At 67.0% G+C, this 111,315-nt stretch carries 103 protein-coding genes and 3 pseudogenes (1 of these 106 only partly in view); 55 read left to right on the top strand and 51 right to left on the bottom strand.

Annotated features, from left to right (window positions below; all coding sequences use genetic code 11):
- The 3 genes in view from peaD to qhpF are tightly spaced (at most 1 nt apart) and all read left to right on the top strand, a layout consistent with a single transcriptional unit that may run on beyond the window.
- Window positions 1–1,058 carry the 3' portion of a quinohemoprotein amine dehydrogenase subunit beta gene (peaD, locus tag ESD82_RS08390; RefSeq protein ID WP_123130390.1) on the top strand. Its footprint begins 19 nt before the window's first position, so the window shows 1,058 of its 1,077 coding nt (coding positions 20–1,077); its start codon lies beyond the left edge, outside the window; it ends in the stop codon at window positions 1,056–1,058.
- A 1-nt stretch (window position 1,059) separates the two neighbouring features.
- Window positions 1,060–1,728 (top strand): subtilisin-like serine protease QhpE, encoded by a 669-nt coding sequence (gene qhpE, locus ESD82_RS08385; protein WP_123130391.1) that lies wholly within the window; start codon window positions 1,060–1,062, stop codon window positions 1,726–1,728.
- On the top strand, window positions 1,721–3,442 hold the full coding sequence (gene qhpF / locus ESD82_RS08380) for an ABC transporter ATP-binding protein QhpF (RefSeq protein ID WP_147429357.1): 1,722 nt from the start codon (window positions 1,721–1,723) through the stop codon (window positions 3,440–3,442). The genes qhpE and qhpF overlap by 8 nt, the downstream gene beginning before the upstream one ends.
- Here qhpF and qhpR read toward each other — a convergent pair.
- Window positions 3,346–4,335: an AraC-like transcriptional regulator QhpR gene (qhpR, locus tag ESD82_RS08375; RefSeq protein ID WP_147429358.1), complete on the bottom strand. Its 990-nt coding sequence runs from the start codon at window positions 4,333–4,335 to the stop codon at window positions 3,346–3,348. The genes qhpF and qhpR overlap by 97 nt on opposite strands.
- Before the next feature lie 320 nt (window positions 4,336–4,655).
- Here qhpR and ESD82_RS08370 point away from each other — a divergent pair, with 320 nt between their 5' ends.
- Window positions 4,656–6,059 (top strand): aldehyde dehydrogenase family protein, encoded by a 1,404-nt coding sequence (locus ESD82_RS08370; protein WP_123130394.1) that lies wholly within the window; start codon window positions 4,656–4,658, stop codon window positions 6,057–6,059.
- Window positions 6,060–6,096: 37 nt separating this feature from the next.
- Here ESD82_RS08370 and ESD82_RS08365 read toward each other — a convergent pair.
- A pseudogene (locus tag ESD82_RS08365) lies at window positions 6,097–6,986 on the bottom strand (HAD-IC family P-type ATPase); the annotation flags it as partial.
- Window position 6,987: 1 nt separating this feature from the next.
- Window positions 6,988–7,308, bottom strand: a pseudogene (locus ESD82_RS08360) (IS3 family transposase); the annotation flags it as partial.
- Between the two features lie 17 nt (window positions 7,309–7,325).
- Here ESD82_RS08360 and ESD82_RS08355 point away from each other — a divergent pair.
- Window positions 7,326–7,730 carry a cytochrome b gene (locus ESD82_RS08355; protein ID WP_276330395.1) on the top strand — a complete coding sequence of 135 codons (405 nt, stop codon included), beginning with the start codon at window positions 7,326–7,328 and terminating at the stop codon, window positions 7,728–7,730.
- Window positions 7,731–7,733: 3 nt separating this feature from the next.
- A complete protein-coding gene (locus ESD82_RS08350; protein ID WP_211331230.1) occupies window positions 7,734–8,603 on the top strand; it encodes a dioxygenase family protein in 870 nt (289 codons plus the stop codon).
- A gap of 230 nt (window positions 8,604–8,833) precedes the next feature.
- Here ESD82_RS08350 and ESD82_RS08345 read toward each other — a convergent pair whose 3' ends face one another.
- Window positions 8,834–9,130, bottom strand: a complete 297-nt coding sequence (locus tag ESD82_RS08345) for an I78 family peptidase inhibitor (RefSeq protein ID WP_208852058.1) — start codon at window positions 9,128–9,130, stop codon at window positions 8,834–8,836.
- Between the two features lie 203 nt (window positions 9,131–9,333).
- Here ESD82_RS08345 and ESD82_RS08340 point away from each other — a divergent pair, with 203 nt between their 5' ends.
- A complete protein-coding gene (locus ESD82_RS08340; RefSeq protein WP_147429360.1) occupies window positions 9,334–9,606 on the top strand; it encodes a hypothetical protein in 273 nt (90 codons plus the stop codon).
- A gap of 176 nt (window positions 9,607–9,782) precedes the next feature.
- A pseudogene (locus ESD82_RS22140) lies at window positions 9,783–9,995 on the top strand (heme-binding protein); the annotation flags it as partial.
- A 169-nt stretch (window positions 9,996–10,164) separates the two neighbouring features.
- Here ESD82_RS22140 and ESD82_RS08325 read toward each other — a convergent pair.
- The 4 genes from ESD82_RS08325 to ESD82_RS08305 form a co-directional block, all read right to left on the bottom strand.
- Window positions 10,165–11,214 (bottom strand): class I SAM-dependent methyltransferase, encoded by a 1,050-nt coding sequence (locus ESD82_RS08325; RefSeq protein WP_147429361.1) that lies wholly within the window; start codon window positions 11,212–11,214, stop codon window positions 10,165–10,167.
- 152 nt (window positions 11,215–11,366) lie between these two features.
- On the bottom strand, window positions 11,367–12,437 hold the full coding sequence (locus ESD82_RS08320) for an alpha/beta fold hydrolase (protein WP_123130399.1): 1,071 nt from the start codon (window positions 12,435–12,437) through the stop codon (window positions 11,367–11,369).
- 515 nt (window positions 12,438–12,952) lie between these two features.
- A complete protein-coding gene (locus ESD82_RS08310) occupies window positions 12,953–13,747 on the bottom strand; it encodes a DUF72 domain-containing protein (protein WP_123130401.1) in 795 nt (264 codons plus the stop codon).
- Window positions 13,748–13,845: 98 nt separating this feature from the next.
- The gene (locus ESD82_RS08305; RefSeq protein ID WP_244314523.1) at window positions 13,846–15,309 is read right to left on the bottom strand and encodes an aminotransferase-like domain-containing protein; all 1,464 of its coding nucleotides are present in this window, start codon (window positions 15,307–15,309) and stop codon (window positions 13,846–13,848) included.
- Between the two features lie 157 nt (window positions 15,310–15,466).
- On the opposite strand from ESD82_RS08305, the gene ESD82_RS08300 reads away from it, so the two are divergent.
- Window positions 15,467–16,327 carry a DMT family transporter gene (locus tag ESD82_RS08300; RefSeq protein WP_147429363.1) on the top strand — a complete coding sequence of 287 codons (861 nt, stop codon included), beginning with the start codon at window positions 15,467–15,469 and terminating at the stop codon, window positions 16,325–16,327.
- A gap of 70 nt (window positions 16,328–16,397) precedes the next feature.
- Here the strand turns inward: ESD82_RS08300 and ESD82_RS08295 are convergent, their stop codons facing one another.
- From ESD82_RS08295 to ESD82_RS08265, 7 genes are all read right to left on the bottom strand, one after another.
- Window positions 16,398–17,012, bottom strand: coding sequence for an RES family NAD+ phosphorylase (locus ESD82_RS08295; RefSeq protein WP_211331232.1), 615 nt, complete (start codon window positions 17,010–17,012; stop codon window positions 16,398–16,400).
- A gap of 59 nt (window positions 17,013–17,071) precedes the next feature.
- The gene (locus ESD82_RS08290; RefSeq protein ID WP_147429365.1) at window positions 17,072–17,851 is read right to left on the bottom strand and encodes a hypothetical protein; all 780 of its coding nucleotides are present in this window, start codon (window positions 17,849–17,851) and stop codon (window positions 17,072–17,074) included.
- 111 nt (window positions 17,852–17,962) lie between these two features.
- Complete coding sequence (locus tag ESD82_RS08285) at window positions 17,963–18,463, bottom strand: DNA-methyltransferase (RefSeq protein ID WP_167521738.1); 501 nt, start codon at window positions 18,461–18,463, stop codon at window positions 17,963–17,965.
- Between the two features lie 317 nt (window positions 18,464–18,780).
- The gene (locus ESD82_RS08275) at window positions 18,781–19,236 is read right to left on the bottom strand and encodes a TonB-dependent receptor plug domain-containing protein (protein WP_244314515.1); all 456 of its coding nucleotides are present in this window, start codon (window positions 19,234–19,236) and stop codon (window positions 18,781–18,783) included.
- A 268-nt stretch (window positions 19,237–19,504) separates the two neighbouring features.
- Window positions 19,505–19,918 carry a helix-turn-helix transcriptional regulator gene (locus ESD82_RS22135; protein ID WP_231493219.1) on the bottom strand — a complete coding sequence of 138 codons (414 nt, stop codon included), beginning with the start codon at window positions 19,916–19,918 and terminating at the stop codon, window positions 19,505–19,507.
- Window positions 19,912–20,358, bottom strand: a complete 447-nt coding sequence (locus ESD82_RS22130; protein WP_231486930.1) for a hypothetical protein — start codon at window positions 20,356–20,358, stop codon at window positions 19,912–19,914. The genes ESD82_RS22135 and ESD82_RS22130 overlap by 7 nt, the downstream gene beginning before the upstream one ends.
- Before the next feature lie 243 nt (window positions 20,359–20,601).
- On the bottom strand, window positions 20,602–21,738 hold the full coding sequence (locus ESD82_RS08265; protein WP_123130407.1) for an RNA polymerase factor sigma-54: 1,137 nt from the start codon (window positions 21,736–21,738) through the stop codon (window positions 20,602–20,604).
- Between the two features lie 133 nt (window positions 21,739–21,871).
- Between ESD82_RS08265 and ESD82_RS08260 the strand changes: the two genes are divergently transcribed.
- From ESD82_RS08260 to ESD82_RS08225, 8 genes are all read left to right on the top strand, one after another.
- Window positions 21,872–22,888: an ATP-NAD kinase family protein gene (locus ESD82_RS08260; RefSeq protein WP_123130408.1), complete on the top strand. Its 1,017-nt coding sequence runs from the start codon at window positions 21,872–21,874 to the stop codon at window positions 22,886–22,888.
- A gap of 20 nt (window positions 22,889–22,908) precedes the next feature.
- Window positions 22,909–23,889 carry a thiamine pyrophosphate-dependent dehydrogenase E1 component subunit alpha gene (locus ESD82_RS08255; protein ID WP_028710366.1) on the top strand — a complete coding sequence of 327 codons (981 nt, stop codon included), beginning with the start codon at window positions 22,909–22,911 and terminating at the stop codon, window positions 23,887–23,889.
- Window positions 23,890–23,902: 13 nt separating this feature from the next.
- Window positions 23,903–24,910: an alpha-ketoacid dehydrogenase subunit beta gene (locus tag ESD82_RS08250; RefSeq protein ID WP_024845818.1), complete on the top strand. Its 1,008-nt coding sequence runs from the start codon at window positions 23,903–23,905 to the stop codon at window positions 24,908–24,910.
- Window position 24,911: 1 nt separating this feature from the next.
- Window positions 24,912–26,015, top strand: a complete 1,104-nt coding sequence (locus ESD82_RS08245; protein ID WP_147429366.1) for an acetoin dehydrogenase dihydrolipoyllysine-residue acetyltransferase subunit — start codon at window positions 24,912–24,914, stop codon at window positions 26,013–26,015.
- A gap of 49 nt (window positions 26,016–26,064) precedes the next feature.
- A complete protein-coding gene (locus ESD82_RS08240; RefSeq protein WP_028710368.1) occupies window positions 26,065–26,853 on the top strand; it encodes an SDR family NAD(P)-dependent oxidoreductase in 789 nt (262 codons plus the stop codon).
- Window positions 26,850–27,179, top strand: a complete 330-nt coding sequence (locus ESD82_RS08235) for a carboxymuconolactone decarboxylase family protein (protein WP_028710369.1) — start codon at window positions 26,850–26,852, stop codon at window positions 27,177–27,179. The genes ESD82_RS08240 and ESD82_RS08235 overlap by 4 nt, the downstream gene beginning before the upstream one ends.
- 9 nt (window positions 27,180–27,188) lie before the next feature.
- A complete protein-coding gene (locus tag ESD82_RS08230) occupies window positions 27,189–28,262 on the top strand; it encodes a 2,3-butanediol dehydrogenase (protein WP_114669436.1) in 1,074 nt (357 codons plus the stop codon).
- A gap of 88 nt (window positions 28,263–28,350) precedes the next feature.
- Window positions 28,351–30,195 (top strand): sigma-54-dependent Fis family transcriptional regulator, encoded by a 1,845-nt coding sequence (locus ESD82_RS08225; RefSeq protein WP_167521737.1) that lies wholly within the window; start codon window positions 28,351–28,353, stop codon window positions 30,193–30,195.
- A 38-nt stretch (window positions 30,196–30,233) separates the two neighbouring features.
- Here ESD82_RS08225 and ESD82_RS08220 read toward each other — a convergent pair whose 3' ends face one another.
- Window positions 30,234–30,680, bottom strand: coding sequence for an SRPBCC family protein (locus ESD82_RS08220; RefSeq protein ID WP_114669500.1), 447 nt, complete (start codon window positions 30,678–30,680; stop codon window positions 30,234–30,236).
- Window positions 30,681–30,743: 63 nt separating this feature from the next.
- Here ESD82_RS08220 and ESD82_RS08215 point away from each other — a divergent pair, with 63 nt between their 5' ends.
- Window positions 30,744–31,103: an ArsR/SmtB family transcription factor gene (locus tag ESD82_RS08215; RefSeq protein ID WP_147429367.1), complete on the top strand. Its 360-nt coding sequence runs from the start codon at window positions 30,744–30,746 to the stop codon at window positions 31,101–31,103.
- A gap of 9 nt (window positions 31,104–31,112) precedes the next feature.
- Here ESD82_RS08215 and ESD82_RS08210 read toward each other — a convergent pair whose 3' ends face one another.
- Entirely contained in the window at window positions 31,113–32,297 is a 1,185-nt protein-coding gene (locus tag ESD82_RS08210) for a replication initiation protein (RefSeq protein WP_147429368.1), read from the bottom strand.
- 516 nt (window positions 32,298–32,813) lie between these two features.
- Between ESD82_RS08210 and ESD82_RS08205 the strand changes: the two genes are divergently transcribed.
- Window positions 32,814–34,223 (top strand): AAA family ATPase, encoded by a 1,410-nt coding sequence (locus tag ESD82_RS08205; protein ID WP_024845809.1) that lies wholly within the window; start codon window positions 32,814–32,816, stop codon window positions 34,221–34,223.
- On the top strand, window positions 34,216–35,328 hold the full coding sequence (locus ESD82_RS08200; protein ID WP_028710375.1) for a ParB/RepB/Spo0J family partition protein: 1,113 nt from the start codon (window positions 34,216–34,218) through the stop codon (window positions 35,326–35,328). The genes ESD82_RS08205 and ESD82_RS08200 overlap by 8 nt, the downstream gene beginning before the upstream one ends.
- 862 nt (window positions 35,329–36,190) lie before the next feature.
- Here the strand turns inward: ESD82_RS08200 and ESD82_RS08195 are convergent.
- Both ESD82_RS08195 and soxC read right to left on the bottom strand, forming a co-directional pair.
- A complete protein-coding gene (locus ESD82_RS08195; RefSeq protein ID WP_147429369.1) occupies window positions 36,191–36,859 on the bottom strand; it encodes a c-type cytochrome in 669 nt (222 codons plus the stop codon).
- Window positions 36,852–38,102, bottom strand: coding sequence for a sulfite dehydrogenase (soxC, locus tag ESD82_RS08190; RefSeq protein ID WP_147429438.1), 1,251 nt, complete (start codon window positions 38,100–38,102; stop codon window positions 36,852–36,854). Before soxC ends, ESD82_RS08195 begins: the two co-directional genes overlap by 8 nt.
- A gap of 467 nt (window positions 38,103–38,569) precedes the next feature.
- On the opposite strand from soxC, the gene ESD82_RS08185 reads away from it, so the two are divergent.
- The 4 genes from ESD82_RS08185 to ESD82_RS21765 all read left to right on the top strand — a co-directional run bounded on the left by ESD82_RS08185 (window position 38,570) and on the right by ESD82_RS21765 (window position 42,299).
- A complete protein-coding gene (locus tag ESD82_RS08185) occupies window positions 38,570–39,586 on the top strand; it encodes a hypothetical protein (protein ID WP_147429370.1) in 1,017 nt (338 codons plus the stop codon).
- Window positions 39,587–39,616: 30 nt separating this feature from the next.
- The gene (locus ESD82_RS08180) at window positions 39,617–41,602 is read left to right on the top strand and encodes an MAC/perforin domain-containing protein (RefSeq protein ID WP_147429371.1); all 1,986 of its coding nucleotides are present in this window, start codon (window positions 39,617–39,619) and stop codon (window positions 41,600–41,602) included.
- A 57-nt stretch (window positions 41,603–41,659) separates the two neighbouring features.
- Complete coding sequence (locus ESD82_RS08175; RefSeq protein WP_028710177.1) at window positions 41,660–41,983, top strand: hypothetical protein; 324 nt, start codon at window positions 41,660–41,662, stop codon at window positions 41,981–41,983.
- A 139-nt stretch (window positions 41,984–42,122) separates the two neighbouring features.
- Window positions 42,123–42,299 (top strand): hypothetical protein, encoded by a 177-nt coding sequence (locus tag ESD82_RS21765; RefSeq protein WP_155984397.1) that lies wholly within the window; start codon window positions 42,123–42,125, stop codon window positions 42,297–42,299.
- A 204-nt stretch (window positions 42,300–42,503) separates the two neighbouring features.
- On the opposite strand, the gene ESD82_RS08170 is transcribed toward ESD82_RS21765, so the two are convergent.
- The 5 genes from ESD82_RS08170 to ESD82_RS08150 form a co-directional block, all read right to left on the bottom strand.
- Window positions 42,504–43,229 carry a gamma-glutamylcyclotransferase gene (locus ESD82_RS08170; RefSeq protein WP_147429372.1) on the bottom strand — a complete coding sequence of 242 codons (726 nt, stop codon included), beginning with the start codon at window positions 43,227–43,229 and terminating at the stop codon, window positions 42,504–42,506.
- Window positions 43,230–43,388: 159 nt separating this feature from the next.
- A complete protein-coding gene (locus ESD82_RS08165) occupies window positions 43,389–44,036 on the bottom strand; it encodes a biotin transporter BioY (RefSeq protein ID WP_407672809.1) in 648 nt (215 codons plus the stop codon).
- The gene (locus ESD82_RS08160) at window positions 43,969–44,586 is read right to left on the bottom strand and encodes an energy-coupling factor transporter transmembrane component T family protein (protein WP_028710178.1); all 618 of its coding nucleotides are present in this window, start codon (window positions 44,584–44,586) and stop codon (window positions 43,969–43,971) included. Before ESD82_RS08160 ends, ESD82_RS08165 begins: the two co-directional genes overlap by 68 nt.
- Window positions 44,561–45,301: an energy-coupling factor ABC transporter ATP-binding protein gene (locus tag ESD82_RS08155; protein ID WP_147429374.1), complete on the bottom strand. Its 741-nt coding sequence runs from the start codon at window positions 45,299–45,301 to the stop codon at window positions 44,561–44,563. The genes ESD82_RS08160 and ESD82_RS08155 overlap by 26 nt, the downstream gene beginning before the upstream one ends.
- 197 nt (window positions 45,302–45,498) lie before the next feature.
- A complete protein-coding gene (locus tag ESD82_RS08150) occupies window positions 45,499–47,178 on the bottom strand; it encodes an FAD-dependent oxidoreductase (RefSeq protein ID WP_211331234.1) in 1,680 nt (559 codons plus the stop codon).
- 118 nt (window positions 47,179–47,296) lie between these two features.
- On the opposite strand from ESD82_RS08150, the gene ESD82_RS08145 reads away from it, so the two are divergent.
- The gene (locus tag ESD82_RS08145; protein WP_024846042.1) at window positions 47,297–48,427 is read left to right on the top strand and encodes an ABC transporter substrate-binding protein; all 1,131 of its coding nucleotides are present in this window, start codon (window positions 47,297–47,299) and stop codon (window positions 48,425–48,427) included.
- A 232-nt stretch (window positions 48,428–48,659) separates the two neighbouring features.
- Here ESD82_RS08145 and ESD82_RS08140 read toward each other — a convergent pair whose 3' ends face one another.
- Genes ESD82_RS08140 through ESD82_RS08130 form a run of 3 tightly spaced genes read right to left on the bottom strand, consistent with a single transcriptional unit; the run spans window position 48,660 to window position 53,574 of the window.
- On the bottom strand, window positions 48,660–49,772 hold the full coding sequence (locus ESD82_RS08140) for an ABC transporter permease (protein WP_028710181.1): 1,113 nt from the start codon (window positions 49,770–49,772) through the stop codon (window positions 48,660–48,662).
- A complete protein-coding gene (gene rbbA / locus ESD82_RS08135) occupies window positions 49,769–52,507 on the bottom strand; it encodes a ribosome-associated ATPase/putative transporter RbbA (RefSeq protein ID WP_123130413.1) in 2,739 nt (912 codons plus the stop codon). Before rbbA ends, ESD82_RS08140 begins: the two co-directional genes overlap by 4 nt.
- Window positions 52,504–53,574 (bottom strand): HlyD family secretion protein, encoded by a 1,071-nt coding sequence (locus tag ESD82_RS08130; protein ID WP_028710183.1) that lies wholly within the window; start codon window positions 53,572–53,574, stop codon window positions 52,504–52,506. The genes rbbA and ESD82_RS08130 overlap by 4 nt, the downstream gene beginning before the upstream one ends.
- Window positions 53,575–53,862: 288 nt before the next feature.
- On the opposite strand from ESD82_RS08130, the gene ESD82_RS08125 reads away from it, so the two are divergent.
- From ESD82_RS08125 to ESD82_RS08115, 3 genes are read left to right on the top strand one after another with little or no spacing between them, the layout of a single operon-like run.
- Window positions 53,863–55,482 (top strand): glycosyltransferase, encoded by a 1,620-nt coding sequence (locus ESD82_RS08125; RefSeq protein ID WP_024845863.1) that lies wholly within the window; start codon window positions 53,863–53,865, stop codon window positions 55,480–55,482.
- A 9-nt stretch (window positions 55,483–55,491) separates the two neighbouring features.
- Window positions 55,492–56,391, top strand: a complete 900-nt coding sequence (locus tag ESD82_RS08120) for a glycosyltransferase family 2 protein (RefSeq protein WP_147429377.1) — start codon at window positions 55,492–55,494, stop codon at window positions 56,389–56,391.
- A gap of 51 nt (window positions 56,392–56,442) precedes the next feature.
- Entirely contained in the window at window positions 56,443–57,426 is a 984-nt protein-coding gene (locus ESD82_RS08115) for a hypothetical protein (protein ID WP_147429378.1), read from the top strand.
- 99 nt (window positions 57,427–57,525) lie between these two features.
- On the opposite strand, the gene ESD82_RS08110 is transcribed toward ESD82_RS08115, so the two are convergent.
- Complete coding sequence (locus tag ESD82_RS08110) at window positions 57,526–58,671, bottom strand: UDP-galactopyranose/dTDP-fucopyranose mutase family protein (RefSeq protein ID WP_147429379.1); 1,146 nt, start codon at window positions 58,669–58,671, stop codon at window positions 57,526–57,528.
- A gap of 470 nt (window positions 58,672–59,141) precedes the next feature.
- Here ESD82_RS08110 and ESD82_RS08105 point away from each other — a divergent pair, with 470 nt between their 5' ends.
- The 6 genes from ESD82_RS08105 to ESD82_RS08080 all read left to right on the top strand — a co-directional run bounded on the left by ESD82_RS08105 (window position 59,142) and on the right by ESD82_RS08080 (window position 67,005).
- Window positions 59,142–60,557 (top strand): DUF6212 domain-containing protein, encoded by a 1,416-nt coding sequence (locus ESD82_RS08105; protein WP_147429380.1) that lies wholly within the window; start codon window positions 59,142–59,144, stop codon window positions 60,555–60,557.
- 11 nt (window positions 60,558–60,568) lie between these two features.
- Window positions 60,569–63,250, top strand: coding sequence for a glycosyltransferase (locus tag ESD82_RS08100; protein WP_147429381.1), 2,682 nt, complete (start codon window positions 60,569–60,571; stop codon window positions 63,248–63,250).
- Window positions 63,228–63,974, top strand: a complete 747-nt coding sequence (locus ESD82_RS08095) for a sulfotransferase (RefSeq protein WP_147429382.1) — start codon at window positions 63,228–63,230, stop codon at window positions 63,972–63,974. Before ESD82_RS08100 ends, ESD82_RS08095 begins: the two co-directional genes overlap by 23 nt.
- A gap of 174 nt (window positions 63,975–64,148) precedes the next feature.
- Complete coding sequence (locus ESD82_RS08090) at window positions 64,149–65,141, top strand: polysaccharide biosynthesis protein (protein ID WP_147429383.1); 993 nt, start codon at window positions 64,149–64,151, stop codon at window positions 65,139–65,141.
- Window positions 65,142–65,188: 47 nt separating this feature from the next.
- Complete coding sequence (locus tag ESD82_RS08085) at window positions 65,189–66,364, top strand: polysaccharide pyruvyl transferase family protein (protein WP_147429384.1); 1,176 nt, start codon at window positions 65,189–65,191, stop codon at window positions 66,362–66,364.
- A 41-nt stretch (window positions 66,365–66,405) separates the two neighbouring features.
- A complete protein-coding gene (locus tag ESD82_RS08080; RefSeq protein WP_028710188.1) occupies window positions 66,406–67,005 on the top strand; it encodes a sulfotransferase family 2 domain-containing protein in 600 nt (199 codons plus the stop codon).
- A 33-nt stretch (window positions 67,006–67,038) separates the two neighbouring features.
- Here ESD82_RS08080 and ESD82_RS08075 read toward each other — a convergent pair whose 3' ends face one another.
- Together ESD82_RS08075 and ESD82_RS08070 are read right to left on the bottom strand one after the other, a co-directional pair.
- Window positions 67,039–69,006, bottom strand: coding sequence for an oxidoreductase (locus ESD82_RS08075; protein WP_147429385.1), 1,968 nt, complete (start codon window positions 69,004–69,006; stop codon window positions 67,039–67,041).
- A 53-nt stretch (window positions 69,007–69,059) separates the two neighbouring features.
- A complete protein-coding gene (locus ESD82_RS08070) occupies window positions 69,060–70,184 on the bottom strand; it encodes an ABC transporter substrate-binding protein (protein WP_147429386.1) in 1,125 nt (374 codons plus the stop codon).
- Window positions 70,185–70,474: 290 nt separating this feature from the next.
- Here ESD82_RS08070 and ESD82_RS08065 point away from each other — a divergent pair, with 290 nt between their 5' ends.
- Window positions 70,475–71,659, top strand: coding sequence for an NAD(P)/FAD-dependent oxidoreductase (locus tag ESD82_RS08065; protein WP_147429387.1), 1,185 nt, complete (start codon window positions 70,475–70,477; stop codon window positions 71,657–71,659).
- 22 nt (window positions 71,660–71,681) lie between these two features.
- On the opposite strand, the gene ESD82_RS08060 is transcribed toward ESD82_RS08065, so the two are convergent.
- The 4 genes from ESD82_RS08060 to ESD82_RS08045 are packed head-to-tail and all read right to left on the bottom strand — an operon-like array spanning window position 71,682 to window position 74,921.
- Window positions 71,682–72,392, bottom strand: a complete 711-nt coding sequence (locus ESD82_RS08060; protein WP_028710191.1) for an ABC transporter ATP-binding protein — start codon at window positions 72,390–72,392, stop codon at window positions 71,682–71,684.
- A gap of 2 nt (window positions 72,393–72,394) precedes the next feature.
- Entirely contained in the window at window positions 72,395–73,153 is a 759-nt protein-coding gene (locus ESD82_RS08055; RefSeq protein ID WP_028710192.1) for an ABC transporter ATP-binding protein, read from the bottom strand.
- A complete protein-coding gene (locus ESD82_RS08050; protein ID WP_147429388.1) occupies window positions 73,150–74,031 on the bottom strand; it encodes a branched-chain amino acid ABC transporter permease in 882 nt (293 codons plus the stop codon). The genes ESD82_RS08055 and ESD82_RS08050 overlap by 4 nt, the downstream gene beginning before the upstream one ends.
- Window positions 74,031–74,921, bottom strand: a complete 891-nt coding sequence (locus ESD82_RS08045; protein WP_024844810.1) for a branched-chain amino acid ABC transporter permease — start codon at window positions 74,919–74,921, stop codon at window positions 74,031–74,033. The genes ESD82_RS08050 and ESD82_RS08045 overlap by 1 nt, the downstream gene beginning before the upstream one ends.
- Window positions 74,922–75,136: 215 nt before the next feature.
- Between ESD82_RS08045 and ESD82_RS08040 the strand changes: the two genes are divergently transcribed.
- The 7 genes from ESD82_RS08040 to ESD82_RS08010 are packed head-to-tail and all read left to right on the top strand — an operon-like array spanning window position 75,137 to window position 82,111.
- Window positions 75,137–76,267, top strand: coding sequence for an ABC transporter substrate-binding protein (locus tag ESD82_RS08040; protein ID WP_081750494.1), 1,131 nt, complete (start codon window positions 75,137–75,139; stop codon window positions 76,265–76,267).
- Window positions 76,268–76,322: 55 nt separating this feature from the next.
- Entirely contained in the window at window positions 76,323–77,966 is a 1,644-nt protein-coding gene (locus ESD82_RS08035; protein ID WP_147429389.1) for a GMC family oxidoreductase, read from the top strand.
- Window positions 77,966–79,333, top strand: a complete 1,368-nt coding sequence (locus ESD82_RS08030; protein ID WP_167521736.1) for an FAD-dependent oxidoreductase — start codon at window positions 77,966–77,968, stop codon at window positions 79,331–79,333. The genes ESD82_RS08035 and ESD82_RS08030 overlap by 1 nt, the downstream gene beginning before the upstream one ends.
- Window positions 79,330–79,812, top strand: coding sequence for a VOC family protein (locus tag ESD82_RS08025; protein ID WP_024844814.1), 483 nt, complete (start codon window positions 79,330–79,332; stop codon window positions 79,810–79,812). The genes ESD82_RS08030 and ESD82_RS08025 overlap by 4 nt, the downstream gene beginning before the upstream one ends.
- 51 nt (window positions 79,813–79,863) lie before the next feature.
- Window positions 79,864–80,391, top strand: coding sequence for a VOC family protein (locus ESD82_RS08020; protein WP_147429392.1), 528 nt, complete (start codon window positions 79,864–79,866; stop codon window positions 80,389–80,391).
- A gap of 12 nt (window positions 80,392–80,403) precedes the next feature.
- Entirely contained in the window at window positions 80,404–81,336 is a 933-nt protein-coding gene (locus tag ESD82_RS08015) for an aldo/keto reductase (protein WP_147429393.1), read from the top strand.
- Between the two features lie 4 nt (window positions 81,337–81,340).
- Window positions 81,341–82,111: an SDR family NAD(P)-dependent oxidoreductase gene (locus ESD82_RS08010; RefSeq protein WP_167521735.1), complete on the top strand. Its 771-nt coding sequence runs from the start codon at window positions 81,341–81,343 to the stop codon at window positions 82,109–82,111.
- 19 nt (window positions 82,112–82,130) lie between these two features.
- On the opposite strand, the gene ESD82_RS08005 is transcribed toward ESD82_RS08010, so the two are convergent.
- From ESD82_RS08005 to ESD82_RS07990, 4 genes are read right to left on the bottom strand one after another with little or no spacing between them, the layout of a single operon-like run.
- Window positions 82,131–83,630, bottom strand: a complete 1,500-nt coding sequence (locus ESD82_RS08005) for a class I adenylate-forming enzyme family protein (RefSeq protein ID WP_147429394.1) — start codon at window positions 83,628–83,630, stop codon at window positions 82,131–82,133.
- Window positions 83,630–84,001 (bottom strand): hotdog family protein, encoded by a 372-nt coding sequence (locus tag ESD82_RS08000; RefSeq protein ID WP_147429395.1) that lies wholly within the window; start codon window positions 83,999–84,001, stop codon window positions 83,630–83,632. Before ESD82_RS08000 ends, ESD82_RS08005 begins: the two co-directional genes overlap by 1 nt.
- Window positions 83,991–84,407 carry a hypothetical protein gene (locus ESD82_RS07995; RefSeq protein ID WP_147429396.1) on the bottom strand — a complete coding sequence of 139 codons (417 nt, stop codon included), beginning with the start codon at window positions 84,405–84,407 and terminating at the stop codon, window positions 83,991–83,993. Before ESD82_RS07995 ends, ESD82_RS08000 begins: the two co-directional genes overlap by 11 nt.
- On the bottom strand, window positions 84,407–84,934 hold the full coding sequence (locus tag ESD82_RS07990; RefSeq protein ID WP_147429397.1) for a PaaI family thioesterase: 528 nt from the start codon (window positions 84,932–84,934) through the stop codon (window positions 84,407–84,409). The genes ESD82_RS07995 and ESD82_RS07990 overlap by 1 nt, the downstream gene beginning before the upstream one ends.
- Before the next feature lie 114 nt (window positions 84,935–85,048).
- On the opposite strand from ESD82_RS07990, the gene ESD82_RS07985 reads away from it, so the two are divergent.
- Together ESD82_RS07985 and ESD82_RS07980 are read left to right on the top strand one after the other, a co-directional pair.
- On the top strand, window positions 85,049–85,615 hold the full coding sequence (locus ESD82_RS07985) for a nuclear transport factor 2 family protein (protein ID WP_147429398.1): 567 nt from the start codon (window positions 85,049–85,051) through the stop codon (window positions 85,613–85,615).
- On the top strand, window positions 85,612–86,085 hold the full coding sequence (locus ESD82_RS07980; protein ID WP_024844823.1) for a VOC family protein: 474 nt from the start codon (window positions 85,612–85,614) through the stop codon (window positions 86,083–86,085). The genes ESD82_RS07985 and ESD82_RS07980 overlap by 4 nt, the downstream gene beginning before the upstream one ends.
- A gap of 46 nt (window positions 86,086–86,131) precedes the next feature.
- Here ESD82_RS07980 and ESD82_RS07975 read toward each other — a convergent pair whose 3' ends face one another.
- From ESD82_RS07975 to ESD82_RS07965, 3 genes are read right to left on the bottom strand one after another with little or no spacing between them, the layout of a single operon-like run.
- The gene (locus ESD82_RS07975) at window positions 86,132–87,550 is read right to left on the bottom strand and encodes a 2-oxo acid dehydrogenase subunit E2 (RefSeq protein ID WP_028710200.1); all 1,419 of its coding nucleotides are present in this window, start codon (window positions 87,548–87,550) and stop codon (window positions 86,132–86,134) included.
- A 2-nt stretch (window positions 87,551–87,552) separates the two neighbouring features.
- Window positions 87,553–88,566 carry an alpha-ketoacid dehydrogenase subunit beta gene (locus tag ESD82_RS07970; RefSeq protein ID WP_024844825.1) on the bottom strand — a complete coding sequence of 338 codons (1,014 nt, stop codon included), beginning with the start codon at window positions 88,564–88,566 and terminating at the stop codon, window positions 87,553–87,555.
- Window positions 88,567–88,575: 9 nt separating this feature from the next.
- On the bottom strand, window positions 88,576–89,541 hold the full coding sequence (locus ESD82_RS07965) for a thiamine pyrophosphate-dependent dehydrogenase E1 component subunit alpha (protein WP_147429399.1): 966 nt from the start codon (window positions 89,539–89,541) through the stop codon (window positions 88,576–88,578).
- A 126-nt stretch (window positions 89,542–89,667) separates the two neighbouring features.
- Here ESD82_RS07965 and ESD82_RS07960 point away from each other — a divergent pair, with 126 nt between their 5' ends.
- Together ESD82_RS07960 and ESD82_RS07955 are read left to right on the top strand one after the other, a co-directional pair.
- On the top strand, window positions 89,668–90,831 hold the full coding sequence (locus ESD82_RS07960; RefSeq protein WP_147429400.1) for an acyl-CoA dehydrogenase family protein: 1,164 nt from the start codon (window positions 89,668–89,670) through the stop codon (window positions 90,829–90,831).
- A gap of 73 nt (window positions 90,832–90,904) precedes the next feature.
- Window positions 90,905–91,240 (top strand): Rieske (2Fe-2S) protein, encoded by a 336-nt coding sequence (locus ESD82_RS07955; protein WP_147429401.1) that lies wholly within the window; start codon window positions 90,905–90,907, stop codon window positions 91,238–91,240.
- Window positions 91,241–91,252: 12 nt separating this feature from the next.
- On the opposite strand, the gene ESD82_RS07950 is transcribed toward ESD82_RS07955, so the two are convergent.
- The 9 genes from ESD82_RS07950 to ESD82_RS07910 form a co-directional block, all read right to left on the bottom strand.
- Window positions 91,253–92,050, bottom strand: coding sequence for a sugar phosphate isomerase/epimerase family protein (locus ESD82_RS07950; RefSeq protein WP_024844829.1), 798 nt, complete (start codon window positions 92,048–92,050; stop codon window positions 91,253–91,255).
- 6 nt (window positions 92,051–92,056) lie between these two features.
- Window positions 92,057–92,761, bottom strand: coding sequence for an ABC transporter ATP-binding protein (locus tag ESD82_RS07945; protein WP_036747717.1), 705 nt, complete (start codon window positions 92,759–92,761; stop codon window positions 92,057–92,059).
- Entirely contained in the window at window positions 92,751–93,521 is a 771-nt protein-coding gene (locus ESD82_RS07940; protein WP_028710202.1) for an ABC transporter ATP-binding protein, read from the bottom strand. The genes ESD82_RS07945 and ESD82_RS07940 overlap by 11 nt, the downstream gene beginning before the upstream one ends.
- Window positions 93,502–94,401, bottom strand: a complete 900-nt coding sequence (locus ESD82_RS07935; RefSeq protein ID WP_024844832.1) for a branched-chain amino acid ABC transporter permease — start codon at window positions 94,399–94,401, stop codon at window positions 93,502–93,504. The genes ESD82_RS07940 and ESD82_RS07935 overlap by 20 nt, the downstream gene beginning before the upstream one ends.
- The gene (locus tag ESD82_RS07930) at window positions 94,398–95,288 is read right to left on the bottom strand and encodes a branched-chain amino acid ABC transporter permease (protein WP_024844833.1); all 891 of its coding nucleotides are present in this window, start codon (window positions 95,286–95,288) and stop codon (window positions 94,398–94,400) included. The genes ESD82_RS07935 and ESD82_RS07930 overlap by 4 nt, the downstream gene beginning before the upstream one ends.
- A 67-nt stretch (window positions 95,289–95,355) precedes the next feature.
- Window positions 95,356–96,483 carry an ABC transporter substrate-binding protein gene (locus ESD82_RS07925; RefSeq protein WP_147429402.1) on the bottom strand — a complete coding sequence of 376 codons (1,128 nt, stop codon included), beginning with the start codon at window positions 96,481–96,483 and terminating at the stop codon, window positions 95,356–95,358.
- Between the two features lie 170 nt (window positions 96,484–96,653).
- On the bottom strand, window positions 96,654–98,309 hold the full coding sequence (locus ESD82_RS07920; protein ID WP_024844835.1) for a class I adenylate-forming enzyme family protein: 1,656 nt from the start codon (window positions 98,307–98,309) through the stop codon (window positions 96,654–96,656).
- A 52-nt stretch (window positions 98,310–98,361) separates the two neighbouring features.
- Complete coding sequence (locus tag ESD82_RS07915; RefSeq protein WP_024844836.1) at window positions 98,362–98,679, bottom strand: 2Fe-2S iron-sulfur cluster-binding protein; 318 nt, start codon at window positions 98,677–98,679, stop codon at window positions 98,362–98,364.
- A 24-nt stretch (window positions 98,680–98,703) separates the two neighbouring features.
- Window positions 98,704–99,261, bottom strand: a complete 558-nt coding sequence (locus tag ESD82_RS07910) for a VOC family protein (protein WP_051419583.1) — start codon at window positions 99,259–99,261, stop codon at window positions 98,704–98,706.
- A 281-nt stretch (window positions 99,262–99,542) separates the two neighbouring features.
- Here ESD82_RS07910 and ESD82_RS07905 point away from each other — a divergent pair, with 281 nt between their 5' ends.
- The 6 genes from ESD82_RS07905 to ESD82_RS07880 all read left to right on the top strand — a co-directional run bounded on the left by ESD82_RS07905 (window position 99,543) and on the right by ESD82_RS07880 (window position 106,307).
- Window positions 99,543–100,217 (top strand): GntR family transcriptional regulator, encoded by a 675-nt coding sequence (locus ESD82_RS07905; RefSeq protein ID WP_024844838.1) that lies wholly within the window; start codon window positions 99,543–99,545, stop codon window positions 100,215–100,217.
- A gap of 141 nt (window positions 100,218–100,358) precedes the next feature.
- Window positions 100,359–101,612, top strand: coding sequence for an aromatic ring-hydroxylating oxygenase subunit alpha (locus ESD82_RS07900; RefSeq protein WP_123130438.1), 1,254 nt, complete (start codon window positions 100,359–100,361; stop codon window positions 101,610–101,612).
- Window positions 101,613–101,615: 3 nt separating this feature from the next.
- On the top strand, window positions 101,616–102,416 hold the full coding sequence (locus tag ESD82_RS07895) for an enoyl-CoA hydratase/isomerase family protein (RefSeq protein WP_147429403.1): 801 nt from the start codon (window positions 101,616–101,618) through the stop codon (window positions 102,414–102,416).
- A 5-nt stretch (window positions 102,417–102,421) separates the two neighbouring features.
- Window positions 102,422–103,303 (top strand): SDR family oxidoreductase, encoded by an 882-nt coding sequence (locus tag ESD82_RS07890; protein WP_211331243.1) that lies wholly within the window; start codon window positions 102,422–102,424, stop codon window positions 103,301–103,303.
- A gap of 19 nt (window positions 103,304–103,322) precedes the next feature.
- Window positions 103,323–104,507 carry an AMP-binding protein gene (locus ESD82_RS07885; protein WP_167521734.1) on the top strand — a complete coding sequence of 395 codons (1,185 nt, stop codon included), beginning with the start codon at window positions 103,323–103,325 and terminating at the stop codon, window positions 104,505–104,507.
- 75 nt (window positions 104,508–104,582) lie between these two features.
- Window positions 104,583–106,307 carry an FAD-dependent oxidoreductase gene (locus tag ESD82_RS07880; RefSeq protein ID WP_147429406.1) on the top strand — a complete coding sequence of 575 codons (1,725 nt, stop codon included), beginning with the start codon at window positions 104,583–104,585 and terminating at the stop codon, window positions 106,305–106,307.
- Between the two features lie 45 nt (window positions 106,308–106,352).
- Here the strand turns inward: ESD82_RS07880 and lpdA are convergent, their stop codons facing one another.
- A complete protein-coding gene (gene lpdA, locus ESD82_RS07875; protein ID WP_147429407.1) occupies window positions 106,353–107,792 on the bottom strand; it encodes a dihydrolipoyl dehydrogenase in 1,440 nt (479 codons plus the stop codon).
- Window positions 107,793–107,971: 179 nt separating this feature from the next.
- Between lpdA and ESD82_RS07870 the strand changes: the two genes are divergently transcribed.
- Genes ESD82_RS07870 through ESD82_RS07860 form a run of 3 tightly spaced genes read left to right on the top strand, consistent with a single transcriptional unit; the run spans window position 107,972 to window position 111,294 of the window.
- A complete protein-coding gene (locus ESD82_RS07870; RefSeq protein ID WP_024844845.1) occupies window positions 107,972–108,733 on the top strand; it encodes an SDR family NAD(P)-dependent oxidoreductase in 762 nt (253 codons plus the stop codon).
- An 11-nt stretch (window positions 108,734–108,744) separates the two neighbouring features.
- The gene (locus ESD82_RS07865; protein ID WP_147429408.1) at window positions 108,745–109,572 is read left to right on the top strand and encodes a ThuA domain-containing protein; all 828 of its coding nucleotides are present in this window, start codon (window positions 108,745–108,747) and stop codon (window positions 109,570–109,572) included.
- 9 nt (window positions 109,573–109,581) lie between these two features.
- Window positions 109,582–111,294: a class I adenylate-forming enzyme family protein gene (locus ESD82_RS07860; RefSeq protein WP_147429409.1), complete on the top strand. Its 1,713-nt coding sequence runs from the start codon at window positions 109,582–109,584 to the stop codon at window positions 111,292–111,294.
- The last annotated feature ends 21 nt before the right edge of the window (window positions 111,295–111,315 follow it).

Below are 111,315 nucleotides of genomic sequence, written 5' to 3'. Positions count from 1 at the left end.
TCCTGGCCTCTGCCGCGGCGCTGCTGGCCGGCCCGGCCGCCGCGCATGACTACATCCTCGCCCCGGCGCGGCCGAACAAGCTGGTCGTGGTCGATACCCAGACAATGGCGGTCGAGAAGGTGATCGAGATCGACGACGCCGGGCCGACGCCCATGGTGCCGATGGTCGCGCCGGACGGCAGGATCGCCTATGCCACGGTCAACAAGTCCGAAAGCCTGGTCAAGGTCGACCTCGTGACCGGCGAGACGCTGGGCCGCATCGACCTGTCCACCGCCGAGGAGCGGGTGAAAAGCCTGTTCGGCGCCGCGCTTTCCCCCGATGGCAAGACGCTGGCGATCTATGAAAGCCCGGTGAAGCTGGAACTGACGCATTTCGAGGTCCAGCCCACCCGCATCGCGCTTTACGATGCCGAGACGCTGGAACGGCGCAAGGCCTTCGAGGCGCCGCGCCAGGTCACCATGCTGGCCTGGGCCCGCGACGGCTCGAAGCTTTACGGGCTGGGCCGCGACCTGCATGTCATGGATCCCGAGACCGGCACGCTGATCGAGGACAAGCCGATCCAGAGCTGGGAGGCCGAGACCTATGCCCAGCCCGACGTGCTGGCGGTCTGGAACCAGCACGAAAGCTCGGGGGTGATGGCGACGCCCTTCTACACTGCGCGCAAGGACATCGACCCGGCCGACCCGGCAGCCTATCGCACCGGGTTGTTGACCATGGACCTGGAGACCGGCGAGATGGCGATGCGCGAAATCCGCATCATGGACGTGTTCTATTTCTCGACCGCGGTGAACCCGGCCAAGACCCGCGCCTTCGGCGCCTATAACGTGCTGGAAAGCTTCGATCTGGAAAAGAACGCCTCGATCAAGCGGGTGGCGCTGCCGCACAGCTATTATTCCGTGAACGTCTCGACCGACGGCAGCACGGTCTGGCTGGGCGGCGCGCTTGGCGACCTTGCCGCCTATGACGCCGAGACGCTGGAGAAGAAGGGCCAGGTCGACCTGCCCGGCAACGCCTCGATGTCGCTGGCCTCGGTGCGGCTGTTCACGCGGGACGAATGACATGCTGCGGGTGGGGGTGATCGACAGCGGCCCCGGCCCCGAGGACCGGGCCGAGGACGCCCGCGCCTTCATGGCCGACGGCTCGGCCATCCCCGCCCTGCCCGACCGGCTGGGCCACGGCACCGCCGTCGCCGCGATCATCCGCCGCGCCTGTCCGGGCGCGGCAATCATCCATGCGCAGGTCTTCGACGACCGGCCCGTCACCAGCGCGCTGCGCGTCGCCGCCGCGCTGCGCTGGTTCGCCGCCATGGCCGAGGCGCGGCCCGAGGTGATCTGCATGAGCCTGGGCCTGAGCGCCGACCGCGCGCCGTTGCGCCGGGCCTGCGAGGCGCTGGTCGCGGACGGCGCGGTGCTGGTCGCGGCGCATCCGGCCCGCGGCGCGCCCTGCTTTCCCGCCGCCTATCCCGGCGTGATCGCCGCCACCGGCGATGCGCGCTGCGGCTGGGATGATCTGTCGCAGCTCGGCCCGGCGCTGTTCGGCGCCTGGTGCAACTCGCCCGAGCACGGCCCGCCCGGCATGGGCGGCGCGAGCCTAGGCGCGGCGCGCATCGCCGGCCATCTGGCGGCGATCATGGCGGGGGCGGGCCGGCTGGACGGGCCTGCCGCCATCGCCGCGCTGGCGGCGCGCGCGATCCATCACGGCCCGGAACGGAAATGCGGCCATGGATAGGCTGGCCGCCCGCCTTGCCCGGCTGATCTTCGGCCCCGAGGCGGCGGGCTGGCTGGCGCCGGTGATGGCGCGGGCGCTGCCTTCGGGGCTGGTGGTGCTGGCGGCCTCGCTTGCCGCGGCGGCGCTGGGGCTGGCCATGCCGATGCTGACCCGGCAGGTGATCGACGCCGGCATCATGGCGCGGGACATGGGCGCGCTGATCCTCTGGGCCGGGCTGTCCTTTGCGCTCGGCCTGGGCGCGGTGGGCTTCGGGATGGTGAACTCGATGCTGCACCTGCGCGCCTCGGCCCGGATGCTGGCCGATCTGCGCGGCCGGCTGTTCGGCGCGGCGCTGGCACGCGATCCCGACCACCCCGACCTGCCGCTGGGCGAGGCGATGGCGCGGCTGGACGGCGACTGCGCCGAGATCCAGGGCTTCGCCTTCGACACCGCCCTGGTCGCGGTCGGCGCGCTGTTCCGGCTGGCCGGCGGGCTGGGGCTGATGATCGCGCTGGACTGGCGCATGGCGGTCCTGCCGCTTTTGGCTGCGCCCTTCGAGTTGTGGTTCCTGTCCCGCGCCCGGCCCCGGACCCGCGCGCTGGCCGAGGATGTGCGCGGCCAGCGCGGCGCGCTTTCCGCGCAGATGGCCGAGACGCTGTCGGCCCGCGCCACTTTGCGCGGGCTGGGCGCGCTGGACCAGCGGGCGACCAGCTTCGGTGCCGCGCAGCAGGCGCAGATCGCCGGGCTGACCCGCCAGCGGCTCTGGTCCGAGACGGTGGGCGCGGTCAGCCAGACCATCACCGCCATCCTGCGCGGCACCATCCTGCTGGTCGGCGGCTGGCAGGTGGTGCGCGGCGAATGGCAGATCGGCACGCTGGTCGCGTTCCTTGCCTATGCCGGGATGATGTCGGGGCCGCTGCGCAACCTGCTGGGCCTCTACCATGCGCAGGCCCGGGCGCGGGTGGCGGCGGACCGGCTGGGCGCGGTGATCGCCTCGGCCCGTCCCGACGCGGGCGCCGAGCCGCCGCCCGGCCCGCTGACCATCGCCCTGCGCGAGGCCCGGGCCGCGGGCGCGGCGCATCATCCGGTGACGGCCGTGATCCTGCCGGGCCAGCGCGTGCTGCTGGATGGGCCGTCGGGGATCGGCAAGTCGCGGCTGATGGCCGCGCTGACCCGCGACGCGCCGCTGGCCGAGGGAGCGGTGCGGCTTGCGGGCGCCGAGGTCGCGCATCTGCGCCCCTTGCGGCTTGCCGCGCGCATCACCCATCTGGCGCAACGCCCGGCGATCCTGCGCGGCACGCTGGCCGAGAACCTGCGCCTGGCCGCGCCGGATGCGGGCGATGCCGCACTGTGGCAGGCGCTGGAGGCCGCCGATCTGGCCGGATGGGCGCGGGCCGAGGCCGGGCTTGCCACGCCCATCGGCGAAACCGGCGCCAATCTGTCGGGCGGGCTGCGCCAGCGCATCGCCATCGCCCGCGCGCTGCTGCGCCCGGCCGAGGTGCTGATCTTCGACGAGGCATTCTCGGAAATCGACGATGCCGCCTGCCGGCGCATCCTGGCCGCCATCGAGGCGCGGCGGGCCGACGCCACGCGCATCTTCATCGCCCATAGCGGCCCGGCGCGCGAGGGGCGCTTCGATCAGCGGATCACGCTGACTTCCTCGGCGCCCATCTTCCTCAGTTCGCGCGGCGAGGCGCCATACCAGCGCGAGAAGGCCCGCGAAAAGGCGGTCTGATCGGAATAGCCCAGCAGCAGCGCGATCTCGCCAAACAGCCGGTCGCTGCGCACCAGCAGCGCGAAACCGTGGACGCGGCGGCATTCCTCGAGGATCTCGTGGAACGGCTGGCCCTCGGCCGCCAGCGCCCGGCGCAGCGAACGCTCGGACATGCCGAGCTGCGCGGCGATATGGCACTGGTTGACCAGCCCGCGTTCCATCTGCGCCAGGATCAGCTCGTGCACCCGCTGCGCGACCGGGGTCTGCCGGCGCAGCTCGGTCAGCGCCTCGTCCAGTCGTTTCGATAGCGTCATGACGTCGTCGCCCCCGGCCTCGGCGCGCAGCGTGTTGGCCAGCACGCGCGCGGAAAACACGATGCGGTTCTCGTCCTGGCCGAAGCGCGGCGTCCGGCCCAGATGATGCGCCAGGACCCGTAGGTCGCGATCCGACTGATGCTCGAAGCACAGGTCCTGGATCGCGCTGTTCGGCACCGCGTAGCGGTCGCAGATGCCGCGGATCAGCCCCAGCGTCAGCTCGGCATCCGCCCGCCGCGGCCAGATCCGCGGGTCGAGCACCCGGTAGCAGACATGCGCCTCGTCGCCGATCACCTCAAGCGAGATCCGGCTGTTCGATTGCAGCACCGGAAAGCCGCGGGCGAAAAGCCGCAGCGCCTCGCCCAGCGTGCGGCGCGGGGCGACCGCGTCGCCCAGGATGCCGATGGCGGAAAGCTCCATCTCCTCGCCCGAGCGCCATGAGCGCAGGCCGTCGCTGCTGGCGGCGCGCTCCTGTTCGAGATGGTTGACGAAGGTCTGCAGGGGCATCGCCGGCGCCGGGGCAGCGGCAGCCGGGGCGCCGTCCGCCTCGGACCCGATCAGCATGAATGCGATGGCTCCGCGAATCCATGACCCTTGCATGGCATTTCCCGTGGCTGCGCCGGGTGGCCGCTGTCTCGCGCCTTGCCCCGCTATTTCCCTGTTGCGACAAAGTGTAGCATATCCGCCGGACGATCCCCAAGAATCGCCGCATCGCGCGGGCCTTGGGACGGGGCTTGCGAAAAACCGTTACAAATCCGCCGCTTTCCCGGATCATGCCGCAAAATCAGGCCGTTGCGGATTTGACATTTCCGGCCAGATTTCGGCCGGCGCCCCTCGGCCCCGGCGAATTGGCCGGATATGGCAAGAATCGGCCCGCCTTTCTGCCCCAGACTTGCACGACGCTTTTGGGGAGGGACGAAATGACGGAATACCGATTGCTGATCGACGGCCAGCTGGTCGCGGGCGACAGGACCATGGAGGTCGTGAACCCGGCCAACGAACAGCTGCTGGCCGAAGCCCCCCGTGCCTCGGAGGCGCAGCTTCATGCGGCGGTGGCGGCGGCCAAGGCGGCCTTTCCGGCCTGGGCCGCCCGCCCGATCGAGGAGCGCCGCGCGCTGATCCTGCAGATCGCCGACGCGCTCGAGGCGCAGGCCGAGGCATTCGCCCGGCTGCTGACGCAGGAACAGGGCAAGCCCCTGCCCGAGGCGCAGGCCGAGATCGCCTATACCTGCGCCTTCATCCGCCATCTGGCGAGCTATGACCTGCCGGTAAAGGTGATCGAGGACAGCGACAGCCGGCTGGTGCGGCAGTTCCGCAAGCCGCTGGGCGTGGTCGGGGCGATCATTCCCTGGAACTTCCCGGTGCTGATCGTGGCCTTCAAGCTGCCGCTGGCGCTGCTGACCGGCAATACCATGGTGGTCAAGCCCGCCCCGACCACGCCGCTGACCACGCTGAAACTGGGCGAGATCATCGCCGGGATCCTGCCGCCGGGCGTGGTCAACATCGTCACCGACCAGAACGACCTGGGCGCGGCGCTGACCAGCCATCCCGATGTCGCCAAGATCTCGTTCACCGGCTCGACCGCGACCGGGCAGAAGATCATGGCCAGCGCCGCATCCACCATCAAGCGGCTGACGCTTGAGCTGGGCGGCAACGACGCGGCCATCGTGCTGCCGGGCGCCGATCCGGCCAAGGTGGCGCCGGGGCTTTTCGCCGGCGCCTTCATGAATGCCGGGCAGGTCTGCCTGGCGATCAAGCGCGCCTATGTGCATGATTCGATCTATGAGGAAGTCTGCGCCCGCCTGGCCGAGCTGGCCGAGGCCGCCGTGGTCGGCGACGGCTTGCAGCAGGGCACCACCATCGGCCCGCTGCAGAACCGCATGCAGTTCGAGAAGGTCAAGGGCTTCCTCGATTCCGCCCGCGCCGACGGCCGCATCATCGCCGGCGGCGAGATCGCCGAGGGGCCGGGCTATTTCATCCGCCCGACCATCGTCGCCGATGTCAAGGACGGCGACCGGATCGTGGACGAGGAACAGTTCGGCCCGATCCTGCCGGTGATCCGCTTCGAGGACGTGGAATCGGCGGTGGCCAGCGCCAACGGCATCGAGCTTGGCCTGGGCGGCTCGGTCTGGGGCGAGGATCGCGACCTGGCCCGCCAGGTGGCCGAGCGCATGGAAAGCGGCACGGTCTGGATCAACAAGCACCTGGATTTCGGGCCGAACATGCCTTTCGGGGGTGCCAAGCAATCCGGCCTCGGCGTCGAATTCGCCGAGGAGGGGCTGCATGAATTCACCCAGATCCGCATCGTGAACGAGGCGCGCTGAGCGTCGGCGGGGCCGCCTGAGCGCGCGCGCCCCCCGCCTATTCCCGCGTCGGGTCTAGCCGCAACAGGCGCAGCGCGTTCAGCGTCACCAGCACCGTGGCGCCGGTATCGGCCAGGATGGCGATCCACAGCCCGGTGATCACCAGGACCGAGGCGATCAGAAGCACGCCCTTCAGCCCCAGCGCGATGGCGACGTTCTGGCGGATATTCGCCATGGTGACACGGGCCAGCCGGATCAGCGCGGCGATATCCGTGACCCGGTCGCGCAGGATCGCCGCGTCGGCTGTCGCCAGCGCCACGTCGGTGCCCGGGCCCATCGCCACGCCGATGCTGGCCTGTTTCAGCGCCGGGGCGTCGTTGATGCCGTCGCCCACCATCATCACCCCGCCCCGGGGCAGTCAGGTCGCGGATCGCGGCCAGCTTGTCCCCAGGCAACATGCCGGCGCGCCAATCGGTGCCCAGGGGGCCGGCGATGGCGGCGGCGCTGCGCGGGTTGTCCCGGTCAGGATCGCCGGCCAGAAGCGCCGGCGGCACCACCGCGGGCATGTACCAGCGGCTGGAGCGGTCAATGAAACGCTCGGCGGGCGCGCGGGCCTCCTCGCCTTCCTCGACCAGCCGGATGATGCGGGCGATGATGTTGTCGGCGCCGGCGCGGGTCACGCGGATATGCAGCGTCGCCTGGGCATTGACGATGCCGGCAAGGACCGGATCGCCCGGCCCGCGGCTGCGGGGCAGGCTTTCGCCGGTCACCGGGCTTTCGTCGATGCCGCCCAGGCCCTCGACGATCTCGCCATCGGCGGGAATGCGCGCCCCGGGCCGCACCGGTACCGGATCACCGGGGGCGCAGCCGGCCGGCGGGGCTCTCGCGAAGGCGCTCGCCCGCGATCAGCAGGCCGGTCTGCGGCACCAGCCGGGCCAACGCGCGGATGCGCCCGGCGCCGAGCTATCCGTTTGCGCACCGTCAACCCTTCCTCGCGATACAAACGGTAGATCCGGTTGATCCCGGAAGGCTCGCCCTCGCGTCGCAACAGGATGAAGAGTCGCCGATAGCCGAACCGACGGCGCTCATTGGCGAGTTCTCGCAGCCGCCCACACAATGCCGCGTCGGGCGGGCGTTGTGACCGATAGCGGATCATCTTCCGATCCGCACCGATGATAAGGCGGGCCCGTCGCTCCGACAGGCCATGTTCGGCCTGCAGATATGCGACGGCTTCGCGCTTCACGGCGGGCCCTACCACTTTTTTGAAACCAGATTCCTTCATTGCCGGTGAACCGGCACAAGGCACTCGGCGTGTTCGTCTTCGGCCTCTGTCGCGTCGGTTGGCGGATCGCGCAGGGCTTTGCCGCTGACGCCCCGGACACGCCCCTCTGGCAGCGCCGCGTGGCGCGGATGGTTCATGTGCTGCTGCTCGCGGGTATCGTGCTGATGCCGCTGAGCGGTATCCTCATGACCGTGGCCGGCGGCCGGGCGCTGTCCATCTGGGATCTGACGCTGATGCCGTCCATTGGCGAGATCGGCTGGCCGGATGCGCTGGCGAGCCGGATCCACGCCGGCCTCGGGCTGTTCATCACCGCCGTCCTGGTGCTGCATGTCCTGGCCACCCTGAAGCACAGACTGGATGACGCCCTGCGGCGCCCCCTCCTGCGACCCTCAAGCCTGAAAGGAAGCTAGGAAGTGACCCATCATTACCATGAACAGAACCACGCCCATGATGCCGGTTTCGCCGAGGATCTGACCAGGATGCTTGGTCGCCGCCGGGTTCTGGCGCTGCTCGGCGGGCTGGGGGTGGGGCTTGCCGCCGCGCCGGCTTCGGCGCTGGAATGCGTGGCGCTGCCCTGGGAAACCGCCGGGCCCTATCCGGGGGACGGCTCGAACTCTAAGGCGGGCCGCATCGTCAATGTGCTGACCCAGGAGGGCGTGATCCGCGAGGATCTGCGCGCCTCTTTCGGCGGCTTTTCCGGCACGGCGGATGGTCTGCGGCTGGACCTGGAACTGACCTTGCAGGATGCCGCTGGCTGCACGCCGCTGATCGGTCATGCGCTCTATATCTGGGGCTGCGATGCGACGGGGAATTATTCGCTCTACGATATTCCCGAGGCCAACTACCTGCGCGGCGTCGGCATCAGCGATGCCGATGGCCCGGTGCGCTTCACCACGATCTTCCCCGGCTGCTATGACGGGCGCTGGCCGCATATCCACTTTGAGGTCTTCGCAAGCGCCGCAGCCGCGGTCCGTGGCAAGGCTTCCCTTCTGACCGCACAGATCGTCCTGCCCGAAACCGACTGTGCCGCAGTCTATGCGGCGGATGCGCGCTATTCCAACGGCAGCCGCAACCTCGGCCGCATCACGCTGGCCAGCGACAACGTCTTTCGTGACAACAGCGAGGCCGAGATCCGGCAACAGACGCTGACGCTGAGCGGCGATCCGTCGCGCGGCTATGTCGGAAGGCTGACGATTCCGGTCGATCTCTCGGCCGATCGCGGCGCGGGAATGGAGCCGCCCGCGGGCGGCGATCGCAGGGGGCCGTCGCCTGGGGACGGATAGGCGGGCCGATCCGGGCAATACCGACACGGCAAATGCCCGCCGCCGCCTTGCGTCAGAGGGCACCCGCCCGCGCCTGCCATGGGCGCCGCACCTACGCGCCTGACAGCAGGATCCGCCGCCACTTCTCCGGCCGTCACCGCATTGATGTCCTCATCAACGGCGAGTCCGGCGGTTTCGAGGTGACGGCGTGAATTGCGCCAGCAGGCCCATGAGCTTCGATCGGCCCTTGCCTAGCCGCAGCTGGCGCGAAGAATCTTGCCGGTCCCCGGATCGGTTTCCACCGTCACCCGCTCCTGGCGATAATCCATCGTCACGCCCTGACCGGGCTGGATCTGCCGCACAATGGTGGCACCGGTCAGTTCCATGGCCTGAGCGTCGGTCAGCCGGTCCCTCCCCGCCAGGGCCTCGGCGACATCCGGGCGGCAGACTCCCGGCGCCGCCTCGGCCTGCTGCGCTCCCTCTTCGCAGGCGGCGAGGGTCATGGCGGCCACGGACAGCATGGCGGCGGCGATCAAGTTCGGTTTCATCTCTGGCCGATCCTTCCTTGAATATGGCGCGGGGCATCCGCGGCATCAGGTCTGGCGGCAGGATTAGCCGGGGCGGCACTGGAATGCCAATGGGGCTGGGCATCATGTGAATGCCGATCCGGACCGCCGCCGTGGAACCGGGCGAGGGCGATGGACCTTGAGGAGGGAAATGGAAACGCCATGCCCACAAGGAGGGCCGCAACTTGCGCTTTCAGCTATCCGATACCCACGCCTATCCCGGATGCCGGGTGCGGATTGCCGAGGAAGAGAACCCGCAGGAACAGATCGCCGAGTTCAGCGACGGCGTGATCGTCCCATGCAGCCACCAAAGCGAAGGCCCCGGGATCGTCCTGACGATTGCGCCTTACACGACCGCTCGCGGCACCCGGATCGACGCGAAAAGCTGGCTGCTGCTGCCGGACGGGCAGACGGGTGACTGGAAGATAAAGTCCCGTCTGTCTGGAGCGGGCCGGTGAAACCCGACGGGCGGTTGCACATTGTTCGAGGCGCTATCGCTTTTACGTCGCGCGCGTGCGACGTCCGAAGCAGGCGATCACGCCCGATCTCGCGTCGCTCGCCTTTCCGGTCAGGCGCATCGAGACCGGAAGCGCGACAAAATCTCTCCCTGCTCCGCGAGCCTGCCGGGCCGAGGGCTACCATGGGGGCCGACACCGGCGCAGAATTTATCGCCACCAAGCCCGCCAATGACGGGTTGCGCGGCATGGATGACCGCATGGTCATTCAGGCCGGCGGCCTGCCGATCAGGATCGGCGGCGCACTGGTCGGCGGCATCGGCGTGGGCAGCGCGCCCTCAGGCGACATCGACGCGGGTTGCACAACCGAGGGGTTGACCGCCATTGCCGCATCCGCGAGAGCTTCGCGGATCAGTTGGGCGCGTTCAACTGGCTGGACCTGCCCCCCCCAAAGGGCCGCAACGAGAACGGCGCCATGAGCTGGCCGCGGCCGCATGACGAATACTAAGCCGGGCACGGGCGACACCGGCCGCGTGGCAAATGCCAGGACTCCCAGCCTCTTCAGGTCGCTTCGAGCACCATGTTGAGCGGGGTCTGGGCGGCCCGCCGGACGCGGGTGAAGCCGCCCGACCGGATCACCTCGGCCAGCCGCCTCTCCCCCGCCTGCGCGCCGAGCGCGAGCCCGGTCTCTTGCGCCAGCGAGGTGGGAACGCAGATCATCGTCGAGGCCGAATAGTAAAGCCGCCCGACCGGGTTGAGATTGTCCTCCAGCCTGTCCCCGGCCATCGGCTCGACCACCATCCAGGTGCCGTCGTCCTTCAGCGCCCGCCTGATATGCGCCGCCGCGGCCTCGGGATCGCCCATGTCGTGCAGGCAGTCGAAGCAGGTGATCAGGTCGAACCCGCCTCCGTCGAAATCCTGTGCCCGGCCGACCTCGAAACGCAGGTTGGGCAACCCGTGCGCCCGGGCATGCGCGGTCGCGGCGGCGATCGACGCCGGATGGAAATCGTAGCCGGTGAACCGGGATGCCGGGAACGCCTGCGCCATCAGGATCGTCGAGAGCCCGTGGCCGCAGCCCACATCGGCCACCGCCGCACCCGCCTTCAGCTTGTCCAGAACCCCGTCCAGCGCCGGCAGCCAGTCCTGCACCAGCGCGTTCACATAGCCCGGCCGGAACAGCCGCGCCACCGCGCAGAACATGCAGCCGGCCTGATCGCCCCAGGCCACGCCGCGGCCGGTCGTGAAGGCCGCCTGCACCTTGGCCTGGTTCTCGGCCATGGCCGCGGCGGTATCGAAGGCGCCGATCAGGTTGACCGGACTGTCGGGTTCGGCAAAGACCAGCGCCTGCTCGGGCGTCAGCGAGAACCGCCCGGCCTCATGGTGTACATAGCCCGAGGCCGCCTGCGCCGCCAGCCACTCGCGCAGATAGCGCGGCGCGCATCCGGCCGCCTCGGCCAGCGCGTCGGCATCCACCGGCCCGATCCGGGCCAGGGTGCGGTAGAGGTCGAGCGCGTCTCCGATCCGCACCAGCGGCACGCTGACCGCGCCGCCCAGATCGCCGAGGACGCGGGTGACGAGTTCGTTGAGGATGGTTTCGTCGGGTTGTGTCATGTCGGGTCTCCTCCTTGTCTTCGGGCGGCGCTTTGCGCCCGATCACCCAAGAATGCGCCGCACCCTGGCCATGCGCATGAGGCCGCGGTCCCGCACGGACAGGAAAATCCGGCCAGACAGGGGCCAGATGTCCCGCTTGAACGATCCGGGCGTCAGCCGGCCTCTCGGCCGGACAGGGCGATGACGATCGCCTGCGACCGGCTGTGCACCCCGAGCTTGCTGAAGATCACCGACAGCTGGTTGCGCACCGTCTTCACGCTCTTGCCCAGGCGTTCCGCGATTGCCCGATTGTCGAGCCCCTCGGCAACGAGGTCCAGCAGGGCAGACTCGGCCGGTGTCAGCCCCGCCTCGCGGAGCGCGCGCGGCAGCACGCGCCGGTCCTGCCCGAGAAAGGCGGCAAGTTCGGCGTGGAACACGGCCCAGGCCGGTTCCTCCGGCAGGAGGACATGGTTCTTGCTCTCCAGCGGCACGAAGCGCGCGCCCGGAATCGCGGCAGCAAGCCGGCAGCCTTCGTCGAAGGGCACGCGCATGTCGCCGCGGCAATGCGCGATCAGCGTGGGCAGGCGCAGCTTTCCCGCAAGGTCCGACACGTCGATCCCCTGCATCTGCGACAGCAGCTCGGCGGCGACCTCGGCGCTTGCCGTGGTCCGTTCGAGATCGCCCCACCAGCGATGCTGCTCGGGCGTTCCGTCGGGGATGAACAGATTGGTGAAGAACCGGCAGAAGGCCGGATTGTCGCGCCCCCAGCCGATGCGCACGAAATTGACCAGCGTCTCGGCCTCCAGCAGTTCAGCCTCGGTCCGCGCCCGGATCCGCCTGCCCTGGGCATAGGCGTTCAGGAGTACCAGATGCGAGACGCGCTCGGGGTGGCGCAGGGCATAGGTGATGGCAAGCGCACCGCCCTGCGACAGCCCCAGCAGCACGAAGCGCGGCTCCTCGATCGATGCGGCCACCGCCTCCATGTCCGCATGCCACGCCTCGACCGAAAGGTCGGCGACATGCCGGTCCGACAGGCCGCAGCCGCGCGGATCATAGCGCACGAACCGGTTGCGGACCGAAAGCGCCTGCAGCCACGGCCGCCAGACCGGGCTTTCCAGATCGTAGTCGACATGGCTCAGCCAATGCGCCGCCCGCAGGATCACCGGCCCGTTCCCGCAGGACGCGACGGCGATGCGGGTGCCGTCGGCGGAGGTGCAGAACCGTATGCTCTGACTGAGCTTCATGGCTCGAGGATATCGCAGCCCGGGGGAGCGCAACAGGACGATCTGGCAGTCGCGAACGATCCGGCGTCCGGTCCGGCCGGAGCGGCAGGTGATGGAACAGATGCGATGCAACCTGCTATTTTGCTGGTTCGCAAGCCTCGGAATTGACGGGCCGGCCTGGGTGCTGACCACCAAGATGTCGTGCCGGTCGATGGCACGCCGATGAAAGCGTGGCCCGCCACAGCGAAACCGAAAGCGCATCGGGAAGCGCTTCGGCTGGGCCAGGATCCTTGGCGGCATGGTCGAGATCGTTTGCCGCGGCATCGAAAGCGGGCGATCCCGTCTCATCCTGGCGACGGCCGCCGGCATCCCGTCCTGGCTGCCCAGATTTCTGGCAGCATAGAGCCGAACACCCGGCATCCCATGCGCATGCCCTTCGAGGAGAGAGGCGGCACCCAAGGTCAGCGGCTCATTCGACGGGAAACCGCTCCCGGACGCCAGCTGATCCAGCGGGCCAGCGGGCCTTCGGGCCACCCTCAGCCCAGCCGCTCGATCAGCGCCATGGCCGCATGAGGGTTCCTGGCCTTATGGCCGCCGATGACGTAGAGATAGACGTCGCGCGGCCCGGACCGGGCGGGGTCTCCGACATGGTCCAGCCTCTCGGGCGCGCCGCCCGCAGCCCAGGTCCGGGCCCGCTGCGCCCAGAGATCCAGCGTCTCGGGGCTGTAGCCCAAGGGTTCGTCCTCAACCGTGCCCATGATCCGCGCATAGACGAAATCGGCGGTCGGATCGGCGATCTGGGGGAACCCTCCGTCCGCCGAAACCACCGCCGCCACATGATGGGCGCGGATCAGCTCGATGAATTTCGGTACGCGGAAACTGTCGTGGCGGACCTCGACCACATGGCGAAGCGCGCGCCCCTCGTGCGACGGCGGCAAAAGCTTCAGGAAGGCCTCGAAATCGCCCGGATCGAACTTCTTCGTCGCCATGAACTGCCAGTTGATCGGACCAAGCTTGTCGCCAAGCAGGATCACACCGCTGTTCAGGAACCGCTCTATGGTCTCGCCCGCATCGGCCAGCACCTTGCGGTTGGTGGCGTAACGCGGCGCCTTCAGCGAAAAGACGAAATCCTCGGGCGTCTCGTCGTGCCACTTGCGGAAGCTCTCGGGCTTCTGGCTGCCGTAATAGGTGCCGTTCACCTCGATCGAGGTGAGCTGACGGCTGGCATATTCCAGTTCCCGCTTCCGTGCGAGCTTTTCGGGATAGAAGCTGTTCCGCCAGGGTTCATAGGTCCAGCCCCCGATGCCGATGCGGATCTTTCCGGTCGTCATGAAGATGTGCCTCGCTTGTGCCCGTCCCATGATTGGCGGGGCGTCACGGGATGATCACCCCCGCTGCCTGCGCAGCAACCCGTGCCGGGAGGGTTCCCTCATCCCCCTTTCATGCCAGCGCCACGAACCGCCTTGCTCTCAGGATGCCATGTCCTTCCCTGATCGGCCATCCCGGCATGCGCCCGACCTGCAGTCGGAGCGGAAATCCCCATCTCCATCGCGCGTTCCAGGATCGGGATGATCCGCCGGTCCCCCATCTGCGCGACGTTGAAGCGGACGAACGGCGCCGCCGATTGCGAGGCGCTGAAGACGTTTCCGGGCGCAAGCACGACATTGCGTTCCATGCAGCGCCGGGCGACGACTGCCGAGTCCAATCCATCCGGCAGCCGGCACCAGAGGTAGAATCCGCCCCGCGGCATGATCCACGGAACGATGCCCAGTTGCGCCAGCCGTTCCGCCACCTCGATCCTCGCATGCGCCAGCCGCTGACGCACATCGTCCATATGCCTGCGATAGCTTCCCCCGGCCAGGACGCCGGCGATCAGTTCGGTCGAGACCGGGCTGGGACCGCCGAAGCTGGTCGCGACCTGCAAGTCGACCAGGCTTTCGATCCAGTCCGCCCGGGCCGCGATATAGCCGCAGCGCACCGAGGCCGAGAGCGTCTTGGAAAAGCTTCCGATCCTGATCACCCGCTGGAGCCCGTCGAGGATGGCAAGGCGCGGCGACGGCGTCGGCTCGAAATCCGCGAAGATGTCGTCCTCGACGATGGTCAGCCCGTGGGCGGCGGCGGCGCTCAGCACCCGATGCGCGATCTGGGGCGAGATGCTGGCGCCGGTCGGGTTGTGCAGCGCGGAATTGGTGATGTAGAGGCGCGGCTTCTCGTCGATCAGCGCCTGCTCGAAGGCGGCAATGTCCGGTCCCGCAGGCGTGAAGGGGGTGCCGACAATGCGCACCTGATGCGCGCGCAGCAGGGCGTGGAAATTGAAATAGCAGGGATCGTCGACCAGAACCGCATCCCCCGGACGCAGAAGCAACCGGCAGATCAGGTCGATGGCCTGCGTCCCCGACCCCGTCAGCAGGACCTGGTCCGCCGTCGCGGTGATGCCCTGATCGGCGAAGCGGGCGATCAGCAGGCGGCGCAGCTCGATCGAGCCCCGGGTGCCGCCGTAATCCGACAGCAGCGCATCATTGGCGCGCCCAAGCGCCCGCAACCCCTTCCGCAGCGCGGCATTCGGCATCCAGTCCGCCGGAAGCCAGCCGCAGCCGGGCTTCAGGACGGCGGGATCCGCATCGAGCGACTGCCGCGACACCCAGAACGGATCGATATCGCGTTCGCGAGGCGGCCCCATCTCTGCCAGCGCCATCGGCGGCAGATCGGCGCCGGTGACATAGAAGCCCGAGCCGCGCCGGGCGCGGATGACGCCTTCGGCCTCCAGTCGGGCATAGGCCTCGACCACCGTCGAGGGCGACACGCCCATAGTCCTGGCAAACCCCCGGACCGATGGCAGGCGGTCGCCCGGCGCCAAAGCCCGGCTGGCAATCCTCGTGCGGACTTCGCGCATCAGCGCCCCTGTCCGGGTCATGTCGTCATCTGCCACGATCAACTCCCCGCAAACTGTATGGGCGATTCATGCCATACGGATCCGGATAATCGTATCGCACCGTTTCTGTCCGCGCGAGCCGCAAGGCGCTATGGAACATCCTTGCAAGCGAGGGTGCATGGGCATGAAATCAGCAGGATGGGGCAGCGGCCTGATCGGGGTCATCATCTTCAGCGGCTCGCTGCCGGCCACACGGGTGGCGGTGGCGGACTTCACCCCGATCTTCCTGACCTCGGCGCGGGCGCTGCTGGCCGCGCTGTTGGGCGCAGCCTTTCTCCTTGCGCTGCGCCAGCCCCGGCCCGGGCGCGGGGACATCCCGCCCCTGGCGCTCGTCGCCATCGGCGTGGTCGTCGGCTTTCCCTTGCTGACCGCGCTGGCGCTTCGGCACATCACCGCCGCCCATTCCATCGTCTTCATCGGCCTGCTGCCGCTGGCGACCGCCATCTTCGGCGTGTTGCGCGGCGGCGAGCGTCCGCATGCGCCGTTCTGGGCCTTCTCGATCATCGGCGCGGCGGCGGTCGCGGGTTTCGCCCTGCACGGCAGCGGCGGCGGCACGGTGGCCGGCGACCTGCTCATGGTCGCGGCGGTCGTCGTCTGCGGCCTCGGCTATGCCGAAGGCGCCACCTTGTCGCGCCGCCTGGGCGGCTGGCAGGTCATCTCCTGGTCCCTGATCCTGTCGCTGCCGGTCATGGGCGTCCTGACCCTCGTCACCTGGCCCGACAGCTTCAGCGACGTCACGACCCCCGGCTGGACCGGCCTCGCCTATGTATCCGTCTTCAGCATGATGGTCGGGTTCATCTTCTGGTATCGCGGCCTCGCCCTTGGCGGCATAGCCGGCGTCGGGCAGTTGCAGCTTTTCCAGCCCTTCTTCGGCTTCGTGCTTGCCGCGATCTTCCTCGGAGAGCCCATCGCATGGACCATGATCGCCTCGACCGCGATCGTGGTCGCCTGCGTCGCGGGGGCAAGGCGCTTCGCATGACGTCTTGAAGGGCAAGCCCATCCGGGCCCCTGACCGGTTCCAGGCCCCCGCCCTGCGGTTTCCGCGACCGTCAAACATCCTCGTAATCGATCGACAGGCTTTCGGCGATGGCACGAATTTCCGCATGACAGGCTGCGTCGGCCACGGCACGGGTCGAGACCGGCTCCAGGATTCCTCCCCCTACCCTATCGCCAAACAGCAGGATCGCGAAATCCGGGCCGTACTGGACCGAACTGTAATATAGGCCATGCGCCGCCGGGCATGCGGCATGGATGCGCTCGGCCCAGCCCCGCGTTGCCGGATAGGTGCTGCGCGGGCCCGCCAGCAGGACGCTGTGGTTGACGCCGATCCTACGCTGCCCGGCATTGGTCAGATCGACCAGACGCAGCGCCGAGGTGGTTCGGACGATACTGTGGTCATAGGCCCTGTAGTCGGCGGGATAAACGATCTGGAAGGTCGGCAGGCCGGTCTTCGGATCAACCGGCGGGGTATCGGGACAGCGCAGGATGATTTCGCAAGTCGCGCAGGAAAATGTCTGCGCCGCATAAATGGTCGGGATAATCGCGCCTTCGGCATCCCGGATCGGAAAGAAGCGCGCATCGCCCGCAGCGGTCGGGTTGAACTGTTCGGCCTCATAAACGGCGGGGTGGATGCGATGAAGCTCGGTGCCCGCGTCGAGCGTCACATAGGCCTCCTTCCCGACCCGCATGGTGGACGGGTCGGGAATCGTCAGATCGAACCGCATCAGCCATGCTCCGCAGGCACGATCTCCCGTTCGAATGCCGCGATCACGGCGTCAGCCTCGACGCCGAGTCGCTCGGCAGGCGCAGCGCCGAAATCGAGATGTGGCCGCGTCAGCCAGTGCAGCAGGCGAAAACCGCTCCAGGTCCGGGGCGTCAACGCGATCAACTTCGCCATGGCCGGATAGATGCGGCGACCCTCGACGTCGAACTGGAACAACGGATAGACGGCACGACCATCGACCGTGAACCGCAGGATTTCCCGCTTTTCCTCTTTGCGCTTCATCGTGGCAGAGGGGTTTGCCGCCGACAGCCCAAGCAGCTCGCATGCCTGTGCCTGATCGACCATCGAGGTGCCGGCCAGAATTTTTTCCTGGAGCCGGGCGCGGTTGAGCGCCGCCTGCAACTCGGTGTCGTCACCTTTCGCCAGGCTCTCCCGGAGCATGACGCGATAGGCATCGACCACCTTGTCGATCTCGCCGGAAAAGCGGTCGCTGAACACTTCGGCAAAGGCCGCTTTCATGGCCTCCTTTACCTCGTCCCGAGCTTTTTTCGATCCGGGCTGCGCCGAAGCCGGGGCAACCCGGGATTCGACGACTGAGGACCACCTGTCGATATCAGCCGAAGCGACACCAACGAAAACGTCGACATGGACAGAGCCCGCCGTAAAGACGGACGCAGAGATGTCGTCGGATGTATAGAGAGGCCGTTCGCCATGCGGATCAGTCCGCAGTCGATGCGGCTTTCGACGAGATTCCGGGTGAACGATGTGCGCCATGGCCATCTGAGCTTGATAGTTTCGATATGATTATGCTTATATATAGCGAATCTATTGTGTGATTGCAAGCGTGGCCACGCAAACGCTACTGCGCATGCCGCGGGCGCGCCTGCCATGTCAAATCTCGCCTGCGGCCTCTGTCTCGGCGATGCGCATCTTTGCGGTTTCGGCATAGACCTCATCGATTTCGATGCCGGTCCCGCGCCATCCCAACTCCTTGGCCGCAACGAGCGTGGTGCCGGAGCCGGCGAACGGGTCCAGCACCAGTCCCTGTCGTCCGTGCAGCTTCAGGCATCGCCGCGCGAGTTCGAGGGGATACGCCGCAGGATGGTGGAACTTTCCGGCGTCGTTGCGAACGGTCTCGTAAGGGATATGCCAGCAGTTTCCTGCGCAGCGCAGATCCGCCGTCGCATGACGCCAGCGCGACAGATTCCCCTTGTCTTGACAGGTTACGCCTATCGCCAGCCGGTCGACCGCCAGGTTCCCGCGAAGCGACCCGTGCAGCACTTCTTCATAGGTCCTGTTCAGGAACCTGCGGCTGTTGAGCGGCTTGAAATGCCCATGGGTGCGACCGCCGACAATCACGGACTTGATCCATGCGATGCGGTTCTGCAGCACCAGGTGCCGCCGGCACGCCGCCCGAGCGCATCAGGGCGAAGATGGAACAGCTCGAGGCCCGGCAGAAGCAGCTCGAGCAGGAGCTGGCCGCGGCCCCCGCCCCCACGACGACCCGTCTGCATTCCCGCATCGCCGAGACCTATCACGACCGGATCCAGGCGCTGATCGCCGGGCTGACGGAACCGGAGGCCGAAGGTGAGGCGCGGGATGCGATCCGCGGCCTCATCGACACGATCATGGTGACGCCGGTTCCCGGCCCGGGCAAGCGGATGCTGCCCCGGTCGAGCTGCATGGCGCGCTGGCAGCGATCCTGGGCCTCAGCCTGGGGGCGGATCGGCTGTCCGGACAGCAAAAAACCTCCCTGTCACAGGAGGTTGAAGAAAGTGCAGGATTTCTGGTTGCGGGCGCGTGCTTTGCACCATGTTGACCAGGCCCGCCGGCGATCCCGCCCCGTAAAACACCAAGGCCGGGCCACGCAGCACCTCGACCCGGCCCAGCCCGTAAAGCTCGAAGACCGGGGCGCTGGTCGGGAACTGGGTCGCGCGCATCAGCCGCAGCCCGTCCAGGAACTTGTCGTTCTCCAGGTTGAAGCTGCGCAGAAACAGGCTGTCGAATCGCGGATCGCCGCCATAATTCCCGGTCACGATGCCGGCGGAATAGCTCAGCGCCTCGGAAAGGTTCGTCGCGCCCTGCTCTTCGATCTGGGCGCGCGGCACGACCGAGACCGAGGATTGCGTCGCCAGGATCGGCCGGCCGGTCTTGGTGATGGCCAAGGAACGTGCGACCCTGCCCGCCAGCGGCGCGCTGGGGGTTTTCAAACCCCGCGATGGCAACGGTGTCCAGCACGATCGCACCCATGAAGGCCTGGCGGGGATCCTGCTGGTCCTGGGCGAAGGCGCTGGTCGGCGCGACGGCAAACACGCTGACACCGAGAAGGAGCGGTTGGGCTTTGTTCATCTTGACCTGTTCTGTCCGCGAAAGTTTCCGAGCTATGCACTCGGGTATTCCGCGGCTGTCTTGAACGGGACCACTGGGTTTTTTTCAGGAATCCTGCAATGCGATGCGGCGCCAGACCGAAGGGGGCATGCCATGGGCGGCGCGGAAGGCGCGCGACAGATGCGCCTGGTCGGCAAAGCCCGTCGCATAGGCGATGTCGGCCAGCGACAGGGCCGGATCGCGCATCATCTCGCAGGCCGCGTTCAGCCGCAGGCTGGCCTGCCAACGCTGCGGCGTCTCGTTGCACGATTGCTTGAAGGCGTGAAAGAACCGGCTTTCCGAAAGCCCGGCCATCCCGGCCACCGTGACATGGCGGTTCAGGTTCTGGTGCAGGTGGCGTTCCAGGGCGGCCATCCTGCGCAGGAAAAGCCCGCCGCTGACCGGGGCGGATGGCCCGGTTTCGGCTTCGGTGGCGAAGATCTCGCCCAAGGTGGCCGAAAGCAGCGCATCGATCAGCATGTCGCCCCGGCGCGGGGACCGGACCGCGTCGGCCGCCAGCTGGGCAAGGTCGGCCAGGCTGCCGCTTGCCCGATCAGCCGCGGCACGGACAGGTCCGGCCGGATGTTCGCGGCCGCCAGCCGCTGCTGCAAGGCACCGCTTTCCAGGTGAAAGCCCAGGTGCATCTTTTCATGCCGCGCCTCGATGCGGCTCCGCAGCGGAAGGCCGGCCGGGACATGCAGCGCCTGGATGCCGCGATGCTCGGCCTTGTCCGCGCCGGTGCGCAGCGCCAGCGGCGGCGGTGCCTCGCCCAGGAAGATCACGATGCGCGGGTCCGGCGCGATGTAGAGCCCGCCGCCGCCCGCCTCGCCCCGCACCGACCAGACATCGGCGATCGCGCCGCAAAAGCGGCGGAAGGACAGCGGCGCCAGGGTCCGCAACCCGTGGATGCGGGTCTCCATCCGGGGGCGAAACCCCTTATGGGGCGGCATCTTCTCCTGCCTGGATGCGTTGCTGGATATTGCCGGCACCGCCACGAGCCCGGCATCGCAAATTGTTGATTGGAAAACCCTGAATTGCAGGCCGGCCCGCCGGCCCGACGCGGCGGCACGCATCGCAAAGGCCCCGTCCCGGCGAATCCGCCTTGCCGATCCAGGGGATCGAGGCATCGGCAGGATGCCGCCGCACGGAATCGCCGCCGCCCGTTACCGGCGCGGCTTGCCCAGGCTGGCGCGGTATTTGGCGACGGTGCGGCGCGCCAGCGGCATGCCGCGCCGCGCCAGGGCCGCGGCCAGCCGCGCATCCGACAGCGGCTCGGCCCTGGGCCAGTTCTCGATCAGCGCCGCCAGCAGGCGCAGGACGGCTTCGCGGCCCACGCCGGGCAGGCGCGGGCTGACCGGCGCGGGCAGCAGATCCCGCAAGGGCACGGTCCCGCGCGGCGCCCGGATCGCCACCCCGGCGACCGCGCGGCTGACGGTGCTCTTGTCCAGCCCCAGCCTTTCGGCCAGCGCGGTCATGGTCAGCGGATTCAGCCGCCCCCGACCCAGCAGCCATGGCCCCTGCACCTCGGCCAGGGCCAGGCCGATGCGCCACAGGGTGCCCGCCCGGCCCTCGACCGCCGCGACCAGAGCCTGCGCGGCGATGCGGCCCGGCCCGTCCGCCGCGCCATCGCGCAGCGCCAGCCCGGTCGGCGCGATCCAGCGCAGCTCGCCCTTGGGCGTCAGCTCCAGTTCGGGCGGCGCCGGCGCCGGGTCGTCGGACAGCGGACAGGGGGCCAGCCGGCGCAGATCCTCCAGCATCCCCGCCGCATCCTCCAGGTCGCAGCCGCAATGGCCGGCGATGGCGGCAAGATCCGCCGCCGCCGCCAGGTCCAGCCGGTCCAGAAGCGTCGCGATCATCGGGTCATAGCGCCCGGCCGCCTCGAGCCCCAGCCGCAGATGCTCGGCCAGCGAGCGGGCAAAGACGCCGGGCGGCTCCAGCCCCTGCAGCCGGGGCAGCAGCGCCTCGATCGCCGCGGCGCTGCAGGACAGCCAGCCGGCGATCTCGGGCAGCGGGTCGGCGATCCAGCCGCGCTCGTCCAGGCAATGCACCAGGCCGCGGGCGATGCGCGCCTCCTCGGGGCCAAGGCGCATCAGCCCGACCTGCTCCAGCAGCGCCTGCCGCCCCGAGACGACCGCCGCAGGCTCGGGCCCCGCCGACAGGGCAAGCAAGGGATTGGCCGCCGCCTCGTGGCGCAGGCGCCGGCGCAGCCTGGCCCCGTCCATGTGCAGCACCTCCAGCGACAGCCGCATCTGCTGGCTCAGCGACAGGCCCCTGATCTGGCGCGGCTCTTGCCTTTGCATGGTCCTGCCTCCCTGCCCCGTGGCGCGACAGGTGTTGCAGCCGCTGCGACACCCGCGCCCCGCAATCCCCGGAAATCCCGCCTTGCAGACCCTGGCACGGTCGTTGCTTGCATGATGGTCAGGGAGGACGGACATGGTCAAGGTCGGCATCATCGCCAATCCGATTTCGGCCCGCGACATCCGGCGGGTGATCTCGCATGCGGGCAACCTGCCCATCAACGACCGCGCCAATATCGTGCTGCGCATGATGGCCGGGCTGGCCGCGGCCGGGGTCGAGGAAGTGCTGGTCATGCCGGAAAACGGCGGCATCCGCTTTCACCTGGAACGCAGCATCCGGCGCGAGGCGCGGCTGGGCCACGCCAATTTCCCGCAGCTGCGCTACCTGGACATGCCCGTCACCGCCACGCCCGAGGACAGCGCCCGGGCCGCCCGGATGATGGCGGCCGAAGGCGTTGCGGCCATCGTGGTGCTGGGCGGCGACGGCACCAACCGCGTCGTCGTGGGGGCCTGCGGCAGCGTGCCGGTGGCGGGCGTCTCGACCGGCACCAACAACGCCTTCCCGGAGCTGCGCGAGCCGACGATCACCGGCCTGGCCGTGGGGCTGGCCGCGACCGGGCAGGTGCCGGCCGAACTGGCGCTGCGCCCGAACAAATGGCTGGAGGTCGCGCTGAACGACGACCGGCGCGAGATCGCGCTGGTCGATGTCGCCGTGGTCGAGGACCGTTTCGTCGGCGCCCGCGCCATCTGGAAGACGACGGGCTTTCGCGACCTGTTCGTGACCTTCGGCCTGCCGCAGGCCATCGGCATGTCCGCGATCGCCGGGCTTTGCGACCCGGTGGACCGCGCCACGCCCGAGGGCCGCCATATCCGCCTGTCGCCCGACGCGCCGCGCCAGTTGCTTGCCCCCATCGCGCCCGGCCTGATCGACCGGCTGGGCATCGCCGGCGTCGCGCGCATGGCACCGGGCCGGGCGCATGCCCCCTCGATCCGCGCCGGCACGCTGGCCTTCGACGGCGAGCGCGAGCTGACCTTCACCGAAGGCGACCGGGTGTCGGTGCGGCTGGTGCCCGACGCCTTCCGCACCATCGACGTGCCCGCCTGCATGGCCCATGCGGCCGCGGCCGGGCTGTTCATCCGCAACCCAGACTGAACCAGACAAGGGAGGAGTTCATGTCCAATCCGTTTCCGCTGCCGAAAGAGCAGCTTCTGGACGCCTATCGCAAGATGCGCACCATCCGCGATTTCGAGGAACGGCTGCATGTCGATTTCGCCCGCGGCGAGATCCCCGGCTTCGTCCACCTCTATGCCGGCGAAGAGGCGACGGCGGTCGGCATCATGATGCATCTGCACGACCGCGACCGCATCGCCTCGACCCATCGCGGCCATGGCCATTGCATCGCCAAGGGCGTCGACGTCAAGGCGATGATGGCCGAGATCTATGGCAAGGCCACCGGCTGCTGCGCCGGCAAGGGCGGCTCGATGCATATCGCCGACCTGTCCTTGGGGATGATGGGCGCGAACGGCATCTTGGGCGCCGGGGCGCCCTTGGTCTGCGGCGCGGCGCTGGCGGCGCAGAAGCTGGGCCATGACGGCGTCGGCATCACCTTCTTCGGCGACGGCGCCTCGAACCAGGGCACGGTGCTGGAAAGCATGAACCTGGCCGCGATCTGGAACCTGCCGGTGATCTTCGTGGTGGAAAACAACGGCTATGCCGAATCGACCTCGGTCGATTACGCCACCGCCTCGGACAGCTACGTGGACCGGGCGACCGGCTTCGGCATGCCGGGGATCACCGTGGACGGGCTGGATTTCTTCGCCGTCCACGAGGCGGCGGGCGAGGTCATCCGCCGCGCCCGCGAAGGCGCCGGGCCGACGCTCTTGGAATGCAAGAACGTGCGCTTCTTCGGCCATTTCGAAGGCGACGCCCAGACCTACAAGGCGCCGGGCGAGAACGAATACAACCGCGCCCACAACGATTGCCTGAAGCTGTTCCGCCAGAAAGTGACCGAGGCCGGGGTGATCTCGGATGCCGAGCTCGATGCCATCGACGCCGAGGTGGCGGCGCTGATCGACGAGGCCGTGGCCGAGGCCATCGCCGCGCCGCTGCCCGAGGCCGCGAAACTGACCGCCGACGTCTATGTGAGCTATTGAGGGAGGAATTACCATGGCACGCATCATCAGCATGAAGGACGCGGTGAACGAGGCGCTGGATCAGGAGATGAGCCGCGACCCCACCGTGATCATGATGGGCGAGGATATCGTCGGCGGCGCCGGCGCGCAGGGCGAGGATGACGCCTGGGGCGGCGTCCTTGGCGTCAGCAAGGGGCTTTACGCCAAGCACCCGAAGCAGATGATCGACACGCCGCTGTCGGAAAGCGCCTATGTCGGCGCCGCCATCGGCGCGGCGACGGCGGGGCTGCGGCCGGTGGCGGAACTGATGTTCGTCGATTTCATCGGCGTCTGCCTGGACCAGGTCTTCAACCAGGCGGCGAAATTCCGCTACATGTTCGGCGGCAAGGCGGAAACCCCGGTGGTGATCCGGGCGATGTGCGGCGCCGGCTTCCGCGCCGCCGCCCAGCACAGCCAGATGCTGACGCCGCTGTTCACCCATATCCCCGGCCTCAAGGTGGTCTGCCCCTCGAACGCCTATGACTGCAAGGGGCTGCTGATCCAGGCGATCCGCGACAACGACCCGGTGATCTTCCTCGAACACAAGAACCTCTACGCCAGCACGGCGGATGTGCCCGAGGAGCCCTATGCCATCCCCTTCGGCGAGGCGAACATCGTCCGCGAGGGCGGCGACGCCACCATCGTCACCTATGGCCAGATGGTCGGCCGCGCGCTGGAAGCCGCCGAGATGCTGAAGAAGGACGGCGTCGACGCCGAGGTGATCGACCTGCGCACGCTCTCGCCCATCGACATGGACACGGTGCTGGAAAGCGTCGAGGCGACCGGCCGGCTGGTCTGCGTGGACGAGGCGAACCCGCGCTGTTCCATCGCCGCCGACATCGCCGCCACCGTGGCGCAGGACGCCTTCGGCGCCCTCAAGGCACCGATCCAGATGGTGACGCCGCCGCATGCGCCGGTGCCCTTCTCGCCCTCGCTGGAGGACGCCTATGTGCCCTCGGCCGAGCGCATCGCCGCGGCCGTCCGCAAGACGCTGGAGAACTGACATGGCAGACATCACCCCGATCCTGATGCCGAAATGGGGGCTCTCGATGCGCGAGGGCAAGCTGGCGGCCTGGCACGTGGCCGAGGGCGCCGAGATCAAGCCCGGCGACGAGATCATGGATGTCGAGACCGACAAGATCGCCAATGTGGTCGAGGCCGCCGACGGGGGCCTCTTGCGCCGCCGCGTCGGCATCGAGGGCGAGACCTATCCGGTGCGCGCGCTGCTGGCGGTGATGGCGCCGGAATCGGTGCCCGACGCGGAAATCGACGCCTATGTCGCCGCCTATCAGGCCCCCTCGGCCGGCGACGAGGACGAGGATGCCGGACCCGCCTATCAATATGCCGACCTGCCCATGGGCCGCATCCGCTATGCCGAGCGTCCGGGCGAGGGCGTACCGCTGGTGCTGATCCACGGCTTCGGCGGCGATCTGGACAACTGGCTGTTCAACATCGACGCGCTGGCGGAATCGGCGCCGGTCTATGCGCTGGACCTGCCCGGCCATGGCCAGTCGGTGAAATCGGCGCGCCCGGCGGGGCTGGGGCTGATGGTGGAAACCGTCCTGGCCTTCCTCGACCATATCGGCGCGGACAGGGCGCATCTGGCCGGTCATTCCATGGGCGGGCTGGTCGCCGGCACGCTGGCGGCCCGGCACCCCGAACGCGCGGCCTCGGTCACGCTGATCTGTCCGGCGGGCCTCGGATCCGAGATCAATGCCGATTACATCGACGGCTTCGTGAAGGCCGCCGGGCGCAAGGACCTGAAGCCGGTGCTGGCGCATCTGTTCAGGGACCAGTCGCTGGTCAGCCGCGCGATGGTCGAGGACCTGCTGAAATACAAGCGCCTCGACGGGGTGCAGGATTTCCTGGCCGAACTGGCCGGAAACCTGTTCCGCGAGGGCCGGCAGGCCGAGCAACTGGCCGAGGCGCTGGCCGCCTCGGGCGTCCCCGCCCAGGTGATCTGGGGCGAGGCCGATGCGATCATCCCCGCCGCCCATGCCGAAAGCCTGCCGGGGGCGTCGCGCCATGTCATCCCGGACGCCGGCCACATGGTGCAGATGGAGCAATCGGCCGAGGTCAACCGCCTGATCCGCGACTTCATCGCCTGATCCGCCGGCCGTCCCCTCGGGGGCGGCCCCTTGCAATGGGAGGAGAGAGATGAGCAATTCCGTCGAAGGCCGCGTGGTCATCGTCACCGGCGCCGGCCGCGGCATCGGCCGCTCCATCGCCGAGGGGCTGGCGCAGGCCGGCGCCCGGGTGGTGATCGCCGACATCGCCGCCGATACCGCCGAAACCACCGCCGCCGAGATCCGCGAGGCGGGCGGGCAGGCCATCGGCCTTGCCGTCGATGTGACCGACCGCGCCAGCACGCGCGCGCTGATCGCCCGCACCGTCGCCGAACATGGCCGGCTGGATGCCATGTTCAACAATGCCGGCATCGCCCAGGTCAAGCCGTTCAACGACATCACCGAGGACGACTGGCACCGCGTCATGGACGTGAACGCCATGGGCGTGCTGATCGGCATCCAGGAGGCGGCACGGCAGTTCATCGCCCAGGGCGGCGGCGGCAAGATCGTCAACACCGCCTCGATCGCCGGCAAGCAGGGCTACGAGCCCTTGGCGCATTACTCGGCCAGCAAGTTCGCCGTGGTGGCGCTGACCCAGGCCGCGGCCCGCGCCTTCGGCAAGCACGGCATCTGCGTCAACGCCATCTGCCCCGGCGTGGTCGCCACCGACATGTGGAAGCTGATCGACAAGGGCTTCAAGGACGAGGGGCTGACCAGCCGCGACAACGAGGCTTTCGAGGGCTTTTCCGCCGACATCCTGCTGGGCCGCCCCTCGCGCCCCGAGGATCTGGCCGGCGTCTCGATCTTCCTCGCCTCGGCCGGGTCGGACTACATGACCGGGCAAAGCCTGGTCGTCGACGGCGGCATGGTGCTGCTATGAGCGCGAAACAGAAACTGGCCGAGATGAACGCGCGCGCCGCCGCGCTTTACAAGGCCGACGGCAAGACCATGTCGGCCTTTCGCGGGCTGATGCTCGCCGCCAACCGCGAGGGCAAGGTCAGCCCCGCCATGAAGGAAATGATCGCCATCGCCGTCGCCATCGGGCGCGGCTGCGAGGATTGCATCATCTTCCACACCGCCGAGGCCAAGGCCCATGGCGCCAGCCGCGACGAGTTCGTCGAGGTTCTTGCCATCGCCATCGAGATGTCCGGCGGGCCGGGCACGGTCTATGCCGCCAAGGCGCTGGCCGCCTATGACGAATTGTGAGGCATCCCCATGAAAGCATTGCGTTTCCACGCCGCCAGGGATCTGCGGATCGAGGACATCCCCGAACCGCCCCGGCCCGGCCCCGGCCAGGTGCTGATCCGAAACCGCTTCGTCGGCATCTGCGGCACCGACCTGCACGAATATGCCTCGGGCCCGATCTTCATCCCCACCCAGCCGCATCCCTATTCCGGCGCCCATGGCCCGCAGGTGCTGGGCCATGAATTCGGCGGCGAGGTCGTGGCGGTGGGCGAGGGCGTGACCAAGGTCGCGCCCGGCGACCGGGTGGCGGTGCAGCCGCTGATCATGCCGCGCGGCGGCGAATATTTCGCCGACCGGGGCTGGCACAACCTCTCGGGCAGCCTGGCGCTGGTCGGGCTGTCCTGGGTCTCGGGCGGCATGGCCGAGATGGCGCTGCTCAACGACTACAATGTCGAGAAGATCCCCGACGGCATGACCGACGAAGAGGCCGCGCTGGTCGAGCCGACCGCCGTCTGCGTCTATGCCTGCGACCGCGGCCGGATCACGGCGGGGAACTCGGTGCTGGTCACGGGCGCCGGCCCCATCGGCATCCTGGCGCTGCTGACCGCGCGGGCCTTCGGCGCGACGCGGCTGTTCGTCTCGGACGTGAACGACACGCGGCTGGCGCTCGCCGCCGAGGTGGTGCCGGGTGTCGTCGCCATCAACCCGGCGCGCGAGGATGTGGGCGAGCGGGTGCGCGCCGGCACCGAAGGCGGCCTCGGCTGCGACGTGGCGCTGGAATGCGTCGGCAACGAACGGGCGCTGCAATCCTGCCTCGACGCGCTGCGCAAGCAGGGGGTGATCGTGCAGACCGGGCTGCATCCGGGCAAGGGCAGCGTGGATTTCTTCCAGCTGACCTTCAAGGATGCCGAGATCCGCGGCTCGTGGTGCTATCCGACCCATGGCTGGCCGCGCACCATCGAGCTGATCGCCTCGGGCGCCATTCCGGCCAGCCGGGTTGTGACCAGGCGCATCGCGCTGGACCAGGCCGTGGCCGAGGGGTTCGAGGCGCTGCTGGACCCCGCCGGCACCCAGCTCAAGATCCTGATCGACCTGTCCCGCTGAGTCCCGCCGCCGCGGCAAAGTTTTCCACCCCGGCGCGGCCAAGCCGTGCTATCGTCGCGCCGGGCTTTGGGAGGAGCCGATGGGAGGAATGCAGGACACGGGGACGCATGTCCTTGAAATCTTTCGCGCGGCCGAAGGGCAATCCTCGCGCCGCGACCCGGATGTTCTGGCGTCCTGGCGGCGCTGCGTGAACGAACACCGGCTCGACCCGACCCGGCACCTGGGGCCGCGCATCGTCACCCAGGGCGAGCTGCGCCAGCACCGCCAGGAATCCGAGGAATTGCTGCGCATGGCCCGGCACGGGATGGAGGATCTCTATCGCCGGGTCAATTCGATGGGCTATGTGCTGCTGCTGGCCAATGCGCGGGGCGTGACCGTGGACGCCATCGGCGATGCGCAGCTGGATCGCGAATTGCGCCATGCCGGGCTGATCACCGGCTCGGAATGGCACGAGCGCGATGTCGGCACCAACGGGGTCGGCGCCTGCCTGGCCTCGGGCCAGGCGATCACCGTGCATCGCAGCGATCATTTCGACGTGACGCTGACGCCGTTGTCCTGCACGGCGGTACCGATCCACGACAGCCGCGGCAACCTGCTGGGCGTGCTGGACCTGTCGCATCTGCAAGCGCCGCAGGACAAGATCAGCCAGGCGCTGACGCTGGAGGTGATGAAATCCTGCGCCCGCCGCATCGAGATGGCCAACCTGGCCTGCAATCATCGCTCGGACTGGATCCTGCGCCTGCATCCCTCGCCCGAATTTCTGGACGTGGACCCGATGGCGGCGGTGGCGGTCGGGGCGGACGGCCGCATCACCGGCATGACGCATAACGCGCATGAGCTGGTAAGGGGCGATCTGATCGGCCGCCCCTTCAGCGATGTCTTTGCCCACGACTTCGAGGATCTGCCGGTGCTGTCGGCGGCCCAGGCCCCGGTCGAGGGGGTGCTGGAGATGCAGTCGGGCGGCATCCTCTTTGCCCGCGCCGTGCCGCCCGCCGCCCCGCCGCGCAGTACCGCCGCCACGGCCCTGCCCGCCCCCCTGCGCGCCATCCACGGCGGCGATCCCGCCATGCAGCACCTGGCCGAGCGCGCCGCCAAGGTGGTGGACCGCAAGATCAGCGTGATCCTGCGCGGCGAAACCGGGACCGGCAAGGAGTTCATCGCCCGCGCGATGCACCAGTCCTCGCGCCGCCGCGGCCCCTTCGTGGCCATCAACTGCGCCGCCCTGCCCGAGGCGCTGATCGAATCCGAGCTGTTCGGCTATGTCCCGAACGCCTTCACCGGCGCCCATGCCCGCGGCAAGAAGGGCCTGATCCGCGAGGCGCATGGCGGCACGCTTTTCCTGGACGAGATCGGCGACATGCCCCTGCCCCTGCAGGCCCGGCTGCTGCGCGTTCTGGCCGAGCACGAGGTGCTGCCGGTCGGCGGAACCCGCGTCGAGCCGGTGGACATCCGCGTCATCTCGGCCTCGCATCGCGACCTGGCCGCGCAGGTGGCCGAGGGCAGCTTCCGCCAGGATCTGTTCTATCGCCTGAACGGGCTGGTGCTGGACGTGCCCCCGGTGCGCGCGCGCCGCGACCTGGAATGGCTGATCGACCGCATCGCCGCCGCCACCGAGGAAAGGGTCGGCTTCACGCAAGCCGCCCGGCAGCGGCTGCTGGCCCATGACTGGCCGGGCAATGTGCGCGAGATCATCAATGTCTGCGAATTATGCGCGGCGCTTTGCGAAGGCCGGCCGGTCGAGCCGGGCGACCTGCCCTGCCATATCGCCGGCCCCGCGGCGCAGCCCGACCCGCAATCCGGGCCCGAACTGCTGGCATTCCTGGAACGGTGCCGCGGCAATGTCTCGGCGGCGGCGCGGCTGGCCGGGATCGACCGCTCGACCTTCTACCGCAGGCTGCACCGCGCCGGCCTGATGGACCGCCGGCAAGGCTAGGCGCCGGCGCCGGAACGGCCCGCGCCAAGCCGCCCGGCCTATTTGTAGAAGCCCTCGCGCAGCTTGATGCCGTGTTCCAGCCATGCCTTCATCGCGCAAAGCATCCCGGTCCAGCCCTCGCAATTGCCCAGGCAGCCCCTTAGCCCGGCCTCGGTCTCGGGCCAGCCGTATTCGCTGATCCGCACCAGCGTGCGCCCGTCCTCCAGCGGGTGAAAGGTCATGGTCACGGTGGTCCAGATGCGCGGCTCGCCCTCGGCCTCCCATTGCAGGACGATGCGCTCGTTGGGCACCACCTCCTGCACCAGCACCGGAAAGGCGCCGGGGAAATCGTGGAAATCCCAGCTCACCTCGGCCCCGGTGGCCAGCCGCCCCCTCGCCCCGCCGGTGGTGAAGAACTGCGACAGGCTGTCGGGGTTCACCACGGCCTCGAACACCTCGCCGACCGGCTTCGCGATCCGGCCGCTGACGGTGAATTTCAGTTCCATGCGACGATCCTCCTGGTTCTGTCCGCCCTTGTCCTGCATCCCATAATGTTATAGAATTATAACATGTCAACAGAAGATCAGGACGACGCGCTGTTCAAGGCGCTGGGGCACCGGGTGCGGCGGCAATTGCTCGACCGGCTCAAGGCGGGGCCGCAGACCACCGGCGGGCTGTGCGAGGCGATGTCGCAGCTGGACCGCTGCACGGTCATGCAGCACCTGCGGGTGCTGGAGGCGGCCGGGCTGGTCGTGGTCGAGCGCCGCGGCCGCGAAAGGTGGAACCACCTGGACGCGCTGCCGATCCAGGCCCTGCAGGACCGCTGGATCGGCCCCTATGCCGCCCATGCCGCCGCCATGCTGGCCGGGCTGAAACACGCGGCAGAGGACGGCCAGCCGCAGGACCGCGACAAGGCCCTGCCGGGCTAGGCGCGGCCCTCAGACCTCGTCCAGCCCCTCCAGCAATCCGGGGGACATCTCTTCCCAGAAGGCGGCGATGCGGATGGCGTTCAGCGGCGACATCCAGCCGTGCTTCTCGAAATCCTCGCGCATGCGGGCATCGGACAGCTGCGCCAGGAACAACCGCTTGTCGGCATCGCGCTGGGTGGGGGTGCGGGCCTTGACCGCGTCCAGGATGCGGCGCAGCCGCTCGGCCCGCGGATTGGGGGCCGCCTCCCCTGCCCGCTCGGCCGTCGCGCCGAAATTCCCCTCCAGCGCCGCGGTCAGGTAGCCCAGCTTGCTTTTCACGTTCTTGCGCGTCTCGACATAATCCAGCTTTTCCAGCACCTGCTCCTCGCCATGCGCGGTCAGCCATTGCCGCGCCAGCCGGTCGCTGACCCCCAGGCCGCGCAGCCGGGCATAGACGGCGCCGTGCCGCATCCCCTCGCCGTCGTCCATGTCCAGGATCGCCAGCTGCGGGTTCTCCTTGATGCGAAAGCGGATTTCCGTCACCACCCTGCCCTGCTTCCTCGTCTCGGGCGTGACCAGGATGTTGCTGGTGCGGTTCACCTCGTCCACGGCGGGCTTGATGACCTTGGCGTTCAGGTGCTTGAAGGTCTCGTAATAGGCCGAGCCCTCGACCCCCATCAGCCGCCGGAACAGGTCCAAGGGCCACCAGCCGGTCGAGCCGGTCCTGACGAAACGATAGCAATTCTCGTAAAGCGCCAGCGCATGGCCGCTGGTGAAGCGGCGCTGGATGTTCAGGTTGATCAGCGCAAAGACCTTGGGGTCGTGCAGCTTTTCCGCCAGCGCCGGGGAATAGGCATATTCGCAGATCCCGCCCTTCAGCTTGGCATAGCTCAGCAGGCTCGACACGCCCCATTCCTGCTGGCCCTTTTCGTCCAGCATGTCCCATTCGGCCACCGTCTCGGCCAGGCCGCGCAGGGATTGCTTCAGCGTCTCCATGTCGTTGCTGTTATAGCCGATCATCAGGCACAGCGTGCGCGCGTCGATCTGGTGGCGCGCGCGGCTGATCAGCGTGTCATAGGCATTGAGCAGCAGGACGTTGGACAGCTTGCGCTGCAATAGCGTCAGCTTGCCCGAGACATGGATCGCCGCCACATGCTTCTTGACCGCCCCCCGGCGCAGCGCGCCCGAAAGCTGGTCGCGAGGAATATCCCCCATCGCCCTGCCCTTCTTGTCGTTATGCGGATTATGCCCGATCAGGTACCTCGCCACAACAGTCATCCGGGTTCCCATGATCCGCGAAACGCCATCCCGAAGACGGGTGCCTTTGCTGCTTCCGGCCGCGAAAGGCACCCGTTTACAGGGCGCAGGAGTCGGGTCTTGGGGCCGAAACAGGCAGAAAACCGCGCCTTCCGGCCGATCCCGCATGTGGAAACCCGGTTTCCCGCGAATCGGTGCCCCACCTCCCGGATTCGGGTGCCCCTGGTCCCGCAAACAGGTGCCTTTGGACCTGTAAACGGGTGCCTTATCGTCCTTATCCCTATGAAAAAACGCGGATTCTTGACCCGTAAAGATTCTAAAGACCTGAAAGGAATCCAAACTTTACGCTGCTGCTTTTCCTGATTCCGGGGGAATTTCGCTGCGAAACCTCGCAGAACGATTCACTTGCGGCCGGGGATGTGTAATAGTTTCGCCAAAATATCCAACGAAGCAGCACATCGCAGAGGTAGCGGCATGTCTTCAGGCAAAGACCCCCTTCCCCCCTATTTCAACATCAGCCCGGCCAAGGCGGCCCAGCGTCTTTCCGAGCCTATCGACACGGCCCGATTCGCGAAAGCCGCCGCCTTCGCCGCCAAGGGCCGCCAGGATCTGGCCGAGCGCGGCTATGCCCCCGACGGCAGGAAGCGGCTGCGCCGCTTTTCCACCTGGGAGGTCTGCCGCTACCTGATCCCGGTGGCGCCGGCGCATTTCCGCCGCGTGCTGCTCAAGAACCCCGACCTGCCGCAGGGCCAGGGCGAGGGCAATTCGAAATGGTTCAGCCTCGACGACGTGCTGCGCCTGCGCGACCATTTCGCGACCGAGGGCGCGGCCGGCCGGGAATACCGCCCCTGGCGCCCCGAGGGCCTGCCGGCCAAGACCATCGCCGTGGCCAATTTCAAGGGCGGCGTCGGCAAGACCTCGACCGCCGCGCATCTGGCCATGTCGGCGGCGCTGGACGGCTACAAGGTGCTGGTGATCGACCTGGACAGCCAGGGCAGCATGACCTCGATCATGGGCGGCAAGGTGGCCGACGAATGGTCCACGGCCTTCCCGCTTCTGGCCAAGGACTATGCGCTGGCGCTTCAGGACGAGAACCGGGTGCGCGAGGCGGCGGGCCAAACCCCCCTGCCCTTCGACGAGACCCTGACCGAGGCGCTGACGCTTTCTGCCACGGACCTGATCCAGAAGACGCATTGGCCCAATATCGACCTGCTCGGCGCGCAGCTGAACCTCTACTGGGCCGAATTCCAGGTGCCGGTCTGGCGCATGGGCCTGCGCGGCTGGCCGCTCTGGGATGCGCTCGGCAATGCGCTGGCCAATGACGGCATCCTGGAAAGCTATGACATCATCATCCTCGATACGCCCCCCGCGCTTGGCTACCTGACCATCAACGCGCTGGCGGCGGCCGACATCCTGCTGGTCCCGCTGGGCGCCTCGTTCCTGGAATTCGACTCGACCGGGCGCTTCTTCGACATGCTCTATTCGACCTTCGCCAGCGTCGAGGAAGGCGAGAACGCCGCCCGCCGCCGCGACGGGCTGCCCGAGATGCGCTTCGAATGGGACGCGGTGCGGGCCATCATCACCCGCTTCGACGCCGCCCAGCAGACCGACCTGGCGAATGTCATCCAGGCCTATTTCGGCGATTTCATGACCACCTATCGCCAGGAACTGACCGCCATGGTCGGCCAGGCCGGCGAACAGGTGAACGGCATCTACGAGGCCGATTACCGCGAGTTCAACCGCGAGACCTATGTCCGCGGCCGCGAGACATTCGACCGCACCTGGGCCGAGGTGAAGGAGTTGATCCTGGGCACCTGGTGGCGCGATCTTCAGATGCAGCAGGCCGACGAGGCGGCCGAGGTGAGGGAGCAGGCCCATGGCTAAGCGCAGAAGGCTGGAGACCCCCAGCAGCGCCGATCTGGACCGGATCGAGGCGCAGTTTCGCAGCGAAACCTTCGAGCGGCCCGCCCTGGGCCGCGGCATCGCCCCCCCCATCGCCCAGGTCGCGGCCGACAGCGCCGCCCTGGCCAGCGCCGAAAGCGTGGAAAGCCGCGCCGCCCGCGCCAGGGCCGATGCCGATGCCGCCCGGCTGCATGACGCGCAGGAGCGGGGGCTGCTGATCGTCGAGCTGCCGATCGAGCAGATCGACGAGGGCGCGATGATCCGCGACCGCATGGTGATGAGCGAGGAGGACATGCAGGAGCTGCGGCTGTCCATCGCCGCGCATGGGCTGCGGCTGCCGATCGAGGTCTTCGAGATCGACCGGCCCGAAGGGCAGGGGCCGCGCTACGGGCTGCTCTCGGGCTATCGCCGGCTGCATGCGGTGCGGGCGCTGCACGACCTGACCCAGGCCGAGAAGCATGCCACGATCCGCGCCCTGATCCGCCCCCGCACCGAGACCGACGAGGCTTTCGTCGCCATGGTCGAGGAGAACGAGGTCCGCGAGGAGCTTAGCCATTTCGAGCGCGGCCGCATCGCCGTGATCGCCGCCAACCAGGGCGCCTTCGCCAATACCGAGGACGCGGTGAACAAGCTTTTCGCCACCGGCTCCAAGGCCAAGCGGTCCAAGGTGCGCTCATTCGCGCTGATCTTCGAGGAGCTGGGCGACATGCTGCGCTTTCCCGAGGCGCTGACCGAAAGGCGCGGCCTGCGCCTGGCCACCGCCTTGCGCAACGGCGCCGAGGCCCGGCTGCGGCAATCCCTGTCCGTGCGGATTCCCGGCGATGCCGAGGAGGAATGGGCCCTGATCGAGCCGGTGCTGCAAGCTCTGGAGAGCAATCGCAGCGAGCTGGGCCGGGCGGGGCGTCCGCGCTCCAACGCGCCGCGCCAAGGCTGGAGCGAGGCCATGACCCGGCGCACCGCAGGCGGCGTCGAGATCCGCTGGGGCAGAGAGGGCAAGGCGCATATCCTGAGGCTGGAGGGCGGTCAGCTGGACGACGATCTCATGGAGCGGGTGGTGCGCGAGATCCAGGCGCTGCTGGACGGCTAGGGGTTTCGCAGCGAAACCTTGAGGATGAGCCCCAAGGCCGGAACCGGCATCACGCCCTGACGGTCCCGGCCTTGTTGCCAAAGCCTGCCAAGGAAGGTAGCAATAAGCAGAGGCCGGTCCTGGCGGTGGCTGGTTCCAACCTGCCCGGTCGCGGGGATGGGCCGGCGAGTTCCAGGCTGTCCAAGGCGGTATCCGGCTTGGAGCGGCAGGTGCCCTGAAGCGGGGAAGGGGCGTCGCTTGGCGGGAATTGGGTGAGATAGGCCCCTCTGCTGTTATCCGCAAAATCTCGATCATATGCGGATAAATATGATAACCAACTGATTTTATGGCGGCCGAGATGGGTCCACGCTGGTTGCTTAAGTGCCTCCAGACGGCCCGGATACGCGCAATGGCCGCTGCCTTTGGGTCGCGGAAAGGGCAGGGGGCGTGGAGTGGCAGATCGGGGGCGGTGAAGTCTTGACGGCGCCGATGCGGGGTGGGCCTGCGGAAGCTGGTCGGGTGGAACCAGCGCGCCGGCGATCCCCGGCCTGTCGCCCTACCCGCCGCGTGGGATCCGATGAATGGATGCGGGCGGAGTGATCGGAAGGCTTTACTTCCTGCCCCGACATTGGACCACCGGGACGGTCGGCAATCCCTGGCCTTGGCGCTGTGCCTGCCGCGTGGAGTTCAGCGAATGGCGGTGGGCGGAGTGAACCAAAAGGCTGCACTTTCGGCCCGGACATTGTCGGGAGGGCTGGCCGTGGACAACCGGGGCCGTGGACAACCGGGGCCGCGTCGCGGCAACCGCGGGGTTGCGCGACGCGGCCCAAGGGCGGCGACCGGGTCGGTGCGATGGGCGCATCGCGATGCGCCCATGCCGGTTTCAAAGCCGCTCGGGCCGCGGATCGTCCGCGAAACCCTCGGCATTGGGCATGTGGATCAGCGGCAGGCTTTCGCGGTCCAGCACCGTCGTCTCGTCCACGATCCCGGCGCGGCCCAGGATATAGGCGCTGACCGCATAGACCTCGTCCGGCGTGAGCGAGCCGGGCGCATCCATCGGCATGGCCCGGTGGATATAGTCGTAAAGCGTGCTGGCATGGGCCAGGTAGCTTTCCACCGTCTTGAGGGGCGTGTCGCTGGCCAGCGTGTCGCGGCCGCCGATCAGCGCCGGTCCGCCGGTTTCGGGGATGCCTTCCAGGTTCTCGCCATGGCAGGCCAGGCAACGCTCGTCGTAAAGCGCCTTGCCGTCGGCATAGCTGCCGCGGCCGTCGGGAAGCCCGTGCCCGTCGGGCGTCACGTCGATGTCGATCGCCGCGATCTCTTCCTCGGTCGCCGCCCTGCCGATGCCGAAATTCGCCTCCAGCCCCGGAGTCCCGGCGGCCTCCTGGTCCGCGACCGCGGGCGAGGGCGGCGTGGGTTCGCCGCTGTCGGGCAGTTCGGCCGGCAGCGCGGCGACGGTGCGGGGGGCGGCGGCGTCCTGGGCAAGCCCGCCCAGCGGAAGCAGCGCGCAAGCCAGCGCAAGGGCGCTGCGCAGGGGATATTGCCTAGACATGAACATTGGACACCTCGCCGTCCTGAGCAACGCGCCAGCTTTGGATCGCGTTCAGGTGATAGACCGACTTCGTGCCCCGCGCCTGGACCAGTTCGGCCAGGGTCGGCTGGCGATAGCCGGTATCGTCGGTGCAGCGGCTTTGCAGCACCGCCTCGGCCCCGTCCCAGATCCAGGGCAGGCGGAAGCGGGTGTGGCACTTGTCCAGCACCGGCTCTTGCAGCGCGGCCTGGGTCCAGCTCTGGCCGCCATCGGCCGAGACCTCGACCTCGGCGATGCGGCCGCGCCCCGACCAGGCCAGGCCGGTGATCTCGTAAAAGCCCGGGCGCGGCAGCCGCATCGCCCCCGAGGGGAAGGTGATGACCGATTTCGCGTCCATGGTCAGGGTGAACTGCCGGGCGGTGCCGTCGGCCAGCAGGTCGGTATATTTCAGCGTCTCCTCGCGGGTCATGAAGGGCTTGTCGCCGATCTCGAGCCGGCGCAGCCATTTGATCTGGGTGTTGCCCTCGTAGCCCGGCAGCAGCAGGCGCAGCGGATAGCCCTGTTCGGGGCGCAGCGCCTCGCCGTTCTGCGCATAGGCCAGGATGGCGTCGTCCATCGCCTTGTCGATGGGGATCGAGCGGGTCATGACCGCCGCATCCGCGCCCTCGGCCAGGATCCAGGCGGCGCCGTCCTGCAGGCCGGCCTCGTTCAGCACGGTCGAGAGCCGCACCCCGGTCCATTCCGAGGTCGAGGTCAGCCCATGCGTGCCCTGCACGGTCCTGAGCGTGGGCTTTTCCCATTCCGTCAGCCCGTTGCCGGAACATTCGATGAACACGATCCGGCTGACCGAGGGCATCCGCTTGAGGTCGTCCATGGTCAGGCGCAGCGGCTTGTCCACCATGCCGTGCAGGATCAGGCTGTGGCGCTGCGGATCGATGTTCGGGATGCCGGCATGGTGGCGTTCGAAATGCAGGCCCGAGGGGGTGATGATCCCGTGGCCCGAGGCCAGCGGCGTCAGCGACCAGCTGGAATCCAGGCTGGCGGTCGGATAGCGCCAGCGGATCTCGTTCTCGAATTGCGACCGCGAGCCGTAGCCGCCGTCCTCCAGGATCACCCGGCCCTGTTCCCTGGCCGGGTCGGGCTGCACCGGGTATTCGATGGCGCCGGGCGGCGCCTCGGCGCGGGCAGGGCGGGCACCGAGCAGCGCGCCCCCAAGAAGCGCCCCGCCGAGCAGCATCCCGCGCCGGCTGAGACCGGGAAACATCCCCTCCCTGCAATCGCAATCGGGCGCCGGCCCGGGATGCAGGATGCGGTTTTCCAAGGTCACGAGCGCCTGGGCCATCTGCCTTTCGGCCGGGCCATAGCGTTCGGATGAGAATGGCAGGTCTGGCATTGCGTTTCCTCCCCGTGGTTTCGCATACGCTGGATGGATGCCGCGGCGCCGCGTCCCGTTCGTCGCGCCGGGGTCGATGATAGCACCAAATCGCCCGCCTTTCGCGCCCCATGCGTCCCCGGCCCGGGGCGCGCGGCCGGCCCGGCCCCGGCGATAATGCGGCTTTCCGGCGGGGGTTCGGTTATTTCATCCAATCATGGATAAAACCTGCGATATTCGGGGAAAGGTCATCTGAACTGGCCTAATAATATACTCGCCCGGACGATTATGACTTTGGGGGAAATCCGAAACGTGTTATGCATGCAGGGTATTGGTTAAACATTGCGTGCGGAGTGGGGATGATGGTATCGACCAACATCCAGGGACGTTCTGTTGATTCCGTATCCAGCGAGAATGCGACGATCAGCCTTGCCGGCAATCAAGACGGCGCGCAAGGTTTCTTTTTGCTGGATCATAATCTTGGAACGGTAAAGGCTGTCCTGTTCCTGGTCAGAGACCAGCCTTTCAAATTGCAGGTCAATTCCTCGGGGCCGCGTGGTTTCATGGCTTGGCTGGAAATTGCCGACAATGCGGGGCAGGGCACGGAAATAACCAGCCGGATCGTCAATATTGCGCATAATTTCGATCCGTCCAGGCTGGATATTGCCGGAAACATCCTGCTGGACCGCTGGCAAGACGGCGATCGGGCGCTTGTTCCGGTTTCCAGGGAAAAGGTGCGGTTCAATGACGGGGTCAGTCCCGATCTGCGCAAGATCCTGACCTTGAAGATTGCGCCGCTGTCGGAGTTCGAGGCCGGCGGCGTGCGGTGGAGTTCCGACCGGCCCCGGTGCGACGCGCAGCGGTTCGGCGAGCTGGCCGCGCTGATGGCGACCTATGCGCCGGGAAAGATCCTGCAGGATTTTTCACCGGAAAAGCTGCCCGATATTCTGGCGGCGCTTCGCGAGTTGAAGACCACCGACGACATCGGTTCGGTTCCGGCCGCATTTACCAGCTCCGGCCGCGCGGTCGAGCAGATTTCACAGCAGGAGGTCGATGAGACCGCGAATCTATTCGAGGTTCCTTCGGATTTCTCCAAGCCGGGAAAGCCGCAATCGGCGCCGGTTGCGGGAAACGGGTCCGGCCCGCCGCCGGAATCCCCGCTTGCCATTGCGACCCCGGTTTCGACCGGAATCGGGCTTGATCCCGGTTTCGGCTACCTTGCCCATGGTCCGGCTTTGCCGGAAAACACAAGGCCCATACCGATCAAGCCGCTGAGGGATTCGAACGCCTTTGCCGAAAAGCTCGATCTGAAAATCGTGACATTGGGATCGGCGGAAGCCCTGGCAGAGGCGCGCAGGAAATTCGCATCGGATTAGGGTGATTATGAACCATTAGCCGAGGTGTTCATGATAAGCTTCATCCTCAGGTCACGCGATGGCACGTCGCGAACGGATGCCGCTGCCGAAAACGCAAGCCTTGCGGATCTGCGCAAGCTTTTCGTCTCGACCGGTGAAATGGACGCGTTCGACCAGTTCCGCACCGGCAAGAGCGCCGATGCCCTGACGCTTGTTCCCCAGGATCGCGAGACGGCAACCGCCGTCGCCGACAATATGGTGGTCGAGATCGTTCCCATTCGCCGGCAGGTCAAGTTCAAGGATCGCAAGGGCAGGGAACACAAGGTCTATGTCCGCGCCGACGAAACCCTGGCACAATTCAGGACGCAGAACGACTCGCTGGTCGACAAGGACGATGTCTTTCGAATCGCGGGCGCGGATGTGGACAAGGCGGCCGAGGCCACGACCTATCTGCGGCGGCTGGACGAGCTTTCCGTCAAGCGCGAGGCAGAACCCGCGGCGGCCAAGAAATTCAAGCTTCTTTTCCTGGAGGATGGCGAAAAGCCGCGCCAGATCGACTGGCCCGATGGCGGCGAGAACAAGACGCTTGGCCAGCTGCGGGATTTCCTGAAGGGCTGCGACGGCATTCCCATGGGGCGCCCGTTTCTCGATTCCTCCGGCAAGCCCATTGCCGAGGACATGGAGCCCTACGAGATCGTCGGACGCCTGGGCAAGCCCGATGAAAAGCTGGGGCTGCTGCGGTTCCGCTTTGAAAGCCCGCGCAAGCGCGGCGGGGCGACACCGGCAGGCAGTTCCCCGGCATCCGCCCCGGCGAAGCCGAAGACCGAGACCGGCGGCGGTGCCCAGCCGGGGCTGATCCAGACCGAGGACATGCTGCAACAGGTGCTGGGGCGGCCGACCGCCCCGACCGGCGCCCCGCAGGACGTTTTCGACACGATGGATGGCGGCGAACGGCAAGTCATCCTGAATGCCCTGCGCCATCTTCATGGCCTGCGCTTCGTGTCGATCCCCGGCGGCAGCTTCAATCTTGACCGGCCGCCGCGCCCGGCGCTGGATGCCGAGGACGCGGCGGATTTCCTTTGTGTCGCGCGGCCGATCCGCTCGACCCGGTTTTCGGCTTCGGCGACGCAAAGCCGGACGCTGGACGCCATCGCCTCCTCGCTGTCCTGGAATGTCGGGGGCGATTTCGGCGTCGAGGGCAAGGCCGCCAGCCTTTCGATCAAGAGCGATTATACCGAAACCAAGACAAGCGATCACAAGGAGGCCAGCGCCGCCCTGCATCTGCGGATCGAATATCTGGTGGCCAGGGCCGAGATCGTGATCGACCCGCGCAATGTCACCCTGTCCAAGCCGCTGTATGACGAGGCATATGCCCTGGTGAATGCGCCCCCCGCGACGGCCGGGGAAAGGGCCGAGGCGCTTGCTGCCATCCTGGACAGCTACGGGACGCATTTTCCGCTGCGCACGCTTGTCGGCGGCAAGCTAATCTATCGCCAGGACCGGGAGACAAAGGCGGGCGAGGATGCACATAGCCTGGCTCGCAGCTTTTCCACCGAGGTTCAGGGCTCTTACAAGAAGGTGACGGCAAGCGCCCATGGCGGCTTCAAATCCGAATCCTCGTCGAAATCCTTGTGGGAAGAGTCCTTCCAGGACGTGGAGGTCACCAGCGCCGGCGGCAATCCGGCCCTGGCGCTTGACCCTTATGGATGGGCGACGACGCTGAGCCATGCGGGATGGTGGAGCGTCATCTCATTCGCGGATGTCGTGCCGATCATCTTCCTGCTGCCCGAGGCGCTGAGAAAACCGATCATCGATATTTTCGTGGAAGGCAGGATCGAGGAAAAGCTGCGCTCGCCGATCGACTGGGAGAAATACCGGACCCAGCTGCTTCATCACAGCGTGGCGACGGATCCCGGTTCGGAAAAGCTGACGATCGACGATCCCGCCGTGCCGCGGCATCGCGATGAAAAGGCTGCCGAAACGAAAGACGAAGGGCCGGCCGAAACAGAGGGCGACGAGCTGACGATCAGTTCCTGATCGGCCGCCATCCCGTTCATGCGTATCGACGTGGTTGATAAGGAAGGGAGCATCATCATGGATATCGAGAAATTCAGCCTGCGGAATGGCGGCGGTTTCGTTGCCAAGCTTCACGTGGTCGCGGCGCCGCCCGATGGCGGCAGCAGCCAGACCTATGAGGAGAACACCGACATTCCCCTGGGCCAGGAGAAAACCGTGGATCTGGGGTCGCTCAAGATCCCCGAGGGCTCGCGGGTGAAGCTGAAGGCTTTTGTCGTGTGGGGCAATGACAACGTGGCGCAGCAGGCCTTCGTCTATCGCAAGGGGACGAACAAGACCGCCAAGTATTCCATCACCGGTACGACGCTTGACAACCAGCTTGGCCTGATCGGCGTGCAGTGAACATGCGCCGGCAGAGGCGGAAAATCCGCGCGGCCTTTGCCGGCGCGCCAGCCGCGTTTCTGAACGAATATTCCTATGTGGAGGACAAGCAATGCCATGGAGTCATCAAGCCAACCTGGACATGCAGGAAATCCGGCGAATGACCGATGCCGATGATTCGGAAATGGAACAGCTCATGACCAGCATGGGGCAATGGGCGCGGGCCAATCTGAACGGCCGCCATTTCATCCCCTTCGGCAGGTTCCGGGATCACGGCGTTTCATTCGTCGTGGAGAATGGCGAGATCATGGGCGCGCAATATGGCGACACGCTATAGCGCGGCATGACTTCGTTTTCCATGCCGGCATGAGCGGAGGCGCGTTCCCCGGGGGCGGCGACGCTTGCGGCCCCGGGGCGCGATGCCCGGTTTTGCCGCTTGCCCCTTGTTCCGCGGCGGATGGGGTCCGCGCCAGCCCGGCGGGATGCGCGCATTCCGCCGGCCGTCTTGGCCCGGATGCCTGCCTTGCGGGCAGGGGGCCGTCTATGCGCGGGGCCGTCCTGCCGGTCCCGCGATGCCCGATTCCCCATCCGCGCCGGCCTCGATTTCCTCGGCCACGAGTTTCTGGAGCGTCCAGATGTAGTCGTCATGGATGCCGTGTTCGGCCAGCCCCCGGACCGTGCGCAGCAGGTATTCCGCGCCCGAGCCCGCCGCCCCCGCGGCGCGGGCCAGCCGCCGTGCCTGTTCCGCGACCGTCAGCTCGGCGCGCTGCGTGCCGACCGGGTCGGCATAGAAGGTCAGGGCCGGCTCGCGGCCGCGCCGGGTCTCGACCTCGATCCAGCAGGCATTGGCAGAGAGTTCATGCGCGACAAGCTCGCGCCGCAGGATGGCGCGCAGCGATTCCGCCTCGCTGCCTTCGGCGATTTCCAGCACCAGCCCCTCGCAGCTGCCGCCCGAGGCCAGGGCCAGCATCAGCCCCGGCCGCTCGGGCGTGCCGCGGAAATGGTCGAGCGAGATCGAGAAGCTGCGATGCCAGCCGATCGCGGTGGCGCGGCGGCGCGCGCCCACGGCAAAGCCGGGATTCCAGATCAGCGACCCATAGGCGAAGACCGGGATCGGCCGCGGCCGATCCTGCGTCAGCCGCTGGGCCAGGCGGTCGAGATCGGCATCCTCGAGCATCCGCCAGCGCGGATCGTGCAGCGGCCCCTCGGCCGCGGCGACGCGGGCGACATGATCGTCGGACAGCACGATGGGACGGCAATTGGCCATGGGATTTCCTGCAGGCAAGGACTGGTTCACCCGCGCAGGGTTCCCGCCGGAGCGGCCGCGGGTCAACCCCCAAACGGGGCCGGGCGGGGGGACCGAGGGGGGCCATCCCAAGCGCCGGCCTGTCCCGGCAGATGACCGGCAGCCGGGCGGGGCGGGGGGTTACAGGCGCCGTTCGCCGGGGCCCGCCGCCTGGTGATGCCAGGCCAGCGTCTGCGGCCGCACCCTGGCCAGCGCCTGCACCAGCATGCCGGTGATCGCCGCCTTCAGCAGATCGCCGGGAATGAAGACCGCGACCAGGGTGAAGGCTTCGAGCAGGCTTTTCTGCGCCACGATGGCAAGCCCGGTCGCGCCGAAGACATAAAGGACCGCGATCCCGCCGAAAACCGCGCCCAGCCCGGCCGCCAGCCCGGCCGAACGCAGCCGCACATGCTCGACGAACAGCCCGGTGGCAAAGGCCGCGACCGGAAAGCCGAGCGCAAAGCCCGCCGTCGGCGCGACGAAGGCGCCAAGCCCGCCGCGCCCGCCCGCCAGCAGCGGCAGGCCAAGCGCCACCAGCAGCAGGAACAGCGCCGCCGCCGCCGCGCCGCGCCGCGCGCCAAGCACCGCGCCGGCCAGCATGACGCCCAGCGTCTGCGCCGTGATCGGCACGCCGAAGCCGAGGGTGATCTGCGGCACCAGCCCCAGCGCCGCGATCATCGCGGCGAAAAGGGCGATCTGGGCGATATTGCGTTCCATGCTGCTACTCCTGTCCATGCGGTCCAAGCGGGCCGCCGCGCGCGCGCAAAGCTTCGCCGACATGATCGGCATCGTCCAGTGCCTGCAGGGTCAGCGGCAGGATCAGCCGCCAGCCGGGACGGCGGCGGGACCGGGCGCGCCAGGCCTCGGCCAGGGTCTCGGCGCGGGCGACCAGGACCGGGGTGAAGCGGATGACCAGCGGGATGGCGATCTCCAGCATCCCGGTCGGCAGGCCCAGCCGGCGCAGCGGCGCGGTCAGGCGGCGGACCAGCTCGACCAGATCCTCGAGCCCCGTGGTCATCGTCACCAGGTTGGCCAGCGCCACCAGCGTCACCATGCGCAGGGTGATGAGCAGCCCCAGGCGCATGTCGCCGGCCGCCGCGTGCCAGGCCAGCAGGACGGCGACAAAGGGCAGCACCACCCGCAGGCTGCGCAGCCCCGCGCGCAGGAAGACCGGCCCCGGCGCGGCGTAAAGCGCCAGCACCGCGACCAGCGCCGCGGCATGGACCGCGATGTCGCCCACCATGAACAGCGCGGTCGAGGCCAGGCACAGCCCCCCGAGCTTCGGCCCGGCCGGCCAGCGATGGGCGCGGGTCTCAACCGGCGAGGTCAGCGATATCATCAAGCTCTCCCAGCCGGATCATCTCGGCGGTGAAATCGGGCAGCAGCCCGGCCGGCGCGCCCTGCGCCACGATGCGGCCGCGGTCCAGCCAGAACAGTTCGTCGCAGCTCTCGAGGTCCGAGGGTTCGTGCGAGATGTGCAGCAGCCGCGTCTCGATCCGGTGCAGATAGCGGGCAAGCTGCCGCCGGGTCGGGATGTCGAGCCCGGCATAGGGCTCGTCCAGGATCAGCAGGCGCGGCCGCATGGCCAGCACCGCCATCATGCAGACCAGGTGCTTCTGGCCCTGCGACAGGGCCGAGATCGGCGCGTCCTTCCAATGCAGCTTGTCGAAGGAGCGCAGCACCGATTCGACCCGCGCGGCGGTCTGCACCTTGTCCAGCCCCTGCTGGCGCGGGCCGAAGGCGATTTCCTCGGCGACGCGGGGAAAGATGATCTGGTGCTCGGGGTTCTGGAACAGGATGCCCACGGTTTCCAGCGCCGCGCGGCGGTCGCGGAACACGTCCCGGCCGCCGATGCGGAGCTGGCCGCGGGTCGGCGCGATCAGCCCGGCCAGCAGCCGCGCCAGCGTGCTTTTGCCCGAGCCGTTCCGGCCCACCACGCCGATGCGCCGGGCCGAGGAATGCAGGGTGACGCCGTCCAGCACCGGGCGCCCCGCGACCTCATAGCCCAGGTCGTCCAGCCGGATGGCGCATTGGGCCGTTTCACAGCGATGCAAGCGCAGTCTCCTTTTCTGGCCGCGTTCCCCGGCGTGCGGGCGGGTAGAAGCCCGGCGCCGCCGCTTGTGCCGGGTTTTGCCGCGAAAGCAATAGGCCAGCGGGCTGGGCCGGAGCAATGGCCCTGCATGCCTCGGGGCATGGGCGGGGGCCGGAAAAGGCCGGAGGGGCGGCCGGGCCGGGCCCGGTCCCGCGGCGCCTAGTTCGCGCCGGTGATGTCGCGTGCCACCAGATAGGCCATCGCAAGCCCCCGCCCCAGCGCGATGCCGCTGTTATAGCCGGTGCCGGTCACGGTCTGGGCGGTGCAGGAGCCGACGCCGTGCAATCCGGGGATCACTGCGCCTGCCTCGTCCAGCACCCGCCCCTCGCCATCGACATGGATGCCGCTGTTGCCGACCGCGGCCGCGACGAAGCGCAGGCGAAGCCCGTGGAACGGTGCTTGGGCGATGCTGCCCAGAACCGGGTTGGGCTGATGCGCCGGATCGCCATAGAAGCGGCGCACGAAGTCGCGCGTGCCGCGGCTGAAATCCTCGTCGATGCCGGTTTCGGCAAAGCGGTTGAAGCGTTCCGCCGTCGCCTCCAGCCCGTCGGGATCAATGCCCAGCTTGCTGGCCAGTTCGCGCAGGGTCGGCGCCGAAGTGACCAGCCCTTCGGGATAATCGGCGCCGGGCGGGGTCATGCCCAGCCCGTATTTGCGATGGTGCTGCTCGTCGAAGATCAGGAAGAAGGGCAGGTTTTCCGCCGTGTCGTCCATGGTGGCTTGCGCGATGTCCACCCAATAGGAATCGTCGCAATAGCGCCGGCCATGGCGGTTGACGATCATGGTATGGGGCATCGCCGTATCGGGACCGTAGGAAAAGCCCTCGTTATAGTCCGACTTCCAGCCGGGCTGCATCGTCTGCGCGCTAGGCGGGAGCTTCACCACCGCGCCGCCGACCGAACGGGCAAGCCTGATGCCGTCGCCGCGCAGGGTTTTCGGACCGACGCTGCCCCATTGCTCGGGGTCCAGCCCGACGATTTCGCGCACCAGGTCGGGATCGTTGTCGAAGGTGGAGGTGGCCAGCACCACCGGCCCGTCGAACTCGGCCGTGCCGGCCTCGCAGGTGGCGACCACGCCGACGACCCGGCCCGAGGCGTCGCTTTTCAGCTGCGTGACGCGATGCCCGAGCAGGATGGTGATGCGCGGGTCGCGAATGGCGCGGGCCAGGAAACTGCCGACCACGCCGGGGCCGAAGGTCAGGACTTCCGGTCCGCCATCGAGGGCCGCGCGGCGTTCGGACTGGCCAAAGCCCTGGATGGGGCCGCCTTCGTCCTCATCGGCGGTTTCGTCGACGATGCTGATCCGGCGGCCGCGTTCGAACAGTTCGGCATAGGTCAGGCCGACCGGGAAATAGGGGCTGATCAGCAGCTTGTCGCGCCAGGCGCCCAGGGCGTCCCGCGTGATGGGCGCATTGGTCAGGTAGCGGCCGGCCGGCATCGCGCCCTCGGCCTCGTTGTGGTAATCGGCCAGGCCGGGGATCACCGCCCAGCGGATCGCGCCGGTTTCCTCCCAATAGCGCATCGCGTCGGGGGCGGTGTCGATCCAGCGCCGCATCGCCTGTTCGTCCAGATATTCGGGAAAGCGGTGGGCGATGGCGCGGATATAGCTTTCCGCGCGCTGCTTGCTGTCGCCCTCGATGCCTTCGCGCAGGGCGACATGATTTGCCCCCACCCAGACCTGGCCGCCGGAATAGGCGGCGCCGCCGCCCATCTTGGCACCCGCCTCCAGCAGGACGACAGGGCGCCCTCGATCGGCCAGAGCAATCGCGGTGGCGATGCCGCTGAGCCCACCCCCGACGACGACCACGCTGTCCGCCGCATCGGAATTTCCGCTCCTCATTTCCATACCTCCTCCATACCTCCCTGGTCACGGAAAATTTGTAGACATAAGATGGTTTATATGTATGCATAGAATCAACATAAAAATACAATTACCCAGCCAATCTAGGGAGAGAAAGATGAGAGGATTCAGGCCATGGCTTGCCGCGGCCGCGCTGTCGGCGCTTTGCGTTCCGCAGGCGGGCGCCGAGGAGCATACGATCGTCGCGCTGCAATCGCTGACCGGGGCCGCGGCCTTTGTCGGCATCCCGATCACCGAGGGCATGAAGCAGGCGGTGAGGGAATCGAACGCGGCGGGCGAGTTGGGCGAGGGCCGGCGCATCAACCTGGTGATTGCCGATGACGCGACCGACCGGACGCAGGCCACCACGCTGGTCACGCGCTATGGCCGCGATCCTTCGGTGCTGGCGATCCTGGGGCCGACCAGCGGCGCGGTGGCGCAGCTTGGCGCGCAGGTCGGCAACGAGTTGAAGGTGCCGGTCCTGACCACGACCAACAATCCCAAGATCCTGGAATACGGGCCCTGGTCCTATATCATGACGCAGACTCCGGCGGATTCGATCACCCATCTGGCGGATTATGCGGCGCAAAAGCTGAAGCTGAAGAACTGTGCGCTGATCGGCATTCAGAACATCGAGGTCTATGTGCAGCTTCTGCAAGAGTTCGAGCAGGGCATCACCGCGCAAGGGGTTGCCATCGGGGCGCGCGAAATGGTGCAAAGCACCGATACCGATTTCAGCTCGATCTCGACCAAGATCGCCTTTTCCGATGTCGATTGCGTCTTCATCGCCTCTTATGCGGCGCAGGGCGCGGGCATCGCGACGCAGCTGCGCCAGGCGGGTCTGGACCCCAAGGTCACGGTGATGGGGCTGAATATCTTCTCGTCGCCGGAATTCGTGAACATCGCCGGCGCCGCGGCCGAAGGCGTGCATTTCTATGGAGAATGGATCCCCGGCGGCTTCGACGCCAGCAGCCGCGCCTTTGCCCAGCGGTTCGAGGCCGAAACCGGCGCGGCCCCCGACAGCTGGGCGGCGGTTGGCTATTCGATCATGCGGGTGCTGATCGAGGCGCTGGCCAAGGCCGGGCCCGAGCCGACGCGCGACGACCTGCGCGAGGCGCTGGATGCGACCAAGGACGTGCCGGTGCGGATCGGCTTCGGGCGCTATTCGCTGCTGGACGACCGCCGTCCGATCTATGGAACCTATGTCCTCAAGATCGAGAACGGCAGCTATGTCGCGGTGACGGACTGAGGACTGGCGCCGGGATCGGCGCGCGGATGGCCGGCTGCGCATCGCAGGGTTTGCCGATCCTGCCTTGTGCCTGTGGCGCGGCAGGATGCGGGCCCGGCGCCAGAAAAACGTTTCAACGAATCGCGCCGTATGTTAATTGATTAGTCAGTCAAATGGTGGTGGTTTGACATGGTATCGACTGCCGGGCCTTCGGGTCCGGCTTCTCTCGGTCCGGGGCCGGGCCAGTCGGGGCTCAGGCCAGGAAGCGGCGGAACTGCCGCAGCGCCAGCCAGAACAGAACGCCGCCGATCACTGCCAGCGCCAGGAGCTGCGGCCAGACCACCCCCAGCCCCGCGTCCCGGAACAGCACGCCCTGCGACAGGATGACGAAATGCGTGTTGGGCGCCAGCGACATCAGCGCCCGGATGATGTCGGGCATGCTTTCGCGCGGGGTCATGCCGCCCGACAGCACCTGGAGCGGGAACAGCACCAGCATCAGAAGCAGGCCGAATTGCGGCATCGACCCGGCCATGGTGGCCAGGAAGATGCCCATCGAGGTGGTCGCGAACAGCATCAAGGCCGCCGCGGCGATGAACAGCGGCACCGAGCCCGCCACCGGCACCTGCAAGGCCATCTGCACCACCACGGTGATGGCAAAGCTGGAGGCCAGCAGCACCACCAGCCCCATGGTCCAGATCTTGGACAGCATGATCTCGGCCGCGGTCACCGGCATGACCAGCAGGTGCTCGACGGTGCCATGTTCCTTTTCGCGGATCAGCGCGGCGCCGGTCAGGATGATCGACAGCATGGTCACGGCGTCGATGACGCTGTTGATCGCCCCGAACCAGCCCGCGTCCAGCGACGGATTGTAGCGCGCCCGCAGCGCCAGCTCGACCGGCGGGGCGGCGTCCCCGCGATGGCCGGCCAGGAACTCCGAGACCTCGGCCGTCACGATCTGCTGGACATAGCCGCTGCCGGTGAAGGCCTGGCTCATCCGGGTGGCGTCCACGTTCAGCTGGATCGCGGGATGGCGGCCGGCCAGCAGGTCGCGCTGGAAATCGGGCGGGATGTCCAGCGCGAAAGTGTCCAGCCCCTCGTCCATGCGGCGGTCCATCTGGGTGGTGGTGATCAGCCGCGGCGTGCCGAAATAGGGCGGGGTGAAGGCCGAAACCATGCGCTCGGAAAGCGCCGAGCGGTCCTCGTCCACCACGGCGATGGCGGCGTTGGACAGGCTTTCCGGCATCGCCTTGGATTCGGTATAGATCGACAGCGAGAAGGCATAGACGATCAGCAGCAGCATGGCCGGGTCGCGCCACAGCCCGCGCAACTCCTTGATGCCCAGGTTCCAGACGTTGCGCAGCTTCATTTGGCCTGTTTCCTCAGCAGGATCGCGCTGAGCCCCAGGATCAGCGGCCCCGCCGCCGCCAGCGCCGCGAAGGCCATGCCCAGGTCGTCGAAGCCCAGCCCCTTGGAGAAGGCCCCGCGCGAGGCGATGATGAAATGCGTGGTCGGATAGATCTCGCCGATGGCGCGGCCCACGCCTTGCAGCGAGGAAACCGGGTCCAGCAGCCCGGAATATTGCGCGCCGGGGATCATGGTCAGCAGCACGGTCGCAAACAGCGCCGCCGCCTGGCTGCGCATGAAGGACGAGATCAAGAGCCCCATGGCCGTGGTGGCGCAGACGTAAAGCGCCGCGGCCAGCGAAAAGGCCGCCAGGCTGCCGGTGAAGGGCACCCGGAACGCAAAGACCGCGAAACCGGTCATCAGCGCGAAGTTCAGCATCGCCAGCGCCACATAGGGCAATTGCTTGCCGATCAGGAATTCCAGCCGCGTGACCGGGGTGACGTAGAAATTGATGATCGAGCCCAGTTCCTTTTCGCGCACCACGCTGAGCGTGGTCAGCACCGCCGGGATCAGCAGCAGAAGCAGCGGGATCACCGCCGGCACCATGGCGACGATGCTTTTCACGTCGGGATTGTAGCGAAAGCGCGTCACCAGTTCGAAGGCGCCCTGCACCGCCGCCTCGCCATGGGCCTCGCGCGTCTTGCGCATGATCCAGTCGGCATGCATGCCCTGGACATAGCCCCGCACGGTTTCGGCCCGCGTCGGGTTGGCGCCGTCGATCCAGGCGCCGACCTGCACCGCGCCGCCGCGCGCCACGTCGCGGGCAAAGCCGGGCGGGATCTCGATGGCCAGGGCAAGGTTGCCGGTGCGCATGCGGGCGTCCATGTCGTCATAGCCCGCCAGCGGCGCGGTTTCGGTGAAATAGCGCGAGCCGGCGATGTCCAGCACATAGTCGCGCGAGGTCGCGGTCTGGTCGCGGTCGAGCACCGCAAAGCTGAGATCCTCGACATCCATGTTGATGCCGTAGCCGATGACGAACATCAGGATCAGGCTGCCCAGCAGCGCCAGGGTCAGCCGGATCGGGTCGCGCCGCAGTTGCAGCGATTCCAGCCGGGAATAGCTGAGCATCCGCCGCAGGCTGAACCAGCTGCCGGGCGGCGCCGGCGCCTCGGGCGCATCGGCAAGCGGCGCGGGCGGGGGCTCGTCGCCGATCGCCTCTTGCAGATAGGCGACGAAGGCGTCGTCCAGCGTCGCCGCGCCCTTGGATTGCCTGATCGCCTGGGCCGTGTCGCTGACCAGCACCCGGCCGGCATGCATCAGCGAGATGCGGTCGCAAAGCTCGGCCTCGTTCATGAAATGGGTCGAGACGAAGATCGTCACCCCGTCCTGGCGCGACAGCTCGCCCAGCATGCGCCAGAAGGCGTCGCGCGCCACCGGGTCCACGCCCGAGGTCGGCTCGTCCAGGATCAGGATCTCGGGGCCGTGGATCATCGCCACGGCCAGCGACAGGCGCTGGCGGATGCCGAGCGGCAGCGCGTCGGGCAGGTCGTCCGCGACGCCCGCCAGCCCGAAGCGGTCGATCATCCGCCGGACCCGGTCCGCGACCTGCCCCGCCTCCATGCCGAAAAGCCGCGCATGCAGGTCGAGGTTCTGCCGCACCGTCAGTTCGGAATAAAGCGAGAAGGACTGGCTCATGAAGCCGACCCGGCGCCGCACCGCCATGTCCGAGGGGTCGAGCGCGGCGCCGAACAGCTGCGCCGTGCCCTCGCTGGGCTGCAGAAGGCCGGTCAGCATCTTCATGGTCGTGGTCTTGCCGCAGCCGTTCGAGCCGAGAAAGCCGAAGATCTCGCCCTTTTCGATGCGGAAGCTGACGTCGTCGACGGCAGTGAAATCGCCGAAGCGCATGGTCAGGTGCCGCGCCTCGATGGCGGGCTCGCCGTCCTCGGCCCGGCGCGGCGGGATCGAGACCGGCTCGTGCCCGCGCCTTTCGCTGTCGGGCAGAAGCGCGATGAAGGCGCGGTCCAGATCCTCGGCCCCGGTGCGGTCGAGCAGCTCGGCCGGGCTGCCGGTGGCCAGCACCCGGCCCGCGTCCATCGCCACCAGCCAGTCGAAGCCGGCGGCTTCCTCCATATAGGCGGTGGCGGTGATGACGCTCATGCCCGGGCGGTCGCGGCGGATGCGGGCGATCAGCTCCCAGAACTGGCGGCGGGACAGCGGATCGACGCCGGTGGTCGGCTCGTCCAGGATCAGCAGGTCCGGGTCGTGGATCAGCGCGCAGCACAGGCCCAGCTTCTGCTTCATGCCGCCGGAAAGCTTGGCGGCGGGGCGGTCGCGGAACGGCGACATGCCGGTCGCGGCCAGCAGCGCGTCGATGCGGCGCGCGCGCTCGGCCGGGCCGTGGCCGAAAAGCCGGCCGAAGAAATCCAGGTTCTCGGCCACCGACAGCGTGGGATAAAGGTTCCGGCCCAGCCCCTGCGGCATATAGGCGATGCGCGGGCAGAGGCGGGCGCGCTGATGCGCGTCGCCCATGTCGCCGCCCAGCACCCGGACCTGGCCCTGCTGGATCACCCGCGCCCCGGCGATCAGCGACAAGAGGCTGGACTTGCCGACGCCGTCGGGGCCGATCAGCCCGACCATGCGCCCGGCGGGAAGCGCCAGCGTGACCCCGTCCAGCGCCACGGCCTTGCGATAGCGCAGCGAGACGCCGGTGATCTCGGCCACCGGCGGGTCGTCGGAAGGGTCGGGCAGGACGGTCATTCTACCAGGTTGGACAACGTATCGGGCCAGGCGACCTCGGGGTCGATGCGGACATGGGCCATGCCGGGCAGGCCGGTCTTGACGTAATTGCTGTATTTGCGCAGCAATTCGGGATCGACCTGGGCGCGGACGCGGAACATCAGCTTTTCGCGCTCCTCGGCGGTCTCGACGGTCTTGGGCGTGAACTGCGCCACATCCGCGACATAGGAAATCCGCGCCGGGATCGCGTATTGCGGGGCGGCGTCCATGACCAGCCGCGCCTCGGCCCCGACCTCGACCCGGCCGGCCTGCGAGGTGGGCAGGAAGAAGGTCATGTAGACATCCTCGAGATCGACCAGGTTCAGGATGCGCCCGCCTGCCGCGACGATCTCGCCCTCTTGCGCGATGCGGTACTGCACCCGGCCGTCGCGCGGCGATTGCAGCGTGGCGTCGCCGATCTGCACCTCGATGGCCTCGATCGCGGCCTGGGCCGCGTCCACCGCCGCCTCGGCATCGACGACCTGGGCGCGGGCGGTGCCGATCCCGGCCTCGGCGGCGGCCAGGTTGGCCTCGGCCGAGGCCAAGGCAGCCTGCGTCTCGCGTCCCGAGGCCCGCACGTCGTCCAGCACCTGCTGCGAGGCGACATTGCTGCGCGCCAGGCTTTCGGTGCGCGCCAGTCGCGCCGCCGCCGCATCCGCCGCCGCCCGCGCCTGCTCGACCGTGGCCTCGGCGGCCTTGTGCTGCGCTTCGGCCTGCGTCACCAGGCTTTGCGCGGTCTCGACCCCGATGCGGGCGCGGCGCAGCTGCGCCTCGGCCTGGCGCTTCTGCGCGTCCAGTTGCAGGGTGTCCATCTGCACCAGCACCTCGCCCTTGCGCACGAACTGGCCCTCGGCCGCCTGGATGCGGGCGATGCGGCCGGCGGAGAGGGCCGAGATGTCGATCTCGGTCGCCTCGATCCGGCCATTGCCCGAGGCGATGCCGGCAAGCTGCCCGTCCTGGGCCCGGTTCTGCCAGGCCAGCCAGCCCAGCACGACCAGAACCGCGACAGCCGCCGCGCCGCCCCACCAGGATCTTGCCTTGCCCGCCATGCATGACCTCCGCGATCAGAAGACGCCGGGCCGGGGCCCGCGGCGCGAATCACCGCGCGAGGCCACCATAGCCGCCCCGGCCTTCGGTTTCCTTGACGAAAACGTCGCGGGCCGTGAGGTCATGTGCAACCATGGGGCGAACGGGGCCTTTGCCGCACGGCTGTGGCGACAATCTGCGCACCCTTGCGCAGAACGGCTGGCAAGGCCGCTAGTGGCTTTCCCTTCATGCCGTTCTCGATTACACCGCAGGCAAAAGGGAAAGCCCAGGCAGATGAGACGCGCAGCAGCATGACCAGCATGACCGCACTCGCCCCCGTCGGCGAGGATCCAGCCGAGCATATCCAGCGCGAGATCGCCGAGATCGTTTCCATCTATTCCCGTCTCTATCCCACGCAGAGGCTGCATTTCATCCTCTACGAGGGCAATGATCCGGTCTGGAGCGCGCCCAGCGTCATCGAGGGCCCCTTCACCTTCCAGCCCCAGCACGTGAATGCGCAGTTCCTGGGCCAGTTCGAGCGGCCCGGCGCCCATCCCGGCGCTGCCAGCGTGACGATCACCCTGTCCATCCCCCGCAAGCCGCTGCCCGGCGAGGTCAAGCAGATGGACGCGCCCTGGGCGCCGATCAGGCGGCTGCGGGCCGTGCACCGGCTGGCGCCGCTGGTCTATGAGAAGATCCGCTATCAGGCGGAAATGCTGCGCAAGCGCCGCTCGGTCAAGCGCCATCCGCGGGTCTCGCTGTTGCGGGGCGACGGGTCTTCCCTGCTGCCGCCGCCGCGGCCGCCGGAAACCGGCAAGCGCCCGGCGATCCTGATCGGCATGCATTGGCTGGAGGTCGGCGGCGCCGAAAAGCTGGGCTTCGACACCATTCGCTGGGCGCAGCAGGCGGGGCTGCGGGTCTTTGTCGCGGCCGGCGTGCCCTCGATCCAGCGCCTGGCCGGGAAACTGCCCGACAGCCCGGACGTGACCTTCCTGCGCCTCGACCGCTATCTGCCCCATCACCTGTGGCCGCGCTATGTCGAGCAGCTGGCCCTGGCCGAGAACATCCGGCTGATCCATATCCATCACTGCCGGCCGCTTTACGAGTCGCTGCCGCAGATCCGCGCCAACCTGCCCTGGGTCGAGGTGATCGACAGCACGCATATCGTCGAATATGCCGATGGCGGCTTTCCGCGCAGCTCGGGCGTCTGGTCGAATTTCATCGACATCCACCACGTGATCAGCAAGGAGCTGGTCGATTACTATCGCGAGCATTTCCATGTTATCGGCAAGGTCCGGCTGGGCCGGATGCTGGATCGGTCCGGGCATCCCAAGGGCCTGCCCGAGCTGAACATGCAGCCCGGCAAGAAGCGGCTCCAGGTCGCCTTCGTGGGCCGGCTTTATTACCAGAAGCGCCCGGTCGTGGTGGCCGAAGCGTTTCGCGCGCTGGCCGCCTGGGCGAGGCGCAACGATGTCGAGCTGACCGGCAAGATCGTCGGCGAGGGGCCGTTCCTGGACACGGTCCGCGACTTGCTGCGCCGCTACGGGCTTGCCGATCGCGTCGCGCTGCTGCCCGCCGATGCGCCGGTGCCCGAGATCCTGCGGCAATCGGACATCCTGCTCTTGCCCTCGAACAACGAGGGGCTGGCACTGGTCTGCTACGAGGCGGTGGAACAGGGCTGCATCCCCATCTCGACCGATGTCGGCTCGCAGGCCGAGATCGTGCCCCAGGATCTGCTGGTGCCGCTGGAGCCGCAGGCCTGCGTGAAGGGGATCGTCGCGGCGGTGGACCGGCTGTGGCGCGATGCCGCCTTCCTGTCCCGGCAGCGCGAGGCGCTGGTCCGCGCCTGGACCGGCTTGACGGCCGACCCCACCGCCGAGGAAATCCTGATGCCCGTCTATCAAAAGGCGGCCTCGGGCCAGCAGGAGTAGTTTTTCCGGATGAGCGCATTGAGCAAGACCGCCGCGGTGATCGTGACGTTCAACCGTTCGGCCAAGCTGATGAAGGTGCTGGATGCGCTGGACGGCCAGACGCGGCGGCCCGATGTCATCCTGGTGGTGGACAATGCCTCGACCGACGACACCCAGGCCCTGGTCGAGGCGCGTGCCCGCGACGACCTGAGCATCCGCTATCTGCGCCTGCCCAAGAACGTCGGCGGCGCCGGCGGCTTTCACGCGGGGCTCAAGGCCGCCTATGGGCTGGGGGCGCATTATTTCTGGGTTTCGGACGACGACGCCTATCCGCAGCCGGATGCGATCGAGCGGCTGGTCCATGCCATCACCGCCTTCGAGGCGCGGCACGAATGGCGGCCCAGCTTTGCCTGTTCGCGGGTGGAATGGATCGACGGCACGCTGTGCGAGATGAACACGCCGCGCCCGGTCTGGGACTGGCCGCGGTTCCTGCATCCCGAGGCGGCCTGGGCGCTGGTCGATTCCGCCTCGTTCGTGTCGATTCTGATTCCGCGTTGGGCGGTGGAAAAGCACGGGTTGCCGATCGCGGATTACTTCATCTGGTTCGACGATGCGGAATATACCCGGGGGCTGTCGCGGTCCTATCCGGGCATTTTCTGTCCCGAAAGCCGGGTGATCCACGACACGCCGGACAACCGCGGGGTGAATTTCGGCCTCGTGGACGAAAAGAGCCTGTGGAAGTTCAAATACGGCGCCCGCAACGAGGCCTCCTGGCGTCGGCGCGAGGCGGGCCTGATGGGCGTGCTGGCCTATGCCTATGGTGTGCATTTGCAGATGAAGGGCGGCAATGTGCCCTGGCGGATGCGGCGGGAGATCTTCCGGGCGATTGCGAGGGGGATGTCTTTTGCACCCAGGATTGTAAAGGTGTAGTCAAAAATATCCTATAGATACGATCAGCACGCGACACGAATCTGGAAAGCCATGCAAACGCTTTATCTGCACATCGGCACTCATAAAACTGCCACAACTTGGTTGCAGCACTTCCTAGGCAGGAACATTGATCTACTCAATGATTATGGGTTCTATTACCCCACGACCGGTCGGGTAACTCAAGCACAACATCGGCTAGGGCAGGCGATATTTCAGAGGTCAGCACCAGCAGCTCCTTTGGATAATGTGCCGATCTGGAAAAAACTCAAGCGCGAGCTTTCGCTCACAAAGCACGAAAATATTGTCATGAGCTCGGAGGAGTTTGAGTGGGTGATGCACCCAAAACTCATCCGGGAATATCTTCCGGAGTTAAGGATTCATACGATAATCTACTTGCGGCGGCAAGACGATTACTTGGAATCCCTGTATGGCCAGCAAATTCGGGATTTTCATCCGAGACTTACGAAGACCATCGATAGATATATTGCCGATACCAACCTTGGATTCTTGGACTATCGGCGGCTGATCGAGCGTTGGGAAAGCGCGAGCGATGATCTAACCATCAGAATTTTTGATAAAAAATTCTTGAAAAATGGCGATATCGGCGCGGATTTTCTGTCTGTGCTCGGAATCGATTCAAGCGCCGGCTTCGAAGCTCCTACTGCCGCAGTTATAGATCACAAGGCGAGCCTAAGCTTGGAGGCCTTGGAGTTTGTTCGTCATTGTAATTTTTTGAAACTTAATGCTGTCTCTCATGATCGTCTCGTCGATCAAGTCATAAAGCTAGATAAGATTATAAATGCTTCAGACGGAAAAGATTCGCGCCGGCTTCTCCCGTTCGATCAGAGGAAAGATCTTATTGAAAAATATGAGAAGGGTAATCGTTACATTGCCCAACGCTACCCTTCGACCGGTATATTGCCAACGCTTTTCCTGCCAGTAGAGGATCGCAAGCCGACTTTTATTCAGTCGGATGAGTTCAATAGGTTTGAAGTGGCTCTCAAGGCGAGTCGGTTGGTAAACATCCTGCAATAGTGTTCTTACGTCGATTGTCTCGACCGATTTTGGTGTGGTACAGTTCGCATTGTAGGCTCATGCTTTCCTTGATCGGTTGGAAGGCAATATGGCGAAAACTTACTGAGGACTGTTCACAAAGGCCGGCATTGCATCCCCGGCCTTTGCCGCCCCCAAAAACACCGCCGCCGTGTCCAGCGCCTCGCGGATGGTCACGTCCATGTCGAGATAGCGATAGGTGCCCAGCCGGCCGACGAAGGTGACGCCCTTCTGCGCCTGCGCCAGATCGACATATTGCGCCAGAAGCGATTTCTCCTCGACCAGGCGGATCGGGTAATAGGGGATGTCGCCCGGCCCGGCGGCGCGCGAATATTCGCGATAACAGGTGCTGGCCTCGTGGCTTTCCCAGGGCGAGAAATGCTTGTGCTCGGTGATGCGCGTCCAGGGCACATCGCGGTCGCCATAGTTCATCACCGCGCAGCCCTGGTAATCGCCCTGATAGGTGAAACGCTCGAAATCCAGGGTGCGATAGCCCAGCCGGCCCAGGCTGTAGTCGAAGAACCCGTCCAGCGGTCCCGACCAGAACAGGTGGTCGGCCTGCTCGGCCATCTCGGCGCGATAGGGGGTCTCCAGCTCGACCGAGATGCGCGGATGATCCAGGATCGCCGCCACCATCGCCGTATAGCCGGCGCGCGGCATGCCCTGGAAGCGGTGGAAGAAATAATTGTCGTCATAGTTGAAACGCAGCGGCAGGCGCTTGAGGATCGAGGCCGGCAATTCGCGCGGCGAGCAGCCCCATTGCTTTTCGGTATAGCCCTTGAAGAACGCCTCGTAGAGTTCCGGGCCGACGAAGCGCAGCGCCTGTTCCTCGAAGCTCTGCGGCTCGGCGATCGAGCGGTCGGCGCGGCTTTCGATGAAGGCGCGCGCCTCGTCCGGGCGCAGGGTCTTGCCGAAGAACTGGTTGATGGTGTGCAGGTTCACCGGCAGCGAATAGACCGCGCCCTGCGAGGTGGTCTTGACCCGGTTCTGGAACGGCACGAATTCGGCGAAGCGGTTGACATAGTCCCAGACCCCCGCGTCGTCGGTATGGAAGATATGCGGGCCGTAAAGATGCAGCATGACGCCGGTCTCGGGGTCGCGCTCGGTATGGCAATTGCCGCCGATATGCGGGCGGCTGTCGATGATGCGGCAGTCATGGCCGGCCTCGGCCAACTGGCGCCCGATCACCGCGCCCGACAGTCCCGCGCCCACAAGCAGTATCTTCATCTTCCGTCATTCCCGTTTCCCGCCGCGGCTGCGGAAGGCGCGGATCTTGTCATGGTTGTGCGGCGGAACAGCGTTGCGGTTCGCGCGCCACGGCCCATCTCGCAACGCCGCCCAAGGTCTATAGCATGGGTCGGGGCGATGGCAAAAGCCGGCGCGATGCCCCAATCGGGGGGGATTCGCGGGGGGAATCTTGCCGAGCGGGCCGCGCCAAGGCCAATCCGGCGGCATCCCGCCGCCCGGATGAGCGGTTCTTTGCGCTTTGCCGGCACAGCCAGAGCGCGAGCGGGCGAAACGCTTTGCAAGCCTGACACAAAGTAGCCTTAATACAACCGCATAGGATACCGTCCCGACCGTACCGCGTGCCTGGTTGCCATTCCGACGCAAATGTCGCAAAAACCGACGAGTTTAGTTTGCTTAGTGGGCCGTTTCGCCGCCCTGTCCCCTCATTCCCCACTGTGATCGCCATTCCCATGTCCAAACAATTTGCCTCAATTCTCGTAGCGCCCGAAGATTATGCCGAGGTCCGCGCCCTGTCTCTGCCGGTATCGCTGATCGTTGCATCCGGAACGCCAGACGATGTCGCGTTCAACGACGATGGCGGGCAGGCCCTGCCGCTGGACCAGGTGGCGCTGCGCGTCATCGGCCGCCTGCCGCTGTCGGACAGCGGCAAGGGCCATCTGGCCAAGCTGGCAAGCCTGTGGCGCAGCAAGCTGGATGCCGATGCGCCGGAAGAAATCCCGCTGGAGATGGCCGATACCGCGGATGCCCGCGCCAAGGTGCTGGAATGGCTGGTGGTGCAGATGACCAAGGCCCAGCAGCAAAGCGCGCAACGCTCGACCCGGTTCATGCGCGAACTGGGCCTCTTGCGCCAGCAGCACGAGGAGATCCAGGCCAGCTTCCAGAACCTGGAGCAATTCGTCTATCAGCACGGGCCGCAGCATCGCAAGCTGGAGACCACGCTGTCGCCGGTCTCGGGGCAATTGCCGATCACCCTGCGCAACGGCTCGCGGCTGGTGCAGCGGCTGCCGGGATCAAGCGTCGGGCTGAGCGACATCGCCATCCAGATCAGCAACGAGACGCCGCCGTCCGAGGGGGTGCTGAACGTCAGCCTGCTGAGCCCCGATACCAACGAGACCCTGGCGATCTGGGAGGTGCCGGCGGCGCGGCTGACCCAGGGCTGGCTGCGCTTTTCGCTGGACCGCGCGCTGGGGCCGGACACGATCAGCCTGATGCTGAACATCGCCTATCAGGGCCGGGATACGATCCGGCTGGCCAGCGCCGTCCAGCATCCCGAGCCGCGTTTCCACCCCAAGGTCGACGGCCAGCCGGTCGAGACCCTGCCGGCCTTGCAGATCTGGCGCTGGATCGCCGGGGCCAGGGCGCCGGTGCCGGCGAATGCCTTGATCCAGGTCGGCGGCAAGAACCGCCTGCGCCGGGTCGAGCGGGACACGCTGGCGACCGCGATCAGCCTGGACACGCTGCACGATACCGTGCCGCTGTTCCAGTCCGGCGATGCGCTGCTGGTCCATGTGCTGCCCGACCAGACCGCCTGCGGCATCCTGGCGGGGCTGGCCCTGCCGGGGGTGCGGCAGGTCTTTGCCACGCTTCTGACCCGCCATGCCGAGGCGCCGCCGGTCGAATACCAGCTGGCGCTGCTGCCGCAGGACCAGCGCCCGCACCAGCCCGGCCGCCTGCCGGCCTTTGACCCGGCGCTGAGTTCCGGCTGGATCAGGTTGCAGCCCGAGGAGGAAGGCCAGGCGCATGTCCTGCTGCCCGAATCGCTGGACAGGCCGCATGACATCTATCTGATGACGCGCCTGCCGCGGGGGCATTCCAGCAACCACTACGGCTGGTCCACCTTCTCGAACATCTGCCTGCAGTTCTGAGGGGGATAACGATGCAACAGGTTCTCCTGCGCCCCGATGACGCGGATACGGTGCCGGTGCAGATGCCGCGGCTGGCGGTGGTTGTGCCGATCTTTCGCCATTCGGTGCTGCTGGCCGAGGCGATCGAAAGCGTCCTGGCCCAGCGGGCGGATTTCCCGATCCGGCTGGTCCTGGTCAACGACGGCTGCCCGCATCGCGAGACCGACCTGGTCTGCCGGGAATATGCGCTGAGCTATCCCGACCGGATCACCTATCTGCGCAAGCCCAATGGCGGGCTCAGCGATGCGCGCAACCACGGCATCCGTCACGCGCTGGCGACCTGGCCTTCGGTCGAGGCGATCTACATGCTGGACGCCGACAACCGCCTGCGCCCCGATGCGATGGCCAATGCCATGGCGGCGCTGGCCGAGCATCCCGACGCCGGCTGGATCTATCCCAATATCGACATGTTCGGCCTCAGCTGGGCCGGGGATTACGGCGGCGACTATTCGCTGCTGATCCATACGGTGATGAACATCTGCGAGGCCGGCAGCCTGATCCGGCGCACGGTCTTCGACGCCGGGGTCTATTTCGACACCTCGTTCAAATCCGGCTTCGAGGATTGGGATTTCTTCCTGACCGCCGCCGAGGCGGGCTTCCGCGGCCGCAACATCGACAATTTCGGCTTTCTCTATCGCAAGCGCGCCGAAAGCATGCTGGCCGACTCGGAGCGCGATTCCGAGGCGATCCGCAGCGAGATGCGCAAGAAGCACAAGCACCTGTTCAGCCCGCGCGGGCTGCTGGAGCTGGAGCAGAAAGAGGCGCCGCGCTATGCCTTCTTCCTGGCAGACCGCCACGAGGTGCTGCTGACGGTCGATCCCGACGCCCCCGACGGCCGCACCCTGACCGTGGCCGAGTTCGAGCAGCAATGGTGGCGCACGCAGACCGACAACAGCCAGCATCACATGCCGCCGATCCTGGTGATGACGCATTCCGCGGTGCTGGAGCAGCTGCGCCGCGGCCGGATGCTTCATGGGGTGCTGTGGACGATGGAGCGCCGCCTGACCAACAAATGCTTTGCTGCACTGGAGATCCAGCCCAGTGAGGCCGACCGGATCGGTTGGGACGAGCAGGAGGCGCAAGGCGCGATCGAGCTGCGCGCCGACATGCTAATGGTCCAGCCGGGGCTTTTCTCGACCATCGTGCGCGACAGTTCCATCGCCTGGGCTTCGGGCGTTGCGGCGCGGCCCTGCAACGTTCCGACGAATCTGCTGCGGCTTCAGTTGCCCCAAATGCTGTTTTCTGAGGGAGAGGGATCTTATGGCGCGGCGGCGCATGATTTTGTCGCCTTGGCGGCGCGCTATCAGGCATCGCCGAATCGCGACGCGCTGGCCTATAGCTGGGACTGGCGCAATCCGGGTATTCCTTGGCGGTCACGCACCCACGAGATCAGCCGGATTCCGACGAAATCCGACGCTGCCTATCCCAGAGTCGTGACCGAGGGGCGTGACATCGGCTTCGTGTTGCCGCTGGTCGAATTTGGCGGTGTAGAACGGGTGGCGCTGAACATCGCCAAGGCGATGAAGAAGGACGGGTGGCGCCCGCATCTGTTCGTCATCGAGGCGCGTGGTTGCCAGTTCAGCGCCGAATGGCGCGAGACCTTCGACAGTGTCACCTTCCTGGCTGATCCGGGCTTTTCGACCTGGGGTCCGGCGAACACCAACTATCTGGGCACCGATGTCCCTGACTGGTCGCGTTTTGGCGACCAGCGCCACGCGACAGCGATGCTTGCCTGGTTGGATGCCGTCATCACCTTCCACAGCGGTGCGATTTCAGGCGTCATGGGGCAGTTGAAACGCTTTGGCGTCAAGACCGCGCTGTCGCTGCATCTCAGCGATCTCAGCCCGTTCCGGCGCTTGATCGGCAACACCTATTTGGGCTTGGCCTTCGAACATGCCTATGACATCGTGCTGCCCTGTTCGCAGCAACTGGCCGATTGGTGCCATGGCATGGGGATGCCGGCCGAAAAGGTCATCCCGCTGCTGAACGCGCCCAGTTTTGACCTGCCCGAGGGGGCCGAAGCCCGTATTGCCGACCGCCGCGCCATGCGATCGGCGCGGGACCGGCTGCGCGTCATCTATCTGGGACGACTGGACCACCAGAAGGGGGTCGAGCGGCTGATCTCGATCGTGGAAACAGCCGATGCGATGCGCCTGCCGGTCGATTGGCGGCTGATCGGCAAATCCGTCATGGGTGACAGCGTCCTGGAAATCCCGGCCCATATCGCCCGATCGCTGGAACCGCCACTGACCACGCCCGAGGGCTTGGCCGAGGCATTCGAATGGGCCGATGCCTTCATCCTGCCCTCCTATTACGAAGGGCTGCCGCTGACGATCCTGGAGGCGATGCGCTCGGGCGTCATCCCGATCGCGACCGATACGGGTGCGGTGACCGAAGTGGTGCGGCAATGGGAGAACGGGATCGTCCTGTCGCAGGGCGAAACCATCGCCGAGGCGATGTCCGCGCTGACGCGCCTGGCCGGGGATCCCCAGCTGGTGCTGCGGCTTTCGGCGCAGGCGCGTGCCGATGTGCAGGGCCGCGACTGGGCCAGCGCCGTGACACCCTTGCTCCGACGGCTGGAAATCATGCAGGCTGCGGAGAAGAAGAAAAAAGAACAAGAAGGGACTAAAGATGGACGCCAGCTTGTATCCTGATCTGCATGCCCCCAAGGACGGTTATGTTTTTGTCGTCACTTATGGGCGGTCGGGTTCCACGCTCATGGCAAACTATCTCAACAGCTTTCCCGGATATTGTATCAGGGGAGAGAATAATAACCTGATTCATCATCTCTGCTCTGCGGTGCTGTGCTTGAACGAGGAGAATTTTATCAAGCGCCGCGCAAACCTGGAAAAACCTTTTGAAGAGCGCTCGCCACTGATGCAGCGCACGATGGGGACACCGAAGGATCCATGGTATGGAGCCGAACTGGTCGATCGAGACAGATTCGCCAAGACGATGTTTGATGGTTTTGTCAAGGAAATCCTATCGCTGCCGACCGAAGTCCGAGTTGCCGGTTTCAAGGACATAAAATGGGCACATAATCTTGCGCGATTCAAGAATAACCTTGACATTGTTGCCAAGCATTTCCCAAAGACACGCTTTATTTTCCAAACTCGAGACGTCAAAGCAGTTGCAAAATCGGGTATGTGGGTAAAGCGCCCGCCACAGGAGGTCGAAAAATATATCAGAAACGCCGATGCAGCTTTTCTGGATTATGCAAAGGATAAGGAATTTTGCCTCCATGTCAGATATGAAGATATGGTTGACGGAGACGCGACTTTCCGAAAATTGGCTGCTTTCTTGGGAGAGGACTTTTGCGCGGGAACTGCACGGCGGATTTTGGACGAAAAACTTATGCACATGAAACAACTCTCATGATCGTGTGATCATAATGGTCACTGAAGACCACATTAACGCGTTCATGACACCCATGCGCTGCTGGACGAGATGGAGCCTAGCTGAAGCAGCTTGCGCGTATGTCGAGCTGATTTATGGTGCGAATGCCGAATTGATTACCATTGCACACAGCCAGCCCAATGAAAGTGAGAAGCCATGAATCTGATCCTGCATATCGGAATGGGGAAGACCGGATCCAGTGCAATTCAGGCTGCCTTGTCGGCTAATGCCGACCAACTTGCCCTGCAGGGAGCGGAATACCTTGGCATGTGGTTTGATATGCTGGACCCGCGCTTTCGAGGCGTGCAGAATCAGGAACAGTTTTTTTCCCAGACTCCCGAGGAGATGGAGCGGGCGGCTGATTCGTTGATTGAGGTGCTGCGTGTCCGTTCCGCAGCCGGAATCCAATCCTTTATACTGTCCAATGAAGCGCTTTCTGGTAGGGCTTGGCAGTTGAAGCCGATGATAAACCGGCTGCGCGAGGCAGGTATCACGGTGCGCGTGATCGGCTACGCTCGTCATCCCGCAGCTTGGCTGCCTTCGGCTTATGTGCAATGGGGGGTGCGCGACAAAGTGGACCCTGGTCCAGTGCAACCCTATGAAATCAAAGCGCGCCAGCTGGTGCAGTGGTATTCTGGTCTCCTGCATTGGCATCGGCAGATGGAAGAGATTTTGGAAGTGCGGTCCTATGACAATGCTGCCGACATCGTGGGGGATTTTGCAGAGGCTATCGGGTTTGAAATCAATGTCCCGGACAAACGCGTGCTTGAACGCGGAGAAGATGCGGAGATAGTGTTGCGGGCACTATTCAATAACCGCTTTCCCAAGCACGTGCTACCGTCTGCTTTCGATCAAGCGGTTCTTCGAAGCCTGACCGCCGTCCCAAAACTGGAAGATGTGATCGAGGCAAGCTTTGATTATTCTGAAACCGATCTCATAATTCGCGAGCAGGCAGCGCTTTTTGACCAATTCGCAGATGCTTTTGGCTTCGACTTACGCACCTTTGCCAAAGCTCCGCCGTCGCCACCGGAGATAGGCGCTTTGCGTGACCGTTTGTTTGACGCGCTTTTAGAAATAACGCTGGGCCAAGCGCAACGCATTCGCCGGTTGGAGCAGCGTCTGAATCGATTAGAAATGGAGAAGGCTTGAGCATAGGCGGTCCAGATTTTCCAATAGTTCCGTATAGTGGAGATGAAATGCTTAACAATCAATCAACGACTGACTTCGTTCTTCCAGTAGGAGGAGGGAGCGTTGGGTTCATAGGAATTCCGTCGGAAAGACCACCTGGTACGCGCGAAAACACAGGAAACTTTCTACATGGCTTTGCTGCGCGTCATATCATTGGACAGAACCAAAACATTCCTCTGAATAATCTTACCGATGAAATGATCGAGAAATACCGGTCTGAACTAACGCATATTGCCTTCATTACGGCTAATGCGATCAGAGGCGGCAATAATGATGTTCTTGCTGCCGGCCATCGGAAGGTGGCTGATGCGATCGAAAAGCTTGATTTGCCTGTGATAGTGTTTGGGTTGGGGGCGCAAGCCAAAATTGGCCAAGCCATCCCTGACATGGATATCTCGGCAGAAACAAAACGTCTTCTTTCGGTTATATCACATTATTCGCCAAAAATTGCGGTTAGAGGCGAGTTTACCGCGGATCTTTGCAAGCATCTTGGCGTCCATAACATCGAGGTTATTGGCTGCCAGTCTTGCTTCATCAGCCGTCGTCCAGATTTCAAAATTCCAGAATTGACTGAAACGCCGAATGCTGACCGTTTGGTTGTCAACGTTACGTATCATGCCCGAGAATTGCCTCTTATTAAAGAGGCGATGTCTGAGGGTGCGGCTTTCATCGGCCAGACGGAGCATTTTGAGTATGAGTTGGCGCAGTTGGATGAGGGCGCAACCATTGACAATCTTCCAGAAAACGTGCGCTCATTGATAAGCCCGCAGCTTTACAATATTTTCAAATCCGGTCGGCTTGATTTTTCAGGGTATCACCGCTGGGTGAGAGAGAAGTTCGTCCAATACTACTCGATGCCGCCTTGGTTCGCGAAGCTCAGCAGCGGCGAATTCGATGCCTGCATCGGAACGCGTTTCCATGGAAATATGGCGGCGATGCAGTCGGGCGTGCCCAGCCTATGGATCGTCCATGACAGTCGGACCCAAGAGTTCTGCGACTATCTTGGCCTGCCACAAGCTCCTCTGAAAGCTCTTTCGGAAGAGAAAACCGTCGGAGACATCTTTGACAAATACTACCGAACGGACGGGTTCGCGAAAAAATATCAGGAAGCCTATACGCGCTTCTACGCCTATCTGACCGAACATGGCGTGCCGCATAAGCTTGCTGCGCCCTTGAGGAATTAAGCCATACTCATGGCCTGAATCGTATATCCACCGGACAAACCATGCCCTTCATCCAGCATAACGGCAAGCGTATCCTCTTCATCCATATCCCGAAGGCGGGGGGCACCTCGGTCGAGAGCTGGATGAAGGGCATCGCCCCCCTGCGGCTGTTTTCCATGGGCATCCCCCATGCCAGCCGCTGCACGCCGCAGCATTATCGCGCGCAGGATATCGAGGCGCTGCTGGGCGAGGGTTTCTTCGACTACGCCTTTACCATCGTGCGCAACCCCTATCACCGGATCGAAAGCGAATACCGGATGCGGGCGCAGCTGGCCAAGGACAGTTTCTGGAAGGGCCTGCCCGCCTTTTCGCCCTGGGTCGAGGAAAACCTCGACCTGCAGCGCCGCGCCAAGTTCCATCTCGACAACCACCTGCGCCCGCAATGGGAGTTCCTGGGCAAGGATGTCGAGGTCTTCAAGCTGGAAGACGGCCTTGCCGCGCCGCTGGCGGCCGTGGCCGAGCGGCTGGGCGTGGCCCCGCCCCAGCAGAACCCGCATGAATTGCGCTCGGACCCGCTGGAGATCGAATGGAGCCCCGCCGACCGCATCCGCGTGCGCGACCATTACGCCCGCGATTTCGAAACCTTCGGCTACCAGCCCTAGCCCGTCAGCCCCGACGGGCGGCCGCCGTGCCGCTCAGAGCCGCGAGGCGATCTCATGGGCCTCCCGCGTCGCGGCAAGGATGCGGCCCGGCACATAGGCATCGCCCAGCAGCAGGGGTGCGATGGCCCCCTGCGCCTGCAGGGCCTCGGCCAGCGCGGTCTCGGGCTCGGCCCCGCAGGCAAGCACGACGCTGTCGAAACCTTCATGCAGCGCTTCGACGCCGGAATAGACATTGCGCGTCGTCACCCGGCCGGGCGCGATGGCGGTGACGCGTTCCATGACGCGCAGCTCGGCGCCGGCGGCGGTCAGCCGGGCCATGATCGCACCGATGGAATATTTCCCCACCAGCGGCGCGACGGCCGGCGTCTGATAGAGCAGCCGGACATGCGCGCCGCGCTCGACCAGCGCCGAGGCCACGGTCAGGGGCTGCATGTGATCCTCGCGGGCGATGACCAGCGCGCTCCGGCCGGCCTGCGCCCGTCCCGCCAGCAGGTCGCGGCCTTCGATCACGAAGGGCAGCTCGGCGCCCGGAACCCGGTGCCGGCGCGGGCGCGAGCCGGTGGCCAGAAGCAGCACATCGGGCGAAAGCGCCAGGATCGCCGGCGGATCGGCCTCGATCCCCAGGCGGATGTCCACGCCGGCGGCACGCAGCCGGTCGTGCTGGCGGTCGATATAGGCCAGGAACTGCCGGTTCTCGGGCACGGCGGCGGCCAGCCGCATCTGCCCGCCCGGCGCCCCGGCCCGTTCCAGCAGCACCACCGCGTGACCGCGTTCGGCGGCGACTGCGGCGGCCTCCATCCCGGCCGGGCCGGCGCCGACCACGACGATCCGGCGCGGCTGGGCGGCGCGGGCAGGGGGCGGGTCGGCCTCGCGGCCCGCGCGGGGATTGACCGCGCAGCCGAAGGGCAGCTTCTCGACCGAGACCGCGTGCAGGCAGTCGTTGCAGCCGATGCAGGGCACGATCTGCGCGCTGCGGCCCTGGCGCGCCTTGGCGACAAAGGCGGGATCGGCGAAAAAGCCGCGTGCGACGCCCACCACGTCGGCATGGCCGCGAGCCAGCACGGCCTCGGCCGCTTCGGGCGAATCGACGCGGCCGCTATAGACCACGGGCACGGACAGGGCGGCGCGATAGCGGCCGGCCATCTCGGACCATTGCGCGACGCCGTAGAGATGCGGCTGGATATAGCTGGGCGCGCCCCAATTGTTGCCGATGACGCCGTGGAAGAAGTCGATATGCCCGGTCGCCTCGACGGCGCGGGCGATGGCGATGCCCTCGTCCAGATCGTAGCCGCCTTCGAAAAGCTCGTGCATGTTGAAGCGGATGCCAAGGGTCAGGTCGCGCCCCACCTCGGCGCGGATGGCGGCCAGCACGTCGATCAGCAGCTTCAGCCGGCCTTCGGCGCTGCCGCCGTATTCGTCCTGCCGGTGGTTGGTTGCGGGCGACAGGAACAGTTGCAGCACGTCCTCGTGGTTGGCGTGCAGCTCGATCCCGTCCAGCCCGCAATCGCGCACGGTACGGGCGATCAGGGCGTAATCCTCGATCATGCGGGCGATCTCGGGGCGGGTCAGGGCGTGGGTGCCGGCATTGTTGGTGTAATTCGCCAGCACGCCCGAGGCGGAATGCGGCATGGCGCCCTGGTTGATGATCTGGGCCGTGACCACGGCGCCATGGGCGTGGATGTCCTCGGCCAGCCGTGCCATCCGGTCGCGATAATGCGGGTTGTGGACGCTGCCGCGCAGGATGGCGCCCAGCCCCGAGGGCGCATAGCCGCGCGGCACGATGCGGTTGTCGATGAAGGTATTGACGCCATCGACCCAGCAAAGGCCGTTGCGCACCCGTTCGAGCCAATAGCCGGCAAAACGCTCGGCCTCTTTCGGCGAGGCCAGCGGATCGGCGATGATGCGGCCATGCGGCGGCGCCATGATCCGGTTGGAAAGCTGCATGTCCCCGATGCGCAGGGGGCGGAAGATATGCGGGAAATGCCGGGGCTCGGCCGCCATCGTGTTCACTCCATCTGGGTGGGGCGCGGCGATCTTGCCACGCCCTGCCGGGGTCATTCGGTATAAAGCACGGCGACGCCGTTCCTGATCTGCACCACGTTGCTGCCGCTGACCGGCGAGCGGTCGTCGACATAGCTGTAGGAGCCGCTGCCGATCACCGAGGCCACGTCCCTGGTCGCGCTCAGCGCGTCGCGGATGGCGGCGCGCCCGCTTTCGGGCCCGGCGGCCTTTATCGCCTCGATGGCCACGCGGCCGATGGTATAGCCAAGCGCCGCCCAATTGTCCGGCGCCCGGCCGGCATGGGCTTCGAAGTTCCGCGCGAAGGCGACCGAGAAGTCGTTGAACCCGCCCGGCACCCAGTCGGACAGCATGTAGACGCCCTCGGTCGCGCCGCCGCCGGTCTGGGTGAACTCGGGCGAGGAAAAGGTGTTCATGCCGAAGATCTGGACCTCGTCGCCCAGACCGGCTTCGCGAAGCTGGCGCACGATATTGCCGCCCTGCGCCGCCATGGCCGAGATGAACAGGCAGTCGATGTCCTGCCCGGCGATCTTGGTCGCCAGCGTCGAGAAGTCGATGTCCGAGGAGGACACCGATTCGCTGGACACGACGGCGACGCCCTTGTCGCGGACCAGATCCTCGAAGGCGGCGCGCAGGGCGACATAGACCTCGATCTCCTTGATCGAGACGGTCGAGCATCTTTCGACCTTGCGGGTGTCGGCGGCGAAATCGGCCAGGTAGGACATCATCTGCTGCGGCGGCTGCGTGCTGATGAAGCCCCAGGGTCCGGCGGCGGGGATGTCCAGGTTGTTGGTCAGGGTGACGATGGGCAGTTCCAGCCGGTTGCCCAGTTCGGCCCCGGCGATGGCGACGGCGCCGCTGGTCGGGCCCAGGATCATCCTGACCTCGGGGGCATTGGCGTGGCGGGTGATCAGGGTCAACGCCTGGGTGCGGTCCGAGGCATCATCCTCGACCAGGACGCGGACGGATTTTCCGGCGCCGAACTCGGCCTTTTCATTCGCCTCGGCAAAGGCCATTTCCATGCCCTCGGACACGCCGGCGCCCATGAAGGCGGCCGGGCCGGTCAGGGACTGCATGATGACCACGGTCGGCTGCTCGGCGATTGCCGGCGTCGCAAGCGCGATCAGGGCCGCGCCGGTGGCGGCGATCATTCGTTTCATGATTCCTCCCTTGTATTTTTGTGCACATTTATGATATTTATTTCATCAGTCAAATATATTTTTGATTTGTGCAAGTTTTGGCGCAAGCGGGACTTCTCTCCGTTTTGGTCACGCCGTGCGGCCAGATCTCCCGGATTTGCAGGCGGTAGCCCGGAATCTTGGCGTAAAATTGCATACTCAAACTGCCATCTAGTATTTTTAACTTGAGATGCCTGTGCGGATCGGTTCTTGTCGGCGAAGATGCTTTCCCGGCGCGGCCCGCCGGGATCGCCTTTTCCAGCGGAGGCCCCATGCAGCGAAGCCATCACCATGCAGTCGTCATCGTCGGGGCGGGGCAGGCCGCCTGCCAGTTGGCGATCAGCCTGCGGCAGAAGGACTATCCCGGTCCCATCGTCCTTGTGGGGGACGAGCCGTTCCTGCCCTACAGCCGCCCGCCGCTGTCCAAGACCTATTTCAACGAGGGCGAGCCCCAGCGCCTGCTGCTGCGCAAGGCCGAGTTCTATGAGATGAACGACATCGCCGTGCTGACCTCCAGCCGGGTGGAAAGGATCGAGCGCGCCCGACAGGCCGTCGTCCTGTCGGACGGCCGGCGACTGGGCTATGGGCACCTGGTTCTGGCCACCGGCGCCCGCAACCGGCTTCCCCCTATCGAGGGTGCGGACCTGCCGGGGGTGATGGCGCTGCGCGGCCTGGACGATGCCGACCGGATGCGCGGCCTGGCCGCCACCGCGCGGCATGTGGTGATCGTCGGCGGCGGCTTCATCGGGCTCGAGGCGGCGGCGGCGTTCGGTGCCGCCGGGCTGCGGGTCACGCTGCTTGAGGCGGCCGGGCGGTTGATGGCGCGGGCGGTTTCGCCGGCGGTATCGGACCATTTCCTGCGCGCGCATCGCGATGCGGGGGTCGAGATCCACCTGGACGTCGCGGTCCGGCGCATCCTGGCGCGGCCGGACGGTGCCGCCGGCGCGGTGGAGCTGGCGGATGGCCGGACGATTGCCGCGGATGCGGTGCTGATGGCGACCGGGGTGGTGCCAAACGCGGAACTGGCGCGCGAGGCCGGGCTTGCGGTGGAAAACGGCATCCTCGCCGATTGCTTCCTGGCGACCGCGGACCCGGCCATTTCGGCGATCGGCGATTGCGCCGCCGTGGCGCAGGGGCCGGGCGGGCCGCATCTGCGGCTGGAATCCGTGCAGGCCGCCGTGGATCAGGCGAAATGCCTGGCCGAGCGGCTGGCGGGCCAGCCCGTGCCCTTTGCCAGGACGCCCTGGTTCTGGAGCGACCAGGGTCCGCACAAGCTGCAAATCGCCGGATTGCGCGATGGCGCCGACCGGACCGAGGTCGAGCCCTCGTCCGATCCGACGCGGCTCCTGGTGCGCAGTTATCGCGGCGAAAGGCTGGTCTGCGTCGAGACGGTGAACCTGCCGGCCGAACACATGCGCGCGCGCCGGGCGCTGGAAACCGAAACCGCCGCCGCATAGGGCACCGGAAGGGCAGGGCGGGTCAATGCCCGCCGGTGCCCAGGTAATGCGCGATCACGCCGTCGTCCTGTGCCAGCCTGCGGCTGGACCCCTGGGTCACGACACGGCCCTGTTCGATGACATAGGCGCGGTCCGAGACCTGCAGGGCCTTGCGCGCGTTCTGCTCTACCAGCAGGATCGTCATGCCGTCGCGGCGCAGCTGCGCCAGCGCCTCGAAGACCTGCTGCACGATGACCGGGGCAAGCCCCAGGCTGGGCTCGTCCAGAAGCAGCAGGCGCGGCCCGCCCATCAGCGCACGGCCGATGGCCAGCATCTGCTGCTGGCCCCCCGAAAGCGAGCCGGCCAGCTGCTCCTGCCGTTCCCGCAAGATCGGGAACAGCCGGAACACCGCCTCGATGTCATGGGTCGGCCGGCGGCCGTGCAGGGCATTGGCGCCGACCTGCAGGTTCTCCAGCACCGACATGTCGGGCAGCACCTGCCGCCCCTCGGGCGATTGCAGGATGCCCCTGCGCGCGATGGCCCAGGCGGGCTTGCGCGCCAGCTCGACCCCCTCGACCCGGATCTGGCCGGCGCCGGGCTGGACGATGCCGCTGATGCAGTTCAGCAGCGTCGATTTCCCGGCGCCGTTCGGCCCGATCAGCGCCACCATCTCGCCCTCGGCGACGTTCAGCGAAACGCCGGCCAGCGCGCGGATGCCGCTGTAGGAGGCATGGAGGTCCGTCACCGTCAGCAGCATCATTCCTCTCCCAGATAGGCGGTGATGACGGCGGGGTCGGCGACCACCTCGCGGGGCTTGCCCTCGGCGATCAGCCGGCCGCCGTCCAGCACATGGACATGGTCGCAAAGCTCCTGCACGAAGCGCATGTTGTGTTCGATCAGCAGGATCGCCTTGCCCTCGTCGGCAAGCTCGCGAAAGATCCGGCCCAGTTGCAGCGCCTCGACATCGTTCATGCCGGCGACCGGCTCGTCCAGCAGGATCAACTCGGGATCGGTGGCCAGCGCCCGCATCATTTCGACCTTGCGCTGGTGGCCATAGGCCAGGCTGCCCGCGGGGCTGTCCGCATGCCCGGCCATGCCGAACCGCCCGAGCAGCGCCATCGCCCTTTGCCGCAGCAGCGCATCCTCGCGCCGCGACGAGGGCAGGCCCAGGATCGCCGCGATCAGCGAGCAGGTCTCGTGCCGGTGAAAGCCGACCATGACATTGGCCAGCACGCTGGCCTCTTTCTGCAGGCGGATGTTCTGGAAGGTGCGGCCCATGCCGGCGCGCGCCACCTTGTCGGCCGGCTCGGCCGAGATGTCGCGGTCGCCGAACAGCACCTTGCCCGAACTGAGCGACAGCATGCCGGTGATCAGGTTGATCAGCGTGGTCTTGCCGGCCCCGTTCGGCCCGATCAGCCCGGTGATCCGGCCCGCCGGCACCCGCATGCTGACATCCTTCGCGGCGATGACGCCGCCGAAATTCTTGTGGACATGCTCAAGGACAAGATCGGTCATCCCTTCACCTCTGCCTGGCGGACCTCGGGGGTGGCGGCGCGGCTGCGGCGGCGGGCGCGGCGGGCGACCAGCGTATCGACGATGCCGCGCGGCATGAAGTTCATCACCGCCATCAGGATCAGGCCATAGATCATGATCCGCGCATCGGCGAGCGGACGCGAGATCTCGGGCAGCGCGATCAGCAGGGCGACGCCCACCAGCGGCCCCCAGATGCTGCGCCGGCCGCCCAGCACGACATAGGACAGCACGACGATGATCAGGTGAAAGCCGAACTGGTTCGGCTCGACCGCATAGGAATGCAGCGCCTCGAGACTGCCGAAAAGCCCGGCGAGCAGGCCCGAGATCATATAGGCGACGGCCTGGGTGCGCGCGGCGTTGATGCCCAGCGACACCGCCATGCCCTCGTCCTCGCGCACGGCGTCGAAGGCCCGGCCCAGCCGCGAGCGCGAGATCGCCAGCATCACGTAGATCGTCGCCAGGGCACAGACCAGCAGCGTCCCGGTGCCGACCAGCTTGGGGATGCCGGAAAAGCCCATGGCGCCGCCGGTGATGTTCTCGGCGTAAAGATTGGCCGACAGCACGATCTGCACGAAGGCGAGCGAGGCAATGGCCTGGTAGACCCCGCGCAGCCGCGCCAGCGGGATCGCCAGCAGCGCGCCGAAGGCCAGGCCGGCAAAGGTGCCGGCCAGCAGCGTCACCGGCAGCGGCAGGCCGTAATTCACCGTCAGGATGGCCGCGGTATAGGCGCCGATGGCCGACAGGCCGACATTGCCGATGGAAAAGGCGCCGGCGCGCAGCACGATATATTGCGAATAGGCAAAGCCCAGGTGGATCAGGAACAGGTCGAACAGCGGGCGAAAGCTCAGCAGCATGTCCATCAGCGCCGCCCCCTCAGCACGCCGGCCTCGTCCTGCCCGAAAAGGCCGTTGGGGCGCAGCAGCAGCACCGCGAAGAGCAGGCCGAAGATGATGATGTCGGACAGCCGCGACGACAGATAGGCGACGCTCAGCGTTTGCAGCACCCCGAAGCCCAGCGAGGCGACCAGCGCCCCCGCGACCGAACCCAGCCCGCCCAGGATCACCACGACGAAGCCGCGCAGCAGGAACGGGTCGCCCATCATGAAATGGATCGAGTTGAAGGCCAGCCCGACCAGCACACCCGCCGCCCCTGCCAGCATGCCCGACAGCATGAAGGTCTGGAAATAGATGACGCTGGGCCGGATGCCTGCCAGCAGCGCCGCGCGCTCGTTCTGTGCCACGGCCCGGACCTGGCGGCCAAAGCCGGTCCGGTAGAGATACCAGGAAAGCCCTGCCACCAGCAGGATCGCCAGCACCGCCATGGCCAGCTGCAACGCCGAGACCCGCAGCCCCCAGAGCTTGAAGATCACCACCGGGAAAGTGTCGAAGGGAAAGCGCAGCACCTGGGTCTTGGACAGGATCTGCGCGATGGAGACCAGCACCAGGTTCGCCCCGATCGAGGAGATCAGGGCGCTGAACTCGACCTCGCCGCTTTGGCGCAGGCGGCGAAAGGCCGTGACCTCGATGATGACCGAGACGAGACCGGCGCCGACCATCGCCAGGATGAAGGCCAGCCACAGGGGCAGCCCGGCCTGGACCGAGTAAAGGCCGATGAAGGCCCCGGTCATGAAGATCCCGCCATGGGCCAGGTTCATGATCTTGTGGATGCCGAAGATCAGCGTGAAGCCAAGCGCGAACAGCGCATAGACCCCGCCGATCACCAGGCCGTTGACGAGTTGTTGCAGGAACACGAGCCTCTCCCTTCCCGGTCGGGGTTCTGCGGATTCTCCCGATCCATAATTCATAGACACATATTTTTGTATACAACAACTATAAATTTGTGTTCTTTTGCTGACAGGCACGAATCAACCACTGCCCGCCGCTTCCCCGGTGCGGCCGTGTCGGGCGCCGGTTTCAACAGGGGCAGCCGGATCACGACGCCGGGCGCCCCAGGGAGGGAGAACGAATGTCACCGAGAATCCTGATGGGCACCGCGCTTGCCGTCTCTGCCGCCTTCGCGCCGATGGCCATGGCCAAGGAGGTCAAGGTGGCGATCATCCAGTCGCTGACCGGCAGCCCGGCCTTCATCGGCCGCGGCATCGCCGACGGCGCGGTCATGGCCATCGAGGAAATCAACGCCAAGGGCCTGGCGGGCGAGGGGGTCACGATCCGGTATACGCTGGACGACGACGCCGGCGACCGTGGTCAGGCGCTGGGTCTGATCGGCCGGCGCGCCGCCGATTCGGAAACCATCGCCATCATCGGCCCGACCACCGGCGCCATCGCCCCGGCGGCTGCGGCCGCGGCCAACGATCTGGGCATCCTGGCCTATATGCAGTCGAACAACGATGCCGTGCCGCTGGCCGGGCCCTGGTCCTTCCCGTTTTCGCAGCCGGCCGGGATCGCCACGCCGCCGATCGCCGATTATGCGGCCGAGAAGCGCGGCGTGCAGAATTGCGCGGTCATCACCGTTCTGGACAACGAAGCCTATGTCGCCATGGCGAATGTGTTCATGGAGCGGGTCAGGGAGCATGGGGTGAAGGCGCAGCTCGATGGGGTCAAGCTGTCCGACATCGACTTTTCGGCGCTGGCGGTGAAGGTGGCGCAAAGCGATGCCGATTGCCTGTTCATCGCCACCCCGGCCGCGCTTGGCGCCAATGTCATCATGCAGTTCAAGCAGGCGGGCCTTGACCCCGAGGTGCAGATCTTCGGCCTGCAATCGCTGGCCTCGCCCGAGTTCCTCAACACCGGCGGCAGCGCGGTCGAGGGCGTGACCGTGATCGGCGAATGGACGCCGGGCGGCTTCGACGAGCCTTCCCGCGCCTTTGCCGAAGCCTACAAGACCAGGCACGGGGTCGAGGCCGACAACTGGGTGCCGCAGGGCTATTCGACGATGATGGTCTTTGCCGATGCGCTGCGCCGCGCCGGTCCGGATGCGACGCGCGAGGAGCTGCGCGACGCCCTGGCCGGCATCAAGGACGTGCCGGTGATCGTGGGGCAGGGCGTCTACAATTTCACCCCGGAACGGGCCGCGACCTTCGGCATGGGCATCCTGACCGTCAAGGACGGCAGCTTCGTGCGCCCCGAGGATCTGTAAGGCACCGCAGGCGCGCGCCCAGGCAAGGGCGCGCCGCTGCGCCAAGGAGGACGCGATGCGTTTCGACAGCGAGTTCGACTTCATCGTCTCGGGCGCCGGTTCGGCAGGCTGCGCGGTGGCCGGGCGGCTGGCGGAATCGGGGAAATACCGTGTCCTGCTGCTGGAGGCGGGCCCCCGCGACAGCGCCTTCTGGATCAAGGTGCCGATGGGCTATCCCATGCTGTTCACCAATCCCAAGGTGAACTGGATGTTCGAATCCGAGCCCGAGGCGGAACTGAACGGGCGGCCGATGTACAACCCGCGCGGCAAGGTTCTGGGCGGCACCAGCTCGATCAACGGCATGCTGTATATCCGCGGCCATCCGACCGATTACGACACCTGGGTGCAGCTGGGCAATCCCGGCTGGAGCTGGCAGGAGGTGCTGCCCTGGTTCAAGAAGGCCGAGGACCAGGCCCGCGGCCCCGACGCCTATCACGGCACCGGCGGGCCGCTGGCCGTCTCGGACCAGCCCGACCCGTCGCCGGTGGCACTGGCGATCATCGAGGCCGCGAAACAGGCCGACATCCCCGCAAACCCCGATTTCAACGGCGCCCGGCAAGAGGGGGCGGGGCTGTTCCAGACCACCACGCGCAACCGGCGGCGCTGCAACTCGGCCCGCGCTTATCTCTCGGCGGCGGGCCGCAACCTGCGCGTCGATACCGGCGCCCATGCCACCCGGCTGCTGTTCCAGGGCCGCAGAGCCGTCGGCATCGAATACCGCCGGGACGGGCGCATCCTGCGCACGCGGGCGCGGCACGGGGTCGTGGTCTGTGGCGGGGCCTTCGGCTCGCCCCAGCTCTTGCAGCTTTCGGGGATCGGGCCGGCCGATCATCTGCGCGGGCACGGCATCGAGGTGCTGCACGACCTGCCCGGCGTCGGCGCCAACCTGCGCGACCATTTCTATTGCTCGCTGATCTTTCGCTGCCGCGAGCCGGTGACGATCAACGAACTGGCGCGCAGCCCGCTGCGCAAGGCCATCGCCGGGGCGCAATATGTGCTGGCCCGGCGCGGGCCGCTGGCCGCGAACGGTATCTTTGCCGGCATCTTTACCCGCACGGACGAGACCAGGGACCGGCCCAATCTGCAGATCAACACCAATATCTGGTCGGTCGCCTCGCGCGACAGGCGGGGAATGCGGGTCCACGACTTTCCCGGCTTCACCATGAGCCCGGTGCATCTGGACCCGGTGGCGACCGGCGAGGTGCGGCTGCGCTCGGCCGACCCCTTTGCCGATCCGGTGATCCGGCACAATTTCTTTCGCGACGAGCTGGACCGGATGGCCATGGCCAATGCCGTCCGCATCACGCGCCACATCGCCGGCCAGCCGGCGCTGGCCCGCTATATGGCCGAGGAGATCCGCCCCGGCCCCGAACTGCGGACCCAGGCCGAGATCATCGACTGGCTGCGCGGCAACGGCATCGCCAACCTGCATCCCGTGGGCTCCTGCGCCATGCTGCCCCTGGCCGCGGGCGGCGTGGTCGATCACCGGCTGCGCGTGCATGGCATCGCCGGGCTGTATGTGGCGGATGCCTCGATCATGCCGCGGCTGCCGGCCGGGAACACCAACGCGCCCTCGATCATGATCGGCGAGAGATGCGCCGCCATGGTCCTGGAGGACATGGCCCAGGGCGTCGCACCGGGGATGAAGGGAGCAGCGTGATGGACAGGGATTACGACGTCATCGTGGTGGGCGCCGGCGGGGCCGGGCTTGCGGCGGCGCATATGGCGGCCCGGGCCGGCGCCCGCGTGCTGGTGGTCGAGGCGGGCGACAAGGCGGGCGGCTCGACCGCGCTGTCGGGGGGCGTGTTCTATGCGGCGGGCACCTCGCTCCAGCGCCGGGCGGGGATCGAGGACACGCCCGAGGCGCTTTACCGCTATTACCTGCATATCAACCAATACAAGCTCGACCCGGCGCTGGTCCGGCGGCTGTGCCATGACGCGACGCCGGCCTTCGAATGGCTGGTCGGGCTGGGCGTCGATTTCCCCGAGCAGAACCTGTATTGCTCGGGCGTGGACAAGATCCGGCGCGGCCATCGCGCCCGCGGCCACGGCGCCGAGATCGCCGAGGTGCTGGAGGGCTCGCTGAGCGGCCTTGCCGTGGACATGGCGCTGCGCAGCCGGGTGCAGGAGCTGCTGGTCGAGGACGGCCGCGTCGCCGGCATCCTGGTCGAGGGCGACCGGGTGACGGCGGGGGCGGTGGTGCTGGCCACCGGCGGCTTCGGCGCCAACCGGCAGTTGCTGGCCGAGCTTTACCCCACCGCTGCGGCGCAGGGCGAGCTGTCCTGGTATATCGGCTCGGCCCATTCCCAGGGCGACGGCATCCGCATCGGCCGCCGCCTGGGCGCCGGCATCACCCGGCCCGACCGCGGCCTGCTGCTGATGACGCCGGGCTGGGAAAAGGAGCTGGAGACCTATCTGCCGCCCTGGCTGATCCATGTCACGCATGAGGGGCGCCGCTTCGTCGACGAATCCTGCGAATATTCCATCCTGTCCGAACTGCTGAACGAACAGACCGCGCGCGAATGCTTCGCGATCTTCGACGAGGCGGCGCGGCGCGAGGCCCGCTCGGCCACCGCCCCGAACTGGTCCGCCGACCGGCTGGCGCATTTCGCCGCCCGCGGGCAGATCGCGCAGGCCGATACGCTGGAGGATCTGGCGGCGCAGCTTGGCATCGACGCGGCGACGCTGGCCACCACCGTCGCCGCCGCCAACCGCGCTGCCGAAACCGGGCGGGACGCGCATTTCTTCAAGCCGGCCGAGCATCTGAAGCCGATTGCGACCCCGCCCTTCTATGGCGCGCGCATCCGGCCGGCCATCGTGTGCTGGACCGGCACCGGGCTGCGGATCGACCCCGAGGCGCGGGTGCTGGACCAGGCCGACCGGCCGATTGCCGGCCTTTACGCCGCCGGAGAGACGACGGGCGGCATGTTCGGCCCCTGCTATGCCGGCGGCGGCGCCTCGATCGGCAATGCCATCGTCTTCGGCCGGGTGGCGGGCAGCAATGCGGCGGCCGAGGTGCGGCCGTGATCCTGGGTATCCACCACGCCGCCATCTCGACCCCGGACCTGGACCGGGCGCTGGATTTCTATTGCAACCTGCTCGGCTTCACCGTCGCCTCGCGCATGGAGTGGGGGCCGGGCACGGCGCTGCCCGACACGATCATGGGCCTCGGCGGATCGGCGGCGCGGCAGGCCAAGCTGCGCGCCGGCAACTGCTTCCTGGAGCTTTTCGAGTTTTCCAGCCCCGTTCCCAGCCGCCCCGAGCGCGGCATCCAGGACCACGGCATCACCCATCTTTGCCTGCATGTCCGCGACCTTGCGGCCGAGGTCGCCCGGCTCGAGGCGGCGGGCATCCGCTTTCGCTCGGTCCCGCAGCGCCGGCCGACGCATGTCTCGGTCTATGGCCACGATCCCGATGGCAATGTGCTGGAACTGCTGGAGGTGATGGATGACGGCCATCCCTTTTCCTTCGCCACGCTGGGGCCGGGCCGGGACGAGCGGCCGTAGCGCCGCCGCGGCGCGGATCGCGGCAACCACCCGCCACCAAGGAGGAAAAGCATGAGCCGCCATTACGGAACCCTGTTCCAGCACGGATATGTGGTTCCCGATGCCGATGCCGCCGCCCATGACTGGGCCGGGCGCATGGGGGTCGGGCCCTTCTTCGTCTATCCGGTGCCGATCCCGTTCCAGGTGCTGAAGATCTGGGGCGAGCCGGTCTCGGCCCAGGTCCACAAGCGGGTGCTGATGGGCTATACCGGCCCGGTGCAGATCGAATTGATCGAGCCGACCGATGCAGCCTCGCCCTATCGCGATTTCCTGGAACGGCGCGGCGCCGGGCTTCAGCATTTCGGCTTTCTCTGCGACGATTTCGAGGCGCAGTTGGCAGCGGCCGAGGCGCGCGGCATGATCCGCGCCATCGAGGGGCATCAGGCGCTGTCGCGCATGTGCTATCTGTGCGACCCCGCCGATCCCGATGCGCCGATGATCGAACTGGTCGATCTGAAACCCGAGCGGCGGCAGATGTTCGACCGCATGCGCCTGCCCTCGGTCGGCTGGGACGGGCGCGACGTGATCCGCGAACTCTAGAAAGGTGCGAGCATGGACTATCGCAAGCTGGGCCGTTCGGGCCTGACCGTCTCGGCGGTCGGGCTGGGCTGCAACAATTTCAACTGGACCACGGACGAGGCGCAATCGCGCCGGGTGGTCGATGCGGCACTGGATGCCGGGATCACCTTTTTCGACACCGCCAACATCTATGGCCGTTCCGGAGGGTCCGAGGAGTTCCTGGGCCGCGCCCTGGGCCCGCGGCGCGGCAAGGCCGTGGTGGCGACCAAGTTCGGCTTGGAAATGGCCGACGGCAGCCGCGGCGCCGACCGCTCCTATATCATCCGCTGCGTCGAGGACAGCCTGCGCCGGCTGGGCACCGACTGGATCGACCTGTACCAGCTGCATGAATCGGACCCGACCACCCCCATCGAGGAAACGCTCGATGCGCTGGACCGGCTGATCGCGCAGGGCAAGGTCCGCTATATCGGCACCTCGAACATGGCGGATTGGGAAATCGCCCATGCCCACCATCTGGCGCGGGAACTGGGCGTGCAGCATTTCATCTCGCTCCAGGCGGAATATTCGCTGATCCGGCGCGGGGCCGAGGCGACGACGATCCCCTGCCTGAAGGCGCTGGGAATGGGGCTTTTGCCCTATTTCCCGCTGGCCTCGGGGCTGCTGACCGGGAAATACCGCGGCGGCGATCCGGGCGAGGGGCGTTTCGGCAAGATCGCGCGGCTGGCCGACCGTTACCTGACGCCCGAGAACCTGGCCCGCGTGGACCGCATCGCCGATTGGTGCGACCGCAACGGGCTGGTCCTGACCGAGGTCGCCTTTGCCTGGCTGCTTTCGAAGCCCGTCGTGGCCTCGGTCATGGCCGGGGCGACCAAGCCCGAACAGGTGACGGCGAACGCAAAGGCCGCCGAGTTGCGGCTGAACGAAACCCAGATCGGCGAGTTGGAGGCGCTGCTGCAAGATGAATGACCAGATGGACAAGGTCGCCGTGATCACCGGCGCGGGCTCGGGCCTGGGCGCGGCGACCGCGCGGCGCTTTCACCGCGACGGCTGGAGGCTGGTCCTGGGCGACCTGCGACCCGAGGGCGTGCAGGCCCTGGCCCAGGAGCTTGGCGCGACCGCCCTGGCCTGCGACGTGGCGGATGAGCATCAGGTCGAGGCGCTGGTGCAGACGGCGCTGGACCGGCATGGCCGGCTGGATTGCATGATCAACAATGCCGGCATCCTGGGCGCCATCGGCCCGATCGGAGAGACCGCCGCGCGCGATTTCAACCGCGTGCTGGAGGTCATGGTCAGCGGTGTTTTCCATGGCACCAAGCATGCCGCGAATGCCATGGGCGATCAGGGCGGGGCGATCCTGAACACCGCCAGCCTGGCCGGGGTCGGGGCCTGGGCCAACCATTCCTATACCACCGCCAAGCACGCGGTGGTGGGTCTGACGCGCTCGAGCGCGGTGGAGCTGGCGCCGCGCGCGATCCGGGTGAATGCGCTGGCGCCGGGCAACGTGGTGACGGGCATGACCAGCAGCCTCAGCGGCGGCGAGCAGGCGGCCTATGACCGGGCCCTGGCACGCAATCCCATCCCCTATGTCTGCACGGCCGAGGATATTGCCGATGCCTTCGCCTATCTGGCCGGCCCCTCGGCCCGCGGCATCACCGGGCAGGTGCTGGTGATCGACAGCGGGCTTGACGTCGCGGTGGTCCCGCCCGCCTATCACCAGGCGCCGGGGCGTTTCGTGGAATGAAGCAGGGCGCCGCGGCCGCTCAGGCCGTGGCCTCCTGCACCATGGCCTCGACCGCCTCGCGGATGATCTTGCCGCTGGTGCTGCGCGGGAACTGTTCGACCGGGACGAAGACCACCCCCTTGGGGCGCTTGTAGCCAGCGAGGCTGGCGCGGCACAGCGCGATCACCCCGGCCTCGTCCAGGCTGTCGTCGCAGCGCGCCACCACCGCCACCGGCACCTCGCCCCAATGCGGATCGGGGCGGCGCACCACGATGGCGTCGGCGACGCGCGGATCGGCCAGGATCACCCGCTCGATCTCGGCCGGATAGATGTTCTCGCCCCCGGACTTGATGAGATATTTCGAGCGCCCGGCAAATTCATAGCCCGCGGGCGTGCGGCGGAACAGGTCGCCCATGTGGAACCAGCCGCCGCTGAAAGTCTCGCGGTTGACCTGGTCGGCATTCCAGTAGCCGCTGAACAGCGTCGGGCCCCTGACCCAGGCTTCGCCGGTCTCGCCCTCGGCCACGTCGCGGCCGTCCGGGCCGACAAGGCGCAGCTCGGTCAGCACGCTAAGCTTCTTGGCAAGGCTGCGCGGCATCTCTCCGGGCCGGATCAGGTCGCCGGAGAGCGGCGGCATCCCGGTCTCGGTCGCGCCGAAGGAGTTGAGATAGGGCGCGTCCAAAAGCCGCGTCACCTCGTCGATGACCGCGGCCGGCGTCATGTCGGCCATGGCGCCGACCACGCGCACGCCCTTGATCCGGGGCCGGCGCGTCCGCAGCCGGGCCAGCAGCAGCTCGGTGGTGGCGGGCACGGTCATCAGCCAGCCGATGCGCTGCTGCTCCAGCGTGTCGATGATCCGGTCGGCGTCGAACCCGTCCATCACGGTGACGGCGCCGCCGATCAGCAGGGTCGAGAACAGATGCTCGGTGCCGCCCATGTGGAACATCGGCGCCCATGAGATATAGCCGTCCTCGCGCGCCAGTCCCAGGTCCAGCCGAAAGGCGCACATGCGCGCGATCTGTGCCCGCTGGCTGATGACGGCGGCCTTGGGCCGGCCGGTGGTGCCGGAGGTATAGATGATGATGAACCCGTCCTCGGGCCGGGCCTGATCCGGGGCCTCGCCCGCGCATCCCAGGCTGCGCAGATCCAGGGCCTGGCGGTCGGGGCAGGCGGCGCGGGCCAGGTCGCGGTGGCGGGCCGAGCAAAGCACCAGCCGCGGCTGCACCAGCTCGATGCACCAGGCCAGTTCCGGCGCGACCAGCCGCCAGTTCAGGCAGGCGACCATCGCCCCCAGCTTGGCGCAGGCCAGCTGCGTCAGGCCGTATTCGATGCAGTTCTCGGACAGGACGGCCACGCGGTCGCCCCGCGTCACGCCCCGCGCCGCCAGGTCGGCGGCGATGCGGTCGGCGGCGGCGATCATGTCCGCATAGCTCAGCACCCGGCCGCCCTCGATCAGCGCCGGCGCTTCGGGCCGGTCATGGGCGCGCCCGGCGATCAGGCGCCAGACCGTCGTGCCGCTGGCCGTCAGGATATCCGACATCAGTCATGCTCCTTGAAGGTGAACTGGACCTGCAGGACCGGCGCGGCGCGGCCCTCGGCGTAAAGTGTGCCGCCGGGCCCGGGGGTCAGGGCGACGGCAAGCCGGTCGCCCTCGAAGACGTTGCCGGCGAAGAAGGCGGCGATCTCGGCGAACTCGGCCTGCGGATGGGCGGCCATGGCGGCGCTGATGACATAGGCCAGGTTGGCCGGGCCGGGATTGACGCGCCGGGGGCCGAAGCCCGCCGCCTCGGCGGCCTCGCGCCGCAGGTGGATGGCGTTGTCGTCGCGCAGAAGAGCGCACCATTGCGCCATCTCGGGGCCGCTGACCGGGCCGAAGCTCCAGCCGGTGCCGTTCTGTCTGTCAGCCATCATCCACCGCCGGGGTAATCATCTTGAATTGCAGCAGGCTGGCCGGGCCGGCCTGGTCCGACAGCGTGATGGCCAGCGCCAGATGGTCGGCCCGGCCAAAGCGGCGGCTGGGCTTGCGCGTCAGGTCCAGAACCTCGACCGTCGCCCGATAGGACCGACCGACCCGCAGCCGGCCGGGAAAGGACAGCCGGCATTCGCCCAGCACCGGCCCGGCATCGAAGGCCAGCCCCAGGTCGCGGCTGAAATCGCCGATGGGCGACGGCATCGCTGCCAGTCCGCCCAGATAGGCGTGGATCGGATGCGCCAGGTCGCCCTGCCGCGGCGGGGCGGCGCAAAGCGCGCGCACCCGGTCGTCCAGCGCCGCGGTCAGGTCGTATCGCCTGCCGGGGATGGGGTGCCGGCCTGCCATCAGCGGCCGATGCGCGCGAAGCGGCGCTCGATCTCGGGGCCGATGCGGTCGAAATAGGTGGTGTCGGCCAGCGCGTGCATCGCCATGACCTTGAAGAGCGCGCGGGCGTTCATCACCGGCCGGTCGCCGACGCTGCATCGCATCTGGGCAAAGACCAGGTTGCGGGTCTTGCGCGTCACCTCGATGTCGCCGCGCACCCAGTCGCCGGGATGGACGATGGACAGGAAGTCGATGTTCATCGAGATCGTGGGCACTACGGCTGCCTCGTAGCCGACCAGATGCTGCACGCCGTAAGCCTGCATGTCGGTAAAGGCCGCCAACGCCGCGCCGTGGCAATAGTGCGAGGGGTTCAGGTGGCGTTCCGTGCAGCGAAAGCCCACCGCGAATTGCCCCGGCCCGTCGCGCGTCGCATGCACGGGGCCGAAGGTGTCGCAGAATCCGCCGGGCGAAGGCAGCTCGATCCAGCCTTCGGGGGCGGGCGGGTTGCTTTCCGGGGCCTTGAAAGGGTGGAACGCGTCAAGGGTCATCAGCGGATCCCAATCTTGCTGCGCGGCATATTTATACACATAATATAAAACTATATAATGAATATCGTGTCAATGTGTGCAATAATGGTTTTGTCGCTATAAGGGAGAGACAAGTTGACCGATCTGGAAATCCGGCTGGACCGCCTGGAATCGCGTGCCGAGATCCTGGCGCTGATTTCGCATTACTGCAAAGCCTGCGACGACCGCGACGTGCCCCTGTTGCGGTCGCTGTTTCGCGAGGAGTCCTGGGTGCGCTCCGCCGACGGGCGCATGAAGGGCGAGGGGCTCGAGGGCATCATGCAGATGTATCGCAAGCGCTTCGAGGTGCTGGGCCTGTCCGTCCACTGGACCCATGACACGGTCATCAATTTCGATCCCGCCGACCCCGACCGCGCCACCGGCGAGGTGTTCTGCCATGCCGAGGCGGTGCGCAACCAGCAGGTGCTGGTCGGCTCGCTGCGCTACGAGGACGAATACCGCCGCCGCGACGGGAAATGGTATTTCGCCTCGCGGCTGCTGAAGTTCCTGTATTACGTGCCGGTGCAGAGCTATGCCGAGGCGCTGGCCTCGCCCTTGCGCCAGCGCGGATACGAGGTGCCGATGCCCGGCGACTATCCCGAATCGCTGCCCAGCTGGACCGGCTGGGTGCAGCATTACCAGCCCGAGGAACAGCAGGCGTGATCCTGGGGGTTCATCACGCGGCGATCTCGACCCATGACATCGAAAGGCTGATCGGCTTCTATACCGAGGTGCTGGGGTTCGAACTGGTCCACCGCCAGTCCTGGACCGCCGATGCCGAAGCCCAGAACGCGCTGCTGGGCGCCAGCGGCTCGGCCGCCCAACTGGCGATGCTGCGGCACCGGAACTGCTATCTGGAGCTGTTCCAGTTCGAGTCGCCGGCCCCGGAGCGGCGCGGCCCGCATCAGCGCCTGTTCGGGGCCGGGCTGACGCATCTTTGCCTGGCGGTGCAGGATCTGGACGCCGAATACGAACGGCTGCGACAGAAGGGCGTGGTATTCCATTCCTCGCCCCTGCCGCGGCCGACCTTCAACGCGGTCTATGGCCATGACCCGGACGGCAATGTCGTGGAGCTGCTGGAGCTTTACGATGCGTCCCATCCCTTCGCGGCGCATTGGCCGGTCCCCGAATAGGAAAAGGCCCCCGAAAAGGGGGCCTTCGCCGCGCCGGGAGGCCGGGTCACATCACCAGCGCCATCGGCGTCTCGATCCGGGCCTTCAGGGTGGAGAGGAACCGCGCGGCGACCGCGCCGTCGATGCCGCGGTGATCGGCCGAAAGCGTCAGAGTCGCGACGCTGGCGAAGCGCAGCCCGCCCTCGGCGGTCTCGCGCGCCTCGCGCCGGGGGGCGCCCACCGCCAGGATCGCGCCCTGGGGCGGGTTGATGATCGCGTCGAAGCTGCGCACGCCATACATGCCCAGGTTGGACAGGGTGAAGGTGCCGCCGCGCAGATCCTCGGCGGTCAGGCTGCGGTCGCGGGCGGCGGCGATCAGCCGGCCCGCCTCGGCCGCGATCTCGGTCAGGGATCGCTGCGCGGCATTGCGGATCACCGGCGTCACCAGCCCGGCGTCGATGGCCACGGCGACGCACAGGTCGACCTGGTCGAAGCGGGTGATGCCGCCGTCCGAGACGTGGATGTTCACCTCGGGATGGGCGGCCAGGGCCAGGGCGGCGGCGCGCAGCAGGAAGTCGTTGACCGAGATCTTCGCCCCCTCGCGCCCGCTGTTGAACTGGCCGCGCAGGGCCATCAGCGCGTCCATCTCGACATCCATGGCGGTGTAGAAATGCGGCACGGTCTGCTTGGAATGGCGCAGCGCATTGGCGATGGATTTGCGCATCCCGGTAAAGGGCTGCTCGACCCCCTGCGCCGCGGCTGCCGGGGCCACAGCCGGCGCGGCGGGGATCGCAGCCGCCGGCGGCGACCACAGGCCGGCCGCCTGCACCGCCGCCTGCACATCGGCCAGCGAGATGCGGCCGCGGTAGCCGCTGGGTTTCAGCCCGGTCAGGTCGAAGCCAAGCGCATTGGCGAAATTCACCGCGACCGGGCTGGCACGGGCGCCCGTATTCCGCCTTGCCGCTTCGTCGGGGGCAAGCGCGGCAGGGCGCGACGGCAGATCGGCCTTTTTGATCTTGCCGCCCTGGCCCGAGCCCTGGACCCCGGCCAGGTCGATGCCGTCCTGTTCCGCGATGCGGCGCGCCAGGGGAGAGGCCTTCGGCCCGGCGCCGGCCTCGGCGGGCGCCTCGGCGGCGGGGGAGGGCTCGGGCGACGCGGATTTTGCCTCGTCCTTGGGCTCGAAGGAGGCATCGACGGGCACATAGGAGGCGATGAACGCGGCCAGCTCGGCCTCGCTGGCTTCCGCCTCGGCCAGCACGGCGATCAGCGCGCCGACCGGGGCGGTCTCGCCCTCGGGCACCAGGATGCGGCGCAGGATGCCGCCCCTGTCGGTGTCCAGCGTGTTGACGATCTTGTCGGTCTCGATGTCGACCAGCTCGGTGCCCGGCTCGACGCTGTCGCCCTCGGCGACGATCCAGCGCGAGATCTGGCCCTCGGACATTTCAAGGCCCCATTTCGGCAGGGTGACGGGATGGATCAGGGCCATGCTCACTCTCCTTTCACGGCTTTGCGGATGGCCGCTTCGATCCGGTCGGGACCGGGAACATACATGCGCTCCAACTCGCGGGCGAAGGGCACCGGCGTATGCGGCGCCGTGACCCGCACCACCGGCGCGCGCAGCGAGGCGAAGCCCTTCTCGGCCGCGATGGCGGCGATTTCCGAGGCGATCGAACAGACCGGGTTCGATTCGTCCACGACCACCAGCCGCCCGGTCAGCGACAGGCTTTCCAGGATCATCTCTTCGTCGATGGGCGAGGTGGAGCGCAGGTCGATCAGATCGACGGTGATCCCGTCCCCGGCCAGCTTGGCCGCCGCCTTTGCGGCAAAGGAGACCATGCGGCCCAGCGTGACCACGGTCGCGTCCTTGCCCGATTGCACCAGGCTTGCGCCATGCAGCGGTGCCACATATTCGCCGTCCGGCACCTCGCCCTTGCTGGAATAAAGCGCCTTGTGTTCCAGAAAGATCACCGGGTCGTCGTCGCGGATCGCCGCGGCCAGCATGCCCTTGGCATCGGCCGGGTTCGACGGCACCACCACCTTCAGCCCCGGCACGGCCGACAGCATGGAATAGATGGTCTGGCTGTGCTGGGCGGCGGCGTTCATGCCTGCGCCCATGGACATGCGCACGACGATGGGCGCCTTGGCCTTGCCGCCGAACATATAGCGGAACTTGGCCATCTGGTTATAGATCTGGTCCATGGCGACGCCGACGAAATCGGCGAACATCAGCTCGGCCACCGGGCGCATGCCGGCCAGCGCCGCACCATTGGCCAGGCCGATGATGGCGCTTTCCGAGATCGGCGTGTCGATGACGCGCTTGTCGCCGAATTCGCCCATCAGCCCCTTGGTCACGCCGAAGATGCCCCCGGCCGCATCGCGGCTGCCCGACGACCCGCCGGCACCGCCCGACACGTCCTCGCCGATGACGATGACGCCGGGATCGCGGCGCATCTCCTGAAACAGCGCCTCGTTCAGCGCCTCTCGCATGGTTTTCACGGTCATGATGCGGTCCTAGTAATCGGCATAGACGTCAGAGAGCATGATCTCGGCCCCCGGTGCCGGCGCCTTGCGGGCCGAGGCCACGCAATCCTCGATGAAGGCCGCGATCTCGGCGTCGATGGCATCGAGCTCGCCGGCCTCGATCAGCTTGGCCTCGGTGACTTTCCGGCGGAAACGCAGCAGGGCGTCCCGGGTCTCGCGCAGGGTCTTGACCTCGTCCTTGGCGCGGTAGTTCTGGGGATCGCCCTCGAAATGGCCGAAATAGCGCGTCGCCTCGGCGATCAGGGCGCAGGGGCCCTTGCCGGCGCGCACATGCTCCAGCGCATCCGCCATCGCCTGGTGGACCGAGAAATAGTCGAACCCATCCGCCTCGAAGACCGGCAGGCCGAAGCCCCGCGTCCGCCCGGCCAGGTCCGAGCCGATGCCATAGCCTTCGCCGGTATGTTCGGAATAGCCGTTCAGTTCGAAGACGAAGATCTTGGGCAGCTTCAGCACGACGGCCATGTTCATCGCCTCGAAGACCGTGCCCTGGTTCGACGAGCCGCCGCCGCCGAAGGATACCGCCACGCTGCCGTCGCCGCGCGCCTGGCAGGCCAGGGCCGCGCCGACCGCGATGGGCGGCCCGCCGCCGACGATGCCGTTCGCGCCCAGCATGCCCTTGTCGATGTCGGCGATATGCATCGAGCCGCCGCGGCCCTTGCACAGCCCGTCGGCGCGGCCATAGATTTCGTGCATCATCAGCCGCGGGTCGCAACCCTTGGCGATGCAATGGCCATGCCCGCGATGGGTCGAGCTGATATAGTCGCGGTCGGTCAGATGCTCGCAGATGCCGACGGCGATCGCCTCTTGTCCCGCATACAGATGCGTGAAGCCGGCGATTTCGCCGCTGCGATTCTCGATATGCAGTCTTTCCTCGAATTCCCGGATCATCCGCATCTGCCGATAGGCCTTCAGGATGTCGGTGCGGCTTTGTTGCATGGCCCTCTCCCGCTCGTCTTGCACCCGGAAACTGGTCGATTCTTGCGGGCATGTCAATTTATATATGTTCAAAGCATAGGTCATATGTATACTAGATAAGCATTAAATGTATTTTTGGAGGAGAGGATGGATTTCCGGCTGACCGAGATCCAGCGTGACCTGCAAGAGGCAGCGCGCAAGTTCGCCCGCAGCGAGCTGGTGGATCTTGCCCGCGAGCTTGAGGAGAAGGCAGAGCCAGTCCCGCATGAATGGGTCAGGCGCTATGCCGAGCTGGGTTTCCTTGGCATCAACGTGGCCGAGGAATATGGCGGCATGGGGCTGGGCAATCTTGAGGCGCTGCTGGTCGTCGAGGAGTTCGCCAAGATCAGTTCCGCCGTGGCGTTTCCGGTCTTCGAATCCTGCGTCGGCCCGGTGCGCGCCATCGAGCATTTCGCGCCCGAAAGCCTGAAGGCACGCGTGATCCCCGCCGTTTGCCGCGGCGAAAAGGTGGTCGCCATCGGCATGTCCGAACCCGATGCCGGCTCGGCGCTGACCGACCTGAAGACCCGCGCCCGCATCGAATCGGGCAGGGTCGTGCTGAACGGCTCGAAGCGCTGGTGTTCCGGCGGCGGCCATGCCGAGGGCTATCTGGTCTATGCCCGTTTCGACGACAGGCCGGGCGCGGGCTCGATCGGTGCGGTCTATGTGGAAAAGGGCATGCCCGGCTTCAGCTTCGGCCCGCAGGAGCGGCTTATGGGGTTCCGCGGCGTGCCGTCGAGCGACCTGTTCTTCGACAATGTCGAGCTGCCGCTGGAGCATGTCGTCGTGCCCGGCGGCGGCTTCAAGCGGCTGATGGAAGCCTTCGACCTGGAGCGCTGCGGCAATGCCACCATGTCGCTGGGCCAGGCTTCCGGCGCGCTCGAGGATGTGCTGGACTATGTGCAGGAGCGCCACCAATTCGGCCGGCCGCTGGTCGATTTCCAGGCGGTGCAGATCAAGCTGGCCGAGATGCGGTTGCGCGTCGATGCGGCGCGGCTGCTGATCCATCGCGCGGCGCAGAACGCCCAGGACGGGATGCCCTCGATCCTGGACAGCTCGCTGGCGAAATGCTTTGCCAACGAGATCTCGCGCGAAGTGACCGGCAATGCCGTGCAGCTGATGGGCGGTTACGGCTATTCCAAGGAATATCCGATGGAGCGCCGGCTGCGCGATTCCTGGGGCTGGGGCATCGCCGGCGGCGCGGTGGACATCCAGAAGGTGAACATCACCGCCGCCATGGTCGGGCGCCGTTTCAACCAGCGCCGTGCCTGATCCAGGTGCCGGGCCGGGTTGACCGGCCCGGCGTTTCCCCCGAAATCTGGCGGCAAGAAGGAAAGGGCAGGGAATGATCCCGAGAGGATTGGGCGCCGATGCCGAGGAATTCGTCGATGTCGGCGCGGTCATGCAGGTGCCAAGTGCCGGCCCCTGGTTCGTCACCGCCGGCGGGCGCGAGGTGATCCTGTGCCGCCGCGACGGCGAGATCGTCGCCTTTTCCGGCAATTGCACGCATAGCTTCGCCCGCCTGTCCGAGGGCGAGGTCGAAGGCAATGTGGTGATCTGTCCCAAGCACGGCGCCCGGTTCGACTGCTCGACCGGCAAGGCGCTGTCCTCGCTTTGCAGCGACCTGCCCAGGGTCGAGGTCAGGATTTCCGGCCGCCGCGTGCTGGTGCGGCGCGGCTGACGGCCGCGCCCTTCACAGCCGATAGCGCCGCAGCGCCCGTTTCAGCAGATGCGCGCGGGCGATGGGATCCAGCCCCTGTTTCTCAAGCCGCAGCATCGGCACCTCGACATCCAGCGGCAGGCCGGGATCGGTGGCGTCCAGCAGGGCTTGCAGCGGCAGCTCGCCCTCGCCCGGTATCGCGCGATCCTCGACCGCCTCGCGAAAGGCGTCCTCGGGCGCGGCCAGCATCGCGTCGCAGAATTGCAGCGCACCGATGGTGTCGGCGAGGGGGGCAAGCTGGGCCGGGCTGCCGCCGGTGCGCGCCAGGTGCAGCGGATCGACCAGCAGGCTCAGGTTCGCATGGCCGTTCTGGCGCACGAAATCCGCCGCCTCGCCCACCCTGGGCAACGAGGAAAACGCCATGAACTCGATGGACAGGGCGATGCCGCGCGCGGCAGCCGCGTCGCAGGTCTGCGACAGCCGGTCCGAGGCGCGGGCCAGGTCGCGGTCATAGATCAGCACGGTGGCGCGCCGCGCCCCGATCTCGGCGGCATGGTCCAGCACCGGCAGGTAGCCGGCGGGATCGGTGCGGCCGGAAAAGGGCAGGGCCTCGATATTGTGGACCTGCACGCCGTCCGCCTGTAGCGCCTGCACGAAGGCCCGTGTCGGGGGGCCGGGCAGCAGCCGCGGAAAGATGTCGAGCTGCGGCGCCGGCGGGTGCAGGAACACCGTGACGAAGGGAAAGCCCGTCGCCCCGGCGGTCTGGACCAGCGCCACCGGGTCGGTGTCGCGCAGGCTGAGCTGGTGCAGGGTCAGGATGCGTTCGGCCATGTCCGCTCAGGCGCCCAGATAGCTTTCGATCACCCGCTGGTCGCGCATCAGCATCTCCGATGCGCCCTCCATCACGATCCGGCCGCGATCCAGCACATAGGCCCGCTGCGTGCATTCCAGCGCGCGATAGGCGTTCTGCTCGACCAGCAGGATGGTCAGCCCCTCGCGGTTGAGCCGCGTCAGCGCGTCAAAGACCTGGTCGCTCATCAATGGCGACAGGCCCAGCGACGGCTCGTCCAGAAGCAGGATCTCGGGCGCCCCCATCAGCGCCCGGCCGATGGCCAGCATCTGCTGCTGGCCGCCCGACAGCGTGCCGGCGATCTGATCGGCACGCTCCTCCAGGATCGGGAAGAGCGCGTAGACCTGGTCCAGACTGTATCGCGCCGGCCGCTGGCCCAGGGCCAGCATGCCCAGTTGCAGGTTTTCCCAGACCGACATGTCGGCCAGCACCTGCCGCCCCTCGGGGACATGCAGCAGGCCCTGGCGCGAGACCTGGAAGGCGGCCATGCGGCCCAGATCCTTGCCGTCGAAGACGACCTGCCCCGCTTGCGGCACCACGGTCCGGCTCAGCGCGTTCAGAAGCGTCGATTTCCCCGCCCCGTTCGAGCCGACCAGCGCCACCATCTCGCCGCGGTTCACATGCAGGCTGACATCGCGCAGCGCCTGGATGCCCTTGTAGGAGACGCTCAGATTCCTGACTTCAAGCAGCATCGGCCTTGCCTCCGATATAGGCCTCGATGACCTTTGGATCGCGGGTGACGGTTTCGGGCGGCCCCTCGGCGATCATGCGGCCGGAATCCAGCACATAGACCTGGCTGCACAGGCGCGAGACGAAGGCCACGTTATGCTCGATCAGCAACAGCCCCATGCCCGAGCGGGCCAGATCCTCGAAGATCTCGGCCATTTCGGCGGATTCGACCTCGTTCATGCCGGCCACCGGTTCGTCCAGCATGACGATGCGCGGCGCCGCGGCGATCGAGCGGGCCATCTCGACCCGGCGCTGGTGGCCATAGGGCAGGCTGCCCGCCTCGTAATCGGCATATTTCTGGATGCCGAAGCGGCCCAGCAGCTCCCAGGCCTGCTCGCGCAGGCGGCGGGTCTCGGCCAGGGCGACGGGCAGGCCCATCAGGCTGGCCATGACGCCGCTCTGCTGCTTGCGGAAATAGCCGATGACGACATTGTCGAGGACGCTTTCCTCGGGCAGCAGGCGGATGTTCTGGAAGGTGCGGGCGATGCCGCGGCGGGCGACCTCGTCCACATGCAGCCGGGTAAGCTGCTGGTCGTCCAGGTAGACCTCGCCCCTGGTCAGGCTGTAGACGCCCGAGATCATGTTGACGACGGTGCTTTTGCCGGCGCCGTTCGGGCCGATCAGCCCGGTGATCCGGCCGGCGGGGACGGTCATGTTGATGCCGTCGACGGCCTTCAGCCCGCCGAAATACTTGCAGGCGTTCTCAATCCGCAGCGACGACATCGGCCCCCTCCTTCCGCTTGGACATGGTTTTGGGCGCGCGGCGCAGGCGGCGGCGCAGCCAGTAGACCAGCTCATCGCCCACGCCGTTCGGCAGGAAGGTGATGACCAGAATCAGGATCACCCCGTTCAGGATGCCGCGGTTCTCGGCCAGCGGGCGCGCCAGTTCGGGCAGGATCGCCATGATCAGCGCCCCGGCGATGGGGCCCAGGAGCGTGTTGCGCCCGCCCAGCACCACCACGGTCAGGCTGGCCACCATGGCGTGAAAGCCGAAATCCACCGGCTCGATGTTGAAGACGTAAAGCGAACGCAGCGCCCCGAAGACCGCGCCGATCAGCCCCGACAACACGAAGGCCAGCGCGTAATAGGACTTGATCGGCACGCCAAGCGAGGCGGCGACGGAATCGTCCTGGCGCAGCGCGTTGAACACCCGGCCGACCGAGGTGCGGTTGATCGACCAGATCACGTAGATCGTGACCAGCACCGCCAGCAGCAGCCAGCCGGTATTCATCACCCGCGGGATGCCCGAGATGCCGATGGCGCCGCCGGTGAAGCTTTCGAAATACAAGAGCAGCGCGATCACCACCTGCACGAAGGCCAGCGTGGCGATGGCCTGGAAGGCGCCGCGCAACCGCGCCAGCGGCACCGACAGCACATAGCTGACCGCCATGCCCACCACGGCCGAGACCAGGATGGCCGCCGGCACCGGGACGCCGTATCGCGTCACCAGGATCGCCGTGGCATAGGCGCCAAGCGCCGAGAAACCCGCGGTGGCGATCGAGAACACGCCCGCGCGCAGCGCCAGCTGCTGGCTGTAGCCCAGCCCGACCGCGATCAGGAAGAAGTCGATGAGCGGCTGATAGGAATAGTAAAAGGACATCATCTGCGGCTTCCTCCTGCATAGTTGCCGGCGCGTCCGAACAGGCCGTTCGGAAAGAACAGCAGCGTGACGAACAGCAGCGCGAAGATGATCGCGGTGGACAGTTCGCTGGACAGATAGGCGATGGTCAGCGACTGGATGATCCCGATCAGGATGGCCGCGACCACCGCGCCCTGAAGCGAGCCGAGCCCGCCAATCACCACCACGACGAAGGCTTGCAGCAGGAAGGGCTCGCCCATCATGAAGTGGATCGAGTTGAAGGACAGCCCGATCAGCACCCCGGCCAGCCCCGCCAGCGCCCCGGCGATGAAGAAGGTCTGGCGATAGACCGCGCTGGCCGAGATGCCCAGCAGCGCCGAGGCATGCTCGTTGCTGGACACCGCGCGCACCTGGCGGCCGAAGCTGGTGCGGTTGATGTAATAGGCCAGGGCCAGCACCAGGACCAGCACCAGCCCCAGGATGGTCAGCTGCAACAGCGAGATGCGCATCCCCCAGAAGCTGAAGAACTTGACCGGGAAGGTGCCGAAGGGAAAGCTCAGCACCTTGGTGTTCGAGACCTGCTGGGCGATGTTCATCAGGATCAGGTCCACCCCGATCGAGGTGACGATGGCGGCGAATTCGGCATGGCCCGCCTTGCGCAATTGCCGGAAGGCCACGAAATCCACCACGACCGAGATCGCCCCGGTCGCGACGGTCGCCAGCAGCAGCGCGAACCAGAAGGGCAGCCCCTGCGCGGTCGCGTAATAGGCGATGAAGGCGCCGGCCATGAAGATCGCGCCATGGGCGAGGTTCAGCAGTTTCTGCACGCCGAAGATCAGCGTGAAGCCAAGCGCGAACAGGGCATAGATCGCGCCGGACACCGTTCCATTGAGTATCTGTTGCAGTAGCATCCCGGTGGTCCGTCCAAAAGGGTTGCGGCCAGGGCGCCCGGCGCCCCGGCCCATGGCGCGCGGGCGTTCAGCGCGGAGCCTGGACGAAGGCGCCGTCCTGCACGGTCAGCACGTTCATGCCGACATGCGGAAAGCGTTTCTCGTCCAGCGTATAGCTGCCCTGGCCGGCGGCCACGCGGACCTCGCTGGTCTTGCCCAGCTGGTCGCGCAACGCCTCGCGCGTGGGTTCGGGCATGGATTTCAGCGCGTTGGCCATCACCAGCATTCCGCCATAGCCGACGGCGTTCCAGTTGTCGGCCTCGTGGCCGAATTTCTCGCTGAACTCGGTGGCGAAGGCCCTGGTGAAATCGTCATAGCCGCCCGGCACCCAGTCGGCGATGAAGGTGACGCCCTCGACGCCCGCGCCGCCGCGGTTCAGGAACTCGGGCGAGGCGAAGGCATTGTGGCCGAAGACCGGCGTCGCCGGGTCCAGCCCGGCCTGGCGCAGCTGGACGATGATGTTCGCCCCCTGCGAGGCCGAGGCCGAGACGAAGACGCAATCCTGCTGCGAGGTGGCGATCTTGGTCGCGACCGACGAGAAGTCGGAATCGGTGCCGCCGACCTGCTCGACGGTGGTGATCCTGACGCCCTTGTCCGCCATCAGCTTCTCGAACTGCTTTTGCAGCGCGACATAGGCCTCGATGTCGCGGATGCCGATGATGGCGCATTCCTTCACGCCTTTCACATCGGCCGCGTAATCCACCAGATAGGGGATGGTGATTTCCGGCGGCTGGGTCAGGATGAACGACCAGGGGCCCTGGTCCAGCACCTCGGGCGTGTTCGTCGTGGTGACGACCGGCACCTTGTACTGGTTGCCCGAGGACGCGCCGGCGATGGCAACCGCGCCGCTGGTCGGACCCAGAATGCCCAGGATCGAGGGATCGTTGGCATAGCGCGCGATCAGCGACATGGTCTGCGTGCGGTCGGTCGCGTCATCGGCATAGGTGACCTTGAGCGTGTTGCCCTCGCCCAGCAGGCCCTGCTCGTTGATCTGCTGCTCGGCCAGGCGCATGCCGTCGGCGACGGCGGTGCCGATGAAGGCGGCGGGACCGGTCAGGGCTTGCAGGACCACCACGTGATATTCGTCGGATTGGGCGGCCATGGCGGGCAGCAACGCCATTGCGGTGCAGGTGGCGAACAGATTGGACAGTTTCACGACGGTTTCCTCCCCAGGAATGTGAACGGCGGGTTGACCTGACGGTCGCCCGGTATCGGATCGCGTTCCTTCGCGATCCGTGACGGATTCTCGGCTTCCTCCACAATACTATGTATATCATAGATGGATATAAAAATATTGTAGATCGAAGTAAAAATACTTGTGATGGATTATTGGGCGGCGCAGCGATCCGCCGCCATCTCTTGCACCATGTCGCGCAGCTTGAATTTCTGGATCTTGCTGGCGGACATCGGCCATTCCGCGATGAAATGGACGTCGCGCGGCACCTTGAAGCTGGCGATGCGCGTCTTGCAATAGGCGATCAGCGCGGCCGGGTCCACGCTTTGCCCCGGCACCAGTTCCACGAAGGCCACCGGCACCTCTTGCAGCCGCGCGTCGGGCTTGCCGACGACCTGGCAGGTCTTGACCGCGGGATGCTGGGCCACGACCATCTCGATCTCCAGCGCGGCGACGTTTTCACCGCCCACCTTCAGCATGTCCTTGGCCCGGCCGTGGAACATCAGCGTGCCGGCCGCGTCGATCGAGCCCAGGTCGCCGGTATGGAACCAGCCGTCGCGCTTGGCCTCGGCGGTCTTTTCGGGATCGCCGTAATATTCGGTGAAGATCGAGAAGCCCTTGACGCAGATCTCGCCGATCTCGCCCGGTGCGGCCTCGGCACCGTCCTCGCGCGCGATGCGCACGGACAGCCCGTCGAAGGGGCGGCCGAGCCGGTTGAGGCGCTCGGCCTCGCTGTCGGCGGGGTCGCTGGTGGTGACGGTGCCGGCGGTTTCGGTCATGCCATAGGTGCCGACGAAGACCGCGTTGGGAAAGCTCTTGCGCATCAGCTCGCGGAACGGCTCCGGGCTCAGCGCCATCGAGCAATTGATGAGCCGCAGCGATGCCATGTCCTCGGCGCGGAAATCCGGGTGATAGACCATGTCCGACAGGAACAGGGCAAAGCTGGGATAGCCGATGGTCGGCCGCGTCTCGCGCACCAGCCGCAGTGCCGCGCCGGCGTCGAAATGCTGCATGCCGATATAGGTGGCGCCGGCATGATAGGCCGCGCATAGCGGGAAAAGCGCGCCGACATGGAACATGGGCAGCGGCGACCAGAAGGCGTCCTGGTCGGTCATCCCGTAACGCTCGGCCAGGCCCATGCCGGTGCGGACCAGGGCCTCGTGGCTGATCATGCAGCCTTTCGGATTCGAGGTCGTCCCCGAAGTATACAGCATCAGCGCCGTCTGCCGCAGCGTGACGGCCCGGCGCAGCCGGTCGATCAGCGCGTCCTCGACCTCGGCGGCGAAACCCTGCGACACGGATTGGCGCAGGCATCCGGCCGAGGGCTCGTCGGTCAGCAAGGTGATGCCGCGCAGGCGCGGGGCCTCGGGCAGGCTGACCGGCTGGTCTGCCGGCGCGTCGCGCAGGGCCGGGAAGGCCTGGTGCAGCCGCGCCCGGAAATCCAGCCCCTCGGCCACCTGTGTGGTCGAGACGATATGCACCAGATCCGCGTTGACGGTCTGGTAGCGCAGCTCGTGTTCGCGATAGCGGGCATTCATCGGCACCGAGACCGCGCCCAGATAGGCCAGCCCGAAATAATACTCCAGGTATTCGATGCAGCTGGGCAGGAAGATCCCGACATGGTCGCCAGGCCGCACGCCCAGGCCGTAAAGTTCGCGGGCCCGCAGCATGGCGGCCTGGTGCAACTGGCGAAAGCTGCGGTTCTGATCGGGAAACCGGATCGCGTCCTTGTCCGGCGTCCGTGCCGTTGCCCGGACCAGAAGATCGCCGACCGTGGTGGTGGCCGTGTAATTGAGCGTTGCTGACATCTTTCCCCCCGGCCCGTTGGTGCCGGGCCCCTTATTGCTGCGATGACGGCGGCTATTCCTCGGGCGCCAGCGTCACCTCGAGCCCGGCAAGGTCGTCGGTCACGGGGATCTGGCAGCTCAGCCGCGATGTTTCGCGATAGGTTTCCATGAATTCCAGCAGTTCCCGTTCGTCGGGCTGCTGCTCCGGCAGGCGGTCGAGCCAGTCGGGCGCGACATAGATGTGGCAGGTCGCGCAAGAACAGGAACCGCCGCAGATCGCAGCGATGTCGAGGCCTGCCCCATCGCGCAGGGCCTCCATCAGGCTGGTTCCGGGTGCTGCGTCGAACTCCTTCACGCTTCCGTCGCGGTCCGTGGCTGTGATTCGTGGCATCTGGCGTCCTTGTCTGTCGATCGGCTAGAGATAGCGGATGGGCCGGGAGCCGTCCCAATCGGCCGCCAGCGATTCCAGCCGCGCGAAGAATTTCTTCAGCCCGGCCGTGGGCTGCACGATCTCGATCACCCGGCCCTGGTCCAGCGGGTCGCTGTCCAGATAGGCAAAGGGAATGCCGGCCGCGGTGCGCCCGCCCATCAGCACCCCGACGCCCCTGGCCTGCCAGGCGGCAAGATCGGCGTCCAGATCCCCGGAAAGCAGGCAGAGGTGATGCAGCCCGCCGCCCCGCCGTGCGATGAAATCGGTGAACATCGAATCGTCGCCGCCGGTCTGCTGGATGATCTCGATCTGCATGCCGCCCCAGGAAGCCAGCGCCACCGCGTTCTCGACCTGGATCGGCCGGCCGCGATAATGCAGCGCGGCATAGTCGATTCGCGGGGTGACGAGGAACGGGCCAACGCCCAGCGTCTGCGTCCAATGCACCAGCGCGCGCTCCAGATCGGGCACGACATAGCCCATCTGGACGATGGCGCCCAGGCGCGAGCGGGTCTTGTTTCCCACGGGATCGAAGCTGTCCGGCATTGATCCTCCCCTCCGTGGCGACAGTGTTGTGTATTTTTCTCCGCATTTCAATATACAATTATCACCGGCACGAGATTTTCCTCGCCGCGGGCCGACGGAGTGCAAAACAGGGCTGCTTCCAGCCGATGTCGGTACCTGCCATGCGGCAACAGTATTGCAGAGCGACTCGGGCTTGGAATACGCTGGTGCTGAAGTGTAAGCATACAATCTGCTGCCACCTGGCGTATATGGGAAGCCTGTTTCGACCGGGTCAAGCTCATGGGCAGAGAAGGAGAAGAAAAATGGCACGATCTGCCGGAATGACGCATTCGGAGAAGGTTCGACTCGCGCTCGAACAGGACATCTTCTCGGGCGCCATCGCGCCGGGAAGCTCGCTGGACGAGGAGGAGCTTGCGCGCCGCTTCGAGGTCTCGCGTACCCCCGTGCGTGAGGCGATCCTGCAACTGATCGAGTCCGGCATCGTGGAAAAGCGTCCGCGCCAGGGTGCGGTCGTCACCATGACCGATGTCACCGACCTGATCCGGCAGTTCGAGGTGATGTCCGAACTGGAATCGATCTGCGCCAAATACTCGGCCCGGCGGATGACCCCGGAAGAGCGCGCTGCGCTGAAGGAGGTGCATGAACAGTCCGAACGCGCCTTCGCCGCCGGCGACCAGGACAGCTATTATGCGCTCAGCCGCAAGTTCCACCTGCTGGTGATCGACGGCACGCATAACAAGGAACTGATCGACATGACCAACAAGCTCGGCAGCAAGCTGGTGCCCTATCGCCGCTTCCAGCTGGGTTATCCGGGCCAGTCGCAGTCGAATCTGGAGGATCACCGCGCGATTCTGGAGGCGATCCTGGCCCAGGACGTCGAGCGGGCGGCCGAACAATTCCGCAAGCATACCAAGGTCCAGGGCGATATCCTGGCCGATTACATCGCCATGAACGAGGAGCGCGTCCGGGCCAGCTGATCTTCCTGCCGATTTCCAATCCACAAATTTTTGTTCTTGCGTATGCAGTAATGATCTATAAAAATACAAATTAATCGGCCGGGTCGGATGCTGTTCCGCCCGTGGCCTGATCGTATCAGCGTCTTCTGGGGAGGAATGGCGATGAATCCGCAAGAAAAGCAGCGTATCCTGGATCAGCAGGCTTACGAAAGCGCGCGCGGGGGGCCGCCCGAGGGCTTCCCGCAATTTCCCGACCTGCCGGGCCTGCGCTATACCGATCCCGCCTTCTTCGCGCTGGAGATGGAGCATCTTTGGCGCAAGACCTGGCTCTATGCCGTCCATGCCGACGAATTGCCCGAGGTCGGCTCCTATATCCAGTGGTCGCGCCTGGGCGAGCCGCTGTTCTTCATCCGCGGCGAGGACCAGAAGGTCCGCTGCTTTTACAATACCTGCCGCCATCGCGGCGCGCCGGTCGTCACCGAACCTTCGGGCAAGTCGCGCGGCGTGTCCTGCAAGTATCACGGCTGGACCTACAACACGCGCGGCGAGCTGATCAACCTGCGCGACCGGCGGGATTTCGTCGGGCTGGATCTCAGCTGCCGCTCGCTGGTCGAGGTGCGCTGCGAGAATATCGGCAACCTGTATTTCGTGAACCTCGATGCCGACGCGATGCCGCTTCGGGACTATCTTGGCCCAGTGGCGCAGGCGCTGGACGAGATGAAGCCCGACACGCTGGCGCTGATCGACAAGTCGACGATCCAGGTGAAATGCAACGTCAAGATCCTGATCGACGCCTTCCTCGAGGTCTATCACCTGAAGTCGATCCACCAGAACACCGTGGACCGGTTCCTGGACCACCGCGGCTCGGCCATCACGCTTTACGAACACGGCCATTCCCGCATGGTCACGCCCTTCAAGCGCGAGGGCTGGAAAGACCCCGGCGTGCGCGGCCTGCCCGAGATCGAGGGCGTCGATCCCTGGTTCGGCGACACCAACCTGTCGCTGATGGCCTATCCCAACCTGGTCACGCCGGTTTCGCCCTGGGGGATCCCGGTCCTGGCCTTCTGGCCGGAAACCATCGACACCATGTCGATCGACGTCTACTGGTTCGCGCCGCATTGGGGCGAGGGGCCGCGTCCCGAGGTCTGGGACATGCGCATCCGCAACTTCGCCGCGATCCTGGAAGAAGACCTGCAATTCGCCGACAAGATCCAGATCGCCGCCATGTCCAGCGGGCTGCGGGATTTCCCGCTGAACTATCAGGAACGCCGGATCTATCACTGGCACGAGGAACTCGACCGCCGCATCGGAGCCGATCGCGTGCCCGAGGCGCTGCGCGTCAAGCCGCTGTTGCAGCCCTATTGGGACGAGAACTGGAAACCGGCCGAGGCGGCTGCGGAAACCGAGCAGGCCTGAGCCATGCCGGACCTGCCCGTCCTTCCTCCGACCGTTCGCTATGAACGGCGCGGCGCGGTGGCGATCATCCGCATCGACCGGCCCGAATTGCGCAACGCGGCTGATCGCGCCACCTCTTACGGCGTGCATCAGGCTTTGTGCCATGCCGAGGCCGATGACAGCGTCGGCGCCATCGTGCTGACCGGCACCGGCGAGCGCGCCTTCTGCGCCGGCATGGACCTGAAGGAGGCCAGTCAGGTCGGCTCGGGCACCGGGCTGGTTCCGGGCGCGGGCTTCCTGGGCGTGACCGAGCGGCGCTGCCCCAAGCCGCTGATCGCGGCCGTCAACGGCGCGGCCGTCGCCGGCGGATGCGAGGCGGCGCTGGCCTGCGACCTGGTGGTCGCCGCCGATCACGCGGTCTTCGGCCTGCCCGAGATCCGCCGCGGCATGGTCGCCTTTGCCGGCGGCGTGCAGCGGCTGGCGCAGATCCTGCCGCGGCAGAAGGCTTTCGAGGTGATCTTTTCGGGTGCCCATTATCCGGCGCAGGCATTCGCCGCGCTGGGGCTGGTCAATCGCGTCGTGCCGGGCGAGCGGGTGCTGGACGAGGCCGTCGCCCTGGCCGAGGAGGTGCTGGCCAATTCCTGGCACTGCCTGCGCCTTGCCAAGCAGCTTTACGAGGTGGCGCGGGACGAGACGCTGCAAGCCGCGATCGACTGGGGCCACCGGCACGGCCCCGCGCTGATGAACTCGGCCGACAGCCGCGAGGGGATCGCGGCCTTCAACCAGGGCCGGGACGCAAATTTCGCCAATGGGACACGGATATGAACGAAATGGCACAGCCCTCGGCGGCAGGCCCGCACGGATTTCAATGGTTCCTGACCGATGAGGAACTGGCAAGCCGCCCGACGATCTATGCCCCCGATCTTTTCGCGGGCAAGCGCTTCCTGATCACCGGCGGCGGCACCGGCATGGGCCGGGCGATGACCTTCCTGCTGGCGCGGCTGGGCGCCAGGGTCATGATCGCCGGCCGGCGCGAAGAGGTGCTGGCCGATGCGCAAGAGGCGGTCAAGCGCCTGACCGGCCGGCATGTCGATTACTTTTCGATGTCGATTCGCGATCCCGAGCAGGTCGATGCGCTGCTGGACCGGGTCTTCGGCGAATGGGGCGGGCTCGATACGCTGGTGAACAATGCCGGCGGCCAGTTCCCGCAGGACGCCATCGAGTTTTCGCGCAAGGGCTGGAACTCGGTCATCGACCTGAACCTGAACGGGACGTGGTGGATGATGCAGGGCGCCGCCCAACGCTGGCGCGACCGGGACGAGGCCGGCAACGTCATCTCGATCGTGGCCCATGTCGGGCGCGGCATGCCGCAGGCCGCGCATACCTGCGCGGCGCGGGCGGGGGTGATCTATCTCAGCCGGACGGTGGCGACGGAATGGGCACCGCTGAACATCCGGGTGAACTGCATCGCGCCGGGCGCCATCGCCTCGGAAGGGCTGTCGAAATATCCAGAACATGCCACCGCGCGCTTTCGCAACGTCAACCCGCAGCGGCGCATGGGCAACGGCTGGGACATTGCCGAGGGCGTGGCCTACCTGTCCTCGGATGCAGGCAATTTCATCACCGGCGAGGTGCTGACCATCGACGGCGGCATGCAGATGTGGGGCACGGTCTGGCCCGCCGGCGTGCCCGAGCATTTCAACGTGGTATGACGGCAGGCGGGGCATGGGCGTGGACAGGGCGATAGGCACGGGCTTTCGGCTGGGCGAGCCGGCGATCGGCGGTGCCCTGGCGGGTGCATCCTGGGGCGACCTGCCCGCGCATGTCGCGGCAGGGGCCGAGACCAGCCACGCGGCGATGCGCGACCGTATCCTGCGCCTTGCTGCCGGTCTGCTTGCGGCCGAGCTTCGCCGCGGCCAGCGGGTCGGCGTCTCGATGCCGCCCTCGGCCGAGCGGACGGCGCTTTGCGCGGCGATCTGGTGGCTGGGCGGCGTGGTGGTGCCGCTGGAGCCCAGCCTGCCGCAAGCCCGGCTGACCATGGCGCTCCAGGGCTCGGGCCTGCGCCTGCTGGTGCATCGCCCGCAGGGCGCGGGCTGCGGCACGAACCTTGCGGCGGTGCGCCATCTGGGCTGCGAGGAGCTGCTGGCCCAGGGCGATGCGCCCGACCTTGGGCAATTGACCGAACGCGCCGGGCGGGTTCTGCCCGACCATCCCGCCGTCGTGCTTTACGGCGAGGGCCGGCAGGACACCGCGCGCGGCGTGGTGCTGAGCCACCGGGCGCTGCTTTGCGCCGCGCGGGGCCTGGCCGCGCGCTATGGGATGGGGCCGGGGTCGCGGCTGGCGGTGCCTCTGCCGCTGAACCATGCCGCCCGGCTGACGGCTGAACTGGCGGCGCTGCTTTCGGGGGCGGCGCTGTGCGACCTGCCGGCCTTTTCGGCGCCGGCAAGCCATCTGATCCTGGCCGATCTGCCGCCGCCCCTCGCCGAAAGCCCGCCCGCGCCCGAGATGCAGCCGGGCATGGTCCTGCTTAGCGGCGATGCGAGGCTGGTTCGCGGCTGGCAGCGCGCCCTGCCGCACAGCCACATCTTCAACAGCTATGTCCGCGCCGAGCTGGCGGGTATCGCCATCTGCTCGGACCCGCGCGACCCGCCGCATACCGCGCATGCCACCGCCGGCCGGCCGCTGCGCGGCGTCGAGGTGATGATCGTCGATCCCCGCACCTCGATGGACATGCTGCTTTACGAGATCGGCGAGATCTGGATTCGCGGCGCGCCGCTGATGCTGCGCTATCACGACGACCTGCGCGCCAGCCGCAAGGTGCTGGACCGCAGCGGTTTCTTCAAGACCGGGGACATGGGCTATCTCGATTCCGAGGGCCGCGTGATCGTCTGCCGCGACGCCTTCGCGCAGATCTGAACCCGCCGGTTTTCTTTCCCTTGGCCGCTGCGCGAGGCGCGTGCAGCGGGCGGACAATCCATGAAGGAGGCAAGGATGACCCAGACAGAAACCTGCGACGTTCTGGTCATCGGCTCGGGGGCGGGGGCGCTGACCTCGGCCGTGACCTGCGCCAAGGCCGGGCTCAAGGTGCTTGTCACCGAAAAGGCCGGCCAGTTCGGCGGCACCACCGCGACCTCGGGCGGGGTGTTGTGGGTGCCGGGCAGCCGCCATGCCAAGGCGCTTGGCGCCCGGCTGGGGGTCGAGGACGATGGCGACCTGGTGCGGACCTATCTGCGCCACGAGGCCGGCAATTGCTATGACGAGGCCCGGATCGAGGCCTATCTGGAACATGCCCCGCGCATGGTCGAGTACCTGGAAGACCATACCGAGGTGAAATTCTATCCGATGGAGTTTCCCGACTATCACCCCGAGACCGAGGGCGGTTCGCGCATCCGCTCGGTCGGGACGATGGATTACGACGCGGCCAAGATGGGCGAGTTGATGAAGACGCTCAAGGGCGAGCTGCCGCAGACGCTGTTCCTGGGGCTGGCCATCGGCTCGACGCTGGAGATGAAGCAGTTCCTGGCGGCGGGCCGCTCGCCCAAGGCGATGGCCTATGTGATCCGCCGCATGGCGCGGCATTTCATGGACCTGGCGTTCAAGGGATCGTCGCAGCGCATCGTGCGCGGCCGGGCGCTGATCGCGCGGCTGGCGCGGACGGCGCATGACCTGGGCGTGCCGTTCTGGCTGAACGCCCCGGCAGAGCGGCTGATCCGCGAGGGCGACCGCGTCGTCGGGGCCGAGATCCTGCGCGACGGCAAGCCGGTGCGGGTGCTGGCGCGCCATGCCGTCGTGCTGGGGGCGGGGGGCTTTCCGCGCGACAAGGACCGCCGCGCCCGGCAATATCCCGGCCATGCCCGGACGATGGAGCCGGTGACGCCCGCGCCCGTCACCAATGTCGGCGACGGCATCCGCATGGCCGAGGAGGTCGGCGCGCAGTTCAATGCCGAGCTGCTGCAGCCCGCCGCCTGGCTGCCGACCTCGCGCCTGCCGGGGGCGGTGGACCAGAACGGCGTCTGGCCGCACCTGACAGACCGCAACAAGCCGGGCTTCATCATGGTGCTGCCGGACGGCCGGCGCTTTGCCAATGAAAGCGCGCCCTATCACGACCTGGTGCCCGCCATGCTGGACGCCTTCGAAAGCCGCGGCGCCGACCGCGCCTTCCTGATCGGCGACGACCGGGCGATCCGCCGCTGGGGCATGGGCTTCGTCCGGCCCTTCCCGATTCCCAAGGGGCGTTACCTGCGCAACGGCTACCTGACGCGCGCCGCCACGCCCGAGGCGCTGGCGCGCAAGCTGGGCATCGACCCCGAGGCGCTGGCCCACACGATCCGCGATTTCTCGCGCCATGCCGCCGAGGGGCGCGACCCCGAGTTCCACCGGGGCGAATCCGCCTATGACCGTTATCAGGGCGACGAGAACCACGGCCCCAACCCGGCGCTGGGGCCGCTGGACAAGGGCCCCTATTACGCGGTGCGCATCTATCCGGGCGAGATCGGCACCTACAAGGGCCTGAAGACCGACGAACATTCGCGGGTGATCGGGCAGGGCGGCCGGCCCATCGCCGGGCTTTACGCGGCGGGCAACGACCAGTCGAACGTGTTCGGCGGCTCTTATCCCGGAGCGGGTGCGACCATCGGCCCGGCCGTCACCTTCGGCTGGATCGCCGCGCGCGACATCGCCCGGCAGGCGGGGCGCGAGGTGCCCGGCGGCGCCTGACGAAACCGCCGGGGCCGGGACGATCCGGGCCCCGGCTGTCGGCCGTCAGATGTTGATCGCCCGGCCCATGGCGGCGAGAACCGCCTCTTTCATCGTCTCGGAAAGGGTCGGGTGCGGAAAGACCGCCTCGGCCAGTTCGCGATCCGTGCCTTCCAGCTCCATGGCCAGGACGAAGCCCTGGATCATCTCGGTCACTTCGGCCCCGACCATATGCGCGCCCAGAAGCTCGCCGGTCTTGCGGTCGTGGATGACCTTGACCAGCCCTTGGTCGGCGCCAAGCGCGATGGCCTTGCCATTGGCGAGGAACGGGAACTTGCCGATCGCGACGTCGCGCCCCTCGGCCCGCGCCCGTTCCTCGGTCAACCCGACCGAGGCGATCTGCGGATCGCAATAGGTGCAGCCGGGAATGCGGTCGCGGTTCAGCGCATGGGGGTTCTGGCCGGCGATGGCCTCGACGCAGATCACCGCCTCATGCTCGGCCTTGTGCGCCAGCATCGGCCCGCCGGCCAGATCGCCGATGGCATGGATGCCCGCAACATTGCTGCGGCCCAGGGCGTCGGTGCGCACGAAGCCGCGCTCCAGCGCCACGCCGGCCTCGGCCAGGCCCAGATCCTCGCTGTTGGGCTCGACCCCCGCGGCGACCAGGACATGGCTGGCCTCGATGCTGCGCGTCTCGCCCTTGCCGCCCCGCAGCGTGGCGGTTACGCCGGCCGGGCCCCGGTCAAGCTGCGTCACCGTGCAGCCGGTATGAAAGGCGATGCCGCGCCGGGCGAATTGCTGGCGGGCGAAATCCGCGATCTCGGCATCTTCGGCCGGCAGGATGCGCGGCGCCGCCTCGACCACCGTCACCGGCGCGCCAAGCGCGGCGAAGAAAGACGCGAACTCGATGCCGATGGCGCCCGAGCCGACCACCAGCAGATGGCCGGGCAGGTCGGTCGCGGCCAGAGCCTCGAAATAGGTCCAGACGCGCCGGCCGTCGGGCTCCAGCCCCGGCAGGACGCGCGGGCGCGCCCCGGTGGCCAGGATGACATGCCGCGCGGCATAGCGGCCGGCCCCCAGCGCGCCCTTGGGCGGCTGGGCCCCGGCGTTGCGGGGATGGGGCGCGGCCGCCTCGACCGTCACGGCGCCCGGACCGTCCAGCCGCGCCTTGCCCCAGATCACGTCGATGCGGTTCTTGCGCATCAGCATGGCGACGCCACCGGCCATGCGGCCCGCGACCCCGCGCGAGCGTTCGACCATCGCTGCCAGATCGGCCGCGACCTCGCCCGTGACCCGGACGCCGTAATCGGCGGCGCGGCGGGCGGTTTCCAGCGCCTCGGCCGATTTCAGTAGCGCCTTGGTCGGGATGCAGCCCCAGTTCGAGCAGATGCCGCCCAGATGCTCGCGCTCCACGATGGCGGTTTTCAGGCCCAGCTGCGCTGCGCGGATCGCCGCGACATAGCCGCCCGGCCCGGCACCCACGACGATGACATCATAATCCTGCATGGCTTCCTCTGTTTCAGGCGATTCTGGGGTTTGTTATACAAAGAATGCCATAATTGTATATTGCAATTCCGCCCGATCCGGTGCAGTTTTGGCTTCATCTGCGGCGACCGGCCGGAATCGCGCCGGCCTGCCCCATTGGCGCGTATGCCCGTGGCGCGCGCGAAACCAAGGAGGAAAGCATGGATCTGGGACTGAAGGGCAAGCGCGCCATCGTGACGGGGGCGACCCGTGGCATCTGCCGCAGCCTGGTGGAAATCCTGGCTCAGGAAGGCGCCGATGTCGCCTTTTGCGCCCGCAAGCAGGACGAGGTCGATGCCACCGTCGAGGCACTGAAGCCCTACGGCACGCGGATCATCGGGGGAACCGCCAACGTCAAGGATGCCGAGGGCTACAAGACCTGGCTGCAACAGGCCGCCGAGGAACTGGGCGGCGTCGACATATTCGTGCCCGGCGTTTCGGCCGGCGGCGGCATGGATGGCGAGAAAAGCTGGTACAAGGCCTTCGAGATCGACCTGATGGGCTGCGTGCGCGGCTTTGATGCGCTGTTCCCGACCTTCAAGGCGCAGGGCTCGGGCAATGTCGTCTTCATCTCGACCACGGCCGCGGTCGAGACCTTCATCGGCCCGATGGCCTATAACGCGCTCAAGGCCGCGCTGATCACCTATGGCAAGCAGCTGTCGCAGGCCCATGCCAAGCGCGGGCTGCGGGTGAACACGGTCTCGCCCGGCCCGATCATGATCGAGGGCGGCTCCTGGGACCAGGTGCGCCAGCAGGACGAGGCGTTCTTCCGTTCGATCCTGGCGCAGCAGCCCGACGGCCGCATGGGCGAGGCCGATGAGGTGGCCCGCGCCATCGCCTTCCTGGCCTCGGACGCGGCAAGCTGGATCAATGGCGTCAACCTGGTCGTGGACGGCGGCTTCACCAAGCGCGTCCAGTTCTGACGGCCGCACCCATGCTGATCCGTTACGATGCCAAGGTGAGGCTTCTGGTGGTGACCAAGGGCCATCCCTATGATCGCACGGCCTTTTGCGCGCTTTTCGATTCGCTCAACGGCATCAGCTGGACGCATGTGGAACAGCCCGCCGCCGCGCAGCTGATCGCCTGCGGCGGCGGGCAGGACCATGACCTGATCCTGTTCTACGACGTGCCGGGCATCCAGTTCCGCACCCCGAACCCGCCCGACCTGATCGAGCCGGACGAGGGCTTCAAGGCCGGGTTCCGCGCCCTGCTGACCAGCGGCAAGCCCTTGCTGTTTCTGCACCATGCCATCGCGGGCTGGCCGCTTTGGGACGAATATGCCGAGGCCATCGGCGCGCGGTTCTTTTATCAGCCGGGGTGCTACAAGGGCCGGGCATATCCCGATTCCGGCTACCTGTTCCCCGTCACCTACCGGGCCGAGCCGGTGGGCGCGCATCCCGTGACCCGGGGGCTCGAGGATGGTTTCGAACTGACTGACGAGCTTTACCTTTTCGAGATGCTGGAAGAGGTGGTGCCGCTTTTGCGCGCCCGGGCCGATTTCGACCCGGCGCGGTTCCACTCTGCCAGGAATGCGCTTGCGGCGCGGATGTGGACTTCGGACGGCTGGACGCCGCCGCGGGGCACCGACCTGATCGGCTGGGCCAAGGTTTCCGGCCGGTCGCCCACGGTCACGCTGCAATGCGGCAACGACGGTGCGACCTTCGCCCATCCGGCATTCCGCAAGCTGCTGAGAAACGCCCTCGACTGGCTGCTGAGCCCTGCCGCGCGCGAATGGGCGGCGGGCGCGCCGGCCCAAGTTTAAGGAAAGACCATGTTGCAAAGCGAAACCACCCTGACGCCCCCGGCCGAAGTCGAGGCCGCGGGGCAGCACACCAATGCGCGGGTGCTGGCGCAATCCGCAAGCCGCTGGCCCGACCGGCCGCTGCTGCTGCTGGACGGCGAGCGGCTGAGCTATGCGCAGATGCTGGCCGAGGCCGAACGCTATGCCGCGGCGCTTCTGGCGCAGGGGGCGGGGCCGGGCACGCGCATCGGCATCCTGGGGCCGAACTCGGTGGAATATGTCAAGCTGCTTTACGCGGCGGGCATGATCGGGGCTTGCGCCATCACGCTGAACGCCCGCTTCAAGGAGGCGGACCTGGTCTATGCGCTGGACCATGCCGAGGCCGGTTTCCTGTTCATCGGCGGCCAGGCCAAGTCCTTCATGGATTTCCGCGCCATGCTGGTGCGGATCTATCCCGAATTGCAGGGCTGGGACGGCAAGGCGCCGCTGTCGCTGGCCGCCGCGCCGCATCTGCGCCGCCTGTTCAACTTTGGCGACCCCGACGAGACGGTCTGGCCCGACGAGGCCGCCTTCCTGGCGGCCGCGACGCCCACGCATCTGGACCAGGCCCGGCGGCTGCGCGACGAGATCCCGTCGCAAAGCGATGCGCTGATCATCTATTCCTCGGGCACGACGGCGCATCCCAAGGCCTGCATCCTCAGCCACCGCAACCTGTCGCAGATCGGCATGTCCTTTGCCCGGCGCTTCCGGCTGGGCCCCGAGGACGTGGTCTACAACCCGATGCCGTTCTTCCACATGTCCTCGATGCTGCCGATGGCGGCCTGCCGGGCCGCGGGTGCGATGCAGATCTGTACCGGCCATTTCAAGCCGCAGGAGGCGCTGCGCCAGATGCAGGACGAGCGGGCGACATTCGCCTATGTGTCCTTCCCGACCATCGTCGGCGGCATCCTGAACGATCCGGGTTTTGCCGAGGCCGACCTGTCCTCGGTCCGGCTGCTGCATTGCGTGGGGCCGGCGGACCTGCTGCGGCGCTACAGCGAAAGCCTGCCGGGGGTGCGTTTCGTCAATGCCTACGGGCTGACCGAGGGCAGCGGCGTTCCGGTCTGGTCCGATCCCTGGGATCCGGCGGACGATCCCTTCACCCATTCCGGCAAGGCCTTCGACGGGCTCGAGATCGCCGCCTTCGACCCCGAGACCGACCGGCGCCTGCCGCCCGACACCCGCGGCGAATTGCGGCTGCGCGGCTTTTGCCGGTTCAGCGGCTATCTCAAGGACGAGGCGGCGACGGCGCAGGTGCTGCGCGCGGACGGCTGGCTTTGCACCGGCGATCTTGGCTATGTCGATGCCGGGGGGATCGTCACCTATGACGGCCGGCTCAAGGACATGCTGAAGATCGGCGGCGAGAACGTCGCCGCGCTGGAGATCGAAAGCTATCTCTGCACCCACCCGGACATCGAGCTGGCGCAGGTCATCGCCGTGCCCGACGGCCATCTGTTCGAGGTGGCGGCGGCCTATGTCGAGCTGCGGCCGGGCGCGCGGCTGACGGCGGCGGAGGTGGTGGATTACTGCCTGGGCCGCATCGCCAGCTACAAGGTGCCGCGCTATGTGCGCTTCGTTACCGAATGGCCGATGTCCACCACCAAGATCCAGAAGTTCCGGCTGTCGCGCGAATTCGCGGCCGAGGAATATTTCGACATCAAGCAGATGATGGCCAAGCGCCGGGCGGTCTGCGCCGCCGGCTGATGCCGCCCTGTTCCCGTGCAT

This window comes from Paracoccus pantotrophus, assembly GCF_008824185.1.
Classification (GTDB): domain Bacteria; phylum Pseudomonadota; class Alphaproteobacteria; order Rhodobacterales; family Rhodobacteraceae; genus Paracoccus; species Paracoccus pantotrophus.
The sequence above is the reverse complement of the archived record's forward strand: the minus strand, read 5'-3'. Positions and strand labels throughout refer to the sequence as shown.

What these genes read in the sequence shown, in the direction of transcription:
- ESD82_RS08305 (WP_244314523.1), bottom strand. Translation starts at nt 15,309, where the DNA reads ATGCGCGAAGTCCGCACGAGGATTGCCAGCCGGGCTTTGGCGCCGGGC.
- ESD82_RS08230 (WP_114669436.1), top strand. Translation starts at nt 27,189, where the DNA reads ATGAAAGCATTGCGTTTCCACGCCGCCAGGGATCTGCGGATCGAGGAC.
- ESD82_RS08110 (WP_147429379.1), bottom strand. Translation starts at nt 58,671, where the DNA reads ATGAAGATACTGCTTGTGGGCGCGGGACTGTCGGGCGCGGTGATCGGG.
- ESD82_RS08130 (WP_028710183.1), bottom strand. Translation starts at nt 53,574, where the DNA reads ATGGCGGGCAAGGCAAGATCCTGGTGGGGCGGCGCGGCGGCTGTCGCG.
- ESD82_RS08320 (WP_123130399.1), bottom strand. Translation starts at nt 12,437, where the DNA reads ATGAAGCTCAGTCAGAGCATACGGTTCTGCACCTCCGCCGACGGCACC.
- ESD82_RS07865 (WP_147429408.1), top strand. Translation starts at nt 108,745, where the DNA reads ATGCTGATCCGTTACGATGCCAAGGTGAGGCTTCTGGTGGTGACCAAG.
- ESD82_RS08225 (WP_167521737.1), top strand. Translation starts at nt 28,351, where the DNA reads ATGCAGGACACGGGGACGCATGTCCTTGAAATCTTTCGCGCGGCCGAA.
- ESD82_RS22135 (WP_231493219.1), bottom strand. Translation starts at nt 19,918, where the DNA reads ATGCTGATCGATGCGCTGCTTTCGGCCACCTTGGGCGAGATCTTCGCC.
- ESD82_RS08020 (WP_147429392.1), top strand. Translation starts at nt 79,864, where the DNA reads ATGAGCCGCCATTACGGAACCCTGTTCCAGCACGGATATGTGGTTCCC.
- ESD82_RS08160 (WP_028710178.1), bottom strand. Translation starts at nt 44,586, where the DNA reads ATGATATCGCTGACCTCGCCGGTTGAGACCCGCGCCCATCGCTGGCCG.
- ESD82_RS08300 (WP_147429363.1), top strand. Translation starts at nt 15,467, where the DNA reads ATGGGCATGAAATCAGCAGGATGGGGCAGCGGCCTGATCGGGGTCATC.
- ESD82_RS08055 (WP_028710192.1), bottom strand. Translation starts at nt 73,153, where the DNA reads ATGACCGATCTTGTCCTTGAGCATGTCCACAAGAATTTCGGCGGCGTC.
- ESD82_RS08250 (WP_024845818.1), top strand. Translation starts at nt 23,903, where the DNA reads ATGGCACGCATCATCAGCATGAAGGACGCGGTGAACGAGGCGCTGGAT.
- ESD82_RS07975 (WP_028710200.1), bottom strand. Translation starts at nt 87,550, where the DNA reads ATGGCCCTGATCCATCCCGTCACCCTGCCGAAATGGGGCCTTGAAATG.
- ESD82_RS08115 (WP_147429378.1), top strand. Translation starts at nt 56,443, where the DNA reads ATGCAAACGCTTTATCTGCACATCGGCACTCATAAAACTGCCACAACT.
- ESD82_RS07920 (WP_024844835.1), bottom strand. Translation starts at nt 98,309, where the DNA reads ATGTCAGCAACGCTCAATTACACGGCCACCACCACGGTCGGCGATCTT.
- ESD82_RS07970 (WP_024844825.1), bottom strand. Translation starts at nt 88,566, where the DNA reads ATGACCGTGAAAACCATGCGAGAGGCGCTGAACGAGGCGCTGTTTCAG.
- ESD82_RS08140 (WP_028710181.1), bottom strand. Translation starts at nt 49,772, where the DNA reads ATGAAGCTGCGCAACGTCTGGAACCTGGGCATCAAGGAGTTGCGCGGG.
- ESD82_RS07990 (WP_147429397.1), bottom strand. Translation starts at nt 84,934, where the DNA reads ATGACCCTTGACGCGTTCCACCCTTTCAAGGCCCCGGAAAGCAACCCG.
- ESD82_RS08235 (WP_028710369.1), top strand. Translation starts at nt 26,850, where the DNA reads ATGAGCGCGAAACAGAAACTGGCCGAGATGAACGCGCGCGCCGCCGCG.
- ESD82_RS08185 (WP_147429370.1), top strand. Translation starts at nt 38,570, where the DNA reads ATGATGGTATCGACCAACATCCAGGGACGTTCTGTTGATTCCGTATCC.
- ESD82_RS07895 (WP_147429403.1), top strand. Translation starts at nt 101,616, where the DNA reads ATGCCGGACCTGCCCGTCCTTCCTCCGACCGTTCGCTATGAACGGCGC.
- ESD82_RS08175 (WP_028710177.1), top strand. Translation starts at nt 41,660, where the DNA reads ATGGATATCGAGAAATTCAGCCTGCGGAATGGCGGCGGTTTCGTTGCC.
- ESD82_RS07995 (WP_147429396.1), bottom strand. Translation starts at nt 84,407, where the DNA reads ATGGCAGGCCGGCACCCCATCCCCGGCAGGCGATACGACCTGACCGCG.
- ESD82_RS08260 (WP_123130408.1), top strand. Translation starts at nt 21,872, where the DNA reads ATGGTCAAGGTCGGCATCATCGCCAATCCGATTTCGGCCCGCGACATC.
- ESD82_RS08240 (WP_028710368.1), top strand. Translation starts at nt 26,065, where the DNA reads ATGAGCAATTCCGTCGAAGGCCGCGTGGTCATCGTCACCGGCGCCGGC.
- ESD82_RS08265 (WP_123130407.1), bottom strand. Translation starts at nt 21,738, where the DNA reads ATGCAAAGGCAAGAGCCGCGCCAGATCAGGGGCCTGTCGCTGAGCCAG.
- ESD82_RS08290 (WP_147429365.1), bottom strand. Translation starts at nt 17,851, where the DNA reads ATGGCCATGGCGCACATCGTTCACCCGGAATCTCGTCGAAAGCCGCAT.
- ESD82_RS08145 (WP_024846042.1), top strand. Translation starts at nt 47,297, where the DNA reads ATGAGAGGATTCAGGCCATGGCTTGCCGCGGCCGCGCTGTCGGCGCTT.
- ESD82_RS08085 (WP_147429384.1), top strand. Translation starts at nt 65,189, where the DNA reads ATGCTTAACAATCAATCAACGACTGACTTCGTTCTTCCAGTAGGAGGA.
- ESD82_RS07900 (WP_123130438.1), top strand. Translation starts at nt 100,359, where the DNA reads ATGAATCCGCAAGAAAAGCAGCGTATCCTGGATCAGCAGGCTTACGAA.
- ESD82_RS08215 (WP_147429367.1), top strand. Translation starts at nt 30,744, where the DNA reads ATGTCAACAGAAGATCAGGACGACGCGCTGTTCAAGGCGCTGGGGCAC.
- ESD82_RS08030 (WP_167521736.1), top strand. Translation starts at nt 77,966, where the DNA reads ATGGACAGGGATTACGACGTCATCGTGGTGGGCGCCGGCGGGGCCGGG.
- ESD82_RS08255 (WP_028710366.1), top strand. Translation starts at nt 22,909, where the DNA reads ATGTCCAATCCGTTTCCGCTGCCGAAAGAGCAGCTTCTGGACGCCTAT.
- ESD82_RS08150 (WP_211331234.1), bottom strand. Translation starts at nt 47,178, where the DNA reads ATGAGGAGCGGAAATTCCGATGCGGCGGACAGCGTGGTCGTCGTCGGG.
- qhpE (WP_123130391.1), top strand. Translation starts at nt 1,060, where the DNA reads ATGCTGCGGGTGGGGGTGATCGACAGCGGCCCCGGCCCCGAGGACCGG.
- ESD82_RS08310 (WP_123130401.1), bottom strand. Translation starts at nt 13,747, where the DNA reads ATGACGACCGGAAAGATCCGCATCGGCATCGGGGGCTGGACCTATGAA.
- ESD82_RS08050 (WP_147429388.1), bottom strand. Translation starts at nt 74,031, where the DNA reads ATGGACATGCTGCTGAGCTTTCGCCCGCTGTTCGACCTGTTCCTGATC.
- ESD82_RS08035 (WP_147429389.1), top strand. Translation starts at nt 76,323, where the DNA reads ATGCGTTTCGACAGCGAGTTCGACTTCATCGTCTCGGGCGCCGGTTCG.
- ESD82_RS07965 (WP_147429399.1), bottom strand. Translation starts at nt 89,541, where the DNA reads ATGCAACAAAGCCGCACCGACATCCTGAAGGCCTATCGGCAGATGCGG.
- ESD82_RS07960 (WP_147429400.1), top strand. Translation starts at nt 89,668, where the DNA reads ATGGATTTCCGGCTGACCGAGATCCAGCGTGACCTGCAAGAGGCAGCG.
- ESD82_RS08100 (WP_147429381.1), top strand. Translation starts at nt 60,569, where the DNA reads ATGCAACAGGTTCTCCTGCGCCCCGATGACGCGGATACGGTGCCGGTG.
- ESD82_RS08345 (WP_208852058.1), bottom strand. Translation starts at nt 9,130, where the DNA reads ATGAAACCGAACTTGATCGCCGCCGCCATGCTGTCCGTGGCCGCCATG.
- ESD82_RS08070 (WP_147429386.1), bottom strand. Translation starts at nt 70,184, where the DNA reads ATGAAACGAATGATCGCCGCCACCGGCGCGGCCCTGATCGCGCTTGCG.
- ESD82_RS08075 (WP_147429385.1), bottom strand. Translation starts at nt 69,006, where the DNA reads ATGGCGGCCGAGCCCCGGCATTTCCCGCATATCTTCCGCCCCCTGCGC.
- qhpF (WP_147429357.1), top strand. Translation starts at nt 1,721, where the DNA reads ATGGATAGGCTGGCCGCCCGCCTTGCCCGGCTGATCTTCGGCCCCGAG.
- ESD82_RS08245 (WP_147429366.1), top strand. Translation starts at nt 24,912, where the DNA reads ATGGCAGACATCACCCCGATCCTGATGCCGAAATGGGGGCTCTCGATG.
- ESD82_RS08010 (WP_167521735.1), top strand. Translation starts at nt 81,341, where the DNA reads ATGGACAAGGTCGCCGTGATCACCGGCGCGGGCTCGGGCCTGGGCGCG.
- ESD82_RS07930 (WP_024844833.1), bottom strand. Translation starts at nt 95,288, where the DNA reads ATGCTACTGCAACAGATACTCAATGGAACGGTGTCCGGCGCGATCTAT.
- ESD82_RS07915 (WP_024844836.1), bottom strand. Translation starts at nt 98,679, where the DNA reads ATGCCACGAATCACAGCCACGGACCGCGACGGAAGCGTGAAGGAGTTC.
- ESD82_RS07860 (WP_147429409.1), top strand. Translation starts at nt 109,582, where the DNA reads ATGTTGCAAAGCGAAACCACCCTGACGCCCCCGGCCGAAGTCGAGGCC.
- rbbA (WP_123130413.1), bottom strand. Translation starts at nt 52,507, where the DNA reads ATGACCGTCCTGCCCGACCCTTCCGACGACCCGCCGGTGGCCGAGATC.
- ESD82_RS08125 (WP_024845863.1), top strand. Translation starts at nt 53,863, where the DNA reads ATGACCAGCATGACCGCACTCGCCCCCGTCGGCGAGGATCCAGCCGAG.
- ESD82_RS21765 (WP_155984397.1), top strand. Translation starts at nt 42,123, where the DNA reads ATGACCGATGCCGATGATTCGGAAATGGAACAGCTCATGACCAGCATG.
- ESD82_RS08040 (WP_081750494.1), top strand. Translation starts at nt 75,137, where the DNA reads ATGTCACCGAGAATCCTGATGGGCACCGCGCTTGCCGTCTCTGCCGCC.
- ESD82_RS08170 (WP_147429372.1), bottom strand. Translation starts at nt 43,229, where the DNA reads ATGGCCAATTGCCGTCCCATCGTGCTGTCCGACGATCATGTCGCCCGC.
- ESD82_RS08220 (WP_114669500.1), bottom strand. Translation starts at nt 30,680, where the DNA reads ATGGAACTGAAATTCACCGTCAGCGGCCGGATCGCGAAGCCGGTCGGC.
- ESD82_RS08370 (WP_123130394.1), top strand. Translation starts at nt 4,656, where the DNA reads ATGACGGAATACCGATTGCTGATCGACGGCCAGCTGGTCGCGGGCGAC.
- ESD82_RS08000 (WP_147429395.1), bottom strand. Translation starts at nt 84,001, where the DNA reads ATGATGGCTGACAGACAGAACGGCACCGGCTGGAGCTTCGGCCCGGTC.
- ESD82_RS08120 (WP_147429377.1), top strand. Translation starts at nt 55,492, where the DNA reads ATGAGCGCATTGAGCAAGACCGCCGCGGTGATCGTGACGTTCAACCGT.
- ESD82_RS08205 (WP_024845809.1), top strand. Translation starts at nt 32,814, where the DNA reads ATGTCTTCAGGCAAAGACCCCCTTCCCCCCTATTTCAACATCAGCCCG.
- soxC (WP_147429438.1), bottom strand. Translation starts at nt 38,102, where the DNA reads ATGTTTCCCGGTCTCAGCCGGCGCGGGATGCTGCTCGGCGGGGCGCTT.
- ESD82_RS08200 (WP_028710375.1), top strand. Translation starts at nt 34,216, where the DNA reads ATGGCTAAGCGCAGAAGGCTGGAGACCCCCAGCAGCGCCGATCTGGAC.
- ESD82_RS07940 (WP_028710202.1), bottom strand. Translation starts at nt 93,521, where the DNA reads ATGTCGTCGCTGCGGATTGAGAACGCCTGCAAGTATTTCGGCGGGCTG.
- ESD82_RS07945 (WP_036747717.1), bottom strand. Translation starts at nt 92,761, where the DNA reads ATGCTGCTTGAAGTCAGGAATCTGAGCGTCTCCTACAAGGGCATCCAG.
- ESD82_RS08065 (WP_147429387.1), top strand. Translation starts at nt 70,475, where the DNA reads ATGCAGCGAAGCCATCACCATGCAGTCGTCATCGTCGGGGCGGGGCAG.
- ESD82_RS07935 (WP_024844832.1), bottom strand. Translation starts at nt 94,401, where the DNA reads ATGATGTCCTTTTACTATTCCTATCAGCCGCTCATCGACTTCTTCCTG.
- ESD82_RS08095 (WP_147429382.1), top strand. Translation starts at nt 63,228, where the DNA reads ATGGACGCCAGCTTGTATCCTGATCTGCATGCCCCCAAGGACGGTTAT.
- ESD82_RS08165 (WP_407672809.1), bottom strand. Translation starts at nt 44,036, where the DNA reads ATGCCGATCATGTCGGCGAAGCTTTGCGCGCGCGCGGCGGCCCGCTTG.
- ESD82_RS07910 (WP_051419583.1), bottom strand. Translation starts at nt 99,261, where the DNA reads ATGCCGGACAGCTTCGATCCCGTGGGAAACAAGACCCGCTCGCGCCTG.
- ESD82_RS22130 (WP_231486930.1), bottom strand. Translation starts at nt 20,358, where the DNA reads ATGGAGACCCGCATCCACGGGTTGCGGACCCTGGCGCCGCTGTCCTTC.
- ESD82_RS08325 (WP_147429361.1), bottom strand. Translation starts at nt 11,214, where the DNA reads ATGACACAACCCGACGAAACCATCCTCAACGAACTCGTCACCCGCGTC.
- qhpR (WP_147429358.1), bottom strand. Translation starts at nt 4,335, where the DNA reads ATGCAAGGGTCATGGATTCGCGGAGCCATCGCATTCATGCTGATCGGG.
- ESD82_RS08195 (WP_147429369.1), bottom strand. Translation starts at nt 36,859, where the DNA reads ATGTCTAGGCAATATCCCCTGCGCAGCGCCCTTGCGCTGGCTTGCGCG.
- ESD82_RS08090 (WP_147429383.1), top strand. Translation starts at nt 64,149, where the DNA reads ATGAATCTGATCCTGCATATCGGAATGGGGAAGACCGGATCCAGTGCA.
- ESD82_RS07955 (WP_147429401.1), top strand. Translation starts at nt 90,905, where the DNA reads ATGATCCCGAGAGGATTGGGCGCCGATGCCGAGGAATTCGTCGATGTC.
- ESD82_RS07890 (WP_211331243.1), top strand. Translation starts at nt 102,422, where the DNA reads ATGGCACAGCCCTCGGCGGCAGGCCCGCACGGATTTCAATGGTTCCTG.
- ESD82_RS08210 (WP_147429368.1), bottom strand. Translation starts at nt 32,297, where the DNA reads ATGGGGGATATTCCTCGCGACCAGCTTTCGGGCGCGCTGCGCCGGGGG.
- lpdA (WP_147429407.1), bottom strand. Translation starts at nt 107,792, where the DNA reads ATGCAGGATTATGATGTCATCGTCGTGGGTGCCGGGCCGGGCGGCTAT.
- ESD82_RS07905 (WP_024844838.1), top strand. Translation starts at nt 99,543, where the DNA reads ATGGCACGATCTGCCGGAATGACGCATTCGGAGAAGGTTCGACTCGCG.
- ESD82_RS08005 (WP_147429394.1), bottom strand. Translation starts at nt 83,630, where the DNA reads ATGTCGGATATCCTGACGGCCAGCGGCACGACGGTCTGGCGCCTGATC.
- ESD82_RS08105 (WP_147429380.1), top strand. Translation starts at nt 59,142, where the DNA reads ATGTCCAAACAATTTGCCTCAATTCTCGTAGCGCCCGAAGATTATGCC.
- ESD82_RS07870 (WP_024844845.1), top strand. Translation starts at nt 107,972, where the DNA reads ATGGATCTGGGACTGAAGGGCAAGCGCGCCATCGTGACGGGGGCGACC.
- ESD82_RS08180 (WP_147429371.1), top strand. Translation starts at nt 39,617, where the DNA reads ATGATAAGCTTCATCCTCAGGTCACGCGATGGCACGTCGCGAACGGAT.
- ESD82_RS08080 (WP_028710188.1), top strand. Translation starts at nt 66,406, where the DNA reads ATGCCCTTCATCCAGCATAACGGCAAGCGTATCCTCTTCATCCATATC.
- ESD82_RS08015 (WP_147429393.1), top strand. Translation starts at nt 80,404, where the DNA reads ATGGACTATCGCAAGCTGGGCCGTTCGGGCCTGACCGTCTCGGCGGTC.
- ESD82_RS07950 (WP_024844829.1), bottom strand. Translation starts at nt 92,050, where the DNA reads ATGGCCGAACGCATCCTGACCCTGCACCAGCTCAGCCTGCGCGACACC.
- ESD82_RS07880 (WP_147429406.1), top strand. Translation starts at nt 104,583, where the DNA reads ATGACCCAGACAGAAACCTGCGACGTTCTGGTCATCGGCTCGGGGGCG.